The sequence below is a fragment of the Crossiella sp. S99.2 genome, assembly GCF_023094165.1.
Taxonomy (GTDB): domain Bacteria; phylum Actinomycetota; class Actinomycetes; order Mycobacteriales; family Pseudonocardiaceae; genus Crossiella.
In genome coordinates this window covers 788813-902387 of the sequence record NZ_JALMDK010000001.1, presented here as the reverse complement: position 1 = coordinate 902387, position 113575 = coordinate 788813, and the positions used below count along the sequence as shown (strand labels likewise).

105 protein-coding genes, 2 tRNA genes, 1 pseudogene and 1 riboswitch (2 of these 109 cut by a window edge) are annotated in these 113575 nt (G+C 70.7%); of the genes and pseudogenes, 42 read left to right on the top strand and 66 right to left on the bottom strand.

Translation table 11 applies throughout. The features are described from left to right. Positions 1-750: the 3' portion of a DNA polymerase beta superfamily protein gene (locus MZC64_RS04435; protein WP_247755760.1), read on the top strand. It extends 30 nt beyond the left edge of the window; the window shows 750 of its 780 coding nt (coding positions 31-780); the start codon falls outside the window, past its left edge; its stop codon occupies positions 748-750. On the opposite strand, the gene MZC64_RS04430 is transcribed toward MZC64_RS04435, so the two are convergent. Beyond that, positions 747-1058, bottom strand: a complete 312-nt coding sequence (locus MZC64_RS04430; RefSeq protein WP_247755759.1) for a hypothetical protein — start codon at positions 1056-1058, stop codon at positions 747-749. The two genes, MZC64_RS04435 and MZC64_RS04430, sit on opposite strands and share 4 nt — an antisense overlap. Continuing rightward, entirely contained in the window at positions 1055-1936 is an 882-nt protein-coding gene (mca, locus tag MZC64_RS04425) for a mycothiol conjugate amidase Mca (RefSeq protein ID WP_247755758.1), read from the bottom strand. Before mca ends, MZC64_RS04430 begins: the two co-directional genes overlap by 4 nt. Positions 1937-2129: 193 nt before the next feature. On the opposite strand from mca, the gene MZC64_RS04420 reads away from it, so the two are divergent. Continuing rightward, positions 2130-2501: a DUF4307 domain-containing protein gene (locus MZC64_RS04420; protein ID WP_247755757.1), complete on the top strand. Its 372-nt coding sequence runs from the start codon at positions 2130-2132 to the stop codon at positions 2499-2501. 179 nt (positions 2502-2680) lie between these two features. Further along, entirely contained in the window at positions 2681-3166 is a 486-nt protein-coding gene (greA, locus tag MZC64_RS04415; protein ID WP_374205616.1) for a transcription elongation factor GreA, read from the top strand. Between the two features lie 159 nt (positions 3167-3325). Here greA and MZC64_RS04410 read toward each other — a convergent pair whose 3' ends face one another. Together MZC64_RS04410 and MZC64_RS04405 are read right to left on the bottom strand one after the other, a co-directional pair. Continuing rightward, on the bottom strand, positions 3326-3673 hold the full coding sequence (locus MZC64_RS04410; RefSeq protein WP_247755756.1) for a hypothetical protein: 348 nt from the start codon (positions 3671-3673) through the stop codon (positions 3326-3328). Positions 3674-3689: 16 nt separating this feature from the next. Beyond that, positions 3690-4181 carry an Lrp/AsnC family transcriptional regulator gene (locus tag MZC64_RS04405; RefSeq protein ID WP_247755755.1) on the bottom strand — a complete coding sequence of 164 codons (492 nt, stop codon included), beginning with the start codon at positions 4179-4181 and terminating at the stop codon, positions 3690-3692. Between the two features lie 197 nt (positions 4182-4378). Here MZC64_RS04405 and hppD point away from each other — a divergent pair, with 197 nt between their 5' ends. Next, complete coding sequence (hppD, locus tag MZC64_RS04400; protein WP_247756256.1) at positions 4379-5539, top strand: 4-hydroxyphenylpyruvate dioxygenase; 1161 nt, start codon at positions 4379-4381, stop codon at positions 5537-5539. Between the two features lie 117 nt (positions 5540-5656). Next, the gene (locus MZC64_RS04395) at positions 5657-5902 is read left to right on the top strand and encodes a hypothetical protein (protein WP_247755754.1); all 246 of its coding nucleotides are present in this window, start codon (positions 5657-5659) and stop codon (positions 5900-5902) included. Here the strand turns inward: MZC64_RS04395 and MZC64_RS04390 are convergent, their stop codons facing one another. The 4 genes from MZC64_RS04390 to MZC64_RS04375 all read right to left on the bottom strand — a co-directional run bounded on the left by MZC64_RS04390 (position 5903) and on the right by MZC64_RS04375 (position 11105). Next, positions 5903-7201, bottom strand: coding sequence for an erythromycin esterase family protein (locus MZC64_RS04390; protein ID WP_247755753.1), 1299 nt, complete (start codon positions 7199-7201; stop codon positions 5903-5905). Positions 7202-7286: 85 nt separating this feature from the next. After that, positions 7287-8426 (bottom strand): cystathionine gamma-synthase, encoded by a 1140-nt coding sequence (locus MZC64_RS04385; RefSeq protein ID WP_247755752.1) that lies wholly within the window; start codon positions 8424-8426, stop codon positions 7287-7289. A 90-nt stretch (positions 8427-8516) separates the two neighbouring features. Next, complete coding sequence (locus MZC64_RS04380; RefSeq protein WP_247756299.1) at positions 8517-9644, bottom strand: hypothetical protein; 1128 nt, start codon at positions 9642-9644, stop codon at positions 8517-8519. Positions 9645-9734: 90 nt separating this feature from the next. Further along, positions 9735-11105 carry a cystathionine beta-synthase gene (locus tag MZC64_RS04375; protein WP_247755751.1) on the bottom strand — a complete coding sequence of 457 codons (1371 nt, stop codon included), beginning with the start codon at positions 11103-11105 and terminating at the stop codon, positions 9735-9737. Between the two features lie 176 nt (positions 11106-11281). On the opposite strand from MZC64_RS04375, the gene MZC64_RS04370 reads away from it, so the two are divergent. The 3 genes from MZC64_RS04370 (at position 11282) to MZC64_RS04360 (ending at position 14101) form a co-directional block, all read left to right on the top strand. Then, complete coding sequence (locus MZC64_RS04370; RefSeq protein WP_247755750.1) at positions 11282-11710, top strand: hypothetical protein; 429 nt, start codon at positions 11282-11284, stop codon at positions 11708-11710. A gap of 183 nt (positions 11711-11893) precedes the next feature. Next, positions 11894-12847, top strand: coding sequence for an SGNH/GDSL hydrolase family protein (locus MZC64_RS04365; protein ID WP_247755749.1), 954 nt, complete (start codon positions 11894-11896; stop codon positions 12845-12847). 33 nt (positions 12848-12880) lie between these two features. After that, positions 12881-14101, top strand: coding sequence for an acetyl-CoA C-acetyltransferase (locus MZC64_RS04360; RefSeq protein ID WP_247755748.1), 1221 nt, complete (start codon positions 12881-12883; stop codon positions 14099-14101). Between the two features lie 78 nt (positions 14102-14179). On the opposite strand, the gene MZC64_RS04355 is transcribed toward MZC64_RS04360, so the two are convergent. After that, entirely contained in the window at positions 14180-14986 is an 807-nt protein-coding gene (locus tag MZC64_RS04355; RefSeq protein WP_247755747.1) for a Bax inhibitor-1/YccA family protein, read from the bottom strand. A 323-nt stretch (positions 14987-15309) separates the two neighbouring features. On the opposite strand from MZC64_RS04355, the gene MZC64_RS04350 reads away from it, so the two are divergent. The 3 genes from MZC64_RS04350 (at position 15310) to MZC64_RS04340 (ending at position 18439) form a co-directional block, all read left to right on the top strand. Continuing rightward, a complete protein-coding gene (locus tag MZC64_RS04350) occupies positions 15310-16734 on the top strand; it encodes a hypothetical protein (RefSeq protein ID WP_247755746.1) in 1425 nt (474 codons plus the stop codon). 3 nt (positions 16735-16737) lie between these two features. After that, positions 16738-17487 carry a class F sortase gene (locus tag MZC64_RS04345; RefSeq protein WP_247755745.1) on the top strand — a complete coding sequence of 250 codons (750 nt, stop codon included), beginning with the start codon at positions 16738-16740 and terminating at the stop codon, positions 17485-17487. A gap of 67 nt (positions 17488-17554) precedes the next feature. Next, positions 17555-18439 carry a PmoA family protein gene (locus MZC64_RS04340; RefSeq protein ID WP_247755744.1) on the top strand — a complete coding sequence of 295 codons (885 nt, stop codon included), beginning with the start codon at positions 17555-17557 and terminating at the stop codon, positions 18437-18439. On the opposite strand, the gene MZC64_RS04335 is transcribed toward MZC64_RS04340, so the two are convergent. Together MZC64_RS04335 and MZC64_RS04330 are read right to left on the bottom strand one after the other, a co-directional pair. Continuing rightward, positions 18436-19437 (bottom strand): sorbosone dehydrogenase family protein, encoded by a 1002-nt coding sequence (locus tag MZC64_RS04335; RefSeq protein ID WP_247755743.1) that lies wholly within the window; start codon positions 19435-19437, stop codon positions 18436-18438. The two genes, MZC64_RS04340 and MZC64_RS04335, sit on opposite strands and share 4 nt — an antisense overlap. Positions 19438-19524: 87 nt before the next feature. Beyond that, entirely contained in the window at positions 19525-20517 is a 993-nt protein-coding gene (locus tag MZC64_RS04330; RefSeq protein ID WP_247755742.1) for a sorbosone dehydrogenase family protein, read from the bottom strand. A 273-nt stretch (positions 20518-20790) separates the two neighbouring features. Between MZC64_RS04330 and pqqA the strand changes: the two genes are divergently transcribed. From pqqA to pqqB, 5 genes are all read left to right on the top strand, one after another. Next, complete coding sequence (gene pqqA, locus MZC64_RS04325; protein ID WP_185000163.1) at positions 20791-20880, top strand: pyrroloquinoline quinone precursor peptide PqqA; 90 nt, start codon at positions 20791-20793, stop codon at positions 20878-20880. Between the two features lie 97 nt (positions 20881-20977). Beyond that, on the top strand, positions 20978-21679 hold the full coding sequence (gene pqqC / locus MZC64_RS04320) for a pyrroloquinoline-quinone synthase PqqC (RefSeq protein WP_247755741.1): 702 nt from the start codon (positions 20978-20980) through the stop codon (positions 21677-21679). Positions 21680-21684: 5 nt separating this feature from the next. After that, a complete protein-coding gene (gene pqqD, locus MZC64_RS04315) occupies positions 21685-21969 on the top strand; it encodes a pyrroloquinoline quinone biosynthesis peptide chaperone PqqD (protein ID WP_247755740.1) in 285 nt (94 codons plus the stop codon). Next, positions 21962-23086 carry a pyrroloquinoline quinone biosynthesis protein PqqE gene (gene pqqE / locus MZC64_RS04310; protein WP_247755739.1) on the top strand — a complete coding sequence of 375 codons (1125 nt, stop codon included), beginning with the start codon at positions 21962-21964 and terminating at the stop codon, positions 23084-23086. Before pqqD ends, pqqE begins: the two co-directional genes overlap by 8 nt. Further along, complete coding sequence (gene pqqB / locus MZC64_RS04305; protein ID WP_247755738.1) at positions 23083-23979, top strand: pyrroloquinoline quinone biosynthesis protein PqqB; 897 nt, start codon at positions 23083-23085, stop codon at positions 23977-23979. Before pqqE ends, pqqB begins: the two co-directional genes overlap by 4 nt. On the opposite strand, the gene MZC64_RS04300 is transcribed toward pqqB, so the two are convergent. Further along, positions 23976-24947, bottom strand: a complete 972-nt coding sequence (locus MZC64_RS04300; RefSeq protein ID WP_247755737.1) for a DUF5937 family protein — start codon at positions 24945-24947, stop codon at positions 23976-23978. The genes pqqB and MZC64_RS04300 overlap by 4 nt on opposite strands. A gap of 166 nt (positions 24948-25113) precedes the next feature. Here MZC64_RS04300 and MZC64_RS04295 point away from each other — a divergent pair, with 166 nt between their 5' ends. From MZC64_RS04295 to MZC64_RS04275, 5 genes are all read left to right on the top strand, one after another. Beyond that, a complete protein-coding gene (locus tag MZC64_RS04295) occupies positions 25114-26073 on the top strand; it encodes an endonuclease/exonuclease/phosphatase family protein (RefSeq protein WP_247755736.1) in 960 nt (319 codons plus the stop codon). Between the two features lie 364 nt (positions 26074-26437). Then, the gene (locus tag MZC64_RS04290; RefSeq protein ID WP_247755735.1) at positions 26438-27184 is read left to right on the top strand and encodes a Fic family protein; all 747 of its coding nucleotides are present in this window, start codon (positions 26438-26440) and stop codon (positions 27182-27184) included. A 231-nt stretch (positions 27185-27415) separates the two neighbouring features. Then, on the top strand, positions 27416-27787 hold the full coding sequence (locus MZC64_RS04285) for a hypothetical protein (RefSeq protein ID WP_247755734.1): 372 nt from the start codon (positions 27416-27418) through the stop codon (positions 27785-27787). A gap of 67 nt (positions 27788-27854) precedes the next feature. Then, complete coding sequence (locus MZC64_RS04280) at positions 27855-29054, top strand: sensor histidine kinase (protein WP_247755733.1); 1200 nt, start codon at positions 27855-27857, stop codon at positions 29052-29054. 2 nt (positions 29055-29056) lie between these two features. Further along, the gene (locus MZC64_RS04275; RefSeq protein WP_374205615.1) at positions 29057-29743 is read left to right on the top strand and encodes a response regulator; all 687 of its coding nucleotides are present in this window, start codon (positions 29057-29059) and stop codon (positions 29741-29743) included. Positions 29744-29763: 20 nt separating this feature from the next. On the opposite strand, the gene MZC64_RS04270 is transcribed toward MZC64_RS04275, so the two are convergent. The 11 genes from MZC64_RS04270 to MZC64_RS04220 form a co-directional block, all read right to left on the bottom strand. Then, positions 29764-30366, bottom strand: a complete 603-nt coding sequence (locus MZC64_RS04270) for a hypothetical protein (protein WP_247755732.1) — start codon at positions 30364-30366, stop codon at positions 29764-29766. A gap of 39 nt (positions 30367-30405) precedes the next feature. Next, positions 30406-31242 (bottom strand): oxygenase MpaB family protein, encoded by an 837-nt coding sequence (locus MZC64_RS04265; RefSeq protein ID WP_247755731.1) that lies wholly within the window; start codon positions 31240-31242, stop codon positions 30406-30408. 44 nt (positions 31243-31286) lie between these two features. Beyond that, positions 31287-32297: a sensor histidine kinase KdpD gene (locus tag MZC64_RS04260; protein WP_247755730.1), complete on the bottom strand. Its 1011-nt coding sequence runs from the start codon at positions 32295-32297 to the stop codon at positions 31287-31289. Further along, positions 32294-33013 (bottom strand): response regulator transcription factor, encoded by a 720-nt coding sequence (locus tag MZC64_RS04255; RefSeq protein ID WP_247755729.1) that lies wholly within the window; start codon positions 33011-33013, stop codon positions 32294-32296. Before MZC64_RS04255 ends, MZC64_RS04260 begins: the two co-directional genes overlap by 4 nt. A 199-nt stretch (positions 33014-33212) precedes the next feature. After that, a tRNA-Leu gene (locus MZC64_RS04250) sits at positions 33213-33286 on the bottom strand. 122 nt (positions 33287-33408) lie between these two features. Next, the gene (locus MZC64_RS04245; RefSeq protein ID WP_247755728.1) at positions 33409-34602 is read right to left on the bottom strand and encodes a hypothetical protein; all 1194 of its coding nucleotides are present in this window, start codon (positions 34600-34602) and stop codon (positions 33409-33411) included. Between the two features lie 305 nt (positions 34603-34907). Then, on the bottom strand, positions 34908-36233 hold the full coding sequence (locus MZC64_RS04240) for an NAD(P)/FAD-dependent oxidoreductase (protein ID WP_247755727.1): 1326 nt from the start codon (positions 36231-36233) through the stop codon (positions 34908-34910). A 104-nt stretch (positions 36234-36337) separates the two neighbouring features. Next, entirely contained in the window at positions 36338-36859 is a 522-nt protein-coding gene (locus tag MZC64_RS04235; RefSeq protein ID WP_247755726.1) for an HAD domain-containing protein, read from the bottom strand. A gap of 28 nt (positions 36860-36887) precedes the next feature. Beyond that, on the bottom strand, positions 36888-37700 hold the full coding sequence (locus tag MZC64_RS04230; RefSeq protein WP_247755725.1) for a hypothetical protein: 813 nt from the start codon (positions 37698-37700) through the stop codon (positions 36888-36890). Then, the gene (locus tag MZC64_RS04225; protein ID WP_247755724.1) at positions 37697-38776 is read right to left on the bottom strand and encodes a hypothetical protein; all 1080 of its coding nucleotides are present in this window, start codon (positions 38774-38776) and stop codon (positions 37697-37699) included. Before MZC64_RS04225 ends, MZC64_RS04230 begins: the two co-directional genes overlap by 4 nt. A 26-nt stretch (positions 38777-38802) precedes the next feature. Beyond that, the gene (locus MZC64_RS04220; protein WP_247755723.1) at positions 38803-39510 is read right to left on the bottom strand and encodes a uracil-DNA glycosylase; all 708 of its coding nucleotides are present in this window, start codon (positions 39508-39510) and stop codon (positions 38803-38805) included. A gap of 89 nt (positions 39511-39599) precedes the next feature. Between MZC64_RS04220 and MZC64_RS04215 the strand changes: the two genes are divergently transcribed. After that, the gene (locus MZC64_RS04215; protein WP_247755722.1) at positions 39600-41108 is read left to right on the top strand and encodes a S10 family peptidase; all 1509 of its coding nucleotides are present in this window, start codon (positions 39600-39602) and stop codon (positions 41106-41108) included. Between the two features lie 56 nt (positions 41109-41164). Here MZC64_RS04215 and MZC64_RS04210 read toward each other — a convergent pair whose 3' ends face one another. From MZC64_RS04210 to eno, 11 genes are all read right to left on the bottom strand, one after another. Further along, the gene (locus MZC64_RS04210) at positions 41165-42184 is read right to left on the bottom strand and encodes a dipeptide ABC transporter ATP-binding protein (RefSeq protein WP_247755721.1); all 1020 of its coding nucleotides are present in this window, start codon (positions 42182-42184) and stop codon (positions 41165-41167) included. Beyond that, the gene (locus MZC64_RS04205) at positions 42177-43211 is read right to left on the bottom strand and encodes an ABC transporter ATP-binding protein (RefSeq protein ID WP_247755720.1); all 1035 of its coding nucleotides are present in this window, start codon (positions 43209-43211) and stop codon (positions 42177-42179) included. The genes MZC64_RS04210 and MZC64_RS04205 overlap by 8 nt, the downstream gene beginning before the upstream one ends. A gap of 13 nt (positions 43212-43224) precedes the next feature. Further along, positions 43225-44184, bottom strand: a complete 960-nt coding sequence (locus MZC64_RS04200) for an ABC transporter permease (RefSeq protein WP_247755719.1) — start codon at positions 44182-44184, stop codon at positions 43225-43227. Further along, a complete protein-coding gene (locus MZC64_RS04195; RefSeq protein ID WP_247797658.1) occupies positions 44177-45103 on the bottom strand; it encodes an ABC transporter permease in 927 nt (308 codons plus the stop codon). The genes MZC64_RS04200 and MZC64_RS04195 overlap by 8 nt, the downstream gene beginning before the upstream one ends. A gap of 71 nt (positions 45104-45174) precedes the next feature. Beyond that, entirely contained in the window at positions 45175-46806 is a 1632-nt protein-coding gene (locus MZC64_RS04190) for an ABC transporter substrate-binding protein (RefSeq protein ID WP_247755717.1), read from the bottom strand. Between the two features lie 246 nt (positions 46807-47052). After that, on the bottom strand, positions 47053-48006 hold the full coding sequence (locus tag MZC64_RS04185) for a Ppx/GppA phosphatase family protein (RefSeq protein WP_247755716.1): 954 nt from the start codon (positions 48004-48006) through the stop codon (positions 47053-47055). Positions 48007-48043: 37 nt separating this feature from the next. After that, entirely contained in the window at positions 48044-49297 is a 1254-nt protein-coding gene (locus tag MZC64_RS04180; RefSeq protein ID WP_247755715.1) for a lytic murein transglycosylase, read from the bottom strand. Positions 49298-49505: 208 nt separating this feature from the next. Then, complete coding sequence (locus MZC64_RS04175) at positions 49506-50006, bottom strand: Uma2 family endonuclease (RefSeq protein ID WP_247755714.1); 501 nt, start codon at positions 50004-50006, stop codon at positions 49506-49508. Positions 50007-50209: 203 nt separating this feature from the next. Beyond that, positions 50210-50692 (bottom strand): DUF501 domain-containing protein, encoded by a 483-nt coding sequence (locus MZC64_RS04170; RefSeq protein WP_308300954.1) that lies wholly within the window; start codon positions 50690-50692, stop codon positions 50210-50212. A 38-nt stretch (positions 50693-50730) separates the two neighbouring features. Continuing rightward, on the bottom strand, positions 50731-51357 hold the full coding sequence (locus MZC64_RS04165; RefSeq protein ID WP_247755712.1) for a septum formation initiator family protein: 627 nt from the start codon (positions 51355-51357) through the stop codon (positions 50731-50733). Between the two features lie 5 nt (positions 51358-51362). After that, complete coding sequence (eno, locus tag MZC64_RS04160) at positions 51363-52655, bottom strand: phosphopyruvate hydratase (RefSeq protein ID WP_247755711.1); 1293 nt, start codon at positions 52653-52655, stop codon at positions 51363-51365. Between the two features lie 173 nt (positions 52656-52828). Here eno and MZC64_RS04155 point away from each other — a divergent pair, with 173 nt between their 5' ends. After that, positions 52829-53215, top strand: coding sequence for a CDC27 family protein (locus MZC64_RS04155; RefSeq protein ID WP_247755710.1), 387 nt, complete (start codon positions 52829-52831; stop codon positions 53213-53215). A gap of 7 nt (positions 53216-53222) precedes the next feature. On the opposite strand, the gene MZC64_RS04150 is transcribed toward MZC64_RS04155, so the two are convergent. The 7 genes from MZC64_RS04150 to MZC64_RS04120 form a co-directional block, all read right to left on the bottom strand. Further along, positions 53223-54086 carry a lytic murein transglycosylase gene (locus MZC64_RS04150; protein WP_247755709.1) on the bottom strand — a complete coding sequence of 288 codons (864 nt, stop codon included), beginning with the start codon at positions 54084-54086 and terminating at the stop codon, positions 53223-53225. Between the two features lie 33 nt (positions 54087-54119). Continuing rightward, entirely contained in the window at positions 54120-54923 is an 804-nt protein-coding gene (locus MZC64_RS04145; protein WP_247755708.1) for a lytic murein transglycosylase, read from the bottom strand. 106 nt (positions 54924-55029) lie between these two features. Further along, positions 55030-56037 (bottom strand): MazG family protein, encoded by a 1008-nt coding sequence (locus MZC64_RS04140; RefSeq protein WP_247755707.1) that lies wholly within the window; start codon positions 56035-56037, stop codon positions 55030-55032. Continuing rightward, complete coding sequence (locus tag MZC64_RS04135) at positions 56034-57035, bottom strand: SurA N-terminal domain-containing protein (protein WP_247755706.1); 1002 nt, start codon at positions 57033-57035, stop codon at positions 56034-56036. Before MZC64_RS04135 ends, MZC64_RS04140 begins: the two co-directional genes overlap by 4 nt. A 65-nt stretch (positions 57036-57100) precedes the next feature. Further along, positions 57101-60715 (bottom strand): transcription-repair coupling factor, encoded by a 3615-nt coding sequence (gene mfd / locus MZC64_RS04130; RefSeq protein ID WP_247755705.1) that lies wholly within the window; start codon positions 60713-60715, stop codon positions 57101-57103. An 80-nt stretch (positions 60716-60795) separates the two neighbouring features. Then, positions 60796-61011: a hypothetical protein gene (locus MZC64_RS04125; RefSeq protein ID WP_247755704.1), complete on the bottom strand. Its 216-nt coding sequence runs from the start codon at positions 61009-61011 to the stop codon at positions 60796-60798. Further along, complete coding sequence (locus MZC64_RS04120; protein WP_247755703.1) at positions 61008-61856, bottom strand: alpha/beta fold hydrolase; 849 nt, start codon at positions 61854-61856, stop codon at positions 61008-61010. Before MZC64_RS04120 ends, MZC64_RS04125 begins: the two co-directional genes overlap by 4 nt. Before the next feature lie 102 nt (positions 61857-61958). On the opposite strand from MZC64_RS04120, the gene MZC64_RS04115 reads away from it, so the two are divergent. Next, positions 61959-63131 carry a sorbosone dehydrogenase family protein gene (locus MZC64_RS04115; protein WP_247755702.1) on the top strand — a complete coding sequence of 391 codons (1173 nt, stop codon included), beginning with the start codon at positions 61959-61961 and terminating at the stop codon, positions 63129-63131. On the opposite strand, the gene MZC64_RS04110 is transcribed toward MZC64_RS04115, so the two are convergent. From MZC64_RS04110 to MZC64_RS04100, 3 genes are all read right to left on the bottom strand, one after another. Further along, a complete protein-coding gene (locus MZC64_RS04110) occupies positions 63118-64335 on the bottom strand; it encodes an MFS transporter (protein ID WP_247755701.1) in 1218 nt (405 codons plus the stop codon). The genes MZC64_RS04115 and MZC64_RS04110 overlap by 14 nt on opposite strands. A 9-nt stretch (positions 64336-64344) precedes the next feature. Next, positions 64345-64944 carry a TetR/AcrR family transcriptional regulator gene (locus MZC64_RS04105; protein WP_247756255.1) on the bottom strand — a complete coding sequence of 200 codons (600 nt, stop codon included), beginning with the start codon at positions 64942-64944 and terminating at the stop codon, positions 64345-64347. Positions 64945-65112: 168 nt separating this feature from the next. After that, entirely contained in the window at positions 65113-66078 is a 966-nt protein-coding gene (locus tag MZC64_RS04100) for an acyl-CoA desaturase (RefSeq protein ID WP_185000200.1), read from the bottom strand. Positions 66079-66297: 219 nt separating this feature from the next. Here MZC64_RS04100 and MZC64_RS04095 point away from each other — a divergent pair, with 219 nt between their 5' ends. The 7 genes from MZC64_RS04095 (at position 66298) to pth (ending at position 73648) form a co-directional block, all read left to right on the top strand. Next, positions 66298-67491: a S9 family peptidase gene (locus MZC64_RS04095; RefSeq protein ID WP_247755700.1), complete on the top strand. Its 1194-nt coding sequence runs from the start codon at positions 66298-66300 to the stop codon at positions 67489-67491. A gap of 139 nt (positions 67492-67630) precedes the next feature. After that, positions 67631-67701 (top strand) — tRNA-Gln (locus MZC64_RS04090). 153 nt (positions 67702-67854) lie between these two features. Beyond that, a complete protein-coding gene (locus tag MZC64_RS04085) occupies positions 67855-69501 on the top strand; it encodes a GGDEF domain-containing protein (protein ID WP_247755699.1) in 1647 nt (548 codons plus the stop codon). A 78-nt stretch (positions 69502-69579) separates the two neighbouring features. After that, positions 69580-71067, top strand: a complete 1488-nt coding sequence (glmU, locus tag MZC64_RS04080) for a bifunctional UDP-N-acetylglucosamine diphosphorylase/glucosamine-1-phosphate N-acetyltransferase GlmU (protein WP_247755698.1) — start codon at positions 69580-69582, stop codon at positions 71065-71067. Between the two features lie 16 nt (positions 71068-71083). Further along, positions 71084-72055 carry a ribose-phosphate diphosphokinase gene (locus MZC64_RS04075; RefSeq protein ID WP_247755697.1) on the top strand — a complete coding sequence of 324 codons (972 nt, stop codon included), beginning with the start codon at positions 71084-71086 and terminating at the stop codon, positions 72053-72055. 304 nt (positions 72056-72359) lie between these two features. Next, complete coding sequence (locus tag MZC64_RS04070; RefSeq protein WP_247755696.1) at positions 72360-72968, top strand: 50S ribosomal protein L25/general stress protein Ctc; 609 nt, start codon at positions 72360-72362, stop codon at positions 72966-72968. Positions 72969-73069: 101 nt separating this feature from the next. Further along, positions 73070-73648, top strand: coding sequence for an aminoacyl-tRNA hydrolase (gene pth, locus MZC64_RS04065; protein ID WP_247755695.1), 579 nt, complete (start codon positions 73070-73072; stop codon positions 73646-73648). Between the two features lie 77 nt (positions 73649-73725). Here the strand turns inward: pth and MZC64_RS04060 are convergent, their stop codons facing one another. Further along, positions 73726-75309 carry a fatty acyl-AMP ligase gene (locus MZC64_RS04060; protein WP_247755694.1) on the bottom strand — a complete coding sequence of 528 codons (1584 nt, stop codon included), beginning with the start codon at positions 75307-75309 and terminating at the stop codon, positions 73726-73728. A 33-nt stretch (positions 75310-75342) separates the two neighbouring features. Here MZC64_RS04060 and MZC64_RS04055 point away from each other — a divergent pair, with 33 nt between their 5' ends. Further along, on the top strand, positions 75343-75759 hold the full coding sequence (locus MZC64_RS04055; protein ID WP_247755693.1) for a histidine phosphatase family protein: 417 nt from the start codon (positions 75343-75345) through the stop codon (positions 75757-75759). Here MZC64_RS04055 and MZC64_RS04050 read toward each other — a convergent pair. After that, the gene (locus tag MZC64_RS04050) at positions 75725-78634 is read right to left on the bottom strand and encodes a BTAD domain-containing putative transcriptional regulator (protein WP_247755692.1); all 2910 of its coding nucleotides are present in this window, start codon (positions 78632-78634) and stop codon (positions 75725-75727) included. The two genes, MZC64_RS04055 and MZC64_RS04050, sit on opposite strands and share 35 nt — an antisense overlap. 65 nt (positions 78635-78699) lie before the next feature. Here MZC64_RS04050 and MZC64_RS04045 point away from each other — a divergent pair. Next, positions 78700-79710 (top strand): annotated as a pseudogene (locus MZC64_RS04045) (NADP-dependent oxidoreductase). Between the two features lie 10 nt (positions 79711-79720). Here MZC64_RS04045 and MZC64_RS04040 read toward each other — a convergent pair. From MZC64_RS04040 to MZC64_RS04005, 8 genes are all read right to left on the bottom strand, one after another. Continuing rightward, positions 79721-81517: an ABC-F family ATP-binding cassette domain-containing protein gene (locus MZC64_RS04040; protein ID WP_247755691.1), complete on the bottom strand. Its 1797-nt coding sequence runs from the start codon at positions 81515-81517 to the stop codon at positions 79721-79723. 52 nt (positions 81518-81569) lie between these two features. Beyond that, positions 81570-82535: a 4-(cytidine 5'-diphospho)-2-C-methyl-D-erythritol kinase gene (locus MZC64_RS04035; protein ID WP_247755690.1), complete on the bottom strand. Its 966-nt coding sequence runs from the start codon at positions 82533-82535 to the stop codon at positions 81570-81572. Between the two features lie 130 nt (positions 82536-82665). Beyond that, a complete protein-coding gene (locus MZC64_RS04030; RefSeq protein ID WP_247755689.1) occupies positions 82666-83478 on the bottom strand; it encodes a MetQ/NlpA family ABC transporter substrate-binding protein in 813 nt (270 codons plus the stop codon). 14 nt (positions 83479-83492) lie between these two features. Then, positions 83493-84176 carry a methionine ABC transporter permease gene (locus MZC64_RS04025; protein ID WP_247755688.1) on the bottom strand — a complete coding sequence of 228 codons (684 nt, stop codon included), beginning with the start codon at positions 84174-84176 and terminating at the stop codon, positions 83493-83495. Then, positions 84173-85195 (bottom strand): methionine ABC transporter ATP-binding protein, encoded by a 1023-nt coding sequence (locus MZC64_RS04020; protein WP_247755687.1) that lies wholly within the window; start codon positions 85193-85195, stop codon positions 84173-84175. Before MZC64_RS04020 ends, MZC64_RS04025 begins: the two co-directional genes overlap by 4 nt. 212 nt (positions 85196-85407) lie before the next feature. After that, positions 85408-85499: riboswitch (SAM riboswitch) on the bottom strand. A 145-nt stretch (positions 85500-85644) separates the two neighbouring features. Beyond that, complete coding sequence (gene rsmA, locus MZC64_RS04015; protein WP_247755686.1) at positions 85645-86535, bottom strand: 16S rRNA (adenine(1518)-N(6)/adenine(1519)-N(6))-dimethyltransferase RsmA; 891 nt, start codon at positions 86533-86535, stop codon at positions 85645-85647. Between the two features lie 10 nt (positions 86536-86545). Beyond that, complete coding sequence (locus MZC64_RS04010; RefSeq protein ID WP_247755685.1) at positions 86546-87916, bottom strand: resuscitation-promoting factor; 1371 nt, start codon at positions 87914-87916, stop codon at positions 86546-86548. A 328-nt stretch (positions 87917-88244) separates the two neighbouring features. Then, positions 88245-89054 (bottom strand): TatD family hydrolase, encoded by an 810-nt coding sequence (locus MZC64_RS04005; protein WP_247756253.1) that lies wholly within the window; start codon positions 89052-89054, stop codon positions 88245-88247. A gap of 229 nt (positions 89055-89283) precedes the next feature. Here MZC64_RS04005 and MZC64_RS04000 point away from each other — a divergent pair, with 229 nt between their 5' ends. Then, positions 89284-90615, top strand: coding sequence for an aminodeoxychorismate synthase component I (locus tag MZC64_RS04000; protein WP_308300953.1), 1332 nt, complete (start codon positions 89284-89286; stop codon positions 90613-90615). On the opposite strand, the gene MZC64_RS03995 is transcribed toward MZC64_RS04000, so the two are convergent. After that, positions 90596-91444 carry an inositol monophosphatase family protein gene (locus tag MZC64_RS03995; protein ID WP_247755684.1) on the bottom strand — a complete coding sequence of 283 codons (849 nt, stop codon included), beginning with the start codon at positions 91442-91444 and terminating at the stop codon, positions 90596-90598. The genes MZC64_RS04000 and MZC64_RS03995 overlap by 20 nt on opposite strands. Before the next feature lie 120 nt (positions 91445-91564). Here MZC64_RS03995 and MZC64_RS03990 point away from each other — a divergent pair, with 120 nt between their 5' ends. Then, positions 91565-92143 (top strand): TetR/AcrR family transcriptional regulator, encoded by a 579-nt coding sequence (locus MZC64_RS03990; protein ID WP_247755683.1) that lies wholly within the window; start codon positions 91565-91567, stop codon positions 92141-92143. After that, positions 92140-92949, top strand: coding sequence for an alpha/beta fold hydrolase (locus MZC64_RS03985; RefSeq protein WP_247755682.1), 810 nt, complete (start codon positions 92140-92142; stop codon positions 92947-92949). Before MZC64_RS03990 ends, MZC64_RS03985 begins: the two co-directional genes overlap by 4 nt. 9 nt (positions 92950-92958) lie before the next feature. On the opposite strand, the gene mdh is transcribed toward MZC64_RS03985, so the two are convergent. From mdh to MZC64_RS03935, 10 genes are all read right to left on the bottom strand, one after another. Then, positions 92959-93915 (bottom strand): malate dehydrogenase, encoded by a 957-nt coding sequence (gene mdh, locus MZC64_RS03980; protein ID WP_247755681.1) that lies wholly within the window; start codon positions 93913-93915, stop codon positions 92959-92961. A 185-nt stretch (positions 93916-94100) separates the two neighbouring features. After that, complete coding sequence (locus MZC64_RS03975; protein ID WP_247755680.1) at positions 94101-94418, bottom strand: DUF3017 domain-containing protein; 318 nt, start codon at positions 94416-94418, stop codon at positions 94101-94103. Beyond that, complete coding sequence (locus MZC64_RS03970) at positions 94415-95266, bottom strand: bifunctional methylenetetrahydrofolate dehydrogenase/methenyltetrahydrofolate cyclohydrolase (RefSeq protein WP_185000219.1); 852 nt, start codon at positions 95264-95266, stop codon at positions 94415-94417. Before MZC64_RS03970 ends, MZC64_RS03975 begins: the two co-directional genes overlap by 4 nt. A gap of 18 nt (positions 95267-95284) precedes the next feature. Next, positions 95285-96268, bottom strand: a complete 984-nt coding sequence (locus tag MZC64_RS03965) for a hypothetical protein (RefSeq protein WP_247755679.1) — start codon at positions 96266-96268, stop codon at positions 95285-95287. A gap of 58 nt (positions 96269-96326) precedes the next feature. After that, entirely contained in the window at positions 96327-97295 is a 969-nt protein-coding gene (locus MZC64_RS03960) for a DMT family transporter (RefSeq protein ID WP_247755678.1), read from the bottom strand. Positions 97296-97342: 47 nt separating this feature from the next. Beyond that, the gene (locus tag MZC64_RS03955) at positions 97343-98587 is read right to left on the bottom strand and encodes an MFS transporter (protein ID WP_247755677.1); all 1245 of its coding nucleotides are present in this window, start codon (positions 98585-98587) and stop codon (positions 97343-97345) included. 46 nt (positions 98588-98633) lie between these two features. Beyond that, positions 98634-99821, bottom strand: coding sequence for an MFS transporter (locus MZC64_RS03950; RefSeq protein WP_247755676.1), 1188 nt, complete (start codon positions 99819-99821; stop codon positions 98634-98636). A 4-nt stretch (positions 99822-99825) separates the two neighbouring features. After that, entirely contained in the window at positions 99826-100419 is a 594-nt protein-coding gene (locus MZC64_RS03945; RefSeq protein ID WP_247755675.1) for a pentapeptide repeat-containing protein, read from the bottom strand. Continuing rightward, on the bottom strand, positions 100416-101645 hold the full coding sequence (locus tag MZC64_RS03940) for a reverse transcriptase family protein (protein ID WP_247755674.1): 1230 nt from the start codon (positions 101643-101645) through the stop codon (positions 100416-100418). Before MZC64_RS03940 ends, MZC64_RS03945 begins: the two co-directional genes overlap by 4 nt. A gap of 198 nt (positions 101646-101843) precedes the next feature. Further along, a complete protein-coding gene (locus MZC64_RS03935; RefSeq protein ID WP_247755673.1) occupies positions 101844-102878 on the bottom strand; it encodes a LacI family DNA-binding transcriptional regulator in 1035 nt (344 codons plus the stop codon). Between the two features lie 198 nt (positions 102879-103076). Between MZC64_RS03935 and MZC64_RS03930 the strand changes: the two genes are divergently transcribed. Genes MZC64_RS03930 through MZC64_RS03905 form a run of 6 tightly spaced genes read left to right on the top strand, consistent with a single transcriptional unit; the run spans position 103077 to position 111313 of the window. After that, positions 103077-104390 carry an extracellular solute-binding protein gene (locus tag MZC64_RS03930; RefSeq protein ID WP_247755672.1) on the top strand — a complete coding sequence of 438 codons (1314 nt, stop codon included), beginning with the start codon at positions 103077-103079 and terminating at the stop codon, positions 104388-104390. After that, positions 104383-105291 carry a carbohydrate ABC transporter permease gene (locus tag MZC64_RS03925; protein WP_247755671.1) on the top strand — a complete coding sequence of 303 codons (909 nt, stop codon included), beginning with the start codon at positions 104383-104385 and terminating at the stop codon, positions 105289-105291. Before MZC64_RS03930 ends, MZC64_RS03925 begins: the two co-directional genes overlap by 8 nt. Continuing rightward, positions 105288-106106, top strand: coding sequence for a carbohydrate ABC transporter permease (locus MZC64_RS03920; RefSeq protein ID WP_247755670.1), 819 nt, complete (start codon positions 105288-105290; stop codon positions 106104-106106). The genes MZC64_RS03925 and MZC64_RS03920 overlap by 4 nt, the downstream gene beginning before the upstream one ends. Positions 106107-106108: 2 nt before the next feature. Then, positions 106109-107362 (top strand): glycosyl hydrolase, encoded by a 1254-nt coding sequence (locus MZC64_RS03915; RefSeq protein ID WP_247756249.1) that lies wholly within the window; start codon positions 106109-106111, stop codon positions 107360-107362. After that, the gene (locus MZC64_RS03910) at positions 107355-110405 is read left to right on the top strand and encodes a glycoside hydrolase family 38 C-terminal domain-containing protein (protein WP_247755669.1); all 3051 of its coding nucleotides are present in this window, start codon (positions 107355-107357) and stop codon (positions 110403-110405) included. Before MZC64_RS03915 ends, MZC64_RS03910 begins: the two co-directional genes overlap by 8 nt. Further along, a complete protein-coding gene (locus tag MZC64_RS03905) occupies positions 110405-111313 on the top strand; it encodes a glycosyl hydrolase family 18 protein (protein ID WP_247755668.1) in 909 nt (302 codons plus the stop codon). Before MZC64_RS03910 ends, MZC64_RS03905 begins: the two co-directional genes overlap by 1 nt. Before the next feature lie 19 nt (positions 111314-111332). Here MZC64_RS03905 and MZC64_RS03900 read toward each other — a convergent pair whose 3' ends face one another. Then, positions 111333-113575, bottom strand: the 3' portion of a protein-coding gene (locus MZC64_RS03900) for an error-prone DNA polymerase (RefSeq protein WP_247755667.1). It continues 1051 nt past the right edge of the window; the window shows 2243 of its 3294 coding nt (coding positions 1052-3294); its start codon lies beyond the right edge, outside the window; it ends in the stop codon at positions 111333-111335.

The following is a 113575-nucleotide window of genomic DNA, read 5'->3' as shown; positions in this document are numbered from 1 at the left end:
CTGGACGCCACGGCGCTGACCGGCATCGTGGCCGAACAGGACCGCCCGCTGGTGTTCGCCACCGTCTCCGGGGCGCACCTGTACGGCTTCCCGTCGAAGGATTCCGACGTGGACCTGCGCGGGGTGCACCTGCTCGCCACCAGCGAGCTGGCCGGCCTGCGCTACGGACCGGAGACGGTCGAACGGATGTGGGAGCACGAGGGCACCGAACTGGACCTGGTCACCCACGACATCGCCAAGTTCGCCCGATTGTTGTTACGCCCCAACGGCTATGTCGCCGAACAGCTGCTCTCCCCGCTGGTGGTGCACAGCACCGAGGCACACCAGGAGCTGATCGCGCTCGCGCCGGGGTTCCTGACCAGCAGGCACGCCCACCACTACCGCGGCTTCGCCAAGACCCAGTGGCGGCTCTTCGAACGCAACGGCGAGCTGAAACCGCTGCTCTACACCTTCCGCGCGCTGCTCACCGGGGTGCACCTGCTGCGCACCGGCCAGGTGCTGGCCCACCTGCCCAGCCTGATCGAGGCCCAGGGCGGACCCGGCTACCTGACCGAGCTGATCACGGCCAAGGTCGAGGGCGAGCACCGGCCACTGGACTCGGTCTCCGGCGCGCCGGACGCGGAGACCCTGGCCGCGGACCTGCTCAGCTGGCTGGAATGGCTGGACGTGGCCGAGAACGGCTCCGCGCTGCCGCAGGAGCCGTCCGTGCACGAGGACATGCACCAGCTGGTGCTACGGCTGCGGCCTTAGGAAGCGCCGGAGGTGGCCTCGGGCTTGGCCTTGGACTCGGCGGGTTTCTCCGCCGGTTCCGGGGCCGCCGGGGTCTCCTCGGCCGCCGGGGCGTCCTTGTCGAAGCTGGCGGGCAGCTTGCGCAGGTGCTTGTTCATCGAGCGCACCAGGAAACCCACCGCGATGAAGAACAGGATCAGCAGGACCAGCCCCACCGGGCTGGACTTGCCGAAGTCCTCGCCGCGGCCGCCGGGCTCCTCCGGCTTCTTCGGCTGAGCCACCACGAGAGCGGTCGTCTCGTGGTGGCCAACCGTGTCGAGCAAAGTCATGTACGCACCTGGGTCAGGACGCCGGCGAACAGGTCATCCTCCGGCAACGTGGTGTCGACCAGCGAGCGGGCCAACTCGTACTCCTCGGTGGGCCACACCTCCCGCTGGAGGTCCAGCGGGACCGCGAACCACCTGCTGGTCGGGTCGATCTGGGTGGCGTGCGCCTTCAGCGCCTCGTCCCGGACCTCAAAGTACTCCCCGCACTCCACCTGGGTCGTCACCCGCTCCATCACATCGGGCTTGTCCGAGTCCCAGTGCTTGAGCCACTCCTCATACGGCGACTCCAGCCCGCGCGCGAGCAGGGTCTCGTGGAAGGTGATCAGCTTCTTCCGGGAGAAGCCGTGCGAGTAGTAGAGCTTCAGCGGCTGCCAGGGCTCGCCTGCCTCGGGGAAGCGGTCCGGGTCGCCCGCGGCCTCGAAGGCGGCCACCGAGACCTCGTGGCAGCGGATGTGGTCCGGGTGCGGGTACCCGCCGTTCTCGTCGTAGGTGATCATCACGTGCGGGCGGAACTCGCGCACGATCTTGACCAGCTCGGCGGTGGACTCCTCCAGCGGCACCAGCGCGAAGCAGCCCTCGGGCAGCGGCGGCAGCGGGTCGCCCTCGGGCAGGCCGGAGTCGACGTAGGGCAGCCAGTGGTGCTGGACCTTGAGGATCTCCGCGGCCCTGGCCATCTCCTCGCGGCGCACCGCGGCCAGGTTGTTTACGATCTCCGGCCGGTCCATCGCCGGGTTGAGGATGCTGCCCGCCTCGCCCCCGGTGCAGGTCACGACCATGACCTCATGCCCGTCGGCCACCAGCTTCGCCGTGGTGGCGGCGCCCTTGCTGGACTCGTCGTCAGGGTGGGCGTGCACCGTCATCAGGCGCAGCTTCTCTGCCATGGGTGTTCGTGGTCCTCTCGTCAGCCCGGCGCGACCCCCAGTCGGCGCGGTCATGGATACTCAACGCGGGCGTCGCAGCCCATTGTTCCCTGCGGGTACGACAAAGACGGCCAGGAGGTCCGCGTCGATGGGTGAGCGTCCACTGCCGGAGGGTCGTTATGGCCGGTCCTCCGATCGAAGGACACCCCCCTGGGTGCGGGTAGCACTGCTGGTCGCGGGCCTGTCCGTGGGCGGGGTGCTGGCTTTTGTCGGCTACCGCAACCTCGGCGTCACGCCGATCGAGGGCAAGCAGACCGCGTACGAGGTGCTCGATCCCACATCGGTGAAGATCAGCTTCGAGGTCGCGCGGGACCAGCCGGAGCGCCCCGCGGTGTGCGTGGTCCGGGCCCGGTCCAAGGACGGCGACGAGGTCGGCCGGCGCGAGGTCTACATCGCGCCCAGCGAGAGCACGGTGATCGAGTCCGCCGTGATCAAGACCTCCCGGCCGGGCATCACCGCGGTGGTGTTCGGGTGCTCATACCAGGTCCCGGAGTACCTGTCGACCACCACGCGGCCAAGCGGGTGAACTGCGCCTGCCAGCGGTCCTCGCCAGCCGTAATTTCCACCCGCTGAACACGTAACCATGTTACCCTCGCCTGACAGCACGGCCCCGGCGTGGGCCGTGTTTTTCCGTTTCCTGGTGCAGCCCTGCCAGGAGCGACCAGCCCACAGCCGTGGGCCTGGAGGAGACGAGGAGTGGTGACCGTGGCCGAGACCGTGACCTGGCTGACCCAGGATGCTTTCGACCGGCTCAAGCACGAGCTGGACGATCTCATTGCCAACCGTCCGGTCATCGCCGCGGAGATCAACGCCCGCCGTGAGGAGGGCGACCTCCGGGAGAACGGTGGCTATCACGCCGCGCGCGAGGAACAGGGCAAGCAGGAGGGCCGGATCCGGCAGCTCCAGGAGCTGTTGCGACAGGCCAAGGTGGGTGAGGCGCCCACTGACTCGGGCATCGCCCAGCCGGGCATGGTCGTCACCATCCGCTACGACGGTGATGACGAGAAAGAGACCTTCCTGCTGGCCACCCGCGAGGAGGGTTCGCACGGTGACCTGGAGGTCTACTCGCCGAGTTCCCCGCTGGGCGCGGCGCTGCTGCAGGCCAAGGTCGGCGAGACCCGCGAGTACGCGACGCCGAACGGCCGCACCATGAAGGTCACCCTGCTGGACGCGGTGCCGTACCAGAGCTGACCAGCGCTTTCACTGAGCGGGCCCGGGACTTCCCCGGGCCCGTTCGGTGCGTTCAGAGCAGGCTGAGGTGGTTCATCCCGGCGGGCCGCGCGAGCACCGCGGCCGGCGGGTAACCAAGATCACCGAGGATGGGCAGCCGGGCTCCCCGCGACAGTTCGGTCAGGCCACCGGGAACAGCCAGCTCACCGGCACCGTGACCGACTCCATGGTCGGCCTGCTCACCAGCGCCCCGGACGCGGCGTCCACCAGGACGCCCTGCACCAGATAGTCCACCCCCGCCGGCAGGCCCATCCGCTGGGCCTGTTCGGGCGGCAGCGGCAGGCTGACGTTGTGCCGGTCGATCACCCGGACCCCGACCACCGCGGACACCTCGCCCAGCATCGCGCCGGCGCCGGTGACGGTCAGCTCGAACTCGTCCGGTCCGCTGAACAGCCAGGCCAGGGTGCCGTGGTCGTGCTGCGGCCGAACCCGGTAGGTCGCGCCGATCTCCACCTCGTGCGCACGCATACCTCCCAGGATGGGCTCATCGCCCGTCGCCGACCAGCCGTTCCAGCAAAGGTCTCACTCTGGTGCGGACCGGGGTGGACAGCGCGATCGAGGTGGAGGTGCGCCGCACGCCCTCGACGTCGACCACCTCGTCGATCACCCGCTGCAGGTCGTCGTTGTCCCTGGCCACCATGCGCACCAGCAGATCGCCCTGGCCGGTGGTGGCGTGCACCTCGCACACCTCGTCGATCGCGGCCAGGTGCGCGGTCACCTCGCCGCGGTGGCCCTGGGCGATCTCCAGCACGGCGAAGGCGGTCAGGCCGTAGCCCATCGCGGCCAGGTCCAGCGCGGGCGGGAAGCCGCCGAGCACACCCCGGCTGACCAGCCGGTCCAGCCGGGCCTGCACGGTGCCCCGGGCCACGCCCAGCCGCCGCGAGCACTCCAGCACGCCCAGCCTCGGCTCGTCGGTCAGCAGCAGCAACAGCCGGGCATCCAGCGCGTCCAGCGCCTCGTCGTCGGCGGGAAGCACGCACACCTCCTGGTCAGTCTGCTCACTCTGATCGGATATTACCTGGTGGTACTGAGCAGATTGCCCAGTGAATTTACTGAGTGTTGCACAGCTTGTCACGCGACCTCATGCTGCGGACACCGAATTGACCGCCAGGGCAAGTTGGAGGAAACGTGACCGAGACGATCAGCCACAGCCCGGACAAGAGCATCGACGACGTGAGCTTCGACCAGCTCCGCCAGCTCGTCGGCCTGGTCGACTACGACGAGAGCCGGGACCCGTTCCCGGTGAAGTCGATGGACGCGGTGGTCTTCGTGGTCGGCAACGCGACCCAGACCGCGCTGTTCTACCAGGTGGCCTTCGGCATGGAGCTGATCGCCTACTCCGGCCCGGAGACCGGCAACCGGGACCACAAGTCCTATGTGCTCAAGTCCGGCTCGGCCCGCTTCGTGATCACCGGCGGGGTGCGCCCGGACAGCGCGCTGCTCGACCACCACCGGGCGCACGGCGACGGGGTCACCGACCTCGCGCTGGAGGTCGCCGACGTGGACAAGTGCATCGAGTGGGCCCGCAAGCAGGGCGCGACCGTGCTGGACGAGCCGCACGACGTCTCCGACGAGCACGGCACGGTGCGCATCGCCGCCATCGCCGCCTACGGCCAGACCCGGCACACCCTGATCGACCGCAGCCGCTACACCGGCGTCTACCTGCCCGGCTACCAGCCGAGGAAGGGCGCCTACCGCAAGCCCGAGGGTGCGCCCAAGCGCGTGTTCCAGGCAGTTGACCACTGCGTGGGCAACGTCGAACTCGGCAAGATGGACTACTGGGTCGAGTTCTACAACCGGGTCATGGGCTTTGTGAACATGGCCGAGTTCATCGGCGACGACATCGCCACCGACTACTCCGCGCTGATGAGCAAGGTGGTCGCCAACGGCAACCACCGGGTGAAGTTCCCGCTCAACGAGCCGGCGGTGGCCGCGCGCAAGTCCCAGATCGACGAGTACCTGGAGTTCTACGGCGGCCCCGGCGTGCAGCACATCGCGCTGGCCACCAACGACATCCTGGCCACCGTGGACCACATGCGGGCCGCGGGCATCGAGTTCCTGGAGACCCCGGACTCCTACTACGACGACCCGGAGCTGCGGGCCCGGATCGGCAACGTGCGGGTGCCGATCGAGGAGCTGAAGCGGCGCAAGATCCTGGTCGACCGGGACGAGGACGGCTACCTGCTGCAGATCTTCACCAAGCCCACCGGCGACCGGCCGACGGTGTTCTTCGAGATGATCGAGCGGCACGGCTCGCTCGGCTTCGGCAAGGGCAACTTCAAGGCCCTGTTCGAGGCCATCGAGCGCGAGCAGGACCGCCGCGGCAACCTCTGACGAACTGAACCGCGCGGCCGGGCGAACCGTTCCTTGGGATAGCGATCCCGGGGAAGGTCCGCCCGGCCGCGCGGTGTTCGGTAGGCTTACGCGAGGGCTGGGCTCGGAGGTGGCCGGATGGCACGAGTGCGAAGCAGCGGTGCGCTGCCGCTGGCGGTCGCGCTCAGCACCGCCGCGCTGCTGACCGGGGCCGCGGTCTTCACCGTGGTGCGGGTGAGCTGCCACGATCCCGGCCAGTACGTCCAGCACAACGGCATCGTCGAGCTGATCGGCGGCTGTGTGGAGCGGGACGACCTGCCGGTGGGCCCCAAGCAGCCCGAGCCGGTCAAGCCGGCCGAACAGCAGTCCCCACCCGGCGTCTGATCACTTCGGCAGGTCCGCTTCCCGCACCTCGTGCAGGTGGATCAGCACGTCGTAGGCACGGGCGAGCGCGACATCGGCCAGCGGGTGCGGATATTGGGTGCCGAAGCCACGGGTCGGCCGGGCGCGGTTGAGCCAGTCCCTGGCGGTGGGCGGCGCGGTGCGCAGGTCGAGGTAGTAGTCCCGGTGGCGGACCCGGTCCAGGGTGTGCTCGTTCCAGCCCGGCCTGGCCGCGTCCACGGTGAACTTCTTCCAGTCCCCGCCGAGGGCGGTGTCCTTGGCCAGCATCGAGCCCTGGTTGAAGGTGAAGCCGACCGGCAGGTAGTCCGGGCCGAGCCGCTCCCGCAGGAACGCGCCTTGCGTCTTGGGGTAAGCCTTGGGGTCGCTGGCGACGTACCCGATGTGGTCGTTGTGCGCCGAGACCAGGATCTTGTGCCCGGTGCGCCGCTGCCACCAGAGCACGTTGTCCGCCATCGCCTGGTCCCGGAACCGCTGGAACTCCGCGAGCCCGGCCGGGTCGGCCGGATCCAGGGTGAGGAAGTGCGCGGTCTGGGCGATGGAGCGGGCGTTCTGCACGGCCCACTCGAACTGCTCGCCGTGCCGGGGCAGGCCACTGAGCAGGTCCAGGGCCTGCTGGGCCCGCTCGGCCAGCCGCCTGCGTTCCTGGACGGGCTTGCCGAGGTAGGCGAAGACGTCATCCAGTGGGCGCAGGCCGGTGTAGTACTCGTGCAGCGCGGGCAGGTAGCCGGTCACCCGGTCGAAGAATTCCGCGCCCACCCTGGGCGCGCCGAGGTCATCGCCGACGAAGTGCACGGTGCGGCCGGGGTTGCGCCGGTTGTGCTCGCGCATCCACTGGATGAGGCTGACGAACTCCTCGCGATCCCAGGGTGAGCCGCTCAGCGTCTCCTTGGCGATCGCGCGCGCGTCGCCCTCGCCGGTCTGCAGAAACTCGTTGATCTTGAGCCCGGCCGGCCAGCTCATCTCCAGCGCGAAAGCCCGGAAACCCTTCTCCTGCACCAGGTGGCGGAAGACCCGCTCCTTCATGGTGAAGAACTCGTGCGAGCCGTGGGTGGCCTCGCCGAGGCCGACCACCTTGGCTTCGCCGATCATGCGGCCCAGGGCGCGCAGGTCGGCGTGGCCACGACCAGGTTCGGTGCCGCGCAACGGGTGTGCGGCTTGTTCGAGCGCACGCACCGGGTCCGGTGCGGCCTGGGCCACGACGGGGGTCAGCAGCGCCCCTGTCACGACCACCGCGGTCGCGAGCAGTGCCCGCCTGCTGAGCTGAGTTCGCTGACTTGCCATGCGGTCCATGCTGGTCGGCGAGCCCGCGCCGGGCACTGGCGCGGGCTGCCGACCTCGTCCGGGGGCAGGCTCTACCCCCGCGTGCTCAGTCCAGCGCCTGCAGCAGGTCGGCGACCAGGTCGGCGCCGTCCTCGATGCCCACCGAGACGCGCACCAGGTCGGCCGGGACCTGCAGCAGCGAGCCGGCGGTGCTGGCGTGCGTCATCTTGCCCGGGTGCTCGATCAGCGACTCCACCCCGCCGAGGGATTCGGCCAGGGTGAACAGCCGGGTCTTGGCGCAGACGTCCAGCGCGGCCTGCTCGCCGCCGGTGACGGTGAAGGAGATCATCCCGCCGAAGCGGCGCATCTGCTTGGCCGCCACGTGGTGGCCGGGGTGGTCGGCCAGGCCCGGGTAGAGCACCGCGCCGACCCTGGGGTGGTCGAGCAGGGCCTGGGTGATCAGCTCGGCGTTGTCGCTGTGCTTGTCCATCCGGACCGCGAGGGTCTTCAGGCCGCGCAGGGTCAGCCAGGCGTCGAACGGGCCGGGCACCGCGCCCGCGCCGTTCTGGATGAACGCGAACTGCTCGGCCAGCTCGTCGTCGCTGGTGATCAGCGCGCCGCCGACCACGTCGGAGTGGCCGCCGATGTACTTGGTGGTGGAGTGCAGCACCACGTCGGCGCCGAATTCAAGGGGGTTCTGCAGGTACGGGGAGGCGAAGGTGTTGTCCACCACCAGCTTCGCGCCCGCGGTCTGGGCCACGCCGGCCAGCGCGGCGATGTCGGCGATGTTGAGCAGCGGGTTGGTGGGCGTCTCCACCCACAGCAGCTTGGTGCTGGGCCGGACCGCGGCCCGCACGGCGTCCACATCGGAGACCGGGACCGGGGTGTGCTCGATGCCCCACTGCGAGAGCACCTTGTCCACCAGCCGGAAGGTGCCGCCGTAGGCGTCGTCCGGGATGATCAGGTGGTCGCCGGGGCGCAGCACCGAGCGGAGCACCGCGTCGGTGGCGGACATGCCGGAGGCGAACGCGCGGGCGTGCCTGCCGCCTTCCAGCGAGGCCAGGCAGGTCTCCAGCGCGGTCCGGGTGGGATTCCCGGTGCGGGAGTACTCATAGCCGCCGCGCAGTCCGCCGACGCCGTCCTGGGCGTAGGTGGAGGTGGCGTGGATCGGCACGATGACCGACCCGGTCGTCGGGTCGGGGTCCTGGCCGGCGTGAATGGCCCTGGTCGCGAAGCCGTCGTTCATGGGGCCGAGCCTACGTGCTCGGCAAACGATCAGCCCCCGGCCTTGGCAGGCCGGGGGCTGAAGTTTCGTTTACGGTTTTCGCGCTACGGCTCAGTAGCCGGGGTAACCCCCGCCGCCACCGCCGTAGGGCGGCTGCTGCTGGCCGTACATGCCCGGCTGCGGGCGTTGCGCCTGCTTGAGCTTCATGCCTGCGGTGGTGGACGGCAGCCACCAGAGCACCAGCACGGCGATCCAGAGCAGCAGCGGCAGGATGCTGAGAATCCCGCCGACGGCGACGCCGCTCAGTCCGCCGAGCACACCGAGACCGGCCAGCACCGAGATGGTGATCCGGGCCCAGTTCGCGCCCTGCGAGCCGCCGAGGAAGCCCAGCACGATGACACCGATGGCGACCAGGAAGCCCACCACCACGCTCACCCAGACCATGCCGGTGACGTAGCGCGAGGGGATGCCCAGCACGGTGATCAGGCTGAAGATGTTCAGCAGCAGGCCGAGGCCACCCGCGCCGATGGAGACCCACATGGCCGCCGGGAGCGTGTTGCCACCGCCCGCGGCCTGGCCGTACGGCTGTCCGTAGCCCTGCTGGGGCTGACCCCAGCCCTGCTGCGGCTGGCCGTAACCCTGCTGCGGCTGCTGCTGGCCCCAGCCCTGCTGCTGACCGGGCTGTGCCTGGGCCTGGCCCCACTGCTGCTGCGGCTGCGGGCCGGTGCCCGGCTGCTGGCCCCACTGCTGCTGGGGCTGGCCGCCGGTCTGCGGGTACCCGGGCTGCTGCTGGGGCTGCTGGCCCCACTGCTGCTGACCGGGCTGCTGTGCCTGAGGCTGCTGCCCCCACTGCTGCTGCGGCTGGGCCTGCGGCCCGGTCGGCTGCTGCGGCGCGGGCTGCGGCTGGGCGAAGGACGGCGGCGCGTACTGCGGCGTCACCGGCGGCTGCTGGCCCGGCGGCACCACCTGGGTGGCATCCGGCGCGGGTGCGGCCGGCGCGGCGCCGCCCGGCTGGACCACCTGGGTGGCCTCCGGGTTGGCGGGCTGCGCAGACTGCCCCGCGGATGCGCCCAGCGCCGAGGAGATCACCTGGGTGGTGTCGGCGTGCGGCGTGTGCGTGGTCGTCGGCAGACCCTGCGCCGGGGACGGCGTCGGGTCGGCCGCGCCACTCTGCGGATCAGCCTGCGGCTGCCCACCCTGGCCTGGATACGGCTGCTGGGGCGGCTGCGGAGCGCTCATCGGGTTCCTTACCCCCTTCGGGGTGGCTGGCCGTCGTGTGGTTGCGGCAACGCTATCGGATGCTCCGAACGGGCGTAGTCCCAACGCGCATTATCGGCCCGCGAGAAAGCCCAACACGTCCTGTCGGGTGACAACGCCGGCCGGTTTGCCGTCGATGAGCACCATCGCGCCGTCCGCGTCGGTCAGCGCCTTCATCGCGGTGCTGATCGACTCGCCTGCGCCGATGGTCGGCAGCGGCGGCGACATGTGCGTCTCCACCCGGTCGGCCAGCGCGGCCTCGCCCGCGAACAGCGCGTCCAGCAGGTCCTTCTCGTTGACCGCGCCGGCCACCTCGGCGGCCATCAGCGGCGGCTCGGCGTTGACCACCGGCATCTGCGAGACGCCGAACTCGCGCAGCACCGAGATGGCGTCCGCGACGGTCTCGTTCGGGTGCACGTGCACCAGCTCGGGCAGGGTGCCGTCCTTGCGCCGCAGCACATCGCCCACCGAGGCGCTGCTGTGGTCGGCGGTCAGGAAGCCGTAGGAGGCCATCCAGGAGTCGTTGAAGACCTTGGACAGGTAGCCGCGGCCGCTGTCCGGCAGCAGCACGACCACCACGTCGTCCTCGGTCAGGCCCTCGGCCAGTTTGAGCGCGGCCGCCGCGGCCATTCCACAGGAGCCGCCGACCAGCAGGCCCTCCTCGCGGGCCAGGCGGCGGGTGATGTCGAAGGAGTCCGCGTCGGAGACCTCGATGATCTGATCGCACACGGTGCGGTCGTAGGTGGTCGGCCAGAAGTCCTCGCCGACGCCCTCGACCAGGTAGGGCCGTCCGGTGCCGCCGGAGTAGACCGAACCGTGCGGGTCGGCGCCGATGACCTTGACCTTGCCGCCGGAGACGTCCTTGAGGTAGCGGCCGGTGCCGGAGATGGTGCCGCCGGTGCCCACGCCGGCCACGAAGTGGGTGATCCGGCCGTCGGTCTGCTTCCACAGCTCGGGGCCGGTGGAGTGGTAGTGCGACTCCGGGTTCTGCGGGTTGGCGTACTGGTTGGGCTTCCAGGCGCCGGGGATCTCGGTGACCAGGCGGTCGGAGACGTTGTAGTAGGAGTCCGGGTGCTCCGGCGCGACCGCGGTCGGGCAGACCACGACCTCGGCGCCGTAGGCCTTGAGCACGTTGCGCTTGTCCTCGCTGACCTTGTCCGGGCAGACGAACACGCAGCGGTAGCCCTTGCGCTGGGCGACCAGGGCCAGGCCGACGCCGGTGTTGCCGGAGGTCGGCTCCACGATGGTGCCGCCGGGCCGCAGCTCACCGGATGCCTCGGCCGCCTCGATCATGCGCAGCGCGATGCGGTCCTTCACGCTGCCACCGGGGTTGAGGTACTCCACCTTGGCCAGCACCAGCGGCTTCAGACCCTCGGTCAGGGAGTTCAGCCTGACCAGCGGGGTGTTGCCGACCAGGTCCATCACGTGCTCGGCGTACTCCACCGCGCGGTCCTCCCAGTAGTTGAGACGTCCGGGTCAGCGTAGCTGGCGCAGCGTCACCCGATCGCTGCTACTCCGTGGCACGGGCCACTCTTGGACACCCTCGTCCACCGCCAGGTCACGTATTCTTGGCCTGTCGGAAAGATCCGTTCCGAGCCGGTCTCGCGTCGGGGGTAGCCATGAAACTCACGGTGCACCTGTTCACCACCGACGCCCTCTCCTTCGGGGACGCCCTCACCCTGCCGGGCCGCGGCACGCCGGACATCGTGTGCCTGCTCCCCCGCACTGAGCTGGACTTCTCCTGTGCGCTGGCGGTGCGCGCGCAGGACGGCGAGCCAGGTCCGGAGGAGCTGGCCGAGCACTTCACGCTGGCCGGGACGGGCGGCGCCGACTCCGCCCTGCTGGCCGAGGTGGACGGCCGCCTGTTCGCGCTGACCTTCGGGCGTGGCGCCGAACTGCTGGAGCCCGCGCTGCTGGAGCCGGAGTTCGAGGGCAAGGCCATCCCGTTCCCGCTGGCCGGGCTCGGTCACCAGCTGTCCGCGCTGCTCGGGCACTACGACGACCCGCTGCACCGGGCCGAGGTCCCCTTCTCGGCCGAACGCGCCTGAGTCGAAGCTCACGATCAGGCTAATCCCGTTGGGCGGCTTCGAATTTGTTTGCCTCACCCGAAAGTGGGAAGTAAAACCATCTACCCTCCGTTAACCCGTTTGGCCTTATGTACGGAACACTGGGTGAACAACTGGTGTGTGGGGCCATTGGGGGAACCACCAGGCGGAGGGGAGGCACGAGCCGTGTTCGGACTTCGTATTCTCCGCGCCGCGGTCTTCACCGCGGGTGCGGTCGGCGGACTGTCCGGCGCCGCGTACGGGCTGCTCACCGAGCAGTCCAAACGGGCTCGGAAGATCATCGGAGTGCCGGCGGCGCCGCTGCGCGCCGACGGCGTGTACCTGCCGGACGGCAGCGGCCCGCTCGCGCCGACCGACCCGCGGATCACCGGCGATCCCCTGGTCTTCGCGGTGCTCGGCGACTCCTCCGCGGCCGGGGTCGGCTGCGACACCACCGAGGAACTGCCCGGAGTGCTGCTGGCCCGCGGGCTGGCCGAGGAGTCCGAGCACCCGGTGCGGCTGCTCACCCACGCGATCAGCGGCGCGACCAGCCGGGAGCTGGCCGGGCAGACCGAGGCCGCGCTGCGCACCCCGCCGGACGTGGCACTGGTGATCATCGGCGGCAACGACGTGACCGCCCGGCTGGGACCGGCTGCCTGCGCGCTGATGCTGGGCGCCGCGGTGCGCGGACTCACCGAGACCGGCGCGGCCGTGGTCGTGGGCACCTGCCCGGATCTGGGCGCGATCCGGCCGATCGCGCAGCCGCTGCGCGCGCTGGTGCGCTCCTGGAGCCTCACCCTGGCCAGGGCCCAGCGCCGGGCCGTGCAGGCCGCGGGCGGGCGGCCGGTGGCCCTGGCCGACCTGCTCTCGCCGGAGTTCCTGACCCGGCCCAGCGAGCTGTTCAGCAAGGACATGTTCCATCCCTCCGCGGCCGGGTACGCCGCCGCGGTGGGCGTGCTGCTGCCCGAGCTGTGCGTGGCCGCCCGGGTCTGGGACGGCGGTCCGCTGCCCGCCCAGCCCACCCGTTCGGCCGCCGCCGAGGCCCGGCGGCCCACCGCGAAGCTGGTGGCCGGGCTCAACCGGCGGCTCAAGCGGGTGCCCCCGGCAACGTCACACTCCGCCGCCGTTACCGGACAGTAGGCTGCGCTTCAGGCGAACAAAGGAGTTCTCGACATGCCTGAAGCCGTGATCGTGGCGACGGCCCGCTCCCCCATCGGCCGCGCCAACAAGGGCTCCCTGAAGGATGTCCGCGCCGACGACCTGACCGCGAAGATGGTCAAGGCCGCACTGGCGAAGGTGCCCGAGCTGGACCCGCGGGAGATCGACGACCTGATGCTGGGCTGCGGGCTGCCCGGCGGTGAACAGGGCTTCAACATGGCCCGCGCGGTGGCCGTGCTCGCCGGATACGACCACCTGCCCGGCACCACCGTCACCCGGTACTGCGCCTCCAGCCTGCAGACCACCCGGATGGCCCTGCACGCGATCAAGGCTGGCGAGGGCGACGTCTTCATCAGCGCCGGGGTGGAGATCGTCTCCAGCTACGCGCGCGGGAACTCCGACGGCTGGCCGGACACCCAGAACCCGCTCTTCGCGCAGGCGCAGGCGCGCACCCAGCACGCCGCTGAACACGGCGCGAGCGAATGGGTCGACCCGCGCGAGTCCGGGCTGCTGCCCGACGTCTACATCCCGATGGGCCAGACCGCGGAGAACCTCGCCCTGGCCAAGGGCGTGACCCGCGAGGACATGGACCACTTCGGCGTCCGCTCGCAGAACCTGGCCGAGAAGGCCATCGCCAACGGCTTCTGGGCCCGCGAGATCACCCCGGTCGAACTGGCCGACGGCACCGTGGTCAGCACCGACGACGGCCCGCGGGCGGGCACCAGCTACGAGAAGGTGTCCACCCTGCAGCCGGTGTTCCGGCCGGACGGGCGGATCACCGCGGGCAACTGCTGTCCGCTCAACGACGGCGCCGCCGCCCTGGTGATCATGAGTGACACCAAGGCGAAGCAGCTCGGCATCACCCCGCTGGCCAGGGTGATCTCCACCGGCGTGTCCGCGCTGTCCCCGGAGATCATGGGCCTTGGCCCGGTGCAGGCCTCCCAGCAGGCGCTCAAGCGGGCCGGGCTGACCGTGGACGATGTGGACCTGGTCGAGATCAACGAGGCCTTCGCGGCCCAGGTGATCCCGTCCTACCGCGACCTGGGCATCCCGCTGGAAAAGGTCAACGTCAACGGCGGCGCGATCGCGGTCGGCCACCCCTTCGGCATGACCGGCGCCCGGATCACCACCACCCTGCTCAACTCGCTGTCCTGGCACGACAAGACCATCGGTCTGGAGACCATGTGCGTCGGCGGCGGCCAGGGCATGGCCATGGTGCTGGAGCGCCTCAGCTGAGCTGACCAGCCCCGGACAACGAGGAAGGCCCCCGGCGAACCGGGGACCTTCCTCGTGTCTAGGTACTGAGCCGGAGCGTCAGTCCTGCCTGAAGTAGCTCAGCAGGCGCAGGATCTCCAAGTACAGCATGACCACCGTGGCGGTCAGGCCGAACGCGGCGTACCAGGCCCACTTGGCGTCCATGCCGGAGCGGATCATCTCGTCGGCCTGGTCGAAATCGAGCAGCAGCGCGAACGCGGCCACCCCGATCACGATGATGCTGAAGATGATCGCGATGGCGCCACCGCTGCGGAGGCCGAGGCCGCCGGGCACGATGAAGCTCGCGACCAGGTTCGCCAGCACCAGCACCAGCACGCCCACCAGCGCGCCGATCACCCAGCGGGTGAGCTTCGGCGTGACCCGGATCGCACCGGTCTTGTAGACGACCAGCATGCCCGCGAACACGCCGGCGGTGCCGATCAGCGCCTGCACCACGATGCCCGGGAAGCGCAGGTTCACCAGGGCGCTGATCGCGCCCAGTGCCACGCCCTGGGACAACGCGTAGGTCAGCGTCAGCGGCGCGGAAGGCCGCGGACGGAACGACAGGAACAGACCGACACCCAGCCCGATGAGCACCGCGGGCAGGGCCAGGTAGTAGGCCTGGAAGAAGGCGGTCAGGAAACCGGCGACCAGAGTGACACCGAAGGACGTGGCGGTCTTCATGACCACGTCGTCCACGGTCATCGGACGCTCGGAAATCCCGGGCCGCGAATCGTACTGCTGGTAGCCGGGCTGCTGCTGGTAGCCAGCCTGGTAGCCGGCGGGCTGGCCGCCGGTGTTGAACGTCGCGTAGCCAGACCCCTGGTGGGGCAGGTTACGGAACGCCGGGTTACTGCTAGTGCGCACCTGGTCCTCCTGGAGCGTGCTCGCGCCGTCATCCGGTTCAACGTCCGAAGGCGCGGACCGGTTCCATGACAGGTAAAGCTGACTTTACTCGCTCCCGCATCGTCCCATGAGCACCCCCGTCTTCGCTCTGGGTTATGAGGACGAGTCCGATCGTGGGGGGAACGTAGGCCGACAAGATCAGCGCGATGCGCCGAATGGTCTAGACGTCAAGGTGAGAGACACCACACAGTCACCTGCTTGCTTAGTTCTAAAGGCCGATTGCGACTCGCCCGGGACGGCCGCCAGCATGCGTGGCGACAGGCCGTAGCAAGCAAGGAGCTTTCATGCCAGGCCTTAGAAATCTGCTGGTCGGGGCGATGAGCGTGACGCTCGCCGCCGGCGGCCTCGCGCTGGCGATACCCGGTTCGGCACTGGCCGCCGGGGAGCGCAGCGGTGAGTACACCAAGCCTCAGGAGTACCAGGGCCGCCCCAAGGGGGATGACTGGATCGGCTCGTACACCTGGCGCGGCCGGCAGGTGTGGTGCGTCCGGTACGCCCTCGACGAACCGGGTGACGCGCTCGAGTACACGCCCAGCAAGGACGGGCTGACCACCAAGTGGAACACCCCGATTCCCGCCGAGACCAAGGCCAAGATCTCCTACCTGCTGCTGCGCTACCAGGACACCGCCTCGAAACCGGAGGCCGCCGCGCTGGCGCACCTGCTGCACAGCTGGACCTCGGGCACCAAGGACCCGAAGCTGCTGGCCAAGACCAACAACTTCACCCGCATCGGCTACGACGTCGACTTCCACCTCAACGGGTTGTCGGCCGAGGCCAGGCAGGCCGTGGGCCGGTTGCAGGCGGACGCGGACGCGCACTACGGGCCGTGGAAACTGACCGTGGCCGCGCCCAAGGACGGCCAGCTGATCGGCAAGCCGGGGAACTGGACCATCACGGTCACCTCGGCCAAGGGTCAGCCGGTCTCGGGTGTGCCGGTCAAGCTGAAGGCGATCGACGCCGAACTGGCCGGGGAAGCCAGTGACGGCGCCGTGAAGACGCCGGCAGGCGGCAAACCGCTGGTCATCGCGGTGACCCCGAAGGGCCCCAATCCCAAGTTGGTGGCCACCGTGGAGAGCCCGAACGCCGATCCGGTGCTGCTGCTGCCGAACAAGCCCACCGCGCAGCGGGCGCTGACCACCGGCGGGCAGACCCCGATCTCGGCCGAGGCCACCGTGCCCGCGGTGACCCAGCCGGGCATCGTCAAGATCGGCAAGGTGGACGCGGCCAGTGGCGCGGCCATCCCCGGCGTGACGCTGCGGATCACCGGGCCGGACAAGGAAGCGCCCGCGCTCAAGCAGGACGGTTCCCCGCTGACCGGCGTGGACGGCAAGCCGCTGGTGGTCAAGACCGGCGACGACGGCCAGGTGTCCGTGGCCGACCTGCGCACCCCGCAGGAGATCTGCCTGATCGAGCTGATCCCGGCCAAGGGCTATGAGGAGGGCTTCGACCCGAAGAAGCCGCCGACGGTCTGCGGCACGGTCGCGCCGGGCAACACCCTGGCGTTGTCGCTGACCAACAAGGCCAACGTGCCGAAGAAACCGGTGGTGCCCAGGGTGATCCCGGCGGGCGACCAGCCCGACCTGCCGGTGGCCCAGGCGGCCACCGTGACCCAGGTGGAACCGGCGGGACTGGTCGGATTCGCCATTTTCACGCTGGTCATGGCTACCCTGGGCGTCATGGCTCTGCGTCGACGTCTGCACCAGCGGTGACCCATGGGGAGATCGCTGTATCCCGGTGAGACCAAACGCGACAACCGCGCCCGGATGGCCGGACTCGGCCTGCTCGGGGTGGCCGCGGTGTGCGTGGCGGCCGGACTCGGCGCCTCCCAGCTCAGCACGACGGTGGTCGGCGAGCCGGTGGCGGTGGAGTCCCCGCCACCGTCTCCACTGCGGGCCCGCCCGCTGACCGATATCGGCGACGCGCCGCTGATCCGCTGGGGCCAGCCCGGCGGCGGGAACCCGGCGCAGACCACCACCCCGGCCAAACCGGGTCAGCCCAACCAGATCGTGCAGCCGGCCGGCGGGCAGCGACCCGGCACGGTGCGGCTGCCCGAGGGCGGCACCGCCACCCTGGTCCGCCGGGAGGTGGCCCCCGACGGGGTGCTGCCGGTGCCCGACGGGATCCGGGACGCCACCTGGTGGGGCGCCGGCCTGGACTCGGCCAAGGGCGCCACGGTGCTGGCCGGGCACGTCAACTGGAAGGGCTCGACCGGGCCGTTCGCCGAGCTCTGGCGTAGTGACAAGGGCCAGCAGGTCACCGTCAAGGACGCCACCGGCAAGACCTACACCTACCGGATCACCGAAGTGCACACCGTGCACAAGGACCAGCTGCCGCAGCGCGCGGAGTCGTTGTTCGCCCAGAGCGGCAACCACCGGCTGGTGCTGGTGACCTGTGGTGGCCAGTGGATCGGCGGCAGGCTGGGTTACGACGACAACCGGATCATCATCGCCGAACGCGGGTGAAACAGGGCTTTCCGGCCGTTGCCGAACGGCCGGAAAGCCTTTTTCCGACTCCGAGGCGGATACGCCGATGACCGCACTGACCATGCGGCACGTGCCCGACCGATCCGTGGACCTGTTCCACTCCGGCGTCCGGCTGCTCAGCTACCACTACCGCCCCGATGACCCGCCGCGGGAATCACCGAAGCCGTACTTCCACCCACTGCGCACCCTGCGCGGCGCCCTGGTCTCGGACTACCGCCCGGCGGACCACACCTGGCACAAGGGCCTGCAACTCGCGGTGGCGCACGTGGACGACACCAACTTCTGGGGCGGCCCGACCTACCGCGCCGGTGCCGGGTACGTGGACCTGCCCAACAACGGCAGCCAGCTCCACCTCGGTTTCGACCAGGTGGCCAGCACCGGCACCACCTTCGAGCTGCGCCAACGCCTGAGCTGGCGCACCGCGACCGGCGCGGAACTACTGGCCGAACGCCGCCACGTCCAGGTCACCGTGTCAGCCCCTGACCAGGCCTGGCAGCTCACCTTCGACACCTGGCTGCGCAACACCACCGCGGCCTCGATCCGCTTCGGCAGCCCGAGCACCAACGGCCGCCCGGACGCTGGCTACGGCGGCCTGTTCTGGCGCGGCCCCAGGGAATTCCTCGGCGGCCGGGTGCTGGTGCCCGGTGCGCGCAATCCGATGGGAGCCAGGGCGAGCTGGGCCGCCTACATCGGTCGGCAGGACGAGACCGGCACGCACTCGACGGTGCTTTTTGTGGACTCACCAGAGAATCCTGGCCACCCCACCCAGTGGTTCGCCCGCAGCTCGGACTACCCCGGCCTGTGCCCGGCGCCGTTCTACAGCGCGGAAGTCCGGTTGCCGCCGGGCGAACAGCTCGCGCTGCGCTACACGGTGGTCTTCGCCGACGGGGCCTGGGACGAATCCCGGATCACCGATTTCCTTGGGCGCTAGCCCTCGCTGCGCAGGATGCGGTCCGGCGCGGGCGCGTTGGAGGTGGTGATCCACAGTGACCCGTCCGGCGCGGGCTCCACCGTGCGCAGGCGACCGAACTCCTTGTGGTACAAGGCTTTCGGCGTGCCAGTACGGCCGTCGCGCAGCGGCACCTGCCAGAGTCGCTGGCCCACCAGGCCGGCCACGTACAGGCTGCCCTTGTAGTAGGCGAGATCGCTGGGGGTGGCTTCCTCGGTGCGCCAGACCACGAGTGGATCGATGAAACGCGGGTCGCCGCACTTGCCCTCGCAGAGCGGCCAGCCGTAGTTGCGGCCGGGCAGCACCCGGTTCAGCTCGTCCCACTGGGTGTCGCCAGCCTCGGCCAGGAACAGCCTGCCGTCGCGGTCCCAGGTGAGGCCCTGCGGGTCGCGGTGGCCGTAGGAGTAGACCAGGGTGCCGAAGGGGTTGCCGAGTACGGGTTTGCCGGTCGTGGTCAGTCGCAGGACCTTGCCTGCCAGGGACTTCGGGTCCTGGGCGAGTTCCGGGCGGGCGGTGTCGCCGGTGGTGGCGTACAGGTGGCCGTCCGGGCCGAAGGCGAGCCTGCCGCCGTTGCGCTTGACGCCCAGCGGGATGCCGGTGACCAGCGGCGCCGGCGGCTGGCCGAGGCGGAGCTTGGCGATCCGGTTGTCGGTCTTGGTGGAGTAGTAGACGAACACCGTGCGATCGCGCTGGTAGTGCGGCGAGATCGCCAGGCCGAGCAGGCCGCCGTGGCCGCCGGTGGGCTGCGCGTCGGCGATCTTCTGCACCTCGGTGGCCTTGCCGCCGCGGATGGTGAGGATGCGGGCGGTGTCCCGTTCGGTGACCAGCGCGCTGCCGTCGGGCAGGAAGCCGACGCCCCAGGGCACCGCCAGCCCGCCGGTGACCTCGGTGGGTGGCCGGGTGGCGGCCTGGGCCGGGGTCGCGGCCAGCAGGCCGAGGGTGACCGCGGCGGCGAGCGCGGCGAGCCGGGCAACGGGCATGGCGAACTCCTGGCACGTGCTGCGGATGTGGGCGGGGGCCCGTGTCCGGTCCCAGGTCACGGGCCCCCTGTTCGAGTGACGGCTTGGTCAGTTGCCGTCAGAGGTGTAGATCCCACCAGGGGTGATGATCCACAGCGAACCGTCCGGCGCGGCGTTCGCGGCGCGCGTGCGGCCCAGGTTGGTGTAGATCTTGCCACCGGAGCCACTGGTATTTGTCTTGTATGTCCCACCCTTGAGTGAGGCGATGTACAGGCTGCCCTTGTAGTGGGCCAGCCCACTCGGGGTCGCCTGCGAGGTCGGCCAGGTCTTGACCGGGTTGGTCATGCCGCCGGTGCCGCAGGAGCCCTCGCAGTTCGGCCAGCCGTAGTTCTTGCCGGAGTCGATCTTGTTCAGCTCGTCGACCTTGCTGGCGCCGATCTCCGAGGCGTAGAGCTGGCCGCCGACCCAGGTCAGGCCCTGCACGTTGCGGTGCCCGAAGCTGTAGACCCGGCTGTTGAACGGGTTGCCGGGCGCGGCCGCGCCGTCCTTGGTGATCCGGAGGATCTTGCCGCCCAGCGAGTTCTTGTTCTGCGCGTTGGCCCCGTTCTGGCCGTCACCGGTGCCCGCGTAGAGGAAACCGTCCGGCCCGAAGGCGATCCGGCCGCCGTGATGGAACTGGGAACCACGCGGGATGCCGGTCACGATCGGCTGCGGGGCCTGGCCCAGCTTGAGCTTGGCGATCCGGTTGTCGCTGCCGGTGGTGTAGTAGATGAAGACCAGCTGGTCGGCCGCGTAGGTGGGCGAGACCGCGATGCCGAGCAGGCCGGCTTCCTTGGTGACGCTCACCCCGGGGATGGTCTGAACGTCGGAAACCTTGCCCGCCTTGTCAATCTTGCGGATCTTCTTGCTGTCCTTCTCGGTGAACAGCGCGGTGCCATCGGGCAGCCAGTCCACCGCCCACGCCTGATTGAGTCCGGAGGCGATCTGTTTGATCGCCATCGGGGAGACCTCGGACGCTGTGGCGACCGGTGCGGTGAACGCGGCCGCGGCGGTGGCGGTCGCGACCAATGCTCCGATGACTGTCCTGCGTCGAGCGTGCATCGTGCCCCTCCTGATCATGCCTGTGGAGTGCGGAAACGGCGGCGGCAAGGGTGGCGGCACAGCGTCGGATGTAAACGCTTGCAGTGGGTCCGACCCTAACCCAAGGCAAGCGCTTACCGCTAGGGCTGTCAATGCCGTCTGGAAAGTTCCCTGAAAAATACGATCGGCCCATAGCGGGATCAAGAAAAACGTGTCTAGCGTGGTGTCGCTCGCCATGAGCACAGGAGAGGGCGGTTCGGCGGCGGACCGCCCGTGATCCGAGGAGTGAGCGTTATGGAAACTCGTGAAGTGTGGACCCGTCCGGAATTCACCGAGTACGACACGCCCATGGAGGTCACCGCGTACGCGGCCCGCATGGACTGATGCTCATCCAGGGCAGGGAGCCACGGCCCTGTGGCTCCCTGCCCGCCTCCGCCGCCGCCAGCACTGTCGCCAGTCGTTCTCGAGAGGTAGTGCGGAGATGGCCACCAGCCAGGATGTGTTGTCGCGTGAGGACTTCCTCGCCGCGTTGCAGGCTCTGTCCCATCGCTACTGGGGAACGCACCCCTTCCACCAGCGGATGCACGCCGGTGAGCTGACCGAACACGAGCTGCGGACCTGGGCGGCCAACCGCTGGTACTACCAGTGCATGCTGCCGCAGAAGGACGCGGCGATCATCAGCAACTGCCCGCTGCCCGAGGTGCGCAGGCTGTGGCTGGACCGGATCGTCTACCACGACGGCAAGGCCGAGGGCGAGGGCGGCGCGGAGAGCTGGCTGCGACTCTGCCAGGCCGTCGGTCTCAGTCGCGAGGAAGTGCTGGACCAGCGGCACATCGCGCCCGGCACCCGGTTCGCGGTGGACGCCTACGTCAACTTCGCCCGGCAGCAGCCGTGGATCATCGGCGTGGCCTCCGGGCTGACCGAGATGTTCTCCGGTCACCTGATGCGCCAACGGGTTTCCGATGTGCTGGCCGGGTACAGCTGGATCCGGCGGGAGGACCTGGCCTACTTCACCACCCGGATCGACAAGGTCTCCGGCGAGGGCAAGGAAACCGTGGACCTGGTGCTGGAGCACTGCGACAGCAGGGAACTCCAGGACGCGGCGGTGGCCGCGCTGAGCTTCAAGTGCGATGTGTTGTGGAGCCTGCTGGATTCGATCGAGCGCGCCGCGACGAAGGGCTGACCCCGATGAGCGAGATCACCGGGACCTCCCGGCCGAGGCTGCGCCGCGGTGTGCGGCTCAGCTATGACAAGGTGCGCGAGACGCACGTGCTGCTCTTCCCCGAGGGCGTGCTGGTGCCCAACCCGACCGCGGCCGCGGTGCTTGAGCACTGCGACGGGGTCAACGACGTCGACGCGGTGGTGAAGCTGCTTTCCGAGCGCTACCAAGGGGTTTCGGTGGCCGATGTGGCCGGGTTGCTGGCCGCGCTGATCGAGCGGCGGATCGTGGAGCTGGCGGTGGCCGATGTCTGAGATCCCGGTGTCCCCCGCCGAGGCCCCGCTGGGCATGCTCGCCGAGCTGACCCACCGCTGCCCGCTGCACTGCCCGTACTGCTCCAACCCGCTGGAACTGATCGCCAAGAACAACGAGCTGACCACCGATCAGTGGCGCTCGGTGCTCACCCAAGCGCGTGAGCTTGGCGTGCTGCAGGTGCACATGTCCGGCGGCGAACCCCTTGCCCGCCATGACATCCGCGAGCTGGTCGAGCACGCCAGCGACCTCGGCTGTTACGTGAACCTGGTGACCAGCGGGCTCGGCCTGACCGAGCCGGTGCTGCAAGACCTGGCCGATCGCGGACTGGCGCACGTGCAACTGTCCATTCAGGACTCCGATCCGGTGCGCGGCAACCAGGTGGCAGGCGCCCGCGCGCACGACCGCAAGCTGGCCGCGGCGCAGGTGGTGCACAAGGTCGGGCTGCCGCTGACCGGGAACGTGGTGCTCACCCGGCTCAACCACGACCGGATCGGCGAGATCATCACCATGGCCGAGTCGATGGGCGTGGACCGGCTGGAACTGGCCAACACCCAGTACTACGGCTGGGCGCTGAAGAACCGGGCCAAGCTGATGCCGACCAGGGAACAACTGGCCACCGCGGAGCCGATCGTGCGCGCGGCGAGCAAGCGGCTGGCCGGGCGGATGCAGGTGGTCTACGTGGTGGCCGACTACTACGAGGACTACCCCAAGCCCTGCATGCACGGCTGGGGCGCGCGCCAGCTCACCGTAGCGCCCAACGGGGATGTGCTGCCCTGCCCGGCGGCCACCGCGATCAGCACGCTCAAACTGGACAACGTCAAGGACCGGCCGCTGGCCGAGATCTGGTACCAGGGCGAGAGTTTCAACGCCTACCGCGGCACCGAGTGGATGAGTCCGACCTGCCAGGTCTGCCCGCGCAAGGAGACCGACTTCGGCGGCTGCCGCTGCCAGGCGTTCCTGCTCACCGGCGACGCGGCGGCCACCGACCCGGTGTGCTCGAAGTCCCCGGACCGGCCGCTCATCGACACCATCCTGGCCCGCCACCACCAGGCGCCCGAGCCGCTGGACGCGCCGCTGGCGATGCGCTGGCCGGCCGCCGAACGAGGAGCACGATGAAGGTTCTGCTGCTGGGCACGGCGGCGGGCGGCGGTTTCCCGCAGTGGAACTGCGCCTGCCGGATGTGCTCGGCCGGCCGGGACGGCCTGCTGACCCACCGCACCCAGGACGGCATCGCGGTCAGCGCCACCGGCGAACGCTGGTTCCTGGTCAACGCCAGTCCGGACATCCGGGCGCAACTGCTGGCGCACCAGGAGTTCCGCCCGAAGCCGCCGCGGGACACCCCGGTCAAGGGGGTGCTGCTGACCGACGCCGAACTGGACCACTCGCTCGGCCTGATGCTGCTACGCGAGGGCGACAACCTCCAGGTGTGGGCGCCGGAAGCGGTGCTGCACGGGCTGACCGAGGACTTCGGCCTGCGCGGCACCGTCGAGCACTACCGGCGCTGGGACTGGCACACCGTCTCCCCCGGCGTGCCGGTGCACCCGGCAGGCGAGCTGACGGTGACCGCGTTCCCGGTCAGCGGCAAGCGGCCCCGGTACGCGGCAGCGTCCACAATGGACGGACCGTGGGTGGTGGCCTACCGGATCACCGACCCGGCCACCGGCGGCACGCTGGTCTACGCGCCCTGCCTGCGCGAGTGGCCTGCCGGCTTCGACGAGTTCGTCGCGGACGCCGACTGCGTGATCATCGACGGCACCTTCCACTCCGCCGCGGAGATGTCCGGCGCCACCGGCAAGAAGGCCGACGCGGACCAGAAGTCCATGGGGCACATCCCGATCGCCGGTCCGGGCGGCGGACTGGACGTGCTGTCCCGTTTCCCCGGCAAGCACCGGATCCTGACCCACCTCAACAACACCAACCCGGTGCTGGACCCGGCCTCGGCCGAACACGCCGAGGTGCTGACCGCCGGGGTGTCCGCACCGCCGGACGGGACGCTGTTCGAGCTTTAGGAGGCCGCCAGCAGGACCTCGGCCTGCGCGCTGCGCTGGTAGAGCACGAACCGGCCGTCCCGGCTGGCGGTGACCAGGTTGGCCCGGCGCAGCGCGCCCAGGTGGTAGGACACGGTGCCCGCGGCCAGCTTGTGCCGCAGCGCCAGCTCGGCGGTGGACCGCGGCGCGCCCAGGTCGGCCAGCAGCGCGGCCCTGGTCGCGCCGACCACCCTGGCCAGCTCGGCCGGATCCCGCCGGGCCCGCACGCCGACCCTGGCGGCCGGGTAGTACAGCGCGACCTGCTGCTGGTCATCGCACTGGATCATGAACTTCGGCCAGCTGAGCACCGAGGGCACCAGCACGATCGGCTGGCCGGACACGTTGACCTCCACCTGGAACGGCTTGTCGATCGCCACCGCCGCGCCGGTCCAGCTGCACCTCGGATCGAGGGTGGCGAGCAGCTCGCCGACCCCTCGGGTGGCGAGCAGCCGGGCCCGGTCGGCGAGGTCGGCGTCGGCCAGCGCCTCGATCTCGCCCCAGCCCTCGGCCAGCGCCCGCCGCCAGAAGGTGCCCAGCCCGGCCGCCAGCCGCCCGGCCAGCCTGCCGGTCTCCGCCAGCCGCCGCACCCGCGGCGACACCGGTCGCCGCCAGTGCTTCTCGGCGAAGCCCAGCTGCTGGGCCACCAGTTCCGCCGAGGTCTCGGCCAGGTCGGTGAGCTGTGCCTCCAGCGCCTCGCCGGAGCTGCCCGGCCGGGGTTGTGGGGTGAGCAGGTCCGGGGTGTAGTGGTTGCCGTCCAGCGGCAGCAGATCGGTGACCAGCTCGACCTCGGCCGCGCCGAGCGCGTCCCTGGCCAGCGCGCCGGGATCGCCGAAGACGGGATGCCTGCCACCACCGGCGGCCAGGCCGAGCCAGGTGACCGCCTCCATGATCGGCGAGTGCGACAGCCGGATGTTCGCCACCGTCGTGGCGTCGCATCGCAGCAGGATCACCGGCCGAACATAGCGCGGATTCGAGCGGGTTCGAATGAGTTCCCCTGGCTGCCGGAACGCGGTTTTCTTGCGGTGGCCGGTGGATTGCCGCTCTGGGGGGCAGCGATCCACCGGCCACCGCACTCGCCCGCACCCACCGTTCACCTGCCGCCGTTAGCCTGCGCGCATGCGGTGGTCACGACTGGTCATGTCGGTATTGGCACTCACCCTCGGCCTGGCCGGTCCGGCCGAGGCCGCTCCCGCCGAGGTCCGGGTGCTCACCTGGAACATCTGGCGCGGCGGGCTCGGCGCGGGCGCGGACAACCTGCCCCGGCTGCTGGACCAGATCGTGGCGGTGCGCCCGGACGTGCTGCTCGCGGTGGAGACCTACGGCGCGGGCGAGCAGATCCGCCAGGCGCTGACCCGGCGAGCGGGCAAGGGCGCCTACTCCGGCACCCAGATCACGCCCAGCACCACCGGCGGCGACAACCTGTGGATCTTCACCCGCTACCCGGTGACCAAGACCTACCCCGCGCCCAGCGGCGGCAAGGTCACCGCGTTCAACTTCGGCGGCGTCCAGGTCCGGCTGCCCGGCGGCCGACCGCTGAACCTGTTCGACACCTGGCTGCCCTACACCGACCCGTGGAGCGGCTACCTGATCGACGAGAACGCCGCCGCCATCCGCGCCGGTCTGCCACCCCGGCACACCCCGGCGGCGGTGGCCGCGGCGGAAACCGCGCAGACCGGCTACCTGTCCGAGATCATCGCCCGGCACCTGCCTGCGGGCCCGGCCGTGCTCGGCGGCGACTTCAACACCCCGGCGGCCAGCGACTGGACCGAGAAGTGGAAGGACTGCCCGAACCACTTCGGCATGGCCTACCCGCTGCGCACCACCGATCTGCTCGTCGAAGCGGGCTTCACCGACACCTTCCGCGCCGCGCACCCCAGCCCGTGCACCGCCGAGGGCCGCACCTGGAGCCCGCAGCCCACCGAGCGGATGATCACACCGCAGCGCATCGACCTGACCTTCGCCAGGGGCGCGGTGGTCACCGGCAGCCAGGTGCTGGACACCCGGCTGCCCCGGCACGGGCCGGGCGTCTTCTACTCCGACCACGCGGCCCTGCTGACCAGCCTTCGAGTGAACTAGAAGACTGACACTCTCTGCAACATCATGTGCCGCTGAGTAACAGCTCGCTCCTATTTGATCAGTTCATTTAGATGCCGCGCAGGTGTATCAAACTCGCGGCGAGGTGAGCTGGGCCTGGTGCGGGCCAGAAGCGGAGCAGTCGTGGCGGGCAGGGGACGGCCGAGCCGGGCCAGTGTCTACCGGCGGCTGGAACACGCCCTGACTGAACTGGACACCCGATTCGGTGGCCTGCCCAGCCCGAAGGAAGCCCAATCGATCTGGGACGACATCTGGCATCTGGAGGCCCACCACTCCACCGCGCTGGAGGGCAACACACTGGTGTTGCGCGAGGTTCAGGCGCGGCTACGCCGATGCCGCCCGCTGGGTGTACCGCCAGGCCCTCGAACCCGACAGCTGGCATGACGGCCGGCTGCTGACCATCAGCGAGGTCCGGCGAATCCACCACACCGCCATGACGCCGGTGTGGGACGTGGCCCCGCACAAGGACGCGACTGACCGGGAGGGACCGGGCTGTTTCCGGGAACACGACATCCAGCCGTTCTCCGGAGGCATGACGCCCCCGGCCTGGCCGCTGGTGCCGGTTCTGATGCAACAGTGGGTGGACGCTGTCTGCCTGGCAGGGCGAGGCATCGGCGCCAACGGGCAGGCGGACCTGCCGCTGACCGAGGAACTGGCCCGGCTGCACAACGAGTTCGAGCGGGTACACCCGTTTCTCGACGGCAACGGGCGGACCGGACGGCTGGTCCTCAACCTCGTCCTGGTCCGGCTCGGCTATCCACCGGTGGTCATCTTCAAGCGGCAACGGGATGCCTATCTCACTGCACTGCAACGAGCCGACAGCGGTGACTACGGCGCACTGGGCGAACTGATCGCCCGTGCCATGTACGACAACCTCAACAGGTTCATCGTGCCCAACATGGCAGGCCCGGCTCGCCTGGTCCCGCTCGCCGCGCTGGTGACCGAGGATTTCACGCTCGCCGCGCTGCGCCAGGCAGCGCGGCGCGGTCGGCTCGACGCCGTGCAAGGGCCAGACGGGGTCTGGCGAAGTTCACGCAAGGCCGTGGCCGCGTACCAGGACAACAAGCACAAACGCCGCCGTTCGGCGGGTTGACCGTCCACAACAGACACCCAAACCGCGCCGCCGCTGAGTCCACAATGGCCGGTTGTCCGGACAACCCTCGCTCTGAGGACGCCATGCGGCCTAGTCCCCAGGTCGGAATCCTTCCGGGGGCTACCTCCATCGCGGGTGCCGAACTCGCCACCGGTAGCCGAGGTGCGCGGGCGGCGTTCCGGGGACGCTGACGGGGCAGACCTGGCGTGCGTGCCCAGGAAGGTGGTCGCGGTGTCCGCTCCGCTTGCGCCGGACTCCGGCGCCTACTCGGTCGAGCAGTACCGCGCGTTGCTGGCCGGCACCCCGCTGCCGCGGCTGGAGGAAGTGCACGCGGCGGTGTGGCCGCGACTGTCACCGCAGGTCAGGCGGACAGTGCTGGTCTGCTTCGCGCAGCGGTCGGGGGAGGAGGAACTGGGTGGAGGCGGCGAACTCGGAACGGTCGCGGCGGGCGCGGCCGGGGGCTTCGCCGGCGAGCAGGCCACCGACTACCTCTTCGCGGACCCCGATCCGGGCGATGCCGTGGCAACTCGGCCACCAGGACCCGAACCACCCGAACCACCCGGACCCACAGAACCGGCAGAACAGCAGCCCGAACGCCCCTGACCTCAGCGCGCACACCGGCGGTAGGTTGGGGGGTACTGCCCTGGTCGCGCAGTGGTTCGGAGCCCGCATGTCCACACCGCTCGGCTGGCGTCCGCCGCGCCCGCTGCAAAACCTGAGTGCTCGTCAGGCGGACCTGCTGGTCGTGGTGATCGTGCTGCTCGCGGTCGAGCTGCCGCTCGGCTTCGGCCTCGGCGGCGGCCCGCCGCCCTGGTGGGGTTACCTGGTCGCGGCCTCGACCGCGCTGCCGTTGCTGTTCCGCAGGCAGGCGCCGATGCTGACCATGATCGCGGTCAGCGTGGCCGAGCTGGTCTACATCGCGCTGGACCTGCCCGACATCTGGAGCATCTACGGCCCGCTGGTGGGCGTCTACACGGTGAGCAGGAACAGCGAGCCGCTGATCCGCCGGATCACGCTGGCGCTGGCTCTGCTCGCGGTGGTGGTGCACTCCGGGCTCGACCAGATGGACTTCCAGGAGTTCACCTTCCTGACCACCTGCTCGGTGACCGCCTACCTGGTGGGCTGGGCGGTGCGCACGAACGCCGCCTACACCGTGGCGCTGGAGGAACGCGCGCACCGGCTGGAGCAGGAACAGCAGCTGGAGGCCGAGCGGGCGACCAGCGCGGAACGCGCCCGGATCGCCAGGGACATGCACGACATCCTCTCCCACGCGGTGGCGCTGATCGTGGTGCAGGCCGAGTCCGGACCGCTGGTGGTGCGCGCCGATCCGGCCCGCGCCGAGGCCAGTTTCGACGCCATCGCCACCGCGGGCCGGGACGCCATGGCCCAGCTGCGGCGGCTGCTCGGGATGGTGCCGAGGGATCCGGCCGAGCTGCGCCGGGCGCCGCAACCGACCATGGACGACGTGCCGCGGATGATCGAGACGGTCCGGGCCACCGGACTGCACGTGGAGCACAGCGTCTCGGGCGCCCCGGCGCCGCTGCCGCCGGACACCGAACTGGCGGTGTACCGGCTGATCCAGGAGGCACTGACCAACACCGTCCGGCATGCTCGGGCCGGCCGGGCCGAGGTGCGGCTGAGCTGGTCAAGGGCCGAGCTGGCGGTGCTGGTGCTCGACGACGGGATCGGCGCGGACAGTCCGGCGCCCGGTCGCGGCGGACGTGGGCTGGTCGGGATCAGGGAACGGGTCGGCGCCTGCGGTGGCGTGGTGCGGATCGGCCCGCGCGAAGGTGGCGGGTTCATGGTGACGGCGGAGATTCCGCTGGCGCACAAGGACTTCCCGGTGAGCCGGGTAGAACGGGGGAGTTGACCGTGGTGAGCGAGCAGAGCGTCGAGCCGATCCGCGTGGTGATCGCCGACGACCAGGAGCTGGTGCGGGCCGGCTTCCGGCTGATCCTGGACAGCCAGCCCGACATCGAGGTGGTGGCCGAGGCCGAGGACGGCGCGAACGCGGTCTTCGCCACCCGGATGCTGCGCCCGGACGTGGTGTTGCTGGACATCCGGATGCCCACCATGGACGGCATCGAGGCGGCCAGGGTGATCTGCGCCGAGACCGAGGCCAAGGTCGTCATGCTGACCACCTACGACCTGGACGAGTACCTCTACGACGCGCTGCACGCCGGGGTGAGCGGCTTCCTGCTCAAGGACGTGCGCCGGGACGACCTGGTGCACGCGGTGCGGGTGGTGGTCACCGGCGAGGCGATGCTGGCCCCGTCGATGACCCGCCGCCTGGTGCAGGACGTGGTCAGCCGCGCGCTGCGGCCCACCCCGGACAACCCGGACCCGCGGCTGGACACGCTGACCGCGCGCGAGGCGCAGACCCTGGAGCTGGTGGCCCGCGGGTTGTCCAACGCGGAGATCGCCAAGGCCATGGTGCTGTCAGAGCACACGGTGAAGACGCACGTCAGCAGCCTGCTGACCAAGCTGGACCTGCGGGACCGGGTGCAGGCGGTGGTCTTCGCCTACGAGTACGGCGTCGTCGGCAGCGGCCGAGTCTGAGCCACTTAAACGGGACCGGGTCAGCGGGACCGGGTCAGCCGGTCCCTGATCCGCATCCGCACGGCCTGCCACACCTGACCGGCCACCGACGGCCGCCGGGTGCCGCCGCGGGCCCGCGGGGGCATCCGGCGGCCGTGCAACTCCCCCGCGACCTCGGCCGCCACCCGCGGATGTCCCAGCGGCACCGGCGCGACGCCGCGGTCGAGCACCTTCACCCGGACCCCGTGCCCGATGAGCATCTGCTCGATCGGCCGGGACCGGGGTTCCGGGTCGACCAGCAGCACCGAGCGGACCTGCCTGGCCTCGCCACCGGCGAAGGACTCGGTGGCCAGCAGCATGGCCGGTTCGGCGGCCGCGCCCTCGGCCACCAGGTCGATCGGGCCGCCGCCCTCGGCCAGGCGTTCCAGCACGTCCCTGGCCCTGGGCATGGCGGCCTCGGCGGCGGGCAGGCGCAGCCAGGCGATGTGCGTGGAGCGGGCGATGCCCCGCCAGCTGGCAGGCAGGTGGCCGTGCCTGCCCAGGCCCGCTGGATCAAGGACGAAGAGCACCTCGGCGTCTTCGGGTCCCTGTTCCACCAGGTCCGGGCCCTGGGCTCGGGTGGGCTTCGATTCGGGTGCGCTCATGGCCTGCCTTTCCGGGTGACCCCCGCGGGGGGATACCCACTAGGCCGTTCGGTCACACACCGAGGCGATCCGGGCCTGCGCCGCCCGATAGTGCGGGCCCTGCCGGAGTGAGGTGGGCAGGGCCAGCAGCACCAGCCGCAGCGAGCGGGCCAGCGCGGTCGCGGTCAGCTCGGTGCCGGGCAGCCCGGTCAGGCCGTAGCCGCGGCGGGCCCAGTCCGGCAGCAGCGAGTAGCTCAGCGCGGCCAGCGCGGCCCAGGCCGGGCGGGCCGGGGTGAACAGCTGCACCGGCGTCGGCATCGGCGGGAACAGCAGGAACCGGGCGGTGCGCCGGGCCGCCGCGGTGCACCGGATCACCGGGCGCATCCGGGCGAAGTAGTCGGCCAGCGCGTCGACCGAGTCCGGCACCATCGCCTCGGGCACGCCGACCAGCCGGGCCGCGCGGACCTGTTCGGCCAGGTAGGCGTCGGCCTCGGCGGCGCGCAGCCGCATGCCGCTGCGCCGGGCGGTGTCCAGGAAGGAGTCGACCTCGCAGTTGTGCACCCACAGCAGCAGTTCCGGATCGGTGACCCGGTATGCCTGGCCGGTCTCCGGCTCCACTCCGGTGAGCCCGCGGTGCGCTCGCCGGACCACCGCGCCGATGGCCTGGGCCTGGCTGAGCGAGCCGTAGGTGACGGTGCCGACGTACTCGGCGGTGCGGATCAGCCTGCCCCACGGGTCGGCCTGGAACTGGGAGTGCTGCGCCACCCCGGCCATCGCCAGCGGGTGCAGCGCCTGCAGGAACAGCGCCCGCAGGCCGCCGAGGAACAGCACCGGATCCGAGTGCACCCGCCAGGTGACCGAGTCCGGCCCGAAAAGTCCTGTCTCTTCCGCGCCCATTGCCACTCAGTGTCGCATCGCAAGGACACTTTCGAGTGAAACTTTCAGCGGGCCAGTGGCAGCAGGATCTCGAACCGGCATCCCGGACCGTGATTGCTGGCGCTGATCCGGCCGTGGTGGGCCTCAACCAGCCCCCTCGCTATGGCAAGGCCCAGACCGGCGCCGGCGGCCTGCTCGGGCTCTGGAGTCCGTGCCGCGCTGCCCCGGTAGGCCACGTCGAAGACCCGGGGCAGTTCGCCGTCGGGGATGCCGCCGCAGCCGTCGTCCACGGCCAGCCAGCCCTGCCCGTCCACCTCGCCCGCGGCCACCGCGACCACGCCGCCGCGATCGGTGTGCCGGATGGCGTTGCTGAGCAGGTTGCGCAGCACCCGGCTCAGCTCGCGCGCGCTGCCGTGCACCACCGGCCACTCACTGGGCACCTCGGCCAGGGTGACCCCGGCCCGCTGCGCGATGGCGGCCTGCGCGGCGACCTCCTCGCTGACCAGATCACGCAGGGGCAGCGCGGTCAGTTCCAGGTTGAGCGCGCCGGCGGTGATCCGGGAGAGCTGGAAGAGATCGTCGACCATGGCGGAGACCCGTTCGGTCTCCCGGCCGATGCCCAGCAGGTAGCCGCGCACCTCGGCGGGTTCGGTGACCACGCCGTCGGTGAGCGCCTCGGTCATCGCGCGCATGCCCGCCAGTGGGGTGCGCAGGTCGTGGCTGATCCAGGCGACCAGTTCGCGCCGGGCCGCCTCGGCCGCGCGTTCCCTGGCCCTGGCCTCGCGTTCCCACACGCTGCGCCGGGCGATGGCCCGGCCGAAGAGCATCGCGGCGGGCACGGTGACCAGGCCGACCAGCACGCAGATCACCACGGTGGTGGTGAGCTGGCTGGTGAACATGAACCCGCTGACCGCGGTCACCCCGGCCAGGGTGGCCAGCAGCGGGGTTAGCACCGCGACGGTGATGGCCGCGGTGAGCGAGCGGTCCCGGCACCAGTGCAGGAACAGCGCGCCGAGCAGCGCGACCGGGACGGAGAAGCTCAGCGCGTAGGTGGCCGCGTGCGCGAGTTCGCTCATGCCGGGCTCGGGTCGTAGCGGTAGCCGACGCCCCAGACGGTGGCGATGCGCACCGGGTTGGCCGGGTCGGATTCGATCTTCTCCCGCAGCCTGCGCACGTGCACGGTGACCGTGGCCGCGTCGCCGAAGTCCCAGCCCCACACCAGTTCCAGCAGTTTCGCCCTGGTGTAGACCTCGCCGGGATGGGCGATCAGGAAGGCGAGCAGATCGAACTCGCGGGTGGTCAGCGCCAGCTCGGCGCCGCTCCGACTTGCGCGGCGGGCCACCGGGTCCAGCCGCAGGTCGCCGTCGGCGAGGTGGTCCAGCCGGGGTGGCGGCGCGGGCACCCGCAGCCGCCGCAGCACCGAGTTGACCCGCAGCACCAGCTCGCGCGGGCTGAACGGTTTGGTCACGTAGTCGTCCGCGCCGAGCTGCAGCCCGGCCACCCGGTCCTCCTCCTCGCCGAGCGCGGTGAGCATGACCACCGGGACCGCGCTGTGGCGGCGCAGCCTGCGGCAGACCTCCAGGCCGTCGATGCCGGGCAGCATCAGGTCGAGCACCACCAGGTCGGCCGCGGCCTGCTCGAACAGGGCCAGCGCCTGCTCGCCGTCACCGGCCACCCGGACCTGGTGCCCGGCGCCCTCCAGGTAGCGGCGGACCACGTCGCGCACGGTGAGGTCGTCGTCCACGACCAGCACCCGTCCGCGCACCTGCGCCTGTCCCGGCTTCTGTTCCACCGGATCAGCCTAGGACGGCGGGTGCGCACCGGTCTGGCGACAACCATGACGGTTCTCTTTCGGATGACCGGGCGATCACCCCGCCTGATGATCAACTACAGTTGGTAATGGTTATCAGGAAAGACAGAAGCGGCGCCGTTCGCCTAGGTGTCAGCCGAACGGAATCGTGCTGACCTGGGCGGACGGCACCGCTGTTGAGTGCCCCCGGACGGATTCGAACCGTCACTCGGACCCTTTTAAGGGGCCTGCCTCTACCGATTGGGCTACGGGGGCAGCGGGCAGCCTAAGCCGTGGAAGGTCGCTTTCGGGTCTCAATCGCGACAACTCGCCCGTGCGGCCGAACACACGTGGCCCGACCGGCCGCACGAAAGCGCAGCTCGCGGGGCCCGTGCGGCCTATAGCCCGGCACGGGCGTCGAGTAGCTGGGCGAAGCGGCCCGCCACCCAGTCGTGCACCGCGTCGGAGACCTCGGTGCTGCCGGCGCGGTGTTCGAACCAGCGCCAGTCGCAGCTCACGTTGATCTCCAGGAAGACGTGGTCGTCGTCCACCCGCAGTAGGTCGAACGCGGCGACCTGGACGTTCCAGTGCCGGGCCAGCGCGAGCAGTTTCGCGGCCAGCTCGTCCGGGATCTCGGCCCTGGTCACCTTGACCGCGTCCGGGTCGACCCACAGCTGCGCCGGGTCCAGCTTCTCCACCCAGTAGCTGATCAGCTTGTCGTCCACGACGAATACCCGCAGCTCGCCGTCGGCGTTGAGGAACTGCTGCACGATCACCGGCGCGGACTCGGGGCTGTCACTGGCCCGGCTGGTGTCCAGCGGGCGCGGGAACAGCCCGTGCAGCGCGCCCGGCCGGGGCTCCAGCAGGTGCTGGCCCGCGGTCTTGACGATGCAGCGGCCGCCGCCGGGCCGGGTGCGGCCGGGCTGGGTGGTCACCGCGGTGCGCGGCACCTTCAGGCCGAACGCGGCGGCGTCGGTGAGCTGGGTGAGCCGGTCCAGCTGGCAGGTGGCCCGTGTCGGGTTGACGTGCTCCCAGTCGGTGCGCTGGGCCAGCCAGTTGATCACCGATCGCCACTGGTCGGCGGCGTAGGCGCCGCTGATGGTGCGCTGGTCGACCGGGACCGCGGAGATGTCGAAATGCCGCCGCCAGACCAGGATCGGCCGCAGCAGCCGCAGGTCCAGCTCGACCAGCGGGGCGTCGGTGTAGATGGTCAGCGGCAGGTTGAGGCAGCGGTCGGCGTCGATGCGGACCATCCGGATGCCGCGTTCGGCCAGCGCCAGGGAGAGTTCGTTCATCTCCATGTCCGCGGCCCTGGCCAGCACCAGCACGCAGGGCAGCGGATCGCCGCCGTCCTCTTCGACCAGGCCCATCTCGTGCACCCGCTCCTGGAAGTCCAGGCAGGTGCTGGGCGAGCGGTAGTAGTAGTCCTGACCCTGCAGCAGCAGCGGGGTGGTCCTGGACGGACTGGCCGGGAGCGGGACGGCGGCAGGCGCCACCTCGGTGGGCGTCGACTCGGGGTCGATCACCTCGGTGGCGGCAGGCGGACCAGGTGGCCTTGGTGCGGCCTCCTGCCCCCGTCCGGCGGCGGTCACGTGTCAGTCGTCCTTCTTGCGGAAGACCTTCCGCGCCTTGGCGTACTCCGCGGCGTAGTCGGCGAGCGCGCTGTCCTTGGCCTTCCCCTCGCGTACCAGGGCGGCCAGCTCCTCGATCGACATGGCGGTCACCTCTCTTCGGTGTGATGCTTCACACGTTCAGGTGCGGCACCGGGCGTAGTCTCAAGTTCCAACTCACAGAATGTCAAGACAACCTCAAGTTACATTCCGTACGTCGCTGTGTCGAGGAACTCCAGACGGAGTAACCCGTACGCCCGAAGTATGGAATTTTGACCCTCGGTTGCTCAACTCGCTGTGGCGCGGGCGAACTCGGCCTTGGGATCATTGATCTGACCGAGTGACACCACCTCGCGCCGGAAGACTAGCGCAAGGGTCCAGTCGATCACGACGCGGAACTTCCGGTTGAACGTGGGCATCCGGCTCACGTGGTACGTGCGGTGCAGGAACCAGGCCGGGAAGCCCTTGAGCTTGATCCCCATGACATCCGCGACGCCCTTGTACAGGCCCAGGCTGGCCACCGAACCCGCGTACTTGTGCCGGTAGGGCTTGAGCGGCTTGCCGCGCAGCGAGGCCAGGATGTTGGCCGAGAGCTGCATGGCCTGGCGCACCGCGTGCTGCGCCGAGGGGCTGCAGGTGGCGTTGGGGTCCTCCTCGGTGCGGGACAGGTCCGGCACCGCGGCGTTGTCCCCGGCGGCCCAGGCGTCCGGCATGCCCTCGACCTGCAGGCTGGCCGTGCAGCGCACCCGGCCGCGGGCGTCCCGCGGCAGGTCGGTCTGCTCCAGCACCGGGTTGGCCTTCACCCCGGCGGTCCACACGATGGTCTCGGCGTCGAACTCGGTGCCGTCGCTGAGCACCACGTGCCCGTCCACCATGGACTCGACCCTGGTGTCCAGGAAGCACTTGATGCCACGCTCCTCCAGGGTCTCCACGGTGTAGACACCCATCTTCGGGCTGACCTCGGGCATCACTCGCCCAGCCGCCTCCACCAGGACCCAGTTCATGTCCTCGGGCTTGATGTTGCGGTAGTAGCGGGTGGCGTACCGGGCCATGTCCTCCAGCTCGGCCAGCGCCTCGATGCCTGCGTAGCCGCCGCCGATGACCACGAAGGTCAGCAGCTTCTTGCGCAGCTCGGGGTCATCGGTGGTGGAGGCCAGGTCCATCCGGGACAGCACGTGGTTGCGCAGGTAGATCGCCTCGCCCACGGTCTTGAACGAGATGCCGCGTTCGGCGAGACCGGGGATCGGGAGGGTTCGGGCGACCGAGCCCAGGGCCACGACGAGCACGTCGTAGGCCACGGACTCCTGGTCGCCGGTCGGCGAGGCGACAGTGGCTCGCTTGTCGGCGTGGTTGATCTCGGTCACGCGCCCGGTGAGCACGTGACAGCGTTTCAGGACCCGGCGCAGCGGCACGACGACGTGCCTGGGCTCGATCGAGCCGGCGGCGGCCTCGGGGAGGAACGGCTGGTACGTCATGTGCGGCTGCGGGTCGACGACCGTCACGGACGCCTCACTCGCGCGCAGCTTGGCCTGGAGCTTCAAGGCCGTGTACATACCGACGTAGCCCCCACCGACGACCAGGATCCGGGTCGGTTGCGACTTCACAGCAGCCATACCTGAATCGTCGCACCCACCAGGTATGACCGCTTACCGGAACCGGGGTGTTCTGCGCCGCAGTGCGGCGTTTTGGGCCGTGTTCTCCGCCACGCCTGCGGGCCTCAGCCCGGCCCCCGCACCCCCGCCAGCCAGGACTCGGCGTGGTCGAAGTCGGACTCCCCCAGCCCGGTCCGCGGATTGACCCGGACCAGCTCGGTCGGGGTGTCCCCGCGACCGGCCAGGAACTCGTCCCTGGCCAGGGGGTAGAGGTCGAAGTCGTCGTCGAACCAGAGCAGGGTCCGGCCGTGCGCGTACCGGGCGACGGCCGGGTACTTCCAGACCGAGTCGAGCACCGGCTCACCGAAGTAGATCACCGGCAACTCGGGCAGGCCGAGCAGCGGGGCGAGCTGGCTGTTGGCCCGGTGTTCCCAGGTGGTCGCCCAGACCAGGTCGGCGCCCGCGCGTTCGGCCAGTGCGGTCAGGCGCGGGCCGTGGGCGGGGTTGAGCCAGAGGCGGAGCTGGGGTTTGCGGCGCCAGCGGGAGAGGCGGAGGCGGTGTTCGCGGTAGCCCTCTGGGAGGGCGTCCGGCTTGGCGGCAAAGGGGTTGAGCGGGCCGTCGACGTCGAGGAGCACCAGCGGCCGCATGCTGGCCAGCATGGCAGGACGGGCGCGGTCATGGTGCGAGTGCGTACTGCCCGAGGAGGTCCTCGATCAGGATCGCCGTGGACTCCCGGGTCACCTCCTCGTCATCCAGGCCGACGACCGCGGTGGCGGCCAGGGTCGCGATCGGACCGTCCCGGTCGGCGCCGTGCTGCCGCAGCGCCGTGATCGCACTGCGAATGACAGGTCCGGCCAGCCCATCAGCCTCCAGTTCACGCAGGCGACCAGCGGTCTCGGCCGGGTCGAGCACCCGGAGCAACCGGAGCACATCCAGCCCGTCCTTCGCCTTCTGCCGGTGCGGCGGTTGCGCACGGCGCTCGTCGATCTTGATGATCTTGGCCACCAGCAAAGCGACCGGACCGGCGACGCTGAGCCGGCACTGCCGCGGATCAGCCGGATCCAGCGCGCTCAGCTCGTGGATCTCGTTGTCCACCAGCGCTGGTTCCAGGCCGTGGGTGCGACGGGCCGCGTTGCTGCCGTGGCCGGGGATATGCGCCCGTCGACGACTGGGGGCACCGCTGAGTGCCTCCGGGACCATGAGGTCGATGGCCACATCGCCACGCCCGCGCCAGCTGCCCGGGTTGGCGCCGGCCACAAACCCGGCCGCACGCAACGCGTCCTCCAGTTTCGGCTCATCCCGAAGACTGCCAGGGGCGAGGGCGATGTCGGCGTCGGTGGTCATCGGGGCGGTGACCAGGTCGGCTGCCCCGGTGTGCAGGTACACCGCCTGCGCGCCGACCAGGACGATCGCGGGCAGGTGGTCCCGCAACGCCGCCAGCGCGTCCAGGAGGACCGCCCTGGCGGCGACGTACTCCGGGGCGATCACGCGGCCCAGCTCGCGTCCTCGGCGGCAAGGGTCGCCAGCAATTGTTCCGCCTCCTCCGGCGCCCGTCCCGGGCCGGTGAGCAGGTCGGCGACGACCTGCGCCGGGTCGGCGTAGGCCAGGCCGTCGACGGTGCGGGACCTGGCGTACACGAGGTCGTCGAAGGGACTGCCGAGCAGCATGTTGGCTCCCCGGCTCGTTTCTCGCAGGCTGGCGGCGCGCATCAACACCGCTGGGTTCTCGGCATAGACCACCAGGGTCATGAGCGGGGCCACCGGAACAACACCCGATGGGAGATAGGCGTGCGCCGCCGCCGAGCCCGTGATCACGTACCGTTGCCGACTTTCGCGGAGCTTGTCCAGCACATTGCCAATGCCGCGTGGATCAATCACCGCGGACAGCGCGTTCGAGCGGGTCAGGCCGTAGTCCTGGATCCAGCGACGGATCAGTGCCTGTTTCCGCACGGCGGTGACCTGGCCCTGTGCCCCCCGGTCGAGCACCGCCTCCCTGGCGAGCAACTCCAGCACCCGCGCACTGGTCGCTGGTCCCACCTCGGCTCGTTCGGCCAGCTCGCGCACACCGATCGGCAGTGCCTCCGCGCAGAGGTCGAGCACGACCCTGGCCGATCCGGCGCCGCGGAGGGACTTCAGTCTGCGGTCGGCCGGGTCTCGTTCCGGTCCCCTGTCGGCTCCCTGGCGGTCGATGAACACACTCGGCCGATCGATCATGAGCCGGAGGTTGCCCATGAGGTCGAACCAGCCGATCCCTTCCTCGGCCAGCCGTCGCCGCGTCATGGGCGAGACGAAGGGACTTGCCATGACGAGGGCGCCCGAGCGACGGTCCCGAGCAGCCGCGGCGATCCGGGACACGTCCCTGGGCTCGATCCGGTTCTTCACCTGCACCGCGAACACGGCGGTTGTCCCGTCCGGCGCGAGGCCACGAACCGTGAAGTCGTGGCGGGAGTCCGGCTCGGTCGTGACGAGCCAGGAGTTGGGCAGGGTCGCGCGCAGCACGCTGACCAGTGCCTCCGCAAACTGGTGCGGCGGCACTGTTCCGCGTTCTGCGCTGTTCCGCGTCACGTGGAACAGGTTAGAACGCGGAACAGCTAGGGGCAACTCAGTCCGGCCAGGGATTTCGCCCTGGTCAGCACCTCTCGCAGCATCGCCTGGGTCAGGCGGCCGGTGTAGGTGTTGTGCGGGGAGACGTGATAGCAGCCCAGCAGGTGCAGCACCGTGTCGCCCGGGCCGGCCAGGTCCACCTGCACGCCGTGGCCGAACTTGGGGCGGGGCCTCGGGATCCGCCAGCCCGCGCTGGCCAGCACCGGGAGCAGGGCCTGCCAGCCGAAGGCGCCCAGCACCACCACGGCGCGCAGGGTGGGGCGGAGCAGAGTGAGTTCGGTGGTCAGCCAGGGGCGGCAGTTGTCGCGTTCGGTGGGGGTGGGTTTGTTCTCCGGTGGGGCGCAGCGGACCGGGGCGGTCATCCGGAGGCCGTGCAGTTCCAGGCCGTCGTCGTGGGCGCGCGAGATCGGGCTGGAGGACAGGCCGGTGGCGTGCAGGGCCTGGTAGAGGAAGTCGCCGGAGGGGTCGCCGGTGAACATCCGGCCGGTGCGGTTGGCGCCGTGCGCGGCGGGGGCCAGGCCGACCAGGGAGATCGCCGCGTCCGGTGGGCCGAAGCCGGGGACCGGGCGGGCCCAGTAGGTCTGATCGCGGAAGGCGGCGCGTTTGACCGTGGCCACCTCCTCCCGCCAGGCGACCAGGCGCGGGCAGCGGCGGCAGTGGATGACCTCGTGGTCAAGGTCGGTCAGGGTGGGCACGGCGGCTCCTGGGGGCGGTGTTATCCAAGTGTTGAACACAGTTGTCGGGTTGTGCCTTCTGTGCGGTAATCGCCGTCTAGGGTGCGCACATGGCAGTCACGGACACGCCGGTCGACGGCGAGTCGGCGCGGGGAACCGGGGAGCGCGACGGGGCGGTCGTCCCACGGCCGGAGCCGGTCGACGACCTGGTCACCACGCACCACGAGCTTTCCACCGGTGAGCGGACCCTCTCCTACACGGCCACCACCGGCCGGATAGTCCTCCGCCAGGAGGTGCACACCGACGGCACGTTCAGCGGGCACACGGCCAAGGCCGAGGTCTTCGTGACCGCCTACACCCTGGACGAGGCCGATCCGGCCACCCGGCCGGTGACCTTCGCCTTCAACGGCGGGCCCGGCTCCTCCAGCGTGTGGCTGCACCTGGGCCTGCTCGGTCCGCGCCGGGTGCTCACCGGCGACGCGGGCGCGCTGGCGCCGCCGCCCTACCGGCTGGCCGACAACCCGGAAACCCTGCTGGCGCACAGTGATCTGGTCTTCATCGACCCGGTCTCCACCGGGTACTCGCGGGCGGTGCAGGGCGAGAAGCCCGGGGATTACCACGGCTACACCGGGGATCTGGAGTCCGTCGGCGAGATGATCCGGCTGTGGACCTCGCGCAACGGGCGCTGGGGTTCGCCGAAGTTCCTGGCCGGTGAGTCCTACGGCACGCTGCGCGCGGCCGGGCTGGCCCAGCACCTGCAGTCCCGGCACGGGATGTACCTCAACGGGCTGATGCTGATCTCCGCGGTGCTGGACATGGGCACCATCCGGTTCACCGAGGACAACGACCTGCCCTACCCGCTGTTCCTGCCCACCTACGCGGCCATCGCGCACCACCACGGCCGGCACGGCGACCGGCCGCTGGCCGAGGTGCTCGCCGAGGCCGAGGAGTACGCCGAACGGGACTACCCGTGGGCGCTGGCCCGCGGGAACCGGCTCACCGCCGCGGAACGGGCCACCGCGGTGGCCAGGCTGGCCCGGCTGACCGGGCTCACCGAGGACTACGTGGACCGGGTGCGGCTGCGCATCGAGCACCTGCGTTTCTTCGCCGAACTGCTGCGCCCGGAACGCCGGGTGGCCGGCCGGCTGGACGGCCGGTTCTCCGGCCACGACGCGGATTCCGGCGCCGAGCACTTCGCCGAGGACCCGTCCTACTCGGCCATCCTGGGCCCGTACTCGGCCGCGCTCAACCAGTACGTGCGGGCCGAACTGGGCTACGCCAACGATCTGCCCTACGAGATCCTCACCGGCAACGTGCATCCCTGGTCCTACAAGGAGTTCGAGGGCGCGCACGTGAACGCGGCCGGGCGGCTGGCCGAGGCGATGCGGGCCAACCACCACCTCAAGGTGCACGTGGCCTGCGGTTACCACGACGGGGCCACGCCCTACTTCGCCTCCGAGCACGTGCTGGCCCACCTGGCCGTGCCGGACGAGCTGGCCGCCAACATCGAGACCCGCTACTACCCGGCGGGGCACATGATGTACGTGCACGAGCCGAGCCGGGTCCAGCAGTCCGCCGACCTGGCCCAGTTCATCCGCGACTCGGTGCCGAGGGACTGAAAAACAGTGGCGGGGCACGGAAATCCCCGTGCCCCGCCACTGTCCACATCAGACGATCACACCACCACGTGCGGCTTCTCCTCCGCGAAGTGGCAGGCACTCGGGTGCGCCGCGCCCGGCTCGGGCAGCCGGATCTCCAGCAGTGGCGCTTCCTCGGCGCAGATGTCCTGCGCCTTCCAGCAGCGCGTGCGGAACCGGCAGCCCGAAGGCGGGTTCACCGGGCTGGGCACGTCGCCGGTGAGGCGGATGACCTCGCGGCGGCCGCGCAGCGACGGGTCCGGCACCGGCACCGCGGAGAGCAGCGCCTGGGTGTACGGGTGCGTCGGGTGCTCGTAGATCTGCTCCTCGGTGCCCAGCTCGACCATCTTGCCGAGGTACATCACGCCGACCCGGTCGGAGAGATGCCGCACCACGGACAGGTCGTGCGCGATGAACACGTAGGAGAGCCCGAACTCCGTCTGCAGGTCACCCAGCAGGTTCATCACCTGCGCCTGGATGGAGACGTCCAGCGCGGACACCGGCTCATCGCAGATGATCACCTCGGGGCGCAGGGCGAGCGCGCGGGCGATGCCGATGCGCTGCCGCTGGCCGCCGGAGAACTGGTGCGGGTACCGGTGGATGTGCTCGGGGTTGAGCCCGACCACGTCCAGCAGGTCCTGCACCTTCTTCCGCCGCTCGCCCTTGGGGGCGACCTCGGGGTGGATCTCGTAGGGCTCGCCCACGATGTCGCCGACCGTCATCCTCGGGTTCAGCGAGGTGTACGGGTCCTGCAACACGATCTGGATGTTCCGGCGCAGCTTGCGCAGCTCGCCGCCCTGCATCTTGAAGATGTCCCGGCCGTTGAAGCTGGCCGACCCGCTGGTCGGCTTCTCCAGCCGCATCAGCACCTGGGCCAGCGTGGACTTGCCACAGCCGGACTCGCCCACGATGCCCAGCGTCTCGCCGCGGCGGAGGTCGAAGGAGACCCCGTCCACCGCCTTGACCTGGCCGATGGTCTTCTTGAACAGGATGCCCTGGGTGACCGGGAAGTGCTTGACCAGGTCCCGGACCTCAAGCACGTGGTCGGTGTCAGCCACCGCTGACCACCTCCTCCGCGAAGTGGCAGGCGCTGACCCGGCCGAGACCGAGCGGGACCTGCACCGGGACCGACTGCGAACAGATGTCCTGCGCCCGCGGGCAGCGCGGGTGGAACGGGCAGCCAGGGGGCACCCGCATCAGGTTCGGCGGCAGTCCCTTGATGGTGTTGAGCGCGGTGCCCTTCTGGTCCAGCCGGGGCAGCGAGTCGAGCAGGGCCAGCGTGTACGGGTGCCCCGGCTGCTTGTACAGCGAGGAGGCGTCCGCCTTCTCCACGATCCGGCCCGCGTACATGACCGCGATCCGGTCCGCGACCTCGGCGACCACGCCCAGGTCGTGGGTGATCAGGATCATGCCCATGTTCCGCTCGCGCTGGATCTCGTGCAGCAGGTCCATGATCTGGGCCTGCACGGTGACGTCCAGCGCGGTGGTCGGCTCGTCCGCGATCAGCACCTCGGGGTCCAGCGCCAGCGACATCGCGATCATCGCGCGCTGCCGCATACCGCCGGAGAACTCGTGCGGGTACTGCTTGACCCGGCCCTGGGGGTTGGGGATCTTGACCAGGTCCAGCAGCTCGATCGCGCGCTTGCGGGCGTCCTTCTTGCTCATCCCGTTGCGCACCCGGAGCTGCTCTTCGATCTGGAACCCGACGGTGAAGACCGGGTTCAGCGCGGAGAGCGCGTCCTGGAAGATCATCGCGATCCCGCTGCCCCTGACCTCGCGACGACGTTCGTCGCTGGCCGTGAGCAGGTCCTCGCCGTGGTAGCGGATGGACCCCTGGGAGATGTGACCCGGCGGGATGTCCAGGATGCCCATGATGGTCTGGGCGGTGACGGACTTGCCGGACCCGGACTCGCCGAGCACGGCGAGGGTCTCACCGGCGTCGAGCTGATAGCTGACGCCGTTGAGGACCTTGGCCACGCCGTCCCTGGTGCGGAACTCCACGTGCAGGTCCTCGACCACCAGCAGGGGTTCGCCGTCGGCCGTGCGGCCGGCGATCGGGTCCACAGTGGACTCGTTCTGCGACACTGTGAACTGCCTCCTAACGAAGCTTGGGGTCGAGTGCTTCCCGGACCGCGTCGCCCAGCATCACGAAGGCGAGCACGGTGATCACCAGGAAACCGGCGGGGAAGTACAGCAGGTGCGGCGCGATCCGGATGTAGTCCCGCGCGTCCGCGATCATCACGCCCCAGGACACCGCGGGCGCCCGCAGGCCGAGGCCCAGGAACGACAGCGTGGCCTCGGCGCCGATGAACGCGCCCAGCGCGATGGTGCCGTAGACCAGCACGGGCGCCAGGCAGTTCGGCAGCAGGTGCTTGACGATGATCCGGCTGTTGCTGGCCCCGAGGGCACGCGCGGCCTTCACGAAGTCCTGCTGCTTCACCGTGATCGCGGCCGATCTCATGATCCGCATGGCCACCGGCCAGGACAGCAGCGCGATGGAGAGCACCACCAGGCTGACGATGGTGAACGCGCCGGGCGAACCACCGCCGGAGAGGAAGGCGGAGAGGATCACGATCGCGCCGAGCACGAACGGCAGGCCGAAGAAGACATCGGCCACCCGGGACAGGATCGCGTCCACCCAGCCGCCGAAGAAGCCGCTGAGCAAGCCCATGATCCCGCCGATGAGCACGGTGACCAGGGTGGACATCACGCCGACCAGGATCGACCACCGGGTGCCGTAGACGACCCTGGCGAAAATGTCCTTGCCCTGGGTGTCGTAGCCGAACCAGGCTTGCGCCGAGGGCGCGACCCTGGAGCGCTGGAGATCGCCCGCGTCCGGGTCCACCGAGGTGAACAGCCAGGGGAAGGCGGCCACGATGAGCAAGAACAGGATCACCGTGGCCGAGATGATGAACAAGGGCCTGCGGCGCAGGTCTCCCCACGCGTCAGACCAGAGACTGCGGGGCTTGTCCTGTGTGGTGGAAGCGTGCTCGGCGTCCGACACCATCTGGTGCGCTTCGATGGTGGAGCCGGCGGCGGCAGCAGACGGGTCAGTCATAACGGATCCTCGGGTCCAGCACGGCGTAGAGCAGGTCGACGAACAGGTTGACGATCAGGAAGACGATCACCAGGAGCACGACGACACCGGTGACGGTGATGCCCTCCTTCTGGAGAATCGACTCGTAGACCAGACCGCCGATCCCGCGGATGCCGAAGATGCCCTCGGTGACGATGGCGCCGCCCATCAGCGAACCCAGGTCGGTGCCGAGGAAGGTGATCACCGGGATCACCGAGTTGCGGAGCAGGTGCACCCCGACCACCCGGCTCTGCGGCAGGCCCTTGGCCACCGCGGTGCGGACGTAGTCGGCGCGCTTGTTCTCCGCGATGGAGGTGCGGGTCAGTCTGGTCACGTACGCCATCGAGAGACTGCCGAGCACGAAGCCCGGCACCAGTAGCTCGACGAACGTCGGATCGTCCGACACCACCGTCGGGATTATCTCCAGTTGGAACCCGAGCACCTGCTGCAGCACGAAGCCGGTGACGAAGGTGGGCAGGGAGATCAGGAACAGGGTGGAGACCAGGACCAGGTTGTCCAGGAAGCCCCGGCCGCGCAGACCGGTCAGCACACCGGCGATGACGCCGATGACGGCTTCGATCAGCACCGCGACCAGCGCGAGCTTGACCGAGACCGGATACCGCAGCGAGATCAGCTCGCCGACCGAGGTGCCGTTGAAGGTCTCCCCGAAGTCGCCTTGGAGCAGGCCGCCGAGGTACTTGAAGTACTGGATGAGGATGTTGTCGTTGAGGTTGAACTTCTCCGTCATCACCGCGACGAACGCGTCTGGGCACCGACGCTCACCGCACATGCTGGCGAAGGGATCACCCGGGAGTGTCCAGACCAGCACGTAGATCAGGAACGTGGTGCCGAGGAAGACGGGAATGAGTTGTAGCAGGCGCCGAATGACATAGCGGCCCATGGAAGCGAACTCCTTCTACCGCGACAGGGGCTGGCCCACGACGTTGTGGGCCAGCCCCTCGTTGCTAATGATCAGGCAACCTCGACCGTGGACAGGTCGAGTTCGCGGTACGCGCTCATGGTCGCGTTCTTCAGCCGGTTCGACCAGCCGGCCTGGCTGGGAGTGCTCCACAGCGGGATGGCGGGCATGTCGTTGGCGATCAGCTTCTCGGCCTCGTGGTAAAGCTTGTAGCTCTCCGCCTCGGTGCCGGCGCGGTCCGCCTCGGCCAGCTTCGCGTCAACGGCCGGGCTGGAGTAGCCACCGTCGTTGGAGGAGCCACCGGTGCGGTACAGCGGGTTGAGGAAGTTCTCCACCGACGGGTAGTCGGCCAGCCAGCCACCGCGGTAGACCTGGGTCATCTCGTGCGCGTTGATCTTCTTCCGGATCTCGCCGAAGGTGGCGACCGGCGCGAAGTTGCACTCCAGGCCCAGTGCGTTCTTGATCTGGCCACAGGCGGCCTCGATCCACTCCTTGTGCCCGCCGTCGGCGTTGGAGGTGATCTCCAGCTTGCCGGTGAAGCCGCTCTTGTCGAACAGCTTCTTGGCCTCGGTCGGGTTGTAGGTGCACAGCTCGCCACAACCGCCGGGGGACCAGCCGGTCACACCGTCGACCGCGTAGCCGTCGGTGGGCTTACGGGAGCCCTCGAAGATCTTCTCGGTGATCTCCTTGCGGTTGATCGCCATGGAGATCGCCTTGCGGAAGTCCGCGTTCTGGTACTTCTTGTCGTACAGCGGGAAGTTCAGGATCTGGACGGACAGACCCTGGAAGGACTGGGAGCGGCCCTTCAGGTCGGTCTTCCAGAGGTTGCCTGCCAGGCCCGACGGCGGGATGGTGTCGAGGAAGTCGAGCTGGTTCCCCTTCACCGCGGCGTAGGCGGCCTCGGTGCCGGTGTAGATGGCGACCTTGACCTTCTTGATCTTCGGCTTGTCGTCGCCCTTGTACTCCTCGTAACGCTCAAGCTTGATGTCCTGCTTGGGCGTGCGGGAGATGAACTTGAACGGGCCGTTGCCGATCGGCTTGGCCTCGAAGCCCTTCGGGTCCTTGAAGAAGGCGTCGGGCAGCGGCATGTAGGCCGAGTAGCCGAGCTTGACCTTGAAGATCACGTGCGGCTCGGTGAAGTCCACCTGGATGGTGTAGTCGTCGACGGCCTTGAGGCCGGACATCTCCTTGGCCTTGGGCTCAGGAGCCTTCTGCGGACCGTTGGCGCCATCCGGGTCGACGGTGTTGACGTCGCGGAAGCCCTTGATCTGCTCGAAGAAGCTGGCCGACTGCTGCCCGTTGGGCGAGTAGGCGGTGTAGTTCCAGGCGTCGATGAAGTTCTTCGCCTTGACATCGGTGCCGTCGTGGAACTTCCAGCCCTGCTTGAGCTTGATCGTGTACTGGTCGGGCTTGGTCAGCTCGATCGACTCGGCCATCGCGTTCTTGACCTCGAACGAGTTCGAGTACTTCACCAGACCGGTGAAGATCGCCTGCACCACCTTGCCGCCACCGGTCTCAGTGGTGTTGCCGGGCACCAAGGGGTTCTCCGGCTCAGTGCCGAAGATGCTCACCTCGGTGTTCTCGTTGCCGCCCGACTGGCTCCCGCCACCGCCGCCACAGGCCGTCAAGACCAGCGAAGCCGCGATCGGCAGCGCGATCAAGGACAGCGCGCGTCCCTTCCGCATGTACGTCCTCCCACCTACACGGCGCGTCTCACGATGAAGTTCGTGAGCGCCACCCAAACGGCCACGGGAACCCTTCCCGAACCGTGAGAGGGACCGTAATCGGCTCAACCCAACGAACTACACCGGAGTACGGTCACAAAGCGGTCACGATCGTCAATTTTGTCAACTGAATAACAAGTTACAACTACGCAACGTGACCGGATTCTTCACGGAAAGATGTCCGTCAATCGATTGACGGAGTGTCGTTCAAACGGTCGACAACGCGATGCCGTCGAGAATGTCGTGCTCGCTGACGACCAGCTCGGTGATTCCAGCCCGTTCGCGCAGTTCTTGGGCGATCTTGGCCACCACTAACGCACCGCCACCGATGACGTCGACCCGGCCCGGGTGCATGACCGGCAGGGCGGCCCGATCCGCGCGCGAGAGGGTGAGCAGAAGTTCGATCGTCTCGTGCAGCTCGCCCATCTGGAGTCTTGACAGATGGATGGCCTCGGAGTCGTAGCTGGGCAGGCCCTTGGCGATGCCGGAGAGGGTGGTCATCGTGCCCGCCAGACCGATCCAGGTGCGCGCGCTGCTGACGTCCACCGCGGCGAATGCCTCGGCCAGTGACTCGGCGATGACCCGCTCGGCCTCGGCACGCTGGGCCGGGGTGGGCGGGTCGTCCGGCAGGCAGCGCTCGGTCAGTCGAACGCAGCCGATGTCCACCGACCGGGCCGCGGTGACCTTGGCCCGCACGCCGTCCCAATCGCCCAGCACGACCTCGGTGGAACCACCGCCGAGGTCGACGACCACAAAGGGCCCTTCCTCGGGCTCCAGATCGCCCACAGCGCCGGTGAAGGAGAGTGTCGCCTCCTCGTCCCCGGTGATGACTTCGGCGTCGACTCCGAGCGTTTCACGGACCATGCCGAAAAAGTCGTCCCGATTGGCCGCGTCCCTGGTGGCGGAGGTGGCCACCATGCGCACCCGTTCCACGCCCTTGCGGCGCAAGATGGCGGTGTAGTCGGCCAGCGCGATCCTGGTGCGCGCCAAGGCTTCCGGCGCGAGCACGCCGGTGGCGTCCACGCCCTGCCCGAGCCGCACGATGCGCATCTCCCGGTGCACGTCCCGCAGCCAGCGGCTGCCGTCCTCGCGTTCGGAGACATCGGCGACGAGCAGCCGGATCGAGTTCGTCCCGCAGTCGATCGCACCTACCCGTGGCACAGCCCACCCCAACCCTCGCGAAGCTTCCGCGGCAACCCTACTGCGGCGGCTGCGCCGCGTTGGTCTTGGCCACCGTCGGCGTGCTGCTGGTGGAGCTGGGCGTGGGGGTGACGCAGGCGGGCAGGCCGGAGCTGCTGGTCGGCGTCGGCGAACTGGAGGGGGAGGTGCTCGACGGCGGCGGGGTGGTGCAGGTCGGCGTCGGCGAGGTGCTCGTGGACGGGCTGGTGCTGCTCGACGGCGACGGGCTGGTGCTGGACGGCGGCGTCGGCGAGACCGAGGAGGACGAGCTGGAACTCGAGCTGGAACTCGAACTCGAGCTGGTCGGGCCGGGATTGCCCGGGCCAGGCGGCGGGTTCTGCGGCGGCGGGGTGACCCCGCCCTGCGGCGGCGGCTGGGTCAGGTTCGGGTCGGTGGGCACCAGCGGGTCGTCCGGCAGGATCGTGACGCCCTTGGCGTAGCGCTCCATCCAGGTCAGCACGTTGCGCACGTAGACGTTGGAATGGTTGTAGCGGAACACCGCGGTGGCCAGCTGGGCCGGGTTGCTCAGGTCCAGACCGCCGGAGCACAGGTAGTTGCCTGCGCCAAGGGCCGCGTCGTAGACGTTGTTCGGATCGGACCTGCCGTCGGCGTTGCCGTCGGCGGCGTAGCCCCGCCAGGTGCTCGGGATGAACTGCATCGGGCCGACCGCCCGGTCCCACTGGGTGTCGCCGTCCAGCGCGCCGTTGTCGGTGTCCCTGATCGCGGCGAAACCGGGGCCGCCGGAGAGCTGCGGGCCCAGGATGCGCGGGCTGGCGTTGCCGTTGATGTCGACCTTGCCGCCGCGGGCGTGGTTGGACTCGATCTTGCCGATACCGGCCAGCAGCGACCAGTGCAGCCGGCAGCCGGGGGTGGTGCCGGCCAGGATCTCGGCGGCCCGCCGGTAGGCCTTGAGCACCTCGCCGGGGATGCCCTCCACGGCCGAGCCGGGGTCGAACGGGTCCGGCGGGGGCTGCTGGCTGGGGTCGCGCAGCGCGGCGACCAGCTCCGGGCTGACCGAGTCCGCGCTGGGCAGCGCGCCGTTCACGCCGACGCTGTTGTTGTCCTGCAACAGGGCCAGGATGTTGCCGGGGCGCGGGGTATCCAGGCCGGTGATGTCGGCCACCGGGAGGATGCCGAGCGCGCCAGTGCCCGCGGCGAGCAGGCCGGGGGCGATCAGGGCGGCGCTGACGGTGGCCGCGGCGAGCAGTCTCCGACCCTTGCGCCGTTGTCGTGTCGTCGCCGCCACGAAGCCAGGCCCGTTCGGAGCACCCACCTGCAACCTCTCCCTCACCACATCCCGCGGCCGGTCGACGGCCGTGCCTCCCCCATACCCACACGCACTGGGCCGCCGCAAGCCTGCCTGATCAGCGAAGCCGTGTCACCGGTTCTCACCGTACTGAGCACAACGAGCCGGTACCAGGAATGTCACGTAACACGGCCGGAACCTGTCCAACTGAATTGAACCGGGTCATCACGCGCGCTTATCGGCGGCGCAACGAGACGAGATCGGCAGGCGAGAGGGTGACGATGAACGGCTCGCTCAGCGTGACCGACTCGGTGCCGCGCGCGAATGCGACCTCCACATAGCGGCCATCCCGCAAATGCCAGCAGCGCAACGCCGGTTCGTCCGGATCGACCACCCAATAGTTCGGGCATCCGGCCGCCTGCATACGCGCCCGCTTGAGTTCCAGGTCGAATCGCCGGGTGCTCGGCGAGAAAACCTCGACCGCGAGCACCGGCGGGCCGAAGAGCCCGCGATCGGTCCAGTCCACCGTGCGCGCGATCACGATGTCCGGGATCAGCACGGTGTCCTCGGCCAGCACCACGTCCACCGGGGCAGGCAGGATCTCCAGCTCCTCGGGGCAGTGCGGTTCCAGCGCCATGATCAGTCGCAGGATGGCGCGCTGGTGGAGTGGACGGGGTGACGGGCTCACGGTGAGCACCCCGTCCACGAGCTCGTAGCGATGACCGTCATGAGGCATCGCCTCCAGGTCAAACCGCGTCAGTGGCCTGCTGTGAGGAAGCGCGGGGACACTACCCATGGTGGCTGTCCTTCCGCTGGCATTCCACCCTCGTTGCGAGGCGGTGACCTGGCCGAACCCGGTGCTGAGCACGAGATACGCGAGTGTAGCGACTCGACCGGTGCAGCCGAAGACCGCGAGTTCCCCAGAGAGCCCAGCGCGCGCTACACGCAGCTACCGGAGCGCCACCAGTCAGTCAGCCGATCAGCCGATTCATCACCAAAAGGGTTCACTCCGCGCCCACAGGCAAGTGCATGTGCAACTTGTACGTGCAAGCACTTGACCCGGTCCGGCATTCCGCCCGCGGTGACCCCGGTGCCCAGCGACTCGATCCCGTCGCGCTCGGCGAGATAGCTCTCGTGCGCCTTCCGGTACTGGTCAGCAAGGCCCTCATCGGTTTCGAGGCGGTCGGTCATCTCCTTCATCAGACCGGATGCCTCCTGCGTCCCCAACATCGAGTTCACCCGGGGGCAGGTCGAGTAGTACATGGTGGGGAACGGGGTGCCGTCGTCCAACCGGGGGTTCGTCTGGAGCACCGCCGGGTTGCCACACGGACAGCGGTACGCCACCGCCCGTACACCGCGTGGTGACCGGCCCAGCTGCGCGGTCACCGCCGCGCGATCGGCCTCGGTCAGCTCCTCCCGCACCGGCGGGACGTCCAGTCCCAGGCGCGGTTTTTCCTTGCTCACGAACCACTCCCGGTGATCGAGTCCCATAGCCGGTCGTACCAAGGCTTGTCGTTCTTGCGTTGTTCGGCCTCCGCCGGCGCGGCCGGGGTGGTCGGCTGCGGCAGCTGCACCACGTACGGCGTCTCACCCGGCCGGACGTAGCGCAGCCTGCGCCGGGCCTCGGCCTCGATCTGGGTCGGGTCCGAGAGCTGGGTCTTGCGCTCCTCGAGCTGCTTGGCCACCTCGTTGAGCTGCTTGACCTTCTCGGTCTCGGCCTGCATCTCCGACTTCTGACTCCAGTAGTTGCGCAGTGGCACCGCGATGGACAGCGTCAGCGCGCAGGCGATGATCGCCAGCAGCGCGGCCCGCCGGGTGGAGGAGAGCTTGAACGCCCCGCCCGGTCCCGCGGTGGGCCTGCGGGTCCGGGTGCCGGGCGTGCCGCGGCGGGTGGTCTCACTGCGGTCCCGCGCGGACCGGTCCCGGGCGGAGCGGACCTCCTCGGTGCTGGAGGAGGCCGCTGCCGCGCCGGTCCGGTCCGGTCGTTGCCACTTGCGGCGCGCGCGCTCCGGCCGGCGCGCCGAGGAGGCGGAGGAGTTCTCCGTCCGCCTGCGCCGCCGCTCCCTGTCGTGCTCGCGCCCCGCCATCGGGCTCAGCCCTGGGTGTCCGGGGTGAACCGCGGGAACGCCAGCTCGCCCGCGTAGCGGGCCGCGTCGCCGAGGGTCTCCTCGATCCGCAGCAGCTGGTTGTACTTGGCCACCCGCTCGCTACGGGCGGGCGCGCCGGTCTTGATCTGACCGCAGTTGAGCGCCACCGCGAGGTCGGCGATGGTGGTGTCCTCGGTCTCGCCGGAGCGGTGGCTCATCATGCTGCGGTAGCCGCAGGACTGCGCCAGGCTGATCGTGTCCAGCGTCTCGGACAGGGTGCCGATCTGGTTGACCTTCACCAGCACCGAGTTCGCGGCGCGGCGGGCGATGCCCTCCTCCAGGCGCTCCTGGTTGGTGACGAACAGGTCGTCGCCGACGATCTGCACCCGGTCGCCGACCTCCTTGGTCAGCTGCACCCAGCCGTCCCAGTCGTCCTCGGACAGCGGGTCCTCAAGGGAGATCAGCGGGTAGTTGTTGAGCAGCTCGGTGTAGTACCCGGTCATCTGCTCGGCGCTGCGCTTGGACTTCTCGAAGTGGTACGAGCCGTCCTTGTAGAACTCGGTGGCGGCCGCGTCGAGCGCGAGCGCGACGTCCCGGCCCACCCGGAAACCGGCCTTCTCGATGCCCTGCACGATCAGGTCCAGCGCGTCCCGGTTGCTCGGCAGGTTCGGCGCGAAGCCGCCCTCGTCGCCGAGTCCGGTGGCCAGGCCCTTGGCCTTGAGCACCGACTTGAGCGCGTGGTAGACCTCCACGCCCCAGCGCAGCGCCTCGCGGAAGCTCTCCGCGCCGATCGGCGCGATCATGAATTCCTGGATGTCGACATCGCTGTCGGCGTGCGCGCCACCGTTGATGATGTTCATCATTGGCACCGGCAGCACGTGCGCGTTCGGGCCGCCGACGTAGCGGAACAGCTCCAGCCCACTGGACTCGGCGGCGGCCTTGGCCACCGCGAGCGAGACGCCGAGGATGGCGTTCGCGCCGAGCCGGGACTTGTCCGGGGTGCCGTCCAGGTCGACCAGCTTCTGGTCCACCAGCCGCTGCTCCACGGCCTCGATGCCGATCAGCTCGGGGCCGATCTCATCGAGCACCGCGGTCACGGCCTTCTCGACACCCTTGCCGAGGTACCGGTTGCTGTCGCCGTCGCGCAGCTCAACCGCCTCGTGCTCGCCCGTGGACGCACCCGAGGGCACGGCCGCGCGGGCCAGCGTGCCGTCATCCAGTGCCACCTCGACCTCGACGGTGGGGTTGCCGCGAGAGTCCAGGATCTCGCGGGCGCCTACCTGTTCGATGACCGCCACGTGCGCTCTCCTTAATCACCCAGCCTGGGACTTGACCACTGCCGAGCCTAGCCGGACCCCACCCCCACCCGTGCGCACGCCGTACCAGAACGGCCAACACGGCCGGTGGGGTGTGGATCATGGCCCGGATGGCGGGCGCGCGATCGGCGAAGACGTCGTACCGTGGGGTGACTATGACCGAGGGCACCTTCGAGGCGTATCGCAGGGCGGAGTCGCTCCTGGCCGCGAACCGGCCGCTGGACGCACTGCGCTGGCTGGAGCCCGTCCTGGAGTCCAATCCGGACCTGCCGAGTGTTCATCTGCTCGCCGCCCGGTGTTATCTGCACTCCGCCCAGTTCACCCGCGCCGAGCGGTCCTTCCGCCGGGTGCTGGAGCTGGATCCCACCGATCACTACGCCCGCTTCGCGCTGGGCCGGACGCTGCAACGGCAGAGCAGGCTGTCCGAGGCGATCACCCAGCTGCGGATGGCCGCGGCGATGAACCCGAAGCCGGACTACCTGGAGGCGGTCAACGAGGTCCGGGCCCGGATCATGCTGCGGGAGAAGGACACCGGCACCTGAACCGGCTTCAGCGCTGGCCGAGGCTGCCGCGGGCGTAGCGGTCGGCCAGGCCGAAGACCTTCTGGCCGTACTCCACCGAGTTGTTGTAGGTGAAGGTCGCCGCCCACCAGTCCTTGCCGGTGCCCAGGTCCCGGTTGGCCGAGCACAGGTAGCGGCCGGCGGCCACCGCGGCGTCGTCGATGTCCTGCGGATCGGCCTTGCCGTCCCCGTCGCCGTCGGCGGCGAAGCGCTTCCAGGTGCCCGGGATGAACTGCATCGGGCCGACCGCGCGGTCCCACTGGGTGTCGCCGTCGAGCTGGCCCTTGTCGGTGTCCGGGATGGCCTTGAAGCCGGGTGAGCCGTCCAGCGGCACGCCGATGATCGGCTTGGACGGGCGGCCGTCCTCCTGCAGGGTCGCGCCGCCGTAGCGGTTGTGGTTGGACTCGATCCGGCCGATCGCGGCGATGGTGGCCCAGGTGATCCGGCAGCGCGGCTTCTCCGCGCGCAGGGTCAGGTCGGCCACCGCGTAGGCGCGTAAGGCGCGGGCCGGGACCTCGATGGTCTCGCTGACCCGGTTGGCCCAGTCGCCGATCGGGTCCGGGGCCGGACCGCCCTGGGCCGCGGGCGGCGGCTTGCGGTCCGGCGGCGGCTGCCGGTCCGGCAGCACGTCGCCGGGCACCGCGGACCCGGGTTCCACCGGCACCGCCACGATCGGCGGCTCCACCCGGCGCGGGGTCCGGTCCGGCTCGGTGACCTGGGTCAGCGCCCAGATGCCCGCCCCGGCCACGCCGATGACCACACCGGCGATGACCAGCCGCCCGGCTACACCGCCGCGACGGCGGGGCGGCTCAGGGGTGGGCGTCGGCAGGGACGGTGCAGCAGGGGTGACCACCAGACCAGGCTACGCACACCCGGCGCGGGCGGGTCAGTTCTCGCGGCTGGCCCGGCCGTAGTGATCGGCCCGGTCCAGCACGTCCTGGCCGTAGCGGCGGCTCTCGTTGTAGGTGGTCACCGCACGCCACCAGCCCTCGGCCGTGCCCAGGTCGCCGCCGCTGGCGCACAGGTAGCGGGCGGCGGAGAGGGCGGCGTCGTCGAGGTCGTCCGGATCGGTGCGGCCGTCGGTGTCGGCGTCGGCGCCCCAGTCCTTCCAGGTGGTCGGGATGAACTGGAGCGGGCCCATGGCCCGGTCCCACACGGTGTCCCCGTCCAGCCTGCCGCCGTCGGTGTCCTTGATCGCCTTCACGCCCGGCCGCCCGTCCAGCGGGATGCCGCGGATATCGCTGGTGGGGCGGGCCGAGGCGTCCAGCTTGGCGCCGTTGAACCGGCCGTGGTTGGACTCGATCTGGCCGATGCCGGCGAGCGCGGTCCAGGTGATCCGGCAGGCGGGCCGCTCGGCCGCGGTGAGCGCGGCGGCGTAGCCGTAGGCCTCCAGCGCGCCCTTGGGCACGTTGAGCTTGTTCGAGTACTGGGCGGCCCAGCCGGCCAGCTGGGCCTGCGGGCGGGCGCCCGGTGGCTGCGGGGTCAGCTCGGGCAGGGCCGCGCCGGCGTTGGGTGGGGCCAGGGCGGTGGGCAACTTGAACTCGGCGACCGGTGGTTGCCGCATCGCGGGCGTGGCGGCCAGCTCGCCGCGCACCACCACCGCGCCGAGGGTGACCAGGGCGGCTCCGGTGGCCCCGAGCAACAGGAAGGCCCAGCGTCGTTCGCTTCGGGTGTGGCCGTCGGCGTTCATCGCCACCCAGTGTGCCTGGGAACCCGCTCAAGGTCATCGTCAACCCACACGGCGGGTCACGAATTCATTCCGATTAACCCAATCAGGGGTAGCCCGTCTCGCCCGTTCAGCCGGTTGAGCTGTCGCCGCGTGAGCCGCCGTTGAGCTGTTCAGTGGGCCAGTACCGGCGCCAGCCGTCCGCGTCCAGCGCGGCCGGATCGGCGCCGTCGGCGCGGGCCGCGACCTCGGCGGCACGCAGGGTGCGGCCGAAGCCACGGGCCACCGCGCGCAGTGCGGACTCCGGATCGCCGCCGTCGAGCTTTGCCCTGGCGGCCACCGCGAACAGGGCCCGGCCGGGGTCACCGCCGTCGGGCAGCAGGTCGACGGGCACCCCGGCGCGACCGGCGCGCTGGGCGAGTTTGGCGGCCAGGGCCACCGCGGGCTGGCCGAGGGCGACCCCGTCCACCGCGGACTCCCGGCGCTTTTCCATCTGCTTCAGCTCTTCCCAACGCTGCTGCTGGGTGTGGCTGTCCCGCACCGCGGGGTCGCCGTGCTCGGCGAAGACGTGCGGGTGGCGGCCGACCAGCTTGGCCACCAGTTCGGTGGCCACCTCGTCGATGGAGAACGGGTCGGCCCCGTCCTCCTCGGCCACCCTGGCGTGGAAGAGCACCTGGAGCAGCACGTCGCCGAGTTCCTCGCGCAACGCGGCCCGGTCGCCGTCCTCGATCGCCTCCAGCAGCTCGTAGGTCTCCTCGACCAGGTACTGCCGCAGTGAGTCGTGCGTTTGCTCGGCGTCCCAGGGACAGCCGCCCGGCGAGCGCAGCCGGTGCATGACCTGGGCCGCCTCGACCAGCCCGGCGCCACGGGGCTCCGGGGTGCCGATCAGCTTGGCCCCGGCCCGCACCAGCGCGGCCGCGGCCGGGCCCTCGGCGTCCAGGGTCAGCAGCACCAGCGGCGCCTCGGCGGCCAGCGCGAGCAGCTCGGCCGCCGGTGGCGGAGCGGGAAAGCCCAGCTCGGCCGGGTCGGCGTAGACCTCGGCCGCGGTGCGCACCACGGGCACCGCGGCCAGCGGTAAGACCGCGCCGAGGCGCTCGCTGAGCAGGACGACGGCGCAGCCCTGGAACACCGGCGTCACTTCTGGACTTCGGCCCGCGCCGGGATGCTGAAGGTGGGGGCCGGGTTGCCGGGGCCGGTGATCCGGGCCTGGGTGTCGGTGGAGGTCGGCTCCCAGACGCCGTAGCGCGGGTTGATCTCGATCTTCTGGCCCGCGGCGTAGTGCGAGATCACGGCCTGGCCGACCAGTTCGAGCTGGGACGGGCCCGCCTGCTCGGCCACCTCGCCCGGCGAGGTGCCCGAGGTCGGCTGGTCGGTGCGGCTCTTCACCCTGGCCACGATCCACTGCTGCGCGCCGCCGCCCTGCTGGCCGGAGTTCAGCGAGACCCCGACCACGGTGCCCGCGGGCACGGTGAACAGCGACATCAGCGCGCGCGGGGTCTGCTGGCCGAGGAAGTTGGTCACCGGCAGCGTCTGGTTCAGCCTGCTCTGCTCGGCGGACTGGCCGGTCTGCGGGTTGGCCGGCATGCCTGCCACGTCCTTGCGCACCAGCGCGGTCGCGGCCTGCTCGCTCTGCGCCATCTCCTTGGCCTTGCGCTCGGCCTCGGTGCGGCTGGTCGCGGTGGTGAAGTCCATGGTGATGCGCAGGTTCTGGATGTGCCTGCGGCCGATCGCGGCCGCGAGCAGCTGGGCCCGCACCGACTGGTGGTAGTTGGCCGGGGTCTCCAGGGTCTGCGCCGCCGCCTCGGTGGAACCGCCCACCTGCTTGATCAGCTCCTGGACCTCTTCCTCGCTGTAGGTCACGCCCTCGGCCTTGGCGACCTGGCGGACCAGCTCGCGGCTGACCAGCACGCTGGCCTGCGCCCGGCCCAGGTTGGCCAGGCCCTGCCGCTCCCGCTGGGCCCCGGAGCCGTCCGAGTAGGCCGCCAGCCAGGCGTCGAAGCGCTGCTGCACGGTCTCCAGCGGGATGGCGGTGTCGCCGACGATCGCCGCGCTGCCGATCTTGCTGGGGCCACCGGCACAGCCGGTCAGGAACAGGCCCGCGGTGATCGACACGGCGACCAGGCGGGTGCGAGTCATGGCCTTCGTCACAGCTCCGTACCTTCTCACGATCGGGTGGCGCAGGTCGTCACGAGTCTTGCCCATCAGGCCCTTCCCGCCCCAACGGGGGTACCCGGAGTGGCTCCGGCGAGGTTGCGCAGGAACTGCGCGCACCAGTCCAGCAGCGCCTCGTCGCGCAGCGGCGGCGCGCCCATCCGCCCGCCGGCCGGGCCCTCGGTGGGCCGCGGCACGTTGATCAGGTGGGTGGCCTGCTTGTACAGCGCCTTGGGGTAGAGCCGCTTGAGCCGGATGGTCTGCGAGTCGCGCAGGTCCATCGGGGCGAACCGGATCTGGCTGCCCTGCAGGGCGATCTCGGTGACCCCGTGCTCCCGGCAGGTCTGGCGCAGGGTGGAGACCGACAGCAGGTGCTCCACCGCCCTGGGCAGCGGGCCGTAGCGGTCGGTCAGCTCCGCGCGCACCGCGTCCAGGTCGGCCGGGCTGACCGCCGCGGCGATCTTGCGATACGCCTCCAGCCGCAGCCGCTCGCCGGGCACGTACTCGTGCGGGATGTGCGCGTCCACCGGCAGCTCGATCCGCACGTCGGCCAGCTCGGTCTCCTCGGCCTCGCCGTCCCCGGCGCCCGCCTGCTTGCGGAAGGCGTCCACCGCCTCGCCGACCAGCCGGACGTAGAGGTCGAAGCCGACCCCGGCGATGTGCCCGGACTGCTCCGCGCCCAGGATGTTGCCCGCGCCGCGGATCTCCAGGTCCTTCATGGCCACCGCCATGCCCGAGCCCAGCTCGGAGTTCTGCGCGATGGTGGCCAGCCGGTCGTGCGCGTGCTCGGTGAGCGGGGACTCCGGCGGGTAGAGGAAGTAGGCGTAGCCGCGTTCCCTGGCCCGGCCGACCCGGCCACGCAGCTGGTGCAGCTGGGAGAGGCCGAGCAGGTCGCCGCGTTCCACGATGAGGGTGTTGGCGTTGGAGATGTCCAGGCCGGTCTCCACGATGGTGGTGCAGACCAGGACGTCGTACTCCTTCTCCCAGAAGCCCTCGATGATCTTCTCCAGCCGGTCCTCGTTCATCTGCCCGTGCGCGGTGACCACCCTGGCCTCGGGCACCAGCTCACGCAGCGACCTGGCCGCCTTCTCGATGGTGCTGACCCGGTTGTGCACGTAGAAGACCTGGCCGTCGCGCAGCAGCTCACGCCGGATGGCCGCGCCGACCTGCTTCTCGTTGTGCCCGCCCACGTAGGTCAGCACCGGGTGCCGCTCCTCCGGCGGGGTGAGGATGGTGGACATCTCGCGGATGCCGGCCAGGCTCATCTCCAGCGTGCGCGGGATCGGGGTGGCGGACATGGTGAGCACGTCCACGTGCGTGCGCAGGGACTTGATGTGCTCCTTGTGCTCGACCCCGAAGCGCTGCTCCTCGTCCACGATGACCAGGCCGAGATCCTTGTAGCGCACGGTTTTCTGCAGCAGCCGGTGGGTGCCGATGACCACGTCCACGCCGCCGTCGGCCAGGCCGGCGAGCACCTTCTCCGCTTCCATCGGGTCGGTGAACCGGGACATGCCCTTGACCGTGACCGGGAAGGCGCGCATCCGCTCGGTGAAGGTGTTGAGGTGCTGCTGGGCGAGCAGCGTGGTGGGCACCAGCACCACCACCTGCTTGCCGTCCTGCACCGCCTTGAACGCCGCGCGCACCGCGATCTCGGTCTTGCCGTAGCCGACGTCGCCGCAGATCACCCGGTCCATCGGCACCGGGCGGCGCATGTCAGCCTTCACCTCGTCGATGGCGGCCATCTGGTCGGGGGTCTCGGTGAACGGGAAGGCGTCCTCCAGCTCCCGCTGCCACGGGGTGTCCTCGCCGAAGGCGTGCCCCGGCGCGGACTGCCGGGCCGCGTAGAGCTGCACGAGTTCGGCCGCGATCTGCTTGACCGCCTTGCGCGCCTTGGCCTTGGTGGCCTTCCAGTCCGAGCCGCCGAGCTTGTTCAGCGCGGGCAGTTCGCCGCCGACGTAGCGGGAGACGTCGTCGAGCTGGTCGGTGGGCACGAACAGCCGGTCGCCGGGCTGGCCGCGTTTGCTGGAGGCGTACTCCAGCACCAGGTACTCGCGGGTGGCGCCCTGCACGGTGCGCTGCACCATCTGCACGTACTTGCCGATGCCGTGCTGCTCGTGCACCACGAAGTCGCCGGGCTTGAGCGCGAGCGGGTCGACGGCGTTGCGGCGACGGGAGGGCATCCGGCGCATGTCCTTGGTGGAGGTGCCGCCGCGGCCGCCGGTGAGGTCGGTCTCGGTGAGCACCACCAGCGCCGGGTCGGTCAGCACGAAGCCGTCCTCCAGCGCGCCGCGGACCACGGTGACCAGGCCGGGAGCCGGGGCCGCCGGCAGGCCGTCCTCGGCCCAGCGGCAGGGCACCTCGGCCTCGCCGAGCTGTTCGCAGGCCCGCTGCCCGGTGCCGGTGCCGGGCACCACGAGCACCGCGGCGCCGCCGGCCGCGGCGTGCGCGCGCAGGTCGGCGAAGGCCCGTTCGACCTCGCCGCGGTAGGCCTCGACCTGGCGGATGTCCAGCCGGATCGGGCGGCGCTCGCCGTCCACGTCGTCGGTGGTGAGCTGGCTCAGCGACCACCAGGGGCGGCCGGTCTCGCGGGCGTGCTCGGCCACGTCGGAGAGGCTGCGGTAGGCGGAGGCGCCCAGGTCGATCGGGGCCTTGCCGCCACTGGCCGCGGCCATCCAGGAGGCTTCCAGGAACTCCTGGCCGGTGCGCACCAGGTCGTGCGCGCGGGTGCGCACCTTCTCCGGGTCGGCCACCAGCACGTGCGTGCCGACCGGGACCACGTCGGTGAGCAGTTCGAGCTGGCCGGGCAGCAACGCGGGCAGCAACGCCTCCATGCCCTCGCACGGGATCCCGTTGGCGATCTTGTCCAGCATCTCGGCCAGCTGCGGATCGCCCTGATGCTCCGCGCCGAGGCCGGCCGCGCGGGCCCGGACCTCGTCGGTGATCAGCAGTTCCCGGCAGGGCGGGGCGAACAGCTCGGGCACCGGATCGGCCAGCGAGCGCTGGTCGGCCACGGCGAAGGCGCGGATCTCGGTGACCTCATCGCCCCAGAACTCCAGTCGCACCGGGTGTTCGGCGGTGGGCGGGAAGACGTCCAGGATGCCGCCGCGCACGGCGAACTCACCGCGCTTCTCCACCATGTCCACCCGCACGTAGGCCAGCTGCACGAACCGCTCGACCAGGGTGTGGAAGTCGTGCTCGGAGCCGACCCGCAGCCGTACCGGCTCCAGTTCGCCCAGGCCGGGGGCCATCGGCTGGATCAGGCTGCGCACGGTGGCCACCACCACCCGCAGCGGCCCGAACTCCTCGGGGTGGGCCAGCCTGCGCAGGATGGACAGCCGCCCGCCGACGGTGTCCGCGCGCGGGGAGAGCCGTTCGTGCGGCAGCGTCTCCCAGGACGGGAAGACCGCCACGGTGTCCGCGCCGAGCAGGTCGGACAGGGCGGTGCCGAGTTCCTCGGCCTCCCGGCCGGTGGCGGTGACGACCAGGGCCATCCGGTCCGCGCCGAGGGGGGCCGGTGCGGCGAGGGTGGCCACGACCAGCGGCCGGGCCGAGGCCGGGCCTTCCAGTTCCAGATCGTGCGCGCCGACCGCGGTGACGACCTTGCGGAGGGCCTCGGACTTCGCGGTGGCGAGCAGCAGACCGGCCAGCGGTGCGGAGGTGGTCATGACGGAGTGCGATCCCCTCGGTGTTCGAACGCGAGACAGACCTCTGCCCGGGATGTTGCCCCGGAGAGGGGTCTCGTCAGTCAGCCTACGTCGGCCGCGCGCTCGTCGCCCGCGACCCACCAGTCGAGCAGTCCCGGCGCCACCGCGATGGCGATGAGCAGGCCGGGGTTGAACCAGCCCCAGTGGAACTCGTTGAGCCAGAAGCTGACCGCGAGCACCGCCACCAGCACCGGGATCCGGTGCCAGCGGTGCACGAGCGAGCACCCGATCCGCTTCACGTTCCCCGCCAGGCTCATCGCGGGGCCAGTGCGTCCAGGATGTCCACCACCGCGGCCGGGCGGGCCAGGAAGCCGAGGTGGCTGCTCGCCACGGTGTGCACGTCGAAGGGGTGCTCCGGGTTGGCCGCGTCCGCGTCCGCGATGAGCAGGTCCTGCCAGGCCGGCGGCAGCAGCCGGTCCCCGGCCAGCCGGACATAGCTGCGCGGCACCCGGCCCCAGCGCGCCGGGTCCAGGCTGGTGTCGCCCTGGGTGATGTGCACCGACTCGTCCGGGTCCAGGGTGTTGATCGCGGCCAGGAACTCGGCCTCGGTGCCCTCGGCGAACATGGCCTCGTGCACGAGGGCCAGCCGGGCCGGATCGCCGGTGCGCCAGTTCATCCGGACCAGCCCGGCCCGCATCGGATCGGCCACCACCAGCGCCTGGCCGGTGGCCATCGCCATGCCCTCGGTGTACTCCGGCGCGGTCACGTAGTCGAGGACCGGCCGGGTGCAGCACCAGGCGGCGATGTAGACGATCCGGTGCAGCAGGTCCGGGATCGCGTTGCCCACCCCGCCCAGGGTGAACCCGCCGAGGCTGTGCCCGACCAGGATCACCGGCCCGTGCTCGGCAGCCCGGCGCACCACGGCCACGGTGTGCTCGACGTAGTCGGCCAGCGTGGCCGCGGCCACCGTGGAGGGGGCCGCGGCGAACGCGTCCAGGTCCTGGGGTGACTGGTAGGCGGGGCTGAACCCGGCCTGGAAGCCGTGTCCGGGCAGGTCGACGGCGAGGGATCGGTGGCCGCGCAGCGTGAGTTCCCGCTGCACCGCGGACCAGCTGAAGGAGTTGGCGTTGGCACCGTGCACGAGCACGAACGTGGCTGTCATCCCGCGCAGCGTGCCACGCGAGGCTCGTTGCGCCCTACCGAATTCCGCCGGTGATCCGGACATTCACGGCGAGACCACATCAGATGCCGCACTCTGGAGAACATGAACTCGCGGGTCGCGATCATCGGGTTGTCGGTCCTGCTCACAGCGGGCTGCGCGGGCGGGGTGGGCGGCAGCGCGCCGTCCACGAGTCCCTCGCCCAGCCTGGCGGTGGAGGTGGTCACCGACAAGCTCACGCACGGCTGGGAGATCGGCTTCCTGCCGGACGGGCAGGTGCTCGTCAGCCAGCGGCCTGGTCGGCTGGCCCTGCTGTCCGGGTCCAGGCCGGGGGCGAGCGTGACCGAGGTGCGCGCGGACTTCACCGACGTGCTGGTGCGCGGGGAAGGCGGGCTGATGGGCCTGGTGGTGCACCCGGACTTCGCCACCAGCCGCAAGTTCACCACCTGCCAGACCTACCAGCAGGACGACCGGCCCATCGACGTCCGGCTGGTCACCTGGACGCTGGCCGCGGACGGCCGCAGCGCGACCAAGAGCCCGAACCCGCTGCTGGCCGGGTTGCCGGTGAGCAGCGGACGGCATTCCGGTTGCCGGCTGCAGCTGGCCCCGGACGGCGCGCTGCTGGTCGGCACCGGGGACGCGGCGCAGGCCGCGGCCGCGCAGGACCGGCACGGGCTGGGCGGCAAGGTGCTGCGGATCGACCTGAACACCGGGGCGCCCGCGCCGGGCAACCCGTTCGCCAGCTCCGGCGACGCGCGGGAGCGGCTGATCTACACCCTCGGCCACCGCAACGTGCAGGGCCTGGCGGTCCGGCCGGGCGGGGACCAGGTCTTCGCCGCCGAGCACGGGCCGACCCGCGACGACGAGGTGAACCTGCTCAAGGCCGGCGCCAACTACGGCTGGGACCCGGCCCAGGGCGGCACGGTGACCAGCTACGACGAGAGCGTGCCGATGACCGATACCGAGCGGTTCCCGGACGCGGTGCCCGCGGTGTGGAGTTCGGGCTCCTCCACCGAGGCGGTGTGCGCGGTGGACTTCCTCAGCGGCGCGAACTGGGGCGAGCTGGACGGCATGCTGGCCATGACCACGTTGAAGGGCAGCAAGCTGTTGCTGCTCAGCCTGGACGAGACCGGCGCGGTGAAGTCGGTCTCGGCGCCAAGGGAGCTGGACGACACGCACGGCAGGCTGCGCGCGGCCCGCCGCGGCCCGGACGGCGCGCTGTATGTGACCACCTCCAACGGCACCGGGGACAAGCTGCTGCGGATCACCCGCCGCTGAGCGCGGGCGAGGTGTTCTCCAGCCGGCGCACACTACGGCTGGCCAGCATGAACAGTGTGGCCAGCGCGATCACCCCGGCCGCGGCGTAGAGGGTCTCGGTGACCCCGAACGCGTGCGCGGCCGGGCCGATCGCGATCTCGCCGACCGGCACCGCGAGGAAGGACCCGATCGCGTCGTAGGAGTACACCCTGGCCAGCCGGTCGGCCGGGATGTGCTGCTGCATCGAGGTCTCCCAGGCCACCCCGAACTGCTCCAGCCCGATCCCGGCCAGGAAGGCCATCAGCACCAGGGTCCAGGTCTGCGGGCTGATCGCCATGGTCAGCGGCAGCACCGCGTCCAGCAGCATGCACACGCAGCCGACCAGCAACAGCCTGCGCACCCGCAACCGCATCGCGATCACCGCGCCCACCGCCATGCCCGCGGTCTGCGCGGCCAGCACCAGTCCCCAGGCGGAGCGGCCGATGCTCTGATCAGCCACTGCCGGGCCGAGCACCTGCAGCACGCCGACCGTGGCCGCGTTGAGGAACATGAACGCGACCACGACCACCCACACCCAGCGCCGGGAGACGAACTCGCGCCACCCGTCGATCAGCTCCCGGACCATGGTGGTGCGCTCGGCGCTGGGCTCGGCCTTGGGCAGCCGGATCAGCAGGAAGCACAGTCCGGCCACCGCGAAGGTCAGCGCGTCCAGCGCCAGCCCCCAGCCGGGTCCGACCACCGCCACCAGCAGCCCGCCCACCGAGGCGCCGACGATCTTGCCGCCGCTGATGCCCAGCCGGACCAGCGCGTTGGCCTGCTGCCAGGTCTCCGCCGGCGCGGTCTGCGGGGTGATCGCGGCCGAGGCCGGCCAGGAGAAGGCGACCGCGGTGCCGTTGATCGCGGCCAGCACGGCCACCGCCGGCACGGTCGCGGTGCCGGTGAGCACCAGGGTGGCGAGCGCGGCCTGGCTGAGCGTGCTCACCGCGCTGCTGCCCACCAGCACCAGGTGCCGGGGCAGCCGGTCCGCGATCACCCCGCCGAAGAGCAGGGAGAGCACGGCCATGATCGAACGCAGACCGACCACCAGCCCGAGCGTGATCACCGAGCCGGTCAGGTCGAGCACGGCGAAGGCCAGCGCGATGGTGGCGACGGAATCACCCAGCTGAGTGATCACCCGGCCTACGGTCAGCAGCCGGAAGGCGGGATACCGCAGGGGTGCGAGCACCCGGTCAAGTTATCGAGAGATGCGCAGCTTGGGCGCCGGATCCAGGTGTGACAAACCCTTCCAGGACAGGTTGACCAGGTGCGCGGCCACCTCTTCCTTCTTGGGCTTGCGCACCTCCAGCCACCACTGCCCGGTGAGCGCGACCATGCCCACCAGCGCCTGCGCGTAGAGCCCGGCCAGCTTGGGGTCGTAGCCGCGGGAGGAGAACTGCAGCCCGAGGATGTGCTCGACCTGGCTGGCGATGTCGTTGAGCAGGCTGGAGAAGCTGCCGGTCGCACTGGCCACCGGCGAGTCGCGGACCAGGATCCGGAAGCCGTCGGCGGACTCCTCGATGTAGTCCAGCAACGCGGTGGCGGCCCGTTCCAGCAGATCACGGGGGTGGGTGGCGCCGGAGAGGGCGCTGATGACACCTTCCAGCAGCAGGTCCATCTCGCGGTCCACGACCACCGCGTAGAGGCCCTCTTTGCCGCCGAAGTGCTCGTAGACCACGGGCTTGGACACGCCGGCCCGGTGCGCGATCTCCTCGATGCTGGCCGCGTCGTAGCCCTTCTCGGCGAACAGCGCCCGCCCGACGTCGAGGAGCTGCTGCCGCCGCTCCTTGCCGGTCATGCGCACCCGCGGCACTGGCGGGCGCGCTGCGGCGACTTCGCTCTGCGCCCGCTCGCGTCGTCGTGCTGCCATCTCCCCCACCCTAGATGCTTTTCCTACCGCAATATGCCAGCGGCCCAGCTCACGCCGCACGTGAACTGGGCCGCCGAAGCGAAAACTGCCGGTAATTCAGTGCGCCGCCTCGGTGACCGTAATGCGGGCGAGTCGCTGCTCGCTCGGCCAGCGAACCGAGTGCACCCAGCCGAACTTCTCGAAGATCCAGATGATCCGGGCCGAGGTGTCCAGCTGCCAGCGCTTGACGCCGTGGCGGGCGCTGGTCGGGTCGGCGTGGTGCAGGTTGTGCCAGGACTCGCCGAAGCTCAGGATCGCCAGCGGCCAGAAGTTGGCCGCCTTGTCCTTGGACTTGAACGGGCGGTCGCCGATCAAGTGACAGATCGAGTTGGTCGACCAGGTGACGTGGTGCAGGAAGCCCACCCGGACGATGCCCGCCCAGAAGAACGCGGTCAGCGCGCCCCACCAGGACCAGGTGATCAGGCCGCCGAGCACACCGGGCAGCACGAAGGTGGCCACGGTGAACAGCGAGAAGTACTTGTCGACCAGCTTGATGTCGTTGTCGGCCAGCAGGTCGGGGGCGAAGCGCTCGGCGTTGGTCTTGTCCCGGTTGAGCGTCCAGCCCATGTGCGCGTGCCAGAAGCCCTTGGTCAGCCCCCACGGCGTGGTGCCGTGCAGCCACGGCGAGTGCGGGTCGCCCTCCTTGTCGGAGAAGGCGTGGTGCCGCCGGTGGTCGGCCACCCAGTGCAGGATCGAGCCCTGCACGGCCATCATCCCGGCCACCGCCAGCCCGATCCGGACCGGGCGCTTGGCCTTGAACGAGCCGTGCGTGAAGTGCCGGTGGAAGCCGATGGTCACACCGAGCCCGGACAGGTAGTAGAAGAACACGGCGAGGCCGATGTCCACCCAGCTAAGCCCCCACCCCCAGGCCAGCGGCACCGCCGCGATCAGCACCAGGGTCGGGATGATCACGAAGGCGCAGATGGTGATGTGCGCGGTGGTGGAGCGCGGCTCGCCCAGCATGGGCTTGGGGCCGCGCGGGGTCTCCTCGGTGGGAGCGGGAGTCTCGACAGTGGTCGTCATTCGATAGCTACCTCAGCGATGTGGGGGAAGGTCGAGGCTGGTCTCGGTCCAACTTACGGCACCGTAACTTACGCAAGCGTAAGTAAGGTAAGCCCAACTCGCCAGACCCCGTGGCGCAGGTCTCGGCGTTTCGGTTTCCCCGGGCGTGTCGGTTCACCCGGAGCTGACCTCCGGGCCACCTGGGCGGCGCCCGCTGGACATGATCAGGACAATGCGCTGGTGGAGAACACCTCGGTCCGGATCGACCCGCCCGCCGCGCCCGCGCGGCCCCGCCGCACCGGACGGCGGATCGTCGCCGCGGTGGTGGCCACCCTGGTGGTGCTGACCCTCGGCGCGGGCGGCGTCGGCTGGTACTACAGCGGGGAGTTGCTTGTCCCCTACTCGGGTGAACCGCAGTTCCGGGACCTGGTGGTGGCCACCAGCACCGGCACGGTGACCCTGGAGGACAGCGAGAACTCCCGCCAGCCGGGCACGTTCACCCTGGTCTGGCCGGGTGGCGCGACCCGGGTCGGGGAGGTGGTGCGCCGTTCCGGCGAGCAGGTGGAGCGCCAGTTGGTCGGGGCCGGCACGGTGACCGCCGGGACCAAGGTGCGCTTCGACAACGACGTGTTCGACGGCGATCCGAAGCGAGCGCACGGCCTGGACTTCACCGAGGTGCCCATCCCCTCCGAGCTGGGCCCGATGCCCGCCTGGCTGGTGCGGCCGGAGACCGGCAAGGACACCGGGGTGTGGGTGGTGCAGGTGCACGGGCGGGGCGCCAGCCGGGACGAGACGCTGCGGATGATCCCGGCGATCCGGAAACTCGGATACACAAACCTTTCGGTTACTTACCGCAATGACAAAGGCGCGCCAATTTCACCCGATGGGCTGTATCACCTGGGTGACACAGAATGGCGGGACGCGGAAGCCGCGGTGCGGTTCGCGGTGCAGAGCGGCGCCCGCAAGGTGGTGTTGTTCGGTTACTCGATGGGCGGGGCGATCATCGGCCAGCTCCTGGCCCGCTCCGAACTGGCATGGGGCGTGGCCGCGGTCGTGCTGGACGCACCCGTGCTGAGCTGGAAGAAGACCCTTGACTGGCAGGCCGGTGAACGTGGTCTGCCGAAGTTCCTGACCCCCATCGCGACCACGGTGTCCAGCTGGCGCTCCGGCATCGACTTCGACCGCCTGGAGCTGATCGAGCGCCCACCGGCGGCCAAGCCGCCCACCCTGGTCATCCACGGTTCGGCCGACGGCACGGTGCCGGTCCAGGCCAGCCGTGACCTGGCCGAGCAGTCCCGGCGACTGGCCTGGCCGGTGCAGTACGAGGAGGTGCCCGGCGCCGACCACGTGGCCGCGTGGAACCTGAATCCGGCCGGTTACGAGCAGATGATCAGCGCTTTTCTCACCCGGCTGCCGGGGCTGCGCCCGTCCTGACCAGCGCGGCGACCGGCAGGACCGAACCGGCCGAAAGTCGCCAGGGCGACGTTCAAACATGGCAAACCCGGCCGGATGTCACTGCCCGGTGCCCGGATATGTAACGATGTCCGGGCGGACGCGCAGCCGGTGTCCGTGATCCGCCGTGGTGTAACGGCAGCACCTCGGATTTTGGTTCCGATGGTCCAGGTTCGAATCCTGGCGGCGGAGCGGTGCGGACTCGGGGAGGGTCCAACCCGAACGGTGGACAACCGGCGGCTATGCGACACGTCAGTAAGGGGGTGTGCGCCACTGTCCTCGGAAACGGTCGACAGGCGGGACGGCCCCTTGCCCACGCGGTCTGAACTATCCGAAGCGTGGTTGGTGGGGCGTGCCCGCGAACTGGCCGCGGTGGCGCAGAACAGCGAGCTGGGCATCCAGCTCAACGCCGCCGAGGAGACCGACGAGCTGCTCACCGAGGCGCAGCGGCGCGGCGAACCCTGGATGGTCGGCGAGATCCTGCGCTGTGCCGCGGTGGTCCGCCTGGTCACCCCCAGCATCGCCGATGACGCGGAACCGCTGCTGGAGGAGATGATCGCGCACACCCGCAGGCACGGTCTGCTGGTGCTGGAGGCCGACGCGCACGCGTTGTCCGGCCGCCGCGCGCTGATGGCCGACCGCGAGGACGCGGCGCTGTCCTCCATCGCCAAGGCGCTGGCCATGCTGGACGACGAACCCGCCCCGGACGCGCTGTTACCGCGCCGCGCCTGGGACCGGCTGCTGGTCTCCGCGCTGGTCGACATCGGCCTGGTGCTCACCCAGCTCGGCGTCTACGACATGGCCGACCAGGAACTGGCCAAGGCCAACCAGCACATCCGGCACTCCGGTGGCCCGCACGACATCGCGGTGCACCTGATCAACCGGGTCCGGCTGCAGCTGGGCTGGGGCCTGCGGCTGGAGCGGGTGGACCGGGACGAGGCGGCGCTGGACCGTTTCGCCACCGCCTCGGCCATAGCGGTCGCCGTGGAGGGCCCGTGGCGGGAGTCGCTGTTCCCGCGCCGCACCGATCTGCCCGCGGCCGCCCAGGTGCCGGTGCTCGGCGCCGCGCACGCGCTGGCCCGGCCGGGGATGGAACACGTGGAGGGGCTCAAGGACCTGCTCGACCAGGCCATGTACCCACCCGAGATGATCATGACCTCGATCGCGCTGGCCCGCTGCCTCGCCGAGGGCGACCGGCATGAGGAGGCGCTGTCCGCGCTGACCAAGGTGCGCATGCAGCTGGAGCACGACAGCTCCGAGCCCTCGCTGCGGCTGTGCCTGGTGCGCGAGTTCGCCCGGTTGTCCGGGCCGGACAGCCGGGCCACCAACACCGCGCTCTCGGAGTACGCCAACGAGCTGGAGAACGAGCTGTGGGGACTGGCCCGCACCCGTGAGTCCACCCTGCGCACCCGCCTGGACCACGAGCGGCTGACCCGCAAGCACGGCGCCATGGCCCAGCAGGCGCTGCAGGACCCGCTGACCGGCCTGCCGAACCGGCGCGCGCTGGACGAGCGGATGGACACCCTGTTCAACGCGCCCGGCGCCTACCCGCTGTCGGTGGCGCTGATCGACCTGGACGGGTTCAAGGGCGTCAACGACCGGCACTCGCACGCCGAGGGCGATGACGTGCTGCGCGCGGTGGCCAGCACCATCCGGGACGCGCTGCGCGGGGACGACCTGGTGGCCCGCTACGGCGGCGACGAGTTCGTGGTGCTGCTGCCCGGCGCCCCGATCTCGGCCGCGGAGGCCGCGCTCAACCGCGCGGTGGACGCGGTCGACCGGCTGCCCGTGCACCTGTCCCGCGGGGTCACCCTCTCCATTGGCGTCGTCGCCGTGTTCCCGCAGGAAAGCCCAGGCCAGGCCCTGTCCAGAGCGGACTCGGCGATGTACTGCGCCAAGCGCGAGGGCGGCAACCGGGTCTACGGCGGCCCGGCGGGCGCCGGTCTGGAGAGCTTGAGCGGCCCCGGACTGCTCCCGCCGATCGCCCCGTAGGATCGGCGGGCGCGGCCCCCGTCGCGGGGTGGTCCGCGCTCGGACTTTCCACAGACGGCAGGCAGGGAGATCAACCCCATGCTCCAGGGCGACGTCGGCCCCATCACCGCGATCGTGCTCGCCGCAGGCGAAGGCACTCGCATGCGCTCGGCCACTCCGAAGGTGCTGCACCGGCTGGCCGGCCGCACCCTCGTCGAACACGCGGTGCGCGCCGCGGCCGAGCTGGGCCCGGACCACCTCGCGGTGGTCGTCGGGCACGGCCGGGAGGCGGTGCGGGACCACCTCGACACCGTCGGCAAGGCCCTGGACCGCGAGATCCGGATCGCCGTGCAGGACCAGCAGAACGGCACCGGGCACGCGGTGAGCTGCGCGCTGGACACGCTGCCCGGCGAGCTGTCCGGGGTGGTCGTGGTGACCTACGGCGATGTGCCGCTGCTGGACGCGGAGACCCTGCGCGGCCTGCTCGCCGAGCACCGGCACGCGGGCAACGCGGTCACCGTGCTCACCGCGAAGGTGGACAACCCGACCGGCTACGGCCGGATCGTGCGCGACGCCACCGGGGTGGTCACCGCGATCGTGGAGCAGAAGGACGCCGACGAGGCGCAGCGGGCCATCCAGGAGATCAACTCCGGCGTGTACGCCTTCGACGCGGCCGTGCTGCGCGGCGCGATCGGCAGGCTGTCCACCGACAACGCCCAGGGCGAGCTGTACCTCACCGACGTGCTCTCCATCGCCCGCGGCGACGGGCTGCGGGTGGGCGCGCTGGTCAGCGCGGACGCCTGGCTGGTGGAGGGGGTCAACGACCGGGTGCAGCTGGCCCGGCTGGGCGCGGAGCTGAACCGGCGGCTGCTGGAGCGCTGGATGCGCGAGGGCGTCACCGTGATCGACCCGGCCTCGGTCTGGCTGGACGCGGACGTGGAGCTGGCCAGGGATGTGCTGCTGCACCCCGGCGTGCAGCTGCGCGCGGGCGTGCGGGTGGGCGAGGGCGCGGAGATCGGCCCGGACACCACGCTGGCCGAGTCCGAGGTCGGCGCGGGCGCCAAGGTGATCCGCACGCACGGCACCGGCGCGGTGATCGGCGACAACGCCAGCGTCGGGCCGTTCGCCTACCTGCGGCCGGGCACCCGGCTGGGGGTCAAGGGCAAGATCGGCACCTTCGTGGAGACCAAGAACGCCAGCATCGGCGAAGGCGCCAAGGTGCCGCATCTCACGTACGTGGGCGACGCCACGATCGGCGAGTTCTCCAACATCGGCGCCGCTTCAGTTTTCGTGAACTACGACGGGGTCAGCAAGCACCACACGACGATCGGCGCGCACTGCCGGACCGGCTCGGACAACATGTTCATCGCGCCTGTGACCATTGGCGATGGCGTCTACACCGCCGCCGGATCGGTGATCACCAACGATGTGCCGCCGGGGTCCATGGCGGTGGCAAGGGCCAAGCAGCGGAACATCCCCGGTTGGGTGGAACGCAAGCGTCCCGGCACCGCCGCCGCGGATGCTGCCGCGCGAGCACTCGCTGTCACCAGCGATGATGGGGGCAAACACCAGCCAAACGGGGAGTGAAAATACCGTGAGCGCGATGTCGGCGACCCCCAAGAAGAGCTTGATGCTCTTCTCCGGTCGCAGCCACCCCGAGTTGGCCGACGAAGTGGCCAAGCACCTGGACGTGACTGTGACCCCGCAGTCGGCGTACGAATTCGCCAACGGGGAGATCTTCGTTCGGTTCGAGGAGTCGGTGCGCGGCTGCGACGCGTTCGTCATCCAGAGCCACTGCGAGCCGATCAACACCTGGGTGATGGAACAGCTGATCATGGTGGACGCGCTCAAGCGCGCCAGCGCCAAGCGGATCACCGTGATCATGCCGTTCTACCCGTACGCGCGGCAGGACAAGAAGCACCGCGGCCGGGAGCCGATCTCGGCCCGGCTGATCGCCGACCTGTTCAAGGTCGCCGGGGCCGACCGGATCATGACCGTGGACCTGCACACCGCGCAGATCCAGGGCTTCTTCGACGGCCCGGTCGACCACCTGCTGGCGATGCGGCTGCTGGCCGACTACGTGGGTGAGAAGTACTCGGGCCGGGACATCACGGTCGTGTCCCCCGACTCGGGCCGCACCAAGCTCGCGGAGAAGTGGGCGGACACCCTCGGCGGCTGTCCGATCGCCTTCATCCACAAGACCAGGGACCCGCTCAAGCCGAACGAGGTGGTCGCCAACCGGGTGGTTGGCGATGTGCGCGGGCGGCTGTGCGTGGTGATCGACGACATGGTCGACACCGGCGGCACCATCGCCAAGGCGGCCGACCAGCTGCGGGCCGAGGGCGCGGCGGACGTGATCATCGCGGCCACCCACGGCATCCTCAGCAACGACGCCCCGAAGAAGCTGGCCGCCTCCGGGGCCAGCGAGGCCATCTTCACCAACACGCTGCCCATCCCCGAGGAGAAGCAGTTCCCCGGGCTGAAGGTGCTCTCCATCGCTCCGCTGCTGGCCAAGGCCATTCACGCGGTGTTCGAGGACGGCTCGGTGACCAGCCTGTTCGACGGTCACGCCTGATCTTGCGGCAGTAGTTCCGTCACGCGCCGGGCCCCCCGCTCCAGGGGTGCCCGGCGCGTGTTTCGTAAGGGCCCCAAGGCGGAAAACCCGGATGGCGGTACCCCCGATTGGGACCGGGAGCCCGTACAGGCATACACTGGTTGGGTTGCCTCGGCGAGGGTGTTCTTCTCGCGGCTCCGTGATCGACGCGGCGGCGTTCATTCGCCGCGTGTTGTCATTTTCCGCCGCGCTGGGTACGCCGCCGCAGGTCACCACACACGACTGAGTTTTATTCTGCCCGACGTCATGCAAGGAGAGCATCGCCGTGTCCGAGGTCCGTCTCGCAGCCGAGCCGCGCACCGAGTTCGGCAAGGGCGCCGCTCGCCGTACCCGCCGCGCTGGAAAAATTCCCGCGGTGCTCTACGGCCACGGCTCCGACCCGAAGCATGTAGCCCTGCCCGCTCTGGAGTTCGCCCGCGTCGTGCGTGAGCACGGCACCAACGCGGTGCTGACCCTGGACCTGGGCGGCGCCGCCAACGAGCTGGCGCTCACCAAGACCGTCACCACCCACCCGCTGAAGAACTACATCGAGCACGTCGACCTGCTGCTGGTCAAGCGGGGCGAGAAGGTCACCGTCGAGGTGCTGCTGGTCATCACCGGCGACGCCGTGCCGGGCGCCCTGATCACCCAGGAGATCTCCCAGCTCCAGGTCGAGGCCGACGCGCTGAACATCCCGGACCAGGTCGAGGTCTCGATCGCGGGCGTCCAGCCGGGCACCCAGATCCACGCCTCCGACGTGATCCTGCCGGAGGGCACCACCCTGGCGATCGACCCGGAGGCCCTCGTGGTCAACGTGGTCGCCGCGCCGACCGCCGAGCAGATGGAGGGTGGCGCCGAGGAGTCGTCGGCCGCCACCGAGTCCACCGAGAGCTGAGCCCTCGACGTCGGGCATCATGCTTGAACGGCGCGCTGTCCCAGCCCGGGACGGCGCGCCGTTGGCATCTTCGCGCCGCTGGTTTCTTCAGGAGGGGTTCCGTGTCCGAGGACGAGCTGCTGCTGGTGGTCGGCCTGGGTAATCCCGGCCCGCAGTACGAGGGCAACCGGCACAACATCGGTTTCCTGGTGCTGGACGAGCTGGCCGCGCGGATCGGCGGGAAGTTCAAGGCGCACAAGGGCGGCGCGGCCGTGTCCGAGGGCAGGCTGGGCGGTCGCCGGGTGGTGCTGGCCAAGCCCCGCTCGTACATGAACGTCTCCGGTGGCGCGGTCGCGGGCACCGCCCGCTTCTACAAGATCGACCCGGCCCGGATCGTGGTGGTGCACGACGAGCTGGACCTGCCCTACGGCAGCATCCGGCTCAAGCTCGGCGGCGGCGAGAACGGGCACAACGGCCTGCGTTCCATCTCCAAATCGCTGGCCACCAAGGACTACCTGCGGGCGCGCTTCGGCATCGGCCGCCCGCCCGGCAGGCAGGACCCGGCCGACTTCGTGCTGAAGGACTTCTCCAGCGTGGAGCGCAAGGAACTGGCGCTGCTGATCGACCAGTGCGCCGACGCGGTCGAGGCACTGGCCGCCGACGGCCTGGAAGCCGCGCAGAACCGCTTCCACGCCCTCTGACGCCAACTTGGCCCAACTCGGCGTCCCAGTTGGCCCAACTCGGCGTACGACTTGGCCCAACTCGATGTGTGGGTGAGTTAGAGCCACTCCCCCAGGCGCTCGCGGACCTCGGTCCGGCGCAGCTTGCCGGAGGGGGTCTTGGGCAGTTCGCCGGGTGCGAGCACGACCACCGCGTTGGGTCGCACGCCGAGCGCGTGCACGACCTCGGCGGCCACGTTCTTGCGGATCAGCCGTTCCGCCTCGGCCTCGCCCGCCCTGCGGGATTCGACCACCACGGCCAGCCGTTCCCGCCCGTTGCCGTCCCAGCGCACCGCGACCGCGTTGCCGGGACGCACATCCGGGGCGGCGCAGGCGGCGCGTTCCACGTCGGTGGGGTAGATGTTGCGGCCGCCCAGGATGATCACGTCCTTGCGCCGGCCGCAGACCACCACCTGACCGCCGGCCAGGTAGCCCTCGTCGCCGGTGGACAGCCAGCCCTGCGCGTCCTGGGTGGCGATTGGGCCGTCCACGGTGAGGTAGCCAGCGGTGACCGCGGCGCCGCGCACCTGGAGTTCGCCGATCTCGTGCTCGGGCAGCACCGCTCCGTCCGCGCCGATCGCCCGCACCTCCAGGCCGGGCAGTGGCGGGCCGAGCAGTGGGAAGCCACGCACCTCGTCCAGGGCCAGTCCGGTGCGCACCGGCGCGAAGGAGACCGCCAGGGTGGCCTCGGCCATGCCGTAGGCGCACAGCACGCACTCGGCGGGCATGCCGAAACGCGCGCCCTGTTCGGTGAAGCCGCGCATCACGGCCGGGTCGATGGGTTCGGCGCCGCTGAGCGCGATCCGCAGCCGGGACAGGTCAAACCGGCTCTCATCGTCCACTTTGGACAGTTGGCGGGCGAAGACCGCGTAGCCGAAGTTGGGCGCGGCGGTGATGGTGCCGCGGTAGCTGGTGATCAGTTCGGGCCAGCTCAGCGGGGAGCGCAGGAACTCCACCGGAGTGATCTTGACCAGCTCCATGCCCACCGTCATCGGCACGGTGAGGAAGCCGACCATGCCCATGTCGTGGAACAGCGGCAGCCAGGAGACCATCACGTCGGTCTCCGGCGCGAGCTGGGCCGCGGTGCGCATCGCCTCGATGTTGGCGATCAGGTTGCCGTGGCTGATCACCACCGCCTTGGGTTCGGCGGTGGAGCCGCTGGTGAGCTGGAGCAGCGCCGCGTCGGACTCGGCCGAGTGCACTGGCTCGGCCGGCGCGCCACCGGTCAGTTCCAGCACCGGCAGCACCCGGATGCCCTTGTCCCGCAACGGCTCGGCCAGCGCGGCGAAGGTGTCGTCCAGCACCACGGTGACCGAGGAGATCATGCCGAGGGTGCGCACGGTGTCCCCGGCCCAGGCCACCAGGTCGGTGCGCGGGGTGGGCTGGTGCAGCATGGTCACGCTGGCCCCGGCCAGCCAGATGCCCTGCACCGCAGGGGCGATCAGGCCGGGATCGGCGGCCAGCACGCCGACCGCGTCCCGGGGCGAGACCCCGGCGGCGAGCAGGGCCCCGGCGATCCGGCGGGCCTGCAGGTGGACTTCGGACCAGGTGCGGCGGATCGGCTCCTGCGGGGCGCCCGTGGTGATGCCACGTTGCACTGGGTTCCCCGCGGTGGCCACCATCGTCTCAACGAACCGGCTCACAACATCGAAAGTAGCGCGAGTTATCGTCCTCTGGTGGCCCTGAACCGATCTTCCACCGAGACTGCCGAACTGGTGGTCGGCACGGCCAAGAAGGTCATCGCCGATCTGAGCGAGGTCACGGCGGAGGGCACGCCCAGTCTCAAGGTGTACGCGGAGCTGATGGCCGACCACCCTGACCTGGCCCTGTACGAGGTGACCTTCTACCCGGAGCGCTGGGAATCGGTGGTCGGCAGGGACGCTCCGGGCGCCGCGGAATCGGATCCGGAGTTCATCGCGCGGGCCGCCGAGGAGTTGCAGCAGCTGGTCCGCGAGCACCGTGGGTTCGACGCGCCGCGCTGCCCCGGCCATGACCACCCGGTGACGCCGGTGGCCGCCGAGACCGCGCGGTGGACCTGCCCGGAGGACCCGGCGCATTTCAACGCGGTGATCGGCGAGTACCACCAGCGCTGAACTCGGTGTCGTAGCGCGCACCCAGCTCGGCCCGCAGCCGCTGTTCGATCCGGCTGACGTCCTGGCGTTCGGCGGGTGGCAGCGGCGCGCCGACGGCCGCCCGCAGCGCGGTGGCCTCGCCCAGCAGCCTGGCCCCCTCGGCCGGGTCCGCGGTCGAGCCGGCCAGGCCCTCCAGGGCCAGCGCGATCGCCCTCGGGTCAGCGAGGCGCTCGGCGATGATGTGGCCTTCCCGGTGCAGGGCAAGGGCCTGGCCCCGGTTGCCACGGATCTCGGCCAGGAAGCCCAGTTCGGCCAGCAGCAGCGGCGCGCCGTAGTAGGGCTGGGCCAGGCCGCGGTTCCAGGCCAGTGCCGCGCTCAGCAGTCGCTCGGCGGTGTCGGCCTCGCCCTGGCGGCGGGCGCCCAGGCCGAGGCCGACGTTGGCGAAGGTCTCGGCGAACGGGTTGGCCTGCTCCACGGCCAGATCGCGGGCCCGCCGGTGCAGGTCGGCGGCGCGCTCGTGTTCGCCGGTGAGCAGGGCGATCCGGCCCAGCCCGGAGAGCCGGTAGGACACGTCGGTCCACAGCCGCAGGTCCTGGGCGATCCGCAGTCCGGCGGCGTGCAGTTCGGCCGCCCGCGGGTAGTCGCCGGTGACCTCGGCGGCGTAGGCGAGGACGTCCATTGCCTGCAACCGGCCCCAGTCGTCGCCGAGTTCGGTGAACAGCGCCAGACTGTCCCGCCCGGCGGCGCCGGTAGCGGCCAGGTCGCCGTGGAAGCTGGCCAGTTTGGCTCTGGCGATCAGGGTGGCGGCGGTCAGCCAGGGATCGCCGGGATGCTCGCTCAGCAGCCCTTCGGCGGCGGTGGTCTGGCCCAGGTGCAGGTGCGCCCAGGCCAGGAACCAGGTCGCCAATGGACTGTCCACAGTGGACAATTCGGGGCTGGTTTCGCCGATGAGCAGGGCGAAGGCGGCCTGCCAGGGCCCGGTGGTGGCGGTGTGCGCGTCCCGGTAGCGGCCGCGCAGGAACCAGTGCCAGGACAGCGCGGCGCTCAGGCGAGTGGCGGTGGGCGGGTCGGCCAGGTCGACCGCGGCCCGCAGGTTGGCGGATTCGGTGTCCAGGCGGGTCAGCCAGTCCCGCTGGGCCGGGCCGCGCAGATCGGCCTGTTCGGCCAGCTCGGTGTAGTGGGCGAGAAAACGTTGCCGGATCTCGGGTTCTTCGCCGCTGTCCGCGAGCCGGGTGCGGGCGTAGGCGGCGATGGACTCCAGCAGCCGGTAGCGCGGCCCTGGCAGGGCGAGCAGCAGCGAGCGGTCGACCAGGCCGGTCAGCGCGTCCAGCACGTCCAGGCCGTCCTGCGCGCAGATCGCCTCGGCGGCGGCCAGGGTGGCGCCGTCGGCGTGCACGGACAGCCTGCGCAGTACCAGGCGTTCCGGTTCGGTGAGCAGGTCCCAGCTCCAGTCGATCACCGCCCAGAGCGTGCGCTGCCGGGCCGGGACGCCCCGGGATCCGTTGGCCAGCAGGCGAAACCGGTCATCCAGCCGCTCGGCCAGCAGCCGCACCCCGAGTGCGCGGACCCGGGTGGCGGCCAGTTCCAGGGCCAGCGGCAGGCCGTCCAGCCGGGTGCAGACGGCGCGGACCGCGGCCGAATCGTCCAGCACCCCACCGGTGGCCTCGACCCTGGCGGTGAACAGGCTGATCGCCTCCGGCAGGGGCAGCGGCGGCACCTCGTACCGGATCTCGCCGGGCAGCCGCAGCGGTTCCCGGCTGGTGGCCAGCACCCGCACCCCGGGGGCAGCCCGCAGCAGGGCGGCGGTCAGGTCGGCGGCCTGCTCGATCACGTGCTCGCAGTTGTCCAGCAGCAGCACCAGGTTCCGGCCGCGCACCGCCTGAGTCAGCCGGTGCGCCGGATCGCCGGTCTCCTCCCGGATGCCCAGCACCGCGGCGACGGTGGCGGCGAGGGATCCGGTGTGCCCGGCGAGTTCGACCAGCCAAACCCCGTCCGGCGCGGTCAGTTCGCGGGCGGCGGCCAGCGCGAGACTGGTCTTGCCCACCCCGCCGGGCCCGGTGAGGGTGAGCAGCCGGGCTTCGCCGAGCAACTCCCGGACCCGCTGCTGGGCCTGCGTGCGGCCGATCAGGCCGGTGAGCGGGGCCGGCAGGTTGCCGCCGCGGCGCACGGGGGTGAGCGCCGGGTCCTGGGTGAGCATCGCCTGGTGCAGCGCGGTCAGCTCGGGCCCGGGATCCACGCCCAGGTCCTCGGCGAGCCGGTGCCGCAGGTCTTCGTAGGCGGCCAGGGCTTCGTGCTGGCGGCCGGCGAGGTAGAGCGCGCGCAGGTGGGTGGCACGCAGGCGTTCGCGCAGTGGATGCTCGCGGGTCAGCGGGCCGAGTTCGTCGGCCACCCGGGTGTGTTCGCCGAGTTCCAGGCGGGTCCGCGCCAGTTCCTCCAGCGCGGTCAGCCGGTGTTCGGTCAGCCGGGTGCGGGCGGCCTGGGTGAAGTCCGCGTCGGCGAAGTCGGCGTAGGCGGGCCCGCGCCAGAGCGCGAGCGCGTCGACGAGCAGCCCGACCCTGGTGCGCGGATCGGTGTTCGCGGTGGCCTGGCGGGTCAGCTCGGCGAAGCGGTCCGCGTCGACCTCGGCCGGCTGGAGCCGGTAACCCGCCGGTTCGTGCGTCACCGCCTCCCGGCCGAGCACCCGGCGGAGCTGGGAGACCTTGGTCTGCAAGGTGTTCAGCGCGTTGCCGGGCGGCTGCTCGCCCCAGAGGTCGGCGATCAGCCGGTCCGCGCTCACCGGTCCGCCGTCCTGCGCCAGCAGGGCAGCCAGCAGGGCACGGACCTTCGCCTCGGGCACCCGCACCGGGCTGCCCTCGCGGGTCCACACGGCCAGTTGTCCCAGCACCCCGAAACGCATGCGCTCACGCTAACCGTCAGAAAATCATCAGTGGCCCGTGCGCGGCCGCTGAGACAGTCCTGACCATGACGACGAAGACCCGCGAGATCCACCTGACCGCCCGCCCGGCCGGCGCGCCCGGACTGGAGCACTTCACCATCACCGAGGCCGAACTGCCCGCCCCCGGCCCGGGTCAGATCCTGGTCCGCAACAGCTGGCTGTCGGTCGATCCGTACATGCGCGGCCGGATGAACGCGAGCGAGAGCTACATCGAGCCGTTCCCGGTCGGCGGCCCGCTGCAAGGGCACGCGGTGGGCGAGGTGCTGGCCAGTGCGGCGCCGGAGATCCCGGTCGGCGCGACCGTGGTGCACTTCGACGGCCTGCGGGAACACGCCCTGCTGGACGCGGCCTCACCCATGGTCACCGTGATCGACCCGGCGCTGGCCCCGCCGCAGGCCTACCTCGGCGTGCTGGGCACCACCGGCCTGAGCGCGTAAGCCGCGGTCAAGGAGGTCGCCCCGGTCCTGCCCGGCGACGTGGTGTTCGTCTCCGCGGCGGCGGGCGCGGTGGGCAGTGTGGCCGGCCAGGTGGCCCGCAAACTCGGCGCGACCCGGGTGATCGGCTCGGCGGGCGGCCCGGTCAAGGCGGAAAAACTGGTGCGCGACTTCGGTTACGACGCCGCCCTGGACTACCGCGCGGGCGACCTGCCCGGCCAGCTGGCCAAGGCCGCCCCCGACGGCATCGACGTCTACATCGACAACGTCGGCGGCGACCACCTGCAGGCCGCGATCGGCGCCATCCGCCCGCACGGCCGGATCGCCATGGTCGGCATGATCAGCGGCTACAACACCCCGGTCCCCGGCCCGGACAACCTGTTCCTGGCCGCCAGCCGGGAAGCCACCCTGCGCGGCATGCTGGTGACCAGCTACTTCCACCTGTTCCCGGACTGGATCGGCCAGGCAGCGGGCTGGCTCGCCGACGGCACCCTGCGGACCGCGGAAACCGTGGTCGAGAGCCTGGACAACACCGCGGCGGCGTTCCTGAGCGTGTTCGAGGGGGCCAACACCGGCAAGATGCTGGTGCGGCTGCCGGGGTGAGGTCCGGGGGCTACTCGGCGGCGTCCGCCGCCAGCAGCCACTGCTCCTCCACGTCCGACTTCTCCGCCAGCACCGAGCGCAGTTCCGCGTCCAGCTTGAGCAGCCGGGTCGAGTCCGTCGCGGCCTCGGCCAGGGCGGCGTGCAACTCGGCCTCGCGCTTGGCCAGTTTCTCGAACTGGCGTTCCAGGCGGGCGAGTTCCTTGCGGGCAGCGCGGGTGTCGGCGGCGCTGGGGCCGGTGGGGGCCGGGGCGGGGGCGAGGGGTTCGGCGGCGGCCAGGGTGGCACGGGCGATCAGGCCCAGCTGGCCGCTTTCCTCGCGGCGGCGCAGGTATTCGTCGATGCCGCCGACCAGGTGCGCGATCTTGCCGTCGCCGAAGAGCGCGACGACCTGGTCGCAGACCCGTTCCACCAGGTAGCGATCGTGGCTGACCACCACCAGGGTGCCGGGCCAGGAGTCGAGCAGGTCCTCCAGTTGCTGGAGGGTGTCGATGTCCAGGTCGTTGGTGGGCTCGTCCAGCAGCAGCACGTTGGGCTCGGCCATCAGCAGGCGGGCGAGCTGCAGCCTGCGGCGTTCGCCGCCGGAGAGGTCGCCGACCGGCGTCCACTGGCGTTGCGCTGGGAAGCCGAAGAGTTCGGCCAGCTGGGAGGCGGACAGCTCGCGTTTGCCGAGCGTCACCCGGCGGGCGACCTCCTCCACCGCCTCCAGCACGCGCTGGGTCGGCGGCAGGTCGGTGAGTTCCTGGGACAGGTGCGCCAGGCGGACCGTCTGGCCCTGGATGCGTTTGCCCGCTTCGGGTTCGCGTTCGCCGGCGAGCAGTCGCAGCAGGGTGGTCTTGCCGGAGCCGTTGACGCCGACCAGGCCGATCCGGTCGCCGGGGCCGATCCGCCAGGTGACGTCGGTCAGCAGGGCGCGGTCCGGGATGGACAGGTCGACGTTCTCGATCTCCAGCACGGTCTTGCCCAGGCGGCGGCGGGCGAAGCTGACCAGTTCGACGGTGTCCCGCGGCGGCGGCACGTCGGCGATCAGGCTCTCCGCGGCCTCGATCCGGTACCGGGGCTTGGCGGTGCGGGCCGGCGCGCCGCGGCGCAGCCAGGCCAGCTCCTTGCGGGCCAGGTTCTTCCGCTTCTCCTCCAGGGTGTCCGCGACCCTGGCGCGCTCGGCGCGGGCGAAGATCCAGTCCGCGTAGCCGCCCTCGTACTGCTCGACCTTGCCGCCCACGACCTCCCAGGTCGTGGTGCACACCGTGTCCAGGAACCAGCGATCGTGGGTGACCACCACCAGCGCGCCGCGCCGGGTGAGCAGGTGCTCGGCCAGCCAGCGCACGCCCTCCACGTCCAGGTGGTTGGTCGGCTCGTCCAGCACGATCAGGTCCAGCTCCTGGACCAGCGCCGCGGCCAGCGCGACCCGGCGGCGCTCGCCACCGGACATCTCCTCCAGCGGGCTGTCCAGGCCGAGCGCGGTCACGCCAAGCCCGTCCATCACGTTGCGCGCCTTGGGATCGGCCGCCCACTCGTGTTCGGCGGCGAAGCCGAGCGGGTCGAGCACCAGCGAGCGCACGGTGGCGCCTGCCGGGAGTTCGCTGCGCTGGGTGACCACGGCCATCCGCAGGTCGCGGCTGCGGCTGACCCGGCCCTCATCGGGTGGTTCGATCCCGGCGAGCACCTCCAGCAGCGTGGTCTTGCCGCCGCCGTTGAGGCCGACCACGCCGATGCGATCGCCTTGGGACACGCCGAGTGAGACCGCGTCCAGCAACGGCCGAACGCCGTAGGACTTGGACACGGACTCCAGGTTGACCAGGTTGACCATCAGAAGTTCGCGTTCTCCACTTGAGTTGCCGACCGCGCAGGACCAGCAGGTCCTAGGCGTGCACCTCGGGCGGAGCGGAACGAGGGGCTTCCTCGACGCTCATCACCCTGGCGCCGTGCACCGGCCCCTGTGCCACTCGCACGGTACGGCACACGCCGACCCCGGACAGCTCCGCGGCGACCCGGACCGCGGACTCGCCGTCCTGGCAGAGGAACGCGCAGGTCGGGCCGGAGCCGGAGACGATGCCGGCCAGCGCGCCCGCGTCCACCCCGGCGCGCAGGGTGCGGCGCAGCGCCGGCCGCAGCGAGACCGCGGCGGCCTGCAGGTCGTTGCCCAGCAGCAGCGCGAGCTGGCGCGGGTCGCCGGTGGCCAGTGCCTCCACCACGGGCTCGACCGCGCCGACCCGAGGCGGTTCGCCCTCGGCGCGCAGCCGGTCCAGTTCCTTGAACACCGAGGGCGTGGACAGGCCCTCGTGGTCGAGCGCGAGCACCCAGTGGAACTGGTGCCTGGCCAGCACCGGGACCAGCCGGTCGCCCCGGCCGGAGCCGAGCGCGGTGCCGCCGTGCAGGCAGAACGGCACATCCGCGCCGAGCGCGGCGGCCACATCGGCCAGCTCGTCCTTGCCGATCTCCAGCTTCCACAGCGAGGCCAGCCCGACCAGGGTGGCGGCCGCGTCCGCGCTGCCGCCGGCCATGCCGCCTGCCACCGGGATGCCCTTGCGGATGTGCACCCGGACCTTGGGGTCCTTCGGATCCCGGCCCACGTACTCGGCCAGCGCCTGCACTGCCTTCCAGGCCAGGTTGGAGAAGTCGGCCGGGACCATCTCCGCGCTGTCGCCGACCACCTCGATCCCCGGCTCGTCGGCGACCGCGACGGTGACCTCGTCGTTCAGGGACAACGCCTGGAAGACGGTCAGCAGGTCGTGGTAGCCGTCCTTGCGCACATCCCCGACGGCAAGATGCACATTGACCTTGGCCGGGGCGCGGACGATGACCGGTGGTGGAACGACTGCCAGCACGCTCCCAGCCTACGTGTTCGATCGACAAAACATGTCCGGCTCCCGCACCGCGGACGACTTTCTGCCGGTTGGCGAAAGTCTGCCACGGGCGGGAGCCGGACGGTCGCGCTCAGTTCCCGGTTGCAGCCGTTCAGGCGGGGATGACCGCGCCCGCGAACTGCTTCTGGATGTAGTCCCTGGTCTGCTGCGAGGTCAGCAGCTCGGCCAGTGCCTTGATCCGCTTGTCCTCGACCAGCTCCGGCCGGGTGACCAGGCCGTTGGCGTAGGGGTTGTTCTCGGCCTTCTCCACCGCGAGCGAGCCCTTGATCGGGTCCAGGCCGGCGTCGATGGCGTAGTTGCCGTTGACGATGGAGGCGTCGGTGTCGTCCAGGCTGCGGGCCAGCTGGGCCGGCTCCAGCTCGACGAACTTGAGGTTCTTCGGGTTCTCCCCGATGTCCTTGAGCGCCGCGCCCGCCTCGGTGCCCGGCTTGAGCTTGAGCACGCCGTTGGCCTGCAGCAGCTTGAGCGCGCGGGTCTGGTTGGAGGCGTCCTGGGACAGCGCCACCTTGCCGCCGCTGGGCAGGTCGGCGATGTTCTTGACCTTCTTGGAGAACACCGCCAGCGGCTCGATGTGCACCGGGGTGACGAACTTCAGGTCGCCGCCGCGCTCCTTGAGGAACTCGGTGAGGTAAGGCACGTGCTGGAAGTAGTTGGCCTCCAGCTGCTTGTCCACCAGCGAGGTGTTGGGCAGCACGTAGTCCTGGAACTCCACCACCTCGATCTTGAGGTTCTTGCTCGCGGCCAGGTTGTCCTTGACCCAGTTGAGGATCTTGGCGTGTGGCACCGGGCTGACCGCGACCCGAAGGGTGGCCTCCTGGTTGGCGGCGTTGTCGGCGCCGCCGCCGCAGGCGGTCAGGGTGAGGGCGGCGGTGACGACGGTCGCGATGAGGGCGCTGACGCGCATGGAACTGGTCCTATCTAGACGGTGATCTGGCGGCGACGGTCGACCGTGCGCGAAACAAGATCAAAGAGGTATTGCACGAGGAAGGTGAGCGCGGCGAGCGCGGCCACCGAGGTGTAGAGCAACCGGGAGTCGAAGCGCTGGTAGCCGTAGGTGATGGCCAGGTTGCCCAGGCCACCGCCGCCGACCGCGCCGGCCATCGCGGAGTAGCCGATCAGCGCGACCGCGGTAACCCCGATGGCCGAGATCAGCGCCGGACCGGCCTCCTTGACCAGCACACTGCGCACGATCTTGGGCTTGCTCGCGCCGGTGGTCAGCGCGGCCTCCACCACGCCGACCGGCACCTCCCGCAGCGCGGACTGCACCAGCCGGGCCAGGAACGGGATCGCGCCGATGGTCAGCGGCACGGTCGCCGGACCGCTGCCGATGTAGCTGCCCACCAGCGCTCGGGTCAGCGGGATGAGCGCGACCAGCAGGATGATGAACGGCAGCGACCTGGTCAGGTCCACGATGAAGCCCAGCACCCGGTAGATCAGCGGTTGCGGGCGCAGTCCGCCGGGTGCGCTGGCGTGCAGCAGCACGCCGAGCGGGACGCCGCCGAGCACCGCGAACAGGGTGCCGAGTCCGACCATCAGGCCGGTCTCGGCCCCCGCCTGGGCGAGCTTGTCGAATACTTCCGCCCAGGGTGTTGCCTGTTTCACGCGGCTGCTCCTCCAGCGAGCACAGTCGGCCGGCGGCGGACGACGGCGCCGCGCTCGGCGATCCAGTCGAAGGCCGCGTCGGCGTTGGCTCCGGTCAACGCGACCCGGAACCGGGCCACGGGGGTGTCGGCGAGACGGGTCATCCCGCCGCCCAGCAGGTTCAGGTCCACCTCGAAGCGGCTGGCCGCCTCGGGCAGCAGCGCGCCGACCGCGGCGAAGCCGACCAGCACGACATCGGCCACCCGGTCGAAGCGGGCGTCGGTGTCCCCGGCGCGCACGATGTCCTCCACGCCCGGCAGCAGCGCGCCGGAGGTGCGCGAACCGGCCTGGGTGACCAGGTCGAGCACCTTGCCGTGCTCGACCACCTGGCCGCGGTCGAGCACCGCGACGTCATCGCAGATCCGCCGCACCACGCCCATGTCGTGCGTGACCACCAGCACGGTCACGCCCAGTTCGGCGCGGGCCCGGTCCAGCACGGTCAGCACCGAGGCGGTGGTGTCCGGGTCCAGCGCGGAGGTGGGCTCGTCGGCCAGCAGCACCGAGGGGTTGGCGGCCAGCGCGCGGGCGATGGCGACGCGCTGGCGCTGCCCGCCGGAGAGCTGGTCCGGGTAGTTGCCTGCCTTGTCGGCCAGGCCGACCAGGTCGAGCAGTTCGACCACCCGCTTGCGCCGGGATTCCACCGGCGCGCCCGCGGCCTCCAGCGGCAGCGCGATGTTGCCCGCCGCGGTGCGCTGACGCAGCAGCGAGTCGTTCTGCGGCACCACGCCGATCTGGCGGCGGGCGGCGCGCAGCGCGGAGCCGCGCAGCGTCACCAGGTCGGTGCCGTCGACCAGGATGCCGCCCGAGTCGGGCTGTTCCAGCAATGCGATGCACCGGGCGAGCGTGGACTTGCCCGCGCCGCTCTCGCCGACGACGCCGCACACCGTTCCAGCGGGGACCTGGAGCGAGACGCCGTCGAGTGCGACGGTCGTGCCACTGCGGCCCCGGTAGGCCTTGGTCAGGTTCTCAACTGTGATCACGATGTCTCCATGGCAGGGCGGAACCGCGCTCGGCGGCCCGCGCACACCTGTTGCCCGGTTGGTCCCGGGCAGAAAGCGGGTAGAGCGTTCTGGTGGAGGAGAGCGCGCCGTCAGACGGGCGGCAGACCGGTCAGGATCGACAACCGGTGACCGTGCGACGGCCGTGATCGACTACGCGTCGGCGCGTAAGTACGTGCATGAGCTTCATGTCTGCTCCATCGCTCCTGGCGGTAGCACCTGCCCAGGGACTGGGCGGTTGCTGCGGCTTCACAGATCCAGGTCTCTCGGCCGCTCGGGATGGATTTACTCGGACAGTACAACGGACCCACTCGAAGAAAAGCAAGTGGATCCGCCCGTTCGGCCGTGGTTCGTTCGCCAGATCACATGCTGTAACGAACAAGCAGGTGCGACGAACGCACCCCTTGAGGTCAACACGGCACCCAGCGTGGTTATTCCCCGAGTTCCGCCTCGGTTTTGGCGATCTTGACGAAGGCGTGGATGTCGAGCTGCTCGCCCCTGGCGGTCGGCTCGATCCCGGCCGCGGCCAGCACCCGGCCCGCCCGGTCGGCGGATCCGGCCCAGTTCGCCAGCGCGGCGCGCAGGCCCTTGCGGCGCTGGGCGAAGGCGGCCTCGATCACCGCGAACACCGCGGCCTTGTCCGCACCCTCGGGCTCGGCCCTGCGGGTGAAGGCGACCAGCGCGGAGTCCACGTTGGGCACCGGCCAGAACACCGCGCGCGGCACCGCGGAGGCCCGGCGCATCCCGGCGTACCAGGCGGCCTTGACACTGGGCACGCCGTAGATCCGGCTGCCGGGGCCGGCGGCCAGCCGGTCGGCGACCTCGGCCTGCACCATGACCAGGCCGGTGCGCAGCGAGGGCAGTTCGGCCAGCAGGTGCAGCACCACCGGCACGGCCACGTTGTAGGGCAGGTTGGCCACCAGCGCGGTCGGCGCGGGCTCGCCGAGGTCGGCGGCGCGCACCCGCATCGCGTCGGCCAGCACCACCCGCAGGTTCGCCGCCAGCTCCGGCGCGCGTTCGGCGGCGGTGGTAGGCAGCAGACCGGCCAGCACCGGGTCGATCTCCACCGCGACCACGCCAGCGCAGGCGGGCAGCAGGGCCAGGGTCAGCGAGCCGAGTCCCGGCCCGACCTCCAGCACGACGTCCTCGGCGGTGAGCCCGGCCTCCCACACGATGCGGCGCACCGTGTTGGGGTCGTGCACGAAGTTCTGCCCCAGCTTCTTGGTGGGACGCACGTCCAGCTCGGCGGCCAGCCGACGCACATCGGCCGGGCCGAGGAGCGAGACGCCCTGCGGCCCGGCCGGTGCCGGAGTTTCAGTCACCCGCCAGAGACTACTTGGGCAGGCCCAGCTTCGAGGAACAGTGCGGCCAGGCGCCGTAGCCACCGCGGGCGTCCCGGAGCTTGGTGGCCACCGCGATCTGCTGCTCCCGGGTTGCCTGGTGCGGCAGCGGGGCGTACTGCGCGCCGCCGTAGGCCCGCCAGGTGCTCGCGTTGAACTGGAGGCCGCCGTAGTAGCCGTTGCCGTTGTTGATCGCCCAGTTGCCGGTGGCCTCACACTGGGCCAGCTTGTCCCACACCGCGCCGTCCGCCGGCATCTTGGTGCCGACCCGGAGCTTCTTCGGCTTGGCTTCCTTGACGACCTTGGTGCCCAGCTTCTCCCGGGCGGTCTCCTTGCCGTTCTTCATGGTGACCCGGTAGGTGACCATCTGCTCGCCGGGCGTGCCCGGGTCCTCGACCTTCTGCTCACCGCGCATCATGGTCGGGTCCTCGGTCTTCTCGACCGGGGGCTCGATGGCTTCCTTCTTGTTCACCACGGTCACGCCGGTGCGGCTGACGTGGATCTCCGCGCCGTCGCTGATCTTGCCGTCGGCGCCCAGGTTGACCGCGTCGGAGGGGCCGAGGCTGAGCTGGAGCTGCTGGAGCAGTTCGGAGACGGTCAGCGCGGTGGTCTTCATCCGCTGCGGCTCGTTGCCGCCGTCGAAGAGCGTGACGTTCTTCGGGGTCTTGATCTCCAGCGCCAGGCCGTCCACCGGGATGGCCGCGGTGCGGTCCTTGGACAGCCAGGCGCCGTCGTGGTTGATGCCGAGCTGGTTGAGCGCGTCGCCGACAGTGCGGGCGCGCACCCAGGACTCGGTGGGCTGGCCGTCCACGGTCATCTTCAGCTGGCGACCGCGCTCCAGCACGATCTTGCCGCCGTCGGCGATGGAGGCCTGCGGGGACGGGCTCAGCGCGTCGTGCGCCTTGGTGGCCAGTCCCTGGTCCTCCAGGACCTGGGCGACCGTGCTGGCGTAGGTGCGCACGGTGTGCTGGGTGCCGTCGATGTCGACGGTGACCTGCTTGTCCATCGCGACCGCTGCCGCGCCACCGCCGGTGAGCGTGATCAGCGCGGCGGCCACACCGGCCTTGAGGAAGCGACGCTTCCAGTCGGTGACGGCTTCCACCAGCACCGGCGGGACCTCGCCACGGGCGCGGGCCTCGCGGTCCGCGTCGTCCTCCGGCCGGAGGTCGCGCAGCGCCGGGAGCATGGTGGTCTCGGCGTTGAGCAGGCCGATCAGTTCGTCGATGTCGACGTCCACGCTGTCCAGCAGCGCGTAGGCGTCGGGGCCGAGGACCTGGAGCACGTCATCGGTGGTGACGCTCAGGGACATCGACGGATGGCTGGGGTGGTCCAGGTTGACGCCCCGGAACGCCGGCCGGTCCATAACGGCGACGTTGTGCGCGGGGTTCTGTTCAAACCAGGAGTCCGAAGAAGAGGTGTCCTCGAACGTTCCAGTACCCACGGCAACACCACGGGGTCTGCCGGTTCCTGTCACGGGGTCGATACCTCCAGGAGGCGGTGTTCATGCAAGGCACGCCACGGTTGGTCGACGAGCCCCGACACACGTCTCCCTGTTTGGTGCGAACCGTCCCCGAAACCTGGTGTCCCGGGAACGATCACGGGACAGTAACGAGTCCCAGGGGGTTGCGCAAAGACCCCATTGGCGTTTTGTGACCTCGACCACAGCAACGAAAAAGGGTTACCAAGCGTCCTCAACGGGTAACCGACCGCTCTGCCAGCCGGAATACCCGTTCGGCCGTCGCCGAGGTGATCGCGGCGATCTCGGCCACATCCACTCCCCTGAGTGACGCGATGACACGCGCTGTATAGGTAACGGCGTAGGGCTCGTTGGGTCGGCCGCGGTACGGATGCGGGGTCAGGAACGGAGCGTCGGTCTCGATCAGGAACTGGTCGTCCGGCACCAGCCGGGCCGCTTCTCGGAGGTCGGCGGAGTTACGGAAGGTCACCGGACCGGCGAAAGACAGCACATAGCCCTTGTCCACACACTTCCGGGCAAACGCAGCGTCACCGGAGAAGCAGTGGAAGACCACGGTGTCCGGCGCCCCCTCCTCGGCCAGGATTCGCAGCACGTCCGCGTGCGCGTCCCGGTCGTGGATCATCAGCGCCTTGTCCAGCCGCTTGGCCAGGTCGATGTGCCAGCGAAAGGCCAGGTCCTGGGCCGCGGGCGGGGCGTAGTCCCAGTAGTAGTCGAGCCCGGTCTCGCCCACCGCGACCACCCGCGGCGCGGCGGCCAGCTTCTCCAGCTCGGTCCGCTCGGCGTCGCCGAACACGCTGGTCCGGGTGGGGTGCAGGGCGACGGCGGCGAACACCCGCTCATCCCAGCCCGCCGCCTCCACCACCCACCGCGCCGAGGGCAGGTCATCGGCCACCGTGATCACCCGTCCCACGCCGACCGAGGCGGCCCGGTCCAGCGCGGCCCGCACCGAGTCGGGCTCGGTGAAACCGCAGGCATCCAGATGGGTGTGCGCGTCGACCACCGGCGCCGGAAGCGGTTCCGGCATCGGCGGCGGGTCGCCCTTGCGTCCGTGGTCAGCCACGGAGAACGAGCCTAGGTGACCCCGGCAGGCGAGGCCGGAGTACCCGGCCGGCGTGGATCCACACTCCCGCACCACTTGGGCCAACTGGTACGCCCGCTTGGGCGAAACCGGCGTACCAGTTGGCCAAACTCGCCGGAAGTTCGGCTGGCCACATTCACTGTTCTGAAACAGCCTCACCGGTCATGATGCGCGCGTGCACGTGCTCACCCGGCCCGTCGGCCGCCACATCGCCCCGGAACTGGTGTTCCGGCGGCTGGTGGCGCGCGCCAGCGAACTGGGACTGCCGCCGCCCGCCGCGCTGACCGGCGACTGGTTTGACTCGCGGGCGGTGCTGCTGCCCTCGGTGCAGGTCAATCCGGTGGTGGACGGGGTGGCGGAAACGGTGCCCTGCCTGCAGCCCACGGTGACCGGGCCGGTGCCGCCGGGCACGGTCGGCGGTGGCTGGTTCGGCTACCTCGGTTACGGGCTCACCGATCCAGGGACCTGGACCCAGCCGCGTGGACTGGCCAACGCGGTGTGGGGCTGGGCCGATCACGTGCTCCGGCTGGACCACAATGGACAGTGGTGGTTCGAGGCGCTGGTCCCGGACAACCGGGACGAACCCGTTGCGCTGGCGGCGGAACTGGCCGAACTGGTGGCCGCGCGCGGTGAGCCCGCGCCGCGGCCGTGGCGGGCCGGACCGTTGCGCCGGGCCTCGGCGAGCAGGCACCAGGCCGCGGTGGCGGACTGCGTGGACAACATCGCGGCCGGGGAGATCTTCCAGGCCAATGTGTGCACCCAGTTCACCGCCGAGTTCGAGGGCGAGCCTGCGGAGTTGTTCGCCGAGGGGGTGGCCCGGCTGAACCCGGCCCGCGCGGCCTTCGTCGCCGGGGACTGGGGCGCGGTGGTGTCCTTCTCCCCCGAGCTGTTCCTGGCCCGGCACGGCCGCACCGTGCGGTCCAGTCCGATCAAGGGCACGCTGCCCCGCCGCGGTCCGGAGGACGAGGGCAACGCGGCCCGGCTGCGCCGCTCCGCCAAGGATGTGGCGGAGAACGTGATGATCGTGGACCTGGTGCGCAACGACCTGGGCCGGGTCTGTGTGCCGGGTTCGGTGACCGTGCCGGAACTGCTGGTGGTGCGGCCCGCGCCGGGGGTGTGGCACCTGGTGTCCACCGTGCAGGGCGAGCTGCGGCCGGAGGTGGACGACGCGGTGCTGCTGGCGGCGACCTTCCCGCCCGGCTCGGTCACCGGCGCGCCCAAGGTGCGCGCGCTGGAGATCATCGCCGATCTGGAGGACCAGCCGCGGCAGGTCTACTGCGGCGCGCTCGGCCTGGCCTCGCCGGTGGCCGGGATGGAGCTGAACGTGGCCATCCGGACCCTGGAGATCCAGGGCGGCGAGCTGCGGCTGGGCGTGGGCGGCGGGATCACCGCGGACTCGGATCCGCGGGCGGAGTGGCAGGAGTGCCTGGCCAAGGCGGCGCCGCTGGAGCGGTTGCTGGCCAGCGGCGCGGCCGTGCCCTGCCAGGTCAACCAGCGGGCTCGCTGAGCACCAGCGCGGCCAGTTCCTCGGCCAGCTGCGGGGTGGCGGCCGCGATGCCGGACCAGCGGCGGGTCAGGTCCACGTCCAGTTCCAGCGGACGGCCCCTGGCGTCGATCACCACGCCGCCCGCGGCGGGCACGGTGACCATGGCCGCGGCCAGGTCCATGATCCGGTGGGTGTCCGAGCCGGGGTCCACATAGGCGTCCACCGAGCCCTCGGCGACCAGCGCGCACTCCAGCGCGGTGGTGCCCAGCACCCGCACCCGGGACGCCCTGGCGGCCACCCTGGACCAGGTGGCCTGGTTGTTCTTGGGGCGTTGCAGGCAGAGCTGCGCGCCGTCCAGGGCGGTGCGGCCGGTGGTGCGGTAGGCGGTGGGCTCGCCGGTGCGCGCGTACCAGCTGTGGCCGGTGTCGAACCAGCAGGTCAGCGCTTCCAGGGGCTGGCCGTCCAGGGCGAGCACGCCGGCGAAGCAGCTCAGCGGGACGCCCGCGGCGGAGTTGCCGGTGCCGTCCACCGGGTCGACCACCAGGGTCAGCGCGGAGCCGTGGTCCAGGAACCCGGCCTCCTCGCTGAGCAGGTTGACCCCGTTGCGGGCGGCGGCCTCGGCGATGGCGTTCTCCACCAGGTCGTCCACCCGCTGGGTCGGCGTGCCGTCCGCACCCATCCGGACGACCTCGCTCAGTTCCTCGCGGTCGAAGCGGTGCCGGGCGGCGCGCAGCGCGGTGGCCGCGGCGCGGGCGGCCTCGGCCAGCGCGTTGTGCACCGCGTCGGGCAGCTCGGGCTCGGGCACCGGCCAGGTGATGCGCCGCGGGCTGGTCAGCTCGACATCGGTCACTGCTGGCTCCTTCTCCGGGCGGGCATCTCCACTAGTTCGTACCCCGGGACTGGCGCGTGGCAAGCGTCAGGCGCACAATGAACGAAAGAATAGATCGTTCATTGATTCACAGGAGAGGTTGTGCCTGCCCCCTTCGACGAGCGGGACCGGGCCCGGATCAGGGCGGAGTTGCTGGCCAGCGGCCGGGAGCTGTTCGTGGCGCAGGGACTGCGCAAGACCTCCCTCGCGGAGCTGACCGCATCGGCCGGGATCGCCAAGACCAGTTTCTACGCCTTCTTCGCGGCCAAGGAGTCCCTCTACTGCGAGCTGATGCTCGCGAACGCGCCCGCGATCCGGTCCCGGCTGCTGTCCACCCTGGACGGTGAGCCGCGAGCGGCGATCGGGGCGTTCCTGCGCGCGGTGCTGGCGGTGCTGGACGAGGATCCGTTGTACCGCAGGCTGATCACGCATCCGGCCGAGCTGGCCGCGGTGACCGCGCGGCTCTCGCCGGAGCGGGCCGCGGAGTTGCACGAGCAGGCGATGCTGCCGATCGGGGAGTTCCTGGCCCGCACCGGACTGACCGGCCGGCGGCCGGAGGTGGTGCTCGGCCTGTTGCGCGCGGTGCTGCTGCTTCCGTTGCACCGCACCGAGTTCGGCGCGGTCTACGACGAGGTGACGGAGCAGCTGATCGAGTTCGTGGCGACCGGGCTGACCCGGTGAAGGACGTCGAGGCGGGCGAGCTGCCCGGCGGATTCCCTTACCTGGCAGTGGGTTCCGGGCGGCCGCTGGTGTATCTGCCGGGCTTCACGCCCGAGCACGTGAACCCGGCCGGGCTGCCCGCGCGGATGGCCATCCGGTCGGTGCGGCCACTGGCCGAGGGCGGCTGGCGGGTGCACCTGGTCAACCGCCGGCCGGGGCTGCGGCGCGGGATGTCGATGGCCGAGATCGCGGCCGAGCACGCGGCGGCGATCACCGCGCGGTTCGGTGAACCCGTTGCGCTGGTGGGACATTCCACCGGCGGCACAGTGGCATTGCAGCTCACCGCTGATCATCCGGCGGTGGTATCCCGGGTGGTGCTGGCCTCGACCGCGTACACGCTGGGGCCGGTGGCGCGGAAGGCGCAGTGGGCGATGGCGCACCGGCTGGCCGAGCGCAGACCCGGCTACCACCTGCTGGCCGACGGCTTCACCAGGAATCCGGTGCTGCTGCGGGTGTTGCGCGGGCTGATGTGGACGGTCGGCAACTTCGGGCCGTGGCCGTTGAACCCGGTGGACATGCTCGCGATGATCGAGGCCGAGGACCGGGTCGACCTGCGCGCGCGGCTGCCGGAGATCGCCACTCCGGCGCTGGTGGTGGCCGGGGCGCGGGACTACTTCTGGACGCCGGAGCTGTTCACCGAGACCGCGGACCTGCTGCCGAACGGGCGGCTGGTGCTCTACCCGGACGCCGGGCACGCGGTGAACGTGAGCCGCCGGTTCTACCGGGACGCGCTGGCCTTCCTCGCGGAGGGCAACGCGTCCCGGTAGAGCGGGAAGTCAGAGGCTCTGGACGTCGGCCTGCTTGGCGCGGACGGCCTCGGCGGCCTCCTTGAGCGCGGCCAGCTCGGTGTCGGTCAGCTCGGTCTCGACGACCTTCTTGATGCCGCCCTTGCCCAGCTCGGCGGTGACGCCGAGGTAGACGCCCGCGATGCCGAACTCGCCGTCAACCCAGGCGCAGACCGGCATGACCGCGCCGGAGTCCTCCTGCACGGCCTTGGCCATGCGGGCGGCGGCGGCGGACGGCGCGTAGTAGGCCGAGCCGGTCTTGAGTAGCGCGACGACCTCGGCGCCACCGTTGCGGGTCCGGGTGACCAGCTCCTCGATCTTGTCGGCGGGCAGCAGCTCGGCGAGCGGCTTGCCGTTGACCGAGCAGGCCGAGGGCACCGGCACCATGGTGTCGCCGTGCGAGCCCAGGGTCAGCGTCTTGACCGAGCCGACCGGCACGGCCAGGGTCTCGGCGACGAAGTTGGTGAAGCGCGCGGTGTCGAGCATGCCGGCCTGGCCGATGACCCGGTTCTTCGGGAACTGGGTGGCGAGCTGGGCCAGCGCGGTCATCTCGTCCAGCGGGTTGGAGACGACGATCACCACGGCCTCGGGGGCGTGCTTGGCGACGTTCTCCGCGACCTGGCGGACGATCTTGGCGTTGGTCTCGATCAGGTCCATCCGGCTCATGCCGGGCTTGCGCGGCAGACCGGCGGTGATCACCACGATGTCCGAACCCGCGATGGCCTCGTAGCCACTGCCGTCGCGACCGGTGGTCTGGCCGACGACCTTGGTCTCGAAGCCCTCGACCGGGCGGGACTGGTTCAGGTCCAGCGCCAGGCCCTCGGCCTTGCCGTCGATGATGTCGGTCAGCACGACGGTGTCGAAGATGTCGTACTCGGCCAGCCGCTGCGCCGTGGTGGAGCCGTAGAAACCGGCGCCGATTACGGCGACCTTGCCGGAGCGTGCCACTGGGGAAGTCCTTCCGATCCGCATGTTCTTCCATGGGGTGGGTCCACGGACGCGCTGCGAAAAGACCGGTAAGGCCTCCGGCGGCGGTCACAACCGCGGGACCGCATCACCGGGCTGTGCGCCCGGCTCCCGGAGGTTACCAACACCGGTGGGAGCCGGAGTTCTCCGGTGAGCAGCGTCTCTCGTCAGGGGCCGATGGTCATGGCCACATATGTGATCATCGTCGCGAAGCCGCCGTAGGTGAGCACGTCGATCGGCCTGCTCCGGATGGCCAGCAACAGACAGACCTCCGGCGGCAGCGCGGCCCGGAACACCGCGGCCAGGAACAGCCCGCCGGCCAGCGTCACCGTGCCGCGTTTCCAGTGGTACATCAGGATCAGCACGAACCCGAAGATCACCATGGCCATCACCACCAGGAACGGCACCACCCGCAGCCAGCCGGGCCGCTGGTCCTGGCTGGACGGCACGTCCCTGGCGGGCGGCAGGCCGGCGGTCACGCTCATCCCGCCGCTCGCTCGGCCGCCTCGACCACGTTGCTGACCAGCAGCGCCCTGGTCATCGGGCCGACCCCGCCGGGGTTGGGCGAGAAGAATCCGGCGATCTCGCGCACGTCGGGGTGCACGTCACCGGACACACCGCTGTCGGTGCGGCTCACGCCCACGTCCAGCACGGCCGCGCCGGGCTTGACCATGTCCGGCGTGATCAGCGCGGGCACACCGGCCGCGGCGATCACGATGTCGGCCCGGCGGACCTCGGCGGCCAGGTCCTTGGTGCCGGTGTGGCACAGGGTGACCGTGGCGTTCTCCGACTTGCGGGTCAGCAGCAGGCCCATGGACCGGCCCACGGTGATGCCGCGGCCGACCACGACCACGTGCGCCCCGTTGATCGGCACCTCGTACTGGCGCAGCAGCCGGATGATGCCGTGCGGGGTGCAGGGCAGCGGCGCCTCCTTGCCCAGCACCAGGCGGCCCAGGTTGACCGGGTGCAGGCCGTCGGCGTCCTTGGCCGGGTCGATCCGCTCCAGGATCGCGTTCGCGTCGATGTGCTTGGGCAGCGGCAGTTGCACGATGTAGGCGGTGCAGTCCGGGTCCGCGTTCAGCTCGTCGATCACCTTGGCCAGTTCGTCCTGGGTGATCTCGGCCGGCAGGTCGCGGCGGATCGAGTTGATCCCCAGCTGCGCGCAGTCCTTGTGCTTGGAGCGCACGTACATCGCCGATCCCGGGTCGTCACCGACCAGCACGGTGCCCAGGCCGGGCACGATGCCCCGCTCACGCAGTGCGTCCACCCGCGGCCGCAGCTGCTCGAAGATGGCGTTCTTGGTCGCCTTGCCGTCCAGGATCGTTGCCGTCACGACCTCAATAATCCCATGTCACGTGGTGCTGGGTTGCTCGACCCGGTCCAGCCAGATCTCCCGCCAGAACGGGACGAACTCGCGCGGGCAGTTGCCGTTGTAGAGCCCGAGGCAGATCACGCCCTCCAGCACGATGCACGGGTTGCCCAGGTGCAGCATCCGGCCGGTGCGCTCGTCGATGCAGCGGTCCACGCTGGCCAGCACCCTGGCGGTGCGACCGCAGAAGTGCGCCATCTCCTCGTCGAAGCTCATGCCGCGGTTGCGCAGGTTGTCGTCCAGGGTGGCCTCGATCTCCGCCCTGGACCGGATCCGCACCAGCTCGCCCGGTTGCAGGTTGAGCTTGACGCTGGGGGTCTTGCCCGGCTGGCCCGCGTTGAGGAAGCCCCAGTCGCGGCCGCCCTTGAACAGCACCTTGGCCGGCAGGCGTTTACGGGTCTCCACCTGGATCCGGTTGAACACCCCGACCAGCAGGCCGCGCAGGGCCAGCAGCGGGCCGACGTTGCCGGTGCGCACATCGGTGAGGTACTGGCCGAGGCTGAGCACCGGCATGCAGATCGGCGCGGCCCGCAGCAGTTCGGTGGCCTGGCAGGAGTAGCGGGCCTCGCCGTCGGGGTCCGCGCCCTTGGTGGTGGCGTTGACCAGCAGCGGCAGATTCGGTGTGCCCGCCGGTTCGGGCCTGCGGAGGTTGAGCTGACCGGGTTCGATCCGGCGCAGCCAGTCCTCCTTCCAGTACAGCGAGCAGGCGGTCTGGCAGCCGCCGTGCGCGGAGCCGTCGCAGCGCGCGCCGGTCAGGTGCACCGCGCGGGCCATCCGGCGTAGTCCGGTCTGGGTGATCGAGTCGCACAGCTTGTGGGCCACCTTGTGCACGGTCATCCGCTGCCCGCAGTAACGGAGCATCTCCGGCATGAACGGCAGCTCCTCCAGTTCGCCGCGTTCGTCCAGTGTCGCCAGAATCTCTTGCGCGCCAAGGACTTCGACCACGTCACCGACCTTCAGGCTCATGTCTCCGTGGTCCCACACCGCGACCCCGGGCGGCAACGCACCGTAACCGGTTTGTGACTCAATCGCGCTTGGGGAGCGCGGCCACGCCGACCGCGAGCAGGGTCAGCAGGGTGCCGGTGACGGTCGGCCAGGACAGGTGCGTGTCCGCGGCCGGGAGGAGCAGGTCCAGGGCGAGCGCGCCGAGCAGTTGCCCGGCCACCGAGCCGAGGCCGAGCAGCAGCACGCCGGTGACCCGGACCAGTGCGGCCGCCCCGGCGATGAAGGCCACGCCGACCACACCGCCGAGGTAGAGCACCGGGTCGCCGGGCAGTTCAGCGGGCAGGCCCGCGGTGGCGAAGTGGATCAGGCCGAGCACCAGCAGCGCGGCGGTGCCGGCCAGGAAGTTGACCAGCGCGGCCGGCAACGCGGCCCCCGCGACCTCTTTGACCTGGCCGTTCTGCGCCTGCTGCCAGGCCATGCCGATCCCGGCCAGCAGCGGCAGCACGGCCAGCGCCAGTGTGCCCGGGTTGCCCAGCCGTTCGGACACCGCGACCAGCACTGCGGCCACCGCGAGCAGCGCGCCGGTGATCCGGGTCGCGGTCAGCGGTTGCGGACCGGCCGGTCCCAGGCCCGCACGGTCCACCGCCAGGCTGCTCAGCGCTTGTCCGGCCACCACCGCCACGGTGAACACCGCGACGCCGAGCGAGGCCACCGCCACGCCCTGGGAGAACACCAGCAGCGCGCCGCACAGGCCGCCCAGGGTCTGCCACCAGCGCAACTGACCGGTGCGCAGGGCCTGGCCGACCCGGCGGGTGGCCCGGCGGCTGCCGGGCAGCACCAGGATCAGCGCGAGCACCAGCAGCAGCCCGCTGCCGAAGGAGATCAGCGCGGCGCCGATGCCGTCGTGCATCCGCCTGCCGAGTTCGCCGTTGAGCCGGGACTGCAGCACGATCAGCACGCCGATGCCGGCCGCGCCGAGCAGCCCGAGCAGCTTGGCGCGCGGGCTGACCTGGGGCGCGGTGGTCCGGGGCGGTGCGACGGTGGTCATCACGCCCAGCCCAGCACAAGTTGGTGGCCAGGTCATCCCATGTTTGCTCACACCGCGTCGGACGCCTCGGATTCGCGCTGGTCAGCCGCTGGGGTTGTGCGCCGGACCACAGTGACCGACCAGGCCATCATCGCGGTGGCGAAGACCATCACGACCGCGGCGCCCCCGGCCGCGGCGGCCGGGCCGAAGCGGTCCAGCAGCCAGCCGGCCAGCGGGGCGGCCAGTGCGCCGCCAGTGGTGGTGAAGCTGGCCATCCAGCCGACCGCCTCGGCGGCGCGGCCCTCCGGGGCCAGGTCGCCGATGCGCTGGTTGCCCGCGGAGATGGTGGGCGCGATGGCCAGGCCGCCGATGGCCAGGATCAGGCCGATCAGCACCGGCGAGGTCGGGTCCAGCACCGGTGGCAGCACCGGGATCAGCGCGGCCATGCCGACCCCGACCAGCGCCGTGCGCAGCGCGGGCCGCGGCTGCCCGCGCAGTCCGCCCGCGATCAGACCGCCCGCCAGCGAGCCCACCGCCCACACCGCGATCAGCGCACCGGCCACCGTGGGCATGTTCAGTTCCCGGCCCAGCGCCACGATGGCCAGGTCGACCATGGTGAAGGCCATCACCAGGAACAGCGAGGCGCCCAGCGTCAGGGCGAGGCCGGGCGTGACCAGCACCGAGCGCCGCCGGGTCCCGGCGGGCAGGGCGGGCCGCGGCGCGGGCTGGTCCATCCCGGCCTGCCGCAGCACCACGGCGAAGGCCAGGTTGGCGCTGAGCGCGACCACCGCGATCAGTCCGAGTGCCCAGTGCGGGCCGAGCGCGCCGACCGCGAAGGCGGTGAGCACCGGGCCGAGCATGAAGGTCAGCTCGAACAGGGTGGCCTCCGCGCCATAGGCGGCCGTGCGCGCCTGGCTGTCCTCGATCCTGGTGAACGCGCCGCGCACCACCTGGGTGGCCGGCGGCATGCTCAGCCCGGCGAGGAAGGCGATGACCGGTGCGGCGTACCAGGCCGCGGCGGGCAGCACGACCAGCACGGCCAGCCCGGTGACGTAGCAGAGCACGGTGATCACGATCAGCCGCGGCGCCGAGGTCCGGTCGGCCATCCGGCCGCGCCACGGCCCGGACACCCCGTTGCCCACGGTCAGCGCGCCCATCACCAGACCGGCCAGCGCGTAGGAGTCGGTCCACTCGACCACCAGGAAGGTCAGTGCGATCGAGGTGCCGGTGTAGTGCATGCGGGCGAGCACGGACCAGACCAGCAACGAGGCCAGGTGGGGGACGGCGAGCAGTTGCCGGTAGGGACGGAGCACCAGCCCAGTGTGGCCAGGGGGTCCGACATTTCGCGCTCGATTTTTCTCAGGGCTTACGGCGGGTGGAGATCAGCGCGGACAGGGTGGCGATCAGCGCGGCCACCGCCGCGCCGCCTGCCGCGGCGGCCGGGCCGACGGTGTCCAGCAGCCAGCCGGCGAACGGGGCGGCCAGCGCGGTGCCGGTGGTGGTGAAGCTGGCCAGCCAGCCGAACGCCTCGGCGGCCCGGTCGGCCGGGGCGAGTTCGCCGATGCGCTGGTTGGCCGCGGCCACGGTGGGCGAGATGGCCAGCCCGCCGATCGCGAGCAGGGTGCCGATCAGCATCGGCGAGGCGGTGCTCAGCGGCGGCAGCGCGGGCACCAGGATGGCCACCCCCGCGGTGAGCAGGGCCATCCGCAGCACGTACCGGGGTGTGCCGGAGCGGCCGCCGGCGACCAGTCCGCCGATCATCGAGCCGATCGCCCAGACCGAGACCAGCGCGCCGGCCACCGCGGGCAGCGCCAGTTCCCGGCCCACCGCGATGATCACCAGGTTCACGCTGGAGAAGCCCATCATCAGCAGCATCGCCGCGACCAGCGCCGGGGTCAGCCCCGGCACCGCCAGCACCGAGCCACTGGTCACCGCGGTCCCGGCCGCCTTGGGCGCAGGCTCGCCGAGGCCGGCCCGGCGTAGCGCGGCGGCGAAGGAGAGCACGCTGGCCAGTGCCAGTGCGGCGATCAGCCCGACCGCCGCGCGTGGCCCGGCCAGGCCGACGGTCAGCGCGGCCAGCAGCGGACCGCTCATCACGGCCAGCTCGAACAGGGTGGCCTCGGCGGCGAACACCGCCGAGCGAGTGTTCCCGTCGGCGAGCCGGGTGTAGGCGGCGCGGGCGACCGGGCCGACCGGCGGCGTGCTCAGGCCGATCAGCAGCGCGAGCACCGGGGCGGCAGGCCAGGCCCAGCCGGGCAGGCAGAGCATGGCGATCATGCCCGCGGCGTAGAGCAGGCAGGTGGTGGTGAGCAGCCGGGGCGCGGACCGGCGGTCGGCCAGCCTGCCCCGCCACGGCCCGGACACCCCGTTGCCGAGGGTGAGCGCGCCGATGACCAGTCCGGCCAACGCGTAGGAGTCGGTCCAGGACACCACCAGGAAGGTCAGCGCGAGCGAGGCGCCGGTGGCGTGCACCCGGCCGAGCACGGACAGGAACAGGATCGGTCCCAGGTGCGGGACCCGGAGTAACTCGCGGTAGGGCTTGAGCATCGGGTCAGTCCACGACCAGGCCGTGCGCGGCGGCGAAGGCGACCGCGGTGCCCAGGTCCACCCGCGCGCCGAGCAGCTGGGCCTGCACCAGGGCGTGCGCGTCCAGCCGGGCCTCGCGCAGATCGGCCTCGCCGAGCTTGGCGCCCTGCATCCGGGCGCCCATCAGGTCCGCGCCGGTCAGGTCGGCGTGCCGCAGGTCGGCCTCGACCAGGTTGGCCTCGCGGAACCGGATCCCGCGCAGGGTCAGTCTGCGCAGGTCCGCGCCGCCGAGCGCGGTCAGCGAGAGGTCGGTCTCGCGCAGGGTCCACGGCCGCAGCCGACAGCGCTCGAAGCTGGAGCCGACCAGCGAGCAGTTGTCCATTGTGGACTCACTGAGCACCGTGCCGCGGAAGGTGCAGCTGCGGAAGGCACTCGCGGTGTGCTTGGACTCGCCGAGGTCGGTGCCGGCGAAGAGGCAGTCGGTGAAGGTGCAGTTCGCGGTGACCAGCCCGCGCAGATCCGCATCGGTGAAATCGCAGGCGACGAAGTGCCGCCCGGTCCAGCTCTGCCTGCCCAGCACCGCGTCCGCGTAGCTCTCGCCGGTGATCGTCTCGGTCACGCCTGCCCCCAGTGGATGGTGTCGAAGATCGCGCGCAGCCGCGCCGCCCGTGCCGGATGGGTGGCCCCGACCCAGCCGATCCGGCCCAGCAGGTGCGCGCGGAAGTCGGGGTGCCCGGCGTGATTCTGCGCTGCCGGCGCGGTCCGGGCGCAGTTGTGCAGCACCGCCCGCAGCCGCTCGTAGTCCGTCCTGGACACCGCGGGCCGCACGTTGACCACCAGCCCCGCCAGCCGCTGCCGCTGGTGCGCCGCCGCGATCCGGGTCTTGCCGGGGTGCAGCCGGAACCCCTCGTCCAGCGCGATCCGCCGCACCCCGGCGCGCAGCCGGTCCACCGGCAGGTCACCGGAGAAGGCCAGGTCGTCGGCGTAACGGGTGTAGGTCGCGCCGATCCGCCCGGCCAGCCCGGCCAGGCGGCGGTCCAGCCGCGCGGCCAGCGCGTTGGCGATGGCCGGCGAGGAAGGCGCGCCTTGCGGCAGGTGCGGGACGGCCAGCCGATGGCGCTCGGGGCCCGCGGGTGCGGCGCGCAGGACCTCGGGCGGGGTGGCGGTGGTGAGCAGGCCGGTGAGGGCGACGGCGAGGTTGCCCGGGTAGCCGAGGTGGCGGAAGTAGGCGCGCAACCGGGCGGCGGTGATCGAGGTGAAGAACCCGGCCAGGTCGAACCGGGCGACCAGGAGCTGCCCGGCGTGCGGGGCGGCGAAGGTGGCGGCGGAGCGGCCGGGGCGGAAACCGTGCGCGGCCTCGTGCACCGGCAGGCGGCTCAGCAGCAGGCGGGTGAGCCTGCGCTGGATCTCGGCGAGGCGGGGTTTGGGGACTTCGAGCGGGCGGCGGCCGAGCCAGTGGTGCCGGTAGTGGCGCAGGGGTGTTGCGGCACGGCGGTTCCAGGTGCGGGCGTCGGCGAACCAGTCGAGTTCGCCGGGAGTCAGGCGCAGGGCTGCGGCCAGGTCGGCCGGGGTCTCCCAGCGCGGGACCTCGGCGCGCCAGCGTGGGCGCGGCGGGACTGGGGGCTCGGCCTGGCGGGGCAGCTCGGCGAGCAGGCGGGCCAGGGCCTCGGGCGGGCCGAAGAACGGGCTCGGGCTGAGGTCGAGCAGGCGGGCGGCCAGGGCCTCGGGGTCGGGGTTGGGCGCGGTGTGCAGCGGGACCTCGGCCAGCCGGGCGGCCAGGGCGGCACGGGTCCAGGCACCGGCGAGCGCGGCCTGCGCGATGCCCAGCAGGTCGGGTGCGGTCATCGGACGCGCCCTGGGGTGTGCGGCGGGGCGGGGCGACCTCTGCCATCGTGAGCCGCGTGGGGCCTGCACGCGGAGCGTACCGAGCCACGCGGGGCGCACTGACCAGCTAAAACACTGCTCCCCGGGGTAACCCCGGAGGGAAGGGCGAGCACTGGGCCACCCCTCGTCTCGCTCCCGCCCCGCCGCACCCCGGTGACGCTAGCCGCTACCCCCGACAGGCGGTGCGGTGCTCCCCCTCGGCTCCAGCCTGGGCAGCTCGTCCTGCACGTCCTGCGCGGGCAGTCCGCCGACCAGTCCGAGCAACCGCCGGGCGGCGCGGGCGCCGAAGGCCGCGGTGTCCCGGACCAGCGCGGTGAGCTGGGGGTGGGTCAGGCGGCAGAGCGCGGAGTCGTCCCAGGCGACGATGGACAGCTCGGCGGGCACTCGCACGCCGAGTTTGCTGGCCTCGCTCATGCCGGCCACCGCCATCACGTCGTTGTCGTAGATGACCGCGGTGGGGCGCTCGGGCGCGGTGAGCAGCCTGCGGGTGGCCCCGGCGCCGGCTTCGACGCTGTAGTCGGTGGCCAGCGAGGGTTCCGCGGTCAGGCCGTGCCGTTGCATGGCCTGTTGGAAGGAGCGGACCCGGCGTTCGGTGTGGATCAGTCTGGGCAGGCCGGCGATGTGCGCGATCCGGCGGTGGCCCAGGCCGACCAGGTGATCGACGATGGCGCCCATCGCGGCCGCGTCGTCCACCCAGATGCTGGGCGTGCCACCGGGGCACGGGCCTCCTATCACCAGCGCGGGCACCCCGAGTTTGGCCAGCAGCGCCGGGCGCGGGTCGACCAGCCGGGGGTCCACCACGAGCAGTCCGGCCACCCGGCGTTCGGCCCACCAGCGGCGGTACAGCTCGCATTCGGCGGAAAGGTCCTCGACCACCTGGAAGAGCAACGCGGTGGAACTGCGGGCCAGTGCGGTCTGAATTCCGGAGACCAGCTGCAGGAAGAATGGCTCGACACCCAGGGTGGCGGCCGGCCGGGCGAACACCAGGCCGACCACGTCGGTCTTGGCCGCGGACAGCGCGCGGGCCGCGCTGTTCGGCCGCCAGTCCAGATCCTCGGCCACCTTCAGGATTCGCTGGCGAGTCTGCTCGGACACGCCGGGCCGGTTGTTGAGCGCGAACGAGACCGCGCTCTCCGAGACCCCCGCGGCTCGGGCGATGTCCCTGATGGTGACCCGTCTGGCGGCTGCCTCCACCGGGTGTGCACCTCCCGAAGTAAAGCGGTTTATCGATTCCGAGATAAAGCGCATTAGTTCAGGCACTGTCGCGCGGGTGAACACGGCCTGTCAAGCACTGGACAAGAAAGTGGACAGGGCTACTCTCCGGTGTTGACGCAGCCCGATCGACAGCGCAATTTTCACCCCACCTGGAAACCCGCCGAAGGAGTTCTCGTCATGCGCCTTGCCAGAGGGTCGACAACGGTGTTGGCCGCGATGACGGCGGCGGCGCTCGCGCTGTCCGGCTGCGGACTGGGCGGGTCCGGGCAGCAACCGGGGAACCAGGCAGTCACCGGTGAGATCAAGGGGCAGGTCAGCTTCCAGACCTGGAACCTCAAGAGCAAGTTCGGCGACTACTTCACCGGCCTGATCGCCGAGTTCGAGAAGCAGCACCCCGGCACCAAGGTCGAGTGGCTGGACCAGCCCGCGGACGGCTACGCGGACAAGCTGAGCGCGGACGCCACCGCGGGCACGCTGCCGGACATCATGAACCTCTCGCCCGACCTGGCCTACCCGCTGTACCAGAAGAAGCTGCTGCTCGACCTGGACACCGCGGCGCCGGAGGCGAAGAAGGACTACCTGCCCAACGCCTGGGCCGGGTACGTGATGCCCTCGCCCGACCCGGCGCTGCGCCGCAACGCGAGCTTCCCCTGGTACCTCAACACCGGCCCGTACTTCTACAACAAGCAGCTGTTCGGCCAGAACGGCCTGGACCCGAACAAGCCGCCGAAGACCTATGACGAGCTGAAGGAACAGGCGCTGCGGCTGGCCAGTGTCAGCGGCGGCAAGGTCGCCATGCTCGGCCAGACCCCCGGCATCGAGGACTTCGGCCTGTACGGCGTGCCGCTGATGGACGAGGGTGGCACCAAGTTCACCTTCAACGACAGCAAGGGCGTGCAGCTGATCGAGCTGTACAAGGCCATGTACGACGCCAAGGCACTGCTGCCCGAGGCGCTCTCGGCCACCTACACCGGCGCGGGCGCGAAGTTCCTCGCCCAGCAGATCGCGTTGTCCTCCGGCAGCGCCTACGACCTGCAGAAGTTCCGCACCGACGCGCCCGGCCTGTACGCCAACATCGGCATCACCGAGCCGATGAGCAACACCGGCAAGGCCAACATGTACCTGCAGGGCCTGTCCATCGCCGCGCAGAGCAAGAACAAGCCGACCGCGATCGCCTTCGCCCGGTTCGTCACCAACGCCAAGAACCAGCTCGCCTTCGCCAAGATCGTCACGGTCTTCCCGAGCACCGCGGGCACCCTGGACGACGGCTTCTTCACCGCCGAGGACGGCACCGACGTCGGCCGGGTCCGGGTGGCCGCGGCCAAGCAGCTGGCCGGCGCGGTCAACTACACCCCGGTGCAGCTCTCCGACCAGATGAAGACCATCCTGCGCAACGAGATCGCCAACGCCATGCTGGGCAAGCAGTCCGCGAAGCAGGCACTGGACAACGCGGTCGCGCAGAGCGACAAGCTGTTGCGCCCCAATGGCTGAGCTAGCCCAGCGGCGCAAGCCGGTCAAGCGGGAGTGGTGGCTGACGCCCTGGCTGTTCCTCGCGCCCGGCCTGGCGGTGGTGCTGCTGTTCAGCGTCTACCCGTTCCTCAACACGGTGCTGCTGTCCTTCACCGACGCGACCGCGCTCGGTGGCGGGCAGTTCACCGGGGTGGACAACTTCGTCCGGATGCTGGACGACCCGCAGTTCTGGACCGCGATCACCAACTCCTCGCTGTACGTGGTCGGGGTGGTGCCCGCCCTGGTCGTGCTGCCGCTGCTGCTGGCCCTGCTGGTGCGCAAGCAGGTCCCGGGCATCACCTTCTTCCGCTCGGCCTTCTACACCCCGGTTGTCGCCTCCATCGTGGTGGTCGGGCTGATCTGGACCTGGCTGCTGGACAGCCGCGGTCTGGTGAACAGCCTGTTGCAGGGCCTGCAAATCGTGTCCGAGCCGATCCCCTTCCTCACCGACGAGACGCTGCTGCTGATCAGCGCGATGGTCGTGACGGTGTGGAAGGGCCTGGGCTACTACATGATCATCTACTTGGCGGCGCTGGCGAATGTGCCCAAGGAACTGCACGAGGCGGCCGAGGTGGACGGGGCCGGGCCGATCCGCCGGTTCTTCTCCATCACCGTGCCCACCATCCGCTCGACCATGGTGCTGGTGGCCGCGCTGTCCGCGGTGGCCGCCTTCCGGGTCTTCGCCGAGATCTTCATCCTCTCCGGCAACTCCGGCGGGCCCGGCGGCGCGGACATCACGCTGGTGATGCTGATGCGCCAGACGGCCACCGGCCTCAACGGCGACCTCGGCTACGCCTCCGCGCTGAGCCTGGTGCTGTTCGTGCTCACCCTCGGCCTGATGTTGCTGGTGCTGCGGCTGAACCGGAAGGAGGACGAGGCGTGAGGATCCGGCTCGTGCTCCGCTACCTGGTGCTGGTGGCGGTGCTGCTGCTGTCCATCGGCCCGTTCCTGTGGCAGTTGTCCACCTCGCTCAAGGGCGTCGGCGAGGACATCTACAGCTATCCGCCCGCGTTCCTGCCCAGTGATCCGACGCTGGCCAACTTCGGCAAGGTCGCCGACGTGGTCCCGGTGTGGGACTTCGCGTTGAACTCGCTGATGGTGGCCAGCGCGAACGTGGTGCTCAACTGCCTCGGCGCGTCGATGGCCGGCTATGCCTTGTCCCGCATGCGTTTCCGCGGCCGGGGCTTCGCGGTGCTGGCCTTCCTGCTGGCGCTGCTGGTGCCCGGTGAGGCGATCCTGGTCTCGCTGTTCCTGATGATGCGCAGCCTCAACCTGGCCGACACGCTGGTCGCGGTGGTGCTGCCCGGGGCAATCGGCGCGCTCAACGTGTTGTTGATGCGCAACGCCTTCAGCGCGCTGCCCGCGGCGGTGGAGGAGGCCGCGGTGATCGACGGGGCGAACGCCTGGCAACGGTTCACCCGGATCGCGCTGCCCTCGGTGAAGGGCTCGGTGGCCGTGGTGGCGATCTTCTCCTTCATGTTCAGCTGGGACGACTTCCTGTGGCCGTTGATCGTGCTGAGCAACCCGGAGAACTACACGCTCACCATCGGCCTCAACTACCTCAAGGGCACCTTCGCCCTTGACCAGCGGCTGGTCGCGGCGGGCACCATCATCGCCGTGGCGCCGCTGATCCTGATGTTCGTGAGCCTGCAGCGGTACTTCTTCCGCGGGGTCGGTGAGGGGGCGGTGAAGGGTTGAGCGTGCGATTCGGCGTCAACTACACACCTGCGCGGGACTGGTTCTTCCACTGGCTGGACTTCGATCTGGACGCGGTGCGGCGGGACCTGGACTCGATCGCGGGCCTGGGCCTGGACCACATCCGGGTGTTCCCGCTGTGGCCGGTGTTCCAGCCGAACCGGAACCTGGTGCGCGGCAACGCGGTCCGGGATCTGCTGGCGGTGGTGGACGCGGCAGCCGAGCGCGGTCTGGACGTGGCCGTTGACGGGTTGCAGGGCCACCTGTCCAGCTTCGACTTCCGTCCATCGTGGACGGTGAGCTGGCACCGGCGGAACATGTTCACTGACCAGGATGTCGTTGCGGGAGAAGCCTTCTACCTCAACACGCTGGCCACCGCGCTGGCGGAGAAGCCGAACTTCCTCGGTATGACGCTGGGCAACGAGGTCAACCAGTTCTCCGACAAACCGCATCCGGACCCGGATCCCGTTGGCGTGGACCAGGCCGAGTCCTGGCTGCACCAGCTCCTGGCGGCCTGCGAGGAGGGCGCGCCCGGCAAATTCCACACGCACTGCGCCTACGACGCGGTGTGGTTGCAGGACGGGCACCCGTTCACCCCGGCGCACGCGGCCCGGATCGGCGCGGCCACCAACGTGCACTCCTGGGTGTTCAACGGCACCGCGCAGCGCTACGGCGGTGACTCCGCGGCCACCGCGCACTACGCCGAGTACCAGGTCGAACTGGCCGCGGCCTGGGCCACCGATCCAGCGCATCCGGTGTGGTTGCAGGAGGTCGGCGCGCCCGCCCCGCACATCCCGGCCGAGCGCGCCGGCGAGTTCGCCGCGGCCACCGTGGCCAACGCGTTGTCCTGCCCGAACCTGTGGGGCATCACCTGGTGGTGCTCGCACGATGTGAGCCGGGAGCTGGCCGACTTCCCCGAACTGGAGTACGGGCTCGGCCTGTTCACCAACGACAACCAGCGCAAACCCGCCGGGCAGGCCATCGCGGACGCGGTCGCCGCGCAGAAAACCGCGCCTGCCCAACGGATTGTGCGCAAGACCGCGCTGGTGCTCGACGTCGGCGACGAGCACACCGCGCCCGCCCGGTCCACCTGTGGCCCCGGCGGGGAATTCTTCGAAGCCTGGTTGCGCCTGGCGCAGCAGGGCGCCCGACCGGCCGTCGTGCGCGCATCGGTCGCCCACGACGCCGAACACCTTGCCGCCCGCGGCATCTCCGAGGTTGTGCACGTGCCGGACGTCTGGAGTAGCAAGCATGCATGACGACCACAAGCTGATCGAGGGCCGGATCGAGCGGGTGCTGCGGGAGCGGATCCGCCCCGCGGTCTACCCCAGCTCGGTCGGCGTCGACCTCGCCGTGTGGCACGCCCCCGGTGAGCCGGTGCCCGCGGCCGAGGGCCTCGCCGCCGAGTACGAGCCCAGTGCCGTTGGCGCGCAATGGGGTCCGGCCTGGGGCACCAGCTGGTTCCGGCTCACCGGCACGGTGCCGCCGGAATGGGCCGGGCTGGCCGTAGAGCTGGTCTTCGACCTCGGCTTCGACGAGAAGATGACCGGGTTCCAGTGCGAGGGCCTGGCCTACCGCGCCGATGGCACCCCGGTGAAGGGCCTCAACCCGCGCAACACCTGGCTGCCGGTCGGCGATCCGGCCCAGGGCGGGGAGCAGGTCGTCTACTACCTGGAGGCCGCGGCCAACCCGGTGCTGCTGGACTACATCCCGTTCCAGCCCACCCAGGAGGGCGACCGGCTCACCTCCAGCGACGCGCCGCTGTACCGGATCGCGCGCGCCGACCTGGCCGTGTTCGACCACCAGGTGTGGCACCTGGTGCAGGACATCGAGGTGCTCTACCAGCTCATGCTGGAGCTGCCGCTGACCGAGGCCCGGCGCTGGGAACTGTTGCGCGCCTTGGACCGCGCCATCGACGCGGTGGACCTGCAGGACGTCAACGGCACCGCCAGCGCGGCCCGCGCCGAACTGGTGGACATGCTCAGCCGTCCCGCGCACACCAGCGCGCACCAGGTCTCCGCGATCGGGCACGCGCACATCGACTCGGCCTGGCTGTGGCCGCTGCGGGAGACCGTGCGCAAGGTCGCGCGCACCGCCTCCAACGTGACCAACCTGATGGACGAGCACCCCGGTTTCCACTTCGCGATGTCCCAGGCGCAGCAGCTGGCCTGGATCGAAGAGCACCACCCGAAGGTCTTCGCCAGGGTCAAGGAGAAGATCGACACCGGGCAGTTCGTGCCGGTTGGCGGGATGTGGGTGGAGTCGGACACCAACATGCCCGGCGCGGAGGCGATGGCCCGGCAGTTCGTGCACGGCAAAAACTACTTCCTGTCCCGCTTCGGCATCGAGACCAACGAGGTGTGGCTGCCGGACTCCTTCGGCTACACCGCGGCGATGCCGCAGATCGTGCGTGCCTCGGCCTCCCGCTGGTTCCTCACCCAGAAGATCAGCTGGAACCAGACCAACAAGTTCCCGCACCACACCTTCTGGTGGGAGGGCCTGGACGGCACCCGGATCTTCACCCACTTCCCGCCCGCGGACACCTACAACTCCGAGCTCAGCGGCAAGGAGCTGGCGCACGCCGCGCGCAACTACCAGGAGAAGGGCAAGGCCACCCGCTCACTGGTCCCGTTCGGCTGGGGCGACGGCGGTGGCGGCCCCACCCGCGAGATGCTTGCCCGGGCGGCTCGACTGTCCGATGTGGAGGGTTCGACCCGGGTCACGGTCGAGCCGCCGGGTGAGTTCTTCCGCAAGGCCGAGGAAGAGTACCCGGACGCGCCGGTGTGGGTGGGCGAGCTGTACCTGGAGTTCCACCGCGGCACCTACACCAGCCAGGCCAAGACCAAGCAGGGCAACCGGCGCAGCGAGCACCTGCTGCGCGAGGCCGAGCTGTGGGCGGCCACCGCGGCGATCCGGCTGGACGCGGCCTACCCGTACGAGCGGCTGGACCGGCTGTGGAAACTGGTGCTCACCAACCAGTTCCACGACATCCTGCCCGGCTCCTCGATCGCCTGGGTGCACCGGGAGGCCGAGGAGACCTACGCCGCGGTCGCCGACGAGCTGAACGAGATCATCGGTGCGGCGCAACAGGCCCTGGCCGGGGCCGGGGCCCAGCCGGTGGTGTTCAACGCGGCCCCGCACGCCCACGCCGAGGTCCCGGCCGCGGGCGCGCTGACCCGCGGTGAGTTCACCGGACATCCGGTCACTCTGTCCACAGTGGATGGTGTGACAGTGCTGGCCAACGAGTTCGTCACCGTGACCGTGGACGGCGACGGCCTGATCAGCTCGATCCACGACCAGCTCGCCGACCGCGAGGTGATCGCACCGGGCGCGCGGGCGAACCTGTTGCAGCTGCACCCGGACTTCCCGAACATGTGGGACGCCTGGGACGTGGACTCCTTCTACCGCAACAAGGTCACCGACCTGACCGCGGCGAAGCAGGTCAGCGTGGAGACCAACTCGCCAGAGCTGGCCACCATCCGGATCGAGCGGTCCTTCTCCGTCTCCACCGTCACCCAGCTGCTCACCCTGCGCGCGGGCAGCCGGTCGGTGGAGATCGACACCGAGGTGGACTGGCACGAGACGGAGAAGTTCCTCAAGCTGAGCTTCCCGGTGGACGTGCAGTCCGACCGGGTGGCCGCGGAAACCCAGTTCGGGCACGTGTACCGGCCCACGCACACCAACACCAGCTGGGACGCGGCCAAGTTCGAGATCTGCGCGCACCGCTGGGTGCACCTCGGCGAACCGGACTACGGGGTGGCGCTGGTCAACGACTCCACCTACGGCCACGACATCAGCCGGAGCGCCCGCGAGGGCGGTGGCACGGTCAGCGTCATCCGCGCCTCGCTGCTGCGCGCGCCGCGGTTCCCGGACCCGCAGACCGACCACGGCGTGCACCGGTTCCGGCACGCGCTGGTGGTGGGCGCGGACAAGGCCGACGCGGTGCGCGCCGGGTACCGGATCAACCTGCCGGAGCGGGTGGTGCCCGGTTCCGGCGCGGCCATCACCCCGCTCGTCACGGTGGACAACCCGGCCGTCGTGGTCGAGTCGGTCAAGCTCGCCGAGGACCAGAGCGGCGATCTGGTCCTGCGGCTCTACGAGGCGCTGGGCTGCCGCGCCAGGACCCGGCTCACTCTCGGCACCGAGGTCGCCGCCGCGTACTCCACCGACCTGCTGGAACGCCGCTGGGACGAGACCGTCGAGTACGAGGTCACCGGCAACGGGTTCGACCTGAGCCTGCGACCCTTCGAGATCATCACCGTGCGACTCCCTCGAACCCCTGTCACCGAAGGAGATCACTGATGCGCAAGCTGCTCACGGCGGCAGGCGGGGCGCTGGTCCTGTTGCTGGCCATGGCTTTGCCCGCGCAGGCCGCGCCCTACCAGCGCACCGTCGTCTACTACCAGACCCAGTACAGCAACGGGGCCACCGGTGACTACGTCTCGCCGTTGCCGTTGCTGACCAACAACACCGGGGTCACCGACCTCATCGTGGCCGCGATCCACCTCAACGCGGACAAATCAGTGCACCTCAACGACCACCCGCCGGCGCACGAGCGCTACACCCAGATGTGGCGGGACCTCAAGACCATGCAGGACCGCGGTGTCAACGTAATCGGCATGGTCGGCGGCGCGGCCCAGGGCACCTACGCGAACCTGGAACGCGACTTCGGCGCCTTCTACCCGTTGCTGAAGAACGTGATCACCACCTACGGGCTCAACGGCGTCGACCTCGACGTCGAGGAGAAGATGTCCCAGGCTGGCATCACCAAGCTCATCGACCAGTTGCGCGCCGACTTCGGCAGCGGCTTCATCATCACCCTGGCCCCGGTGGCCAGCGCGCTCTACGGCGGCGGCAACATCTCCGGCTTCGACTACGAGACGCTGTACCGGGACCGCGGCAGCAAGATCGACTGGTTCAACGCCCAGTTCTACTGCGGCTGGGGCAGCATGGCCAACACCAGCGGCTATGACCGCATCATCGACCGCAAGCTCATCCCGGCGGCCAAGGTGGTCGCCGGCGTGATCACCAACCCGGCCTCCTGCGGCGGGTACGTGGAGCTGGACACGCTGAAGACCACCATCCGCGCCCTGGTCGCCAAGTACCCGACCTTCGGCGGCGTGGACGGCTGGGAGTACTTCAACTCCAACCCCGGCGGCACCGCCCGCCCGTGGGAATGGGCCAAGGAGATCACCGCGGCCATGCGCTGAACCCGGCAACCCGGTGCGCTCACTGGAAATCGCGTGAGCGCACCGGGATCCGCAGGTCCAGCACGGACAGGTGCTCCGCGCGCAGACTGATCACCGCGCCGACCCGCTCCACCACCCCGCGCACCACCAGCGCCGAGGACAGCCGCGCGATCCGCCGGTAGCGGGCCCACACGCCCTGCACGCACACCACGTTGACCATGCCGGTCTCGTCCTCCAGGTTGAGGAAGGTGACCCCGCCCGCGGTGGCCGGGCGCTGCCGGTGGGTCACCGCGCCGCCCACCGCGACCCGCCGCCCATTGTCCACAGTGGACAGTTCGGCGGCGCTGAGCACACCCCGCTCGGTCAGTTTCCCGCGCAGGAACTGGATCGGGTAGCTGTCCGGGGAGATCCCGGTGGCCCACACATCCGCGATGGCCTGTTCCAGTTTGTCCATGCCCGGCAACGGCGGCGCGGCGTGGCCGACCGTGGTGCCCGGTAGTTTCTCCGGCCCCTCCCTGGCCACCGCGCCCGCGGCCCACAGCGCGGCCCGGCGACTCAGCCCGAAGCCGCTGAACGCGCCCGAGGTGGCCAGCGCCTCCAGTTGCGGCAGGGTCAGCCGGCAGCGGCGGGCCAGGTCGACCATGTCCACGAACGGCGCCCTGGCGCGTTCGGCCACGATCCGCTCGGCCAGCGGCAGACCGACCGTGCGCACCGCGGCCAACCCCAGTCGTACCACGGGTTTGTCCGGCTCGCCGGGTTCCAGGCCGGCCTGCGGCAGGCTGGCGTTGATGTCCGGGCCGAGCACGGTGACCCCGTGCCGCCGGGCGTCGGCGACCAGGGACTGCGGGGAGTAGAAGCCCATCGGCTGGGCGCGCAGCAGCGCGGCGCAGAACGCGGCCGGGTAGTACAGCTTGAACCAGCTGCTGGCGTAGACCAGCAGCGCGAAGCTGAGCGCGTGGCTCTCGGGGAAGCCGAAGTTGGCGAAGGCCAGCAGTTTGTCGTAGATGCGCTGGGCGCGCTCGCCGGTGATCCCCTTGTGCCCCATGCCGGTGAAGAACCGGTCCTTGAGCCGGGCCATCCGCTCGCCGGAACGCTTGGATCCCATGGCCCGGCGCAGTTCGTCCGCCTCGGCCGCGGAGAACCCGGCCACCTCCACCGCGATCTGCATGAGCTGCTCCTGGAACAGCGGCACGCCAAGGGTTTTCGCCAGCACCGGTTCGAGCAGCGGGTGCTCGAAGGTGACCTTCTCCTTGCCGTTGCGGCGGCGGATGTAGGGGTGCACCGAACCGCCCTGGATCGGGCCGGGCCGGATCAGCGCGACCTCCACCACCAGGTCGTAGAACTTCTCCGGCCGCATCCGGGGCAGGGTGGCCAGCTGGGCCCGGCTCTCCACCTGGAACACACCGATCGCGTCGGCCCGGCACAGCATCTCGTACACCGCGGGATCGGCCAGGTCCTGACCGAGCTGGTGCAGGGTGACCTTCCGGTCGTGGTGCTGCTCGACCAGGTCGATCATGTAGTGCAGGGCGGAGAGCATGCCCAGGCCGAGCAGGTCGAACTTGACCAGGCCCATGGCCGCGCAGTCGTCTTTGTCCCACTGCAGCACGCTGCGGTTCTCCATCCGGGCCCACTCCACCGGGCAGGTCTCGCCGATCGGGTCGTCGGAGATCACCATGCCGCCGGAGTGGATGCCCAGATGCCGTGGCGCGCCTTCGAGTTCGGCGGCCAGCTCCAGCACCGGCAACGGGATCTCGGTATCGTCCACAGTGGACTCCATCGGCCCCCAGCGCTCGATCTGCTTGCTCCAGGCGTCCTGCTGGCCGGTGGAGAAACCCAGTGCCTTCGCGGTGTCCCGCACCGCGGACCGGCCGCGATAGGTGATCACGTTGGCCACCTGCGCCGCGTGGCTGCGACCGTAGCGTTCGTACGCGTACTGGATCACCTCCTCCCGCCGGTCGGACTCGATATCCAGGTCGATGTCCGGCGGCCCGTCCCGCGCCGGGGCGAGGAAACGCTCGAACAGCAGCTGGTACTTCACCGGGTCGGCGTGCGTGATGCCCAAGGCGAAGCAGACCGCCGAGTTGGCCGCCGATCCCCGTCCCTGGCACAGGATGTCCGCCTTGACGCAGAACCGCACCAGATCCCACACCACCAGGAAGTACCCGGCGAACCCGAGGTCTTTGATCACCGCCAGCTCATGCTCGACCTGCCGCCGCTGCGCGGCGAACTCCGCCCCCTCGGCGACCCGCTTGCGCAGCCCCAGGTAGACCTGTTCGCGGAGGT

Coding starts and splice junctions, on each gene's coding strand:
- MZC64_RS04430 (WP_247755759.1), bottom strand. CDS start 1,058: ATGACTTTGCTCGACACGGTTGGCCACCACGAGACGACCGCTCTCGTG.
- mca (WP_247755758.1), bottom strand. CDS start 1,936: ATGGCAGAGAAGCTGCGCCTGATGACGGTGCACGCCCACCCTGACGAC.
- MZC64_RS04410 (WP_247755756.1), bottom strand. CDS start 3,673: ATGCGTGCGCACGAGGTGGAGATCGGCGCGACCTACCGGGTTCGGCCG.
- MZC64_RS04395 (WP_247755754.1), top strand. CDS start 5,657: ATGGCACGAGTGCGAAGCAGCGGTGCGCTGCCGCTGGCGGTCGCGCTC.
- MZC64_RS04390 (WP_247755753.1), bottom strand. CDS start 7,201: ATGGCAAGTCAGCGAACTCAGCTCAGCAGGCGGGCACTGCTCGCGACC.
- MZC64_RS04385 (WP_247755752.1), bottom strand. CDS start 8,426: ATGAACGACGGCTTCGCGACCAGGGCCATTCACGCCGGCCAGGACCCC.
- MZC64_RS04380 (WP_247756299.1), bottom strand. CDS start 9,644: ATGAGCGCTCCGCAGCCGCCCCAGCAGCCGTATCCAGGCCAGGGTGGG.
- MZC64_RS04370 (WP_247755750.1), top strand. CDS start 11,282: ATGAAACTCACGGTGCACCTGTTCACCACCGACGCCCTCTCCTTCGGG.
- MZC64_RS04360 (WP_247755748.1), top strand. CDS start 12,881: ATGCCTGAAGCCGTGATCGTGGCGACGGCCCGCTCCCCCATCGGCCGC.
- MZC64_RS04350 (WP_247755746.1), top strand. CDS start 15,310: ATGCCAGGCCTTAGAAATCTGCTGGTCGGGGCGATGAGCGTGACGCTC.
- MZC64_RS04345 (WP_247755745.1), top strand. CDS start 16,738: ATGGGGAGATCGCTGTATCCCGGTGAGACCAAACGCGACAACCGCGCC.
- MZC64_RS04340 (WP_247755744.1), top strand. CDS start 17,555: ATGACCGCACTGACCATGCGGCACGTGCCCGACCGATCCGTGGACCTG.
- MZC64_RS04335 (WP_247755743.1), bottom strand. CDS start 19,437: ATGCCCGTTGCCCGGCTCGCCGCGCTCGCCGCCGCGGTCACCCTCGGC.
- MZC64_RS04330 (WP_247755742.1), bottom strand. CDS start 20,517: ATGCACGCTCGACGCAGGACAGTCATCGGAGCATTGGTCGCGACCGCC.
- pqqA (WP_185000163.1), top strand. CDS start 20,791: ATGGAAACTCGTGAAGTGTGGACCCGTCCGGAATTCACCGAGTACGAC.
- pqqC (WP_247755741.1), top strand. CDS start 20,978: ATGGCCACCAGCCAGGATGTGTTGTCGCGTGAGGACTTCCTCGCCGCG.
- pqqD (WP_247755740.1), top strand. CDS start 21,685: ATGAGCGAGATCACCGGGACCTCCCGGCCGAGGCTGCGCCGCGGTGTG.
- pqqE (WP_247755739.1), top strand. CDS start 21,962: ATGTCTGAGATCCCGGTGTCCCCCGCCGAGGCCCCGCTGGGCATGCTC.
- pqqB (WP_247755738.1), top strand. CDS start 23,083: ATGAAGGTTCTGCTGCTGGGCACGGCGGCGGGCGGCGGTTTCCCGCAG.
- MZC64_RS04295 (WP_247755736.1), top strand. CDS start 25,114: ATGCGGTGGTCACGACTGGTCATGTCGGTATTGGCACTCACCCTCGGC.
- MZC64_RS04280 (WP_247755733.1), top strand. CDS start 27,855: ATGTCCACACCGCTCGGCTGGCGTCCGCCGCGCCCGCTGCAAAACCTG.
- MZC64_RS04270 (WP_247755732.1), bottom strand. CDS start 30,366: ATGAGCGCACCCGAATCGAAGCCCACCCGAGCCCAGGGCCCGGACCTG.
- MZC64_RS04265 (WP_247755731.1), bottom strand. CDS start 31,242: ATGGGCGCGGAAGAGACAGGACTTTTCGGGCCGGACTCGGTCACCTGG.
- MZC64_RS04260 (WP_247755730.1), bottom strand. CDS start 32,297: ATGAGCGAACTCGCGCACGCGGCCACCTACGCGCTGAGCTTCTCCGTC.
- MZC64_RS04240 (WP_247755727.1), bottom strand. CDS start 36,233: ATGGCTGCTGTGAAGTCGCAACCGACCCGGATCCTGGTCGTCGGTGGG.
- MZC64_RS04235 (WP_247755726.1), bottom strand. CDS start 36,859: ATGCGGCCGCTGGTGCTCCTCGACGTCGACGGCCCGCTCAACCCCTTT.
- MZC64_RS04215 (WP_247755722.1), top strand. CDS start 39,600: ATGGCAGTCACGGACACGCCGGTCGACGGCGAGTCGGCGCGGGGAACC.
- MZC64_RS04200 (WP_247755719.1), bottom strand. CDS start 44,184: ATGACTGACCCGTCTGCTGCCGCCGCCGGCTCCACCATCGAAGCGCAC.
- MZC64_RS04195 (WP_247797658.1), bottom strand. CDS start 45,103: ATGGGCCGCTATGTCATTCGGCGCCTGCTACAACTCATTCCCGTCTTC.
- MZC64_RS04190 (WP_247755717.1), bottom strand. CDS start 46,806: ATGCGGAAGGGACGCGCGCTGTCCTTGATCGCGCTGCCGATCGCGGCT.
- MZC64_RS04175 (WP_247755714.1), bottom strand. CDS start 50,006: ATGCCTCATGACGGTCATCGCTACGAGCTCGTGGACGGGGTGCTCACC.
- MZC64_RS04165 (WP_247755712.1), bottom strand. CDS start 51,357: ATGGCGGGGCGCGAGCACGACAGGGAGCGGCGGCGCAGGCGGACGGAG.
- MZC64_RS04155 (WP_247755710.1), top strand. CDS start 52,829: ATGACCGAGGGCACCTTCGAGGCGTATCGCAGGGCGGAGTCGCTCCTG.
- MZC64_RS04145 (WP_247755708.1), bottom strand. CDS start 54,923: ATGAACGCCGACGGCCACACCCGAAGCGAACGACGCTGGGCCTTCCTG.
- MZC64_RS04135 (WP_247755706.1), bottom strand. CDS start 57,035: ATGACTCGCACCCGCCTGGTCGCCGTGTCGATCACCGCGGGCCTGTTC.
- mfd (WP_247755705.1), bottom strand. CDS start 60,715: ATGACCACCTCCGCACCGCTGGCCGGTCTGCTGCTCGCCACCGCGAAG.
- MZC64_RS04125 (WP_247755704.1), bottom strand. CDS start 61,011: ATGAGCCTGGCGGGGAACGTGAAGCGGATCGGGTGCTCGCTCGTGCAC.
- MZC64_RS04120 (WP_247755703.1), bottom strand. CDS start 61,856: ATGACAGCCACGTTCGTGCTCGTGCACGGTGCCAACGCCAACTCCTTC.
- MZC64_RS04115 (WP_247755702.1), top strand. CDS start 61,959: ATGAACTCGCGGGTCGCGATCATCGGGTTGTCGGTCCTGCTCACAGCG.
- MZC64_RS04105 (WP_247756255.1), bottom strand. CDS start 64,944: ATGACCGGCAAGGAGCGGCGGCAGCAGCTCCTCGACGTCGGGCGGGCG.
- MZC64_RS04100 (WP_185000200.1), bottom strand. CDS start 66,078: ATGACGACCACTGTCGAGACTCCCGCTCCCACCGAGGAGACCCCGCGC.
- glmU (WP_247755698.1), top strand. CDS start 69,580: ATGCTCCAGGGCGACGTCGGCCCCATCACCGCGATCGTGCTCGCCGCA.
- MZC64_RS04075 (WP_247755697.1), top strand. CDS start 71,084: ATGTCGGCGACCCCCAAGAAGAGCTTGATGCTCTTCTCCGGTCGCAGC.
- MZC64_RS04050 (WP_247755692.1), bottom strand. CDS start 78,634: ATGCGTTTCGGGGTGCTGGGACAACTGGCCGTGTGGACCCGCGAGGGC.
- MZC64_RS04040 (WP_247755691.1), bottom strand. CDS start 81,517: ATGGTCAACCTGGTCAACCTGGAGTCCGTGTCCAAGTCCTACGGCGTT.
- MZC64_RS04030 (WP_247755689.1), bottom strand. CDS start 83,478: ATGCGCGTCAGCGCCCTCATCGCGACCGTCGTCACCGCCGCCCTCACC.
- MZC64_RS04010 (WP_247755685.1), bottom strand. CDS start 87,916: ATGGACCGGCCGGCGTTCCGGGGCGTCAACCTGGACCACCCCAGCCAT.
- MZC64_RS04005 (WP_247756253.1), bottom strand. CDS start 89,054: ATGCCGGAACCGCTTCCGGCGCCGGTGGTCGACGCGCACACCCATCTG.
- MZC64_RS03975 (WP_247755680.1), bottom strand. CDS start 94,418: ATGAGCGTGACCGCCGGCCTGCCGCCCGCCAGGGACGTGCCGTCCAGC.
- MZC64_RS03965 (WP_247755679.1), bottom strand. CDS start 96,268: ATGAGCCTGAAGGTCGGTGACGTGGTCGAAGTCCTTGGCGCGCAAGAG.
- MZC64_RS03960 (WP_247755678.1), bottom strand. CDS start 97,295: ATGACCACCGTCGCACCGCCCCGGACCACCGCGCCCCAGGTCAGCCCG.
- MZC64_RS03950 (WP_247755676.1), bottom strand. CDS start 99,821: ATGCTCAAGCCCTACCGCGAGTTACTCCGGGTCCCGCACCTGGGACCG.
- MZC64_RS03940 (WP_247755674.1), bottom strand. CDS start 101,645: ATGACCGCACCCGACCTGCTGGGCATCGCGCAGGCCGCGCTCGCCGGT.
- MZC64_RS03930 (WP_247755672.1), top strand. CDS start 103,077: ATGCGCCTTGCCAGAGGGTCGACAACGGTGTTGGCCGCGATGACGGCG.
- MZC64_RS03925 (WP_247755671.1), top strand. CDS start 104,383: ATGGCTGAGCTAGCCCAGCGGCGCAAGCCGGTCAAGCGGGAGTGGTGG.
- MZC64_RS03910 (WP_247755669.1), top strand. CDS start 107,355: ATGCATGACGACCACAAGCTGATCGAGGGCCGGATCGAGCGGGTGCTG.
- MZC64_RS03905 (WP_247755668.1), top strand. CDS start 110,405: ATGCGCAAGCTGCTCACGGCGGCAGGCGGGGCGCTGGTCCTGTTGCTG.